Origin of the sequence: Xanthomonas hyacinthi (assembly GCF_009769165.1) — a bacterium.
Lineage (GTDB): Bacteria > Pseudomonadota > Gammaproteobacteria > Xanthomonadales > Xanthomonadaceae > Xanthomonas_A > Xanthomonas_A hyacinthi.
Genome location: NZ_CP043476.1, coordinates 283953 through 394916, shown reverse-complemented (window position 1 = coordinate 394916; position 110964 = coordinate 283953). Strand labels below are relative to the sequence as shown.

106 protein-coding genes, 2 tRNA genes, 7 pseudogenes and 1 other annotated feature (2 of these 116 running past the window's edge) are annotated in these 110964 nt (G+C 68.5%); of the genes and pseudogenes, 41 read left to right on the top strand and 74 right to left on the bottom strand.

Annotated elements, in window-relative coordinates; translation table 11 throughout:
• A protein-coding gene (locus tag FZ025_RS01895) for an alpha/beta hydrolase family protein (RefSeq protein WP_386269919.1) crosses the window boundary here: on the bottom strand, window positions 1-664 show its start. The gene continues 1373 nt to the left of window position 1, outside the view; 664 of the gene's 2037 nt are visible here — the first part of the coding sequence; its start codon is at window positions 662-664; its stop codon lies beyond the left edge, outside the window.
• A gap of 480 nt (window positions 665-1144) precedes the next feature.
• Here FZ025_RS01895 and apbC point away from each other — a divergent pair, with 480 nt between their 5' ends.
• The 3 genes from apbC (at window position 1145) to FZ025_RS01880 (ending at window position 3249) form a co-directional block, all read left to right on the top strand.
• Window positions 1145-1996 carry an iron-sulfur cluster carrier protein ApbC gene (gene apbC / locus FZ025_RS01890; RefSeq protein ID WP_046978798.1) on the top strand — a complete coding sequence of 284 codons (852 nt, stop codon included), beginning with the start codon at window positions 1145-1147 and terminating at the stop codon, window positions 1994-1996.
• 128 nt (window positions 1997-2124) lie between these two features.
• On the top strand, window positions 2125-2691 hold the full coding sequence (gene dcd / locus FZ025_RS01885) for a dCTP deaminase (protein WP_046978799.1): 567 nt from the start codon (window positions 2125-2127) through the stop codon (window positions 2689-2691).
• 105 nt (window positions 2692-2796) lie between these two features.
• Window positions 2797-3249 carry an RDD family protein gene (locus tag FZ025_RS01880; RefSeq protein ID WP_244292440.1) on the top strand — a complete coding sequence of 151 codons (453 nt, stop codon included), beginning with the start codon at window positions 2797-2799 and terminating at the stop codon, window positions 3247-3249.
• Window positions 3250-3305: 56 nt separating this feature from the next.
• Here FZ025_RS01880 and FZ025_RS01875 read toward each other — a convergent pair whose 3' ends face one another.
• The 4 genes and pseudogenes from FZ025_RS01875 to FZ025_RS01860 form a co-directional block, all read right to left on the bottom strand.
• A complete protein-coding gene (locus FZ025_RS01875) occupies window positions 3306-3473 on the bottom strand; it encodes a LiaI-LiaF-like domain-containing protein (protein WP_003467495.1) in 168 nt (55 codons plus the stop codon).
• A gap of 28 nt (window positions 3474-3501) precedes the next feature.
• Complete coding sequence (locus FZ025_RS01870) at window positions 3502-3909, bottom strand: HIT family protein (RefSeq protein ID WP_046978800.1); 408 nt, start codon at window positions 3907-3909, stop codon at window positions 3502-3504.
• Window positions 3910-3918: 9 nt separating this feature from the next.
• On the bottom strand, window positions 3919-4581 hold the full coding sequence (locus FZ025_RS01865; RefSeq protein WP_046978801.1) for a dienelactone hydrolase family protein: 663 nt from the start codon (window positions 4579-4581) through the stop codon (window positions 3919-3921).
• Window positions 4582-4641: 60 nt separating this feature from the next.
• Window positions 4642-4836, bottom strand: a pseudogene (locus FZ025_RS01860) (IS5/IS1182 family transposase); the annotation flags it as partial.
• Between the two features lie 165 nt (window positions 4837-5001).
• Between FZ025_RS01860 and FZ025_RS01855 the strand changes: the two are divergent.
• From FZ025_RS01855 to FZ025_RS01840, 4 genes are read left to right on the top strand one after another with little or no spacing between them, the layout of a single operon-like run.
• On the top strand, window positions 5002-5286 hold the full coding sequence (locus FZ025_RS01855; protein ID WP_046978802.1) for a YfhL family 4Fe-4S dicluster ferredoxin: 285 nt from the start codon (window positions 5002-5004) through the stop codon (window positions 5284-5286).
• Window positions 5283-7025, top strand: a complete 1743-nt coding sequence (gene ggt, locus FZ025_RS01850) for a gamma-glutamyltransferase (protein ID WP_046978803.1) — start codon at window positions 5283-5285, stop codon at window positions 7023-7025. The genes FZ025_RS01855 and ggt overlap by 4 nt, the downstream gene beginning before the upstream one ends.
• A gap of 45 nt (window positions 7026-7070) precedes the next feature.
• Window positions 7071-7979, top strand: coding sequence for an MBL fold metallo-hydrolase (locus FZ025_RS01845; protein WP_046978804.1), 909 nt, complete (start codon window positions 7071-7073; stop codon window positions 7977-7979).
• 53 nt (window positions 7980-8032) lie between these two features.
• The gene (locus tag FZ025_RS01840; protein WP_046978805.1) at window positions 8033-9763 is read left to right on the top strand and encodes a glycoside hydrolase family 9 protein; all 1731 of its coding nucleotides are present in this window, start codon (window positions 8033-8035) and stop codon (window positions 9761-9763) included.
• 19 nt (window positions 9764-9782) lie between these two features.
• Here the strand turns inward: FZ025_RS01840 and upp are convergent, their stop codons facing one another.
• Complete coding sequence (gene upp / locus FZ025_RS01835) at window positions 9783-10415, bottom strand: uracil phosphoribosyltransferase (RefSeq protein WP_046978806.1); 633 nt, start codon at window positions 10413-10415, stop codon at window positions 9783-9785.
• A gap of 159 nt (window positions 10416-10574) precedes the next feature.
• Here upp and FZ025_RS01830 point away from each other — a divergent pair, with 159 nt between their 5' ends.
• Together FZ025_RS01830 and FZ025_RS01825 are read left to right on the top strand one after the other, a co-directional pair.
• A complete protein-coding gene (locus FZ025_RS01830; protein ID WP_046978817.1) occupies window positions 10575-13097 on the top strand; it encodes a TonB-dependent receptor in 2523 nt (840 codons plus the stop codon).
• Window positions 13098-13147: 50 nt separating this feature from the next.
• On the top strand, window positions 13148-14263 hold the full coding sequence (locus FZ025_RS01825) for a phytase (RefSeq protein ID WP_386269917.1): 1116 nt from the start codon (window positions 13148-13150) through the stop codon (window positions 14261-14263).
• A 78-nt stretch (window positions 14264-14341) separates the two neighbouring features.
• On the opposite strand, the gene FZ025_RS01820 is transcribed toward FZ025_RS01825, so the two are convergent.
• The gene (locus FZ025_RS01820; protein ID WP_046978807.1) at window positions 14342-15838 is read right to left on the bottom strand and encodes an aminotransferase class III-fold pyridoxal phosphate-dependent enzyme; all 1497 of its coding nucleotides are present in this window, start codon (window positions 15836-15838) and stop codon (window positions 14342-14344) included.
• A gap of 128 nt (window positions 15839-15966) precedes the next feature.
• Between FZ025_RS01820 and FZ025_RS01815 the strand changes: the two genes are divergently transcribed.
• Window positions 15967-16398 carry an Lrp/AsnC family transcriptional regulator gene (locus tag FZ025_RS01815; RefSeq protein WP_046978808.1) on the top strand — a complete coding sequence of 144 codons (432 nt, stop codon included), beginning with the start codon at window positions 15967-15969 and terminating at the stop codon, window positions 16396-16398.
• A 143-nt stretch (window positions 16399-16541) separates the two neighbouring features.
• Here FZ025_RS01815 and FZ025_RS22650 read toward each other — a convergent pair whose 3' ends face one another.
• The 11 genes and pseudogenes from FZ025_RS22650 to FZ025_RS01765 form a co-directional block, all read right to left on the bottom strand.
• On the bottom strand, window positions 16542-16688 hold the full coding sequence (locus FZ025_RS22650; protein ID WP_249027498.1) for a hypothetical protein: 147 nt from the start codon (window positions 16686-16688) through the stop codon (window positions 16542-16544).
• A 124-nt stretch (window positions 16689-16812) separates the two neighbouring features.
• Window positions 16813-17154, bottom strand: a pseudogene (locus tag FZ025_RS22645) (LysR substrate-binding domain-containing protein); the annotation flags it as partial.
• On the bottom strand, window positions 17154-17474 hold the full coding sequence (locus FZ025_RS22155; RefSeq protein WP_244292439.1) for a helix-turn-helix domain-containing protein: 321 nt from the start codon (window positions 17472-17474) through the stop codon (window positions 17154-17156). The pseudogene FZ025_RS22645 and the gene FZ025_RS22155, both read right to left, overlap by 1 nt.
• 372 nt (window positions 17475-17846) lie before the next feature.
• Window positions 17847-18986, bottom strand: coding sequence for an MFS transporter (locus tag FZ025_RS01800; protein WP_046978810.1), 1140 nt, complete (start codon window positions 18984-18986; stop codon window positions 17847-17849).
• Between the two features lie 81 nt (window positions 18987-19067).
• Window positions 19068-20316: pseudogene (locus tag FZ025_RS01795) on the bottom strand (IS3 family transposase).
• Window positions 19922-20038: a sequence feature (AL1L pseudoknot), on the bottom strand. (Overlaps the previous pseudogene by 117 nt.)
• Window positions 20317-20528: 212 nt before the next feature.
• Window positions 20529-21233 carry a GNAT family N-acetyltransferase gene (locus FZ025_RS01790; protein ID WP_046978812.1) on the bottom strand — a complete coding sequence of 235 codons (705 nt, stop codon included), beginning with the start codon at window positions 21231-21233 and terminating at the stop codon, window positions 20529-20531.
• 135 nt (window positions 21234-21368) lie between these two features.
• The gene (locus FZ025_RS01785; RefSeq protein ID WP_208803723.1) at window positions 21369-21956 is read right to left on the bottom strand and encodes a TetR/AcrR family transcriptional regulator; all 588 of its coding nucleotides are present in this window, start codon (window positions 21954-21956) and stop codon (window positions 21369-21371) included.
• 151 nt (window positions 21957-22107) lie between these two features.
• Window positions 22108-22480 (bottom strand): annotated as a pseudogene (locus FZ025_RS22150) (tyrosine-type recombinase/integrase); the annotation flags it as partial.
• A gap of 287 nt (window positions 22481-22767) precedes the next feature.
• Window positions 22768-22843, bottom strand: a tRNA-Gly gene (locus tag FZ025_RS01775).
• A 237-nt stretch (window positions 22844-23080) separates the two neighbouring features.
• Window positions 23081-24211, bottom strand: a complete 1131-nt coding sequence (locus FZ025_RS01770) for a 4Fe-4S dicluster domain-containing protein (protein ID WP_104558782.1) — start codon at window positions 24209-24211, stop codon at window positions 23081-23083.
• Window positions 24212-24222: 11 nt separating this feature from the next.
• On the bottom strand, window positions 24223-24540 hold the full coding sequence (locus tag FZ025_RS01765) for a hypothetical protein (RefSeq protein WP_104558778.1): 318 nt from the start codon (window positions 24538-24540) through the stop codon (window positions 24223-24225).
• A gap of 392 nt (window positions 24541-24932) precedes the next feature.
• Between FZ025_RS01765 and hemN the strand changes: the two genes are divergently transcribed.
• The gene (gene hemN, locus FZ025_RS01760) at window positions 24933-26339 is read left to right on the top strand and encodes an oxygen-independent coproporphyrinogen III oxidase (protein ID WP_104558783.1); all 1407 of its coding nucleotides are present in this window, start codon (window positions 24933-24935) and stop codon (window positions 26337-26339) included.
• An 865-nt stretch (window positions 26340-27204) separates the two neighbouring features.
• Here the strand turns inward: hemN and FZ025_RS01755 are convergent.
• Window positions 27205-27603, bottom strand: a complete 399-nt coding sequence (locus tag FZ025_RS01755) for a winged helix-turn-helix transcriptional regulator (RefSeq protein WP_046980786.1) — start codon at window positions 27601-27603, stop codon at window positions 27205-27207.
• Between the two features lie 53 nt (window positions 27604-27656).
• Here FZ025_RS01755 and FZ025_RS01750 point away from each other — a divergent pair, with 53 nt between their 5' ends.
• Entirely contained in the window at window positions 27657-28250 is a 594-nt protein-coding gene (locus FZ025_RS01750) for an NADPH-dependent FMN reductase (protein WP_046980785.1), read from the top strand.
• 69 nt (window positions 28251-28319) lie between these two features.
• Here the strand turns inward: FZ025_RS01750 and FZ025_RS01745 are convergent, their stop codons facing one another.
• Both FZ025_RS01745 and FZ025_RS01740 read right to left on the bottom strand, forming a co-directional pair.
• Complete coding sequence (locus tag FZ025_RS01745; RefSeq protein WP_046980784.1) at window positions 28320-28952, bottom strand: class I SAM-dependent methyltransferase; 633 nt, start codon at window positions 28950-28952, stop codon at window positions 28320-28322.
• Window positions 28953-29042: 90 nt separating this feature from the next.
• The gene (locus tag FZ025_RS01740; RefSeq protein ID WP_046980783.1) at window positions 29043-29795 is read right to left on the bottom strand and encodes an SDR family NAD(P)-dependent oxidoreductase; all 753 of its coding nucleotides are present in this window, start codon (window positions 29793-29795) and stop codon (window positions 29043-29045) included.
• Between FZ025_RS01740 and FZ025_RS01735 the strand changes: the two genes are divergently transcribed.
• A complete protein-coding gene (locus tag FZ025_RS01735; protein WP_244292437.1) occupies window positions 29764-30540 on the top strand; it encodes a TetR/AcrR family transcriptional regulator in 777 nt (258 codons plus the stop codon). The genes FZ025_RS01740 and FZ025_RS01735 overlap by 32 nt on opposite strands.
• A 145-nt stretch (window positions 30541-30685) precedes the next feature.
• Here FZ025_RS01735 and FZ025_RS01730 read toward each other — a convergent pair whose 3' ends face one another.
• Both FZ025_RS01730 and FZ025_RS01725 read right to left on the bottom strand, forming a co-directional pair.
• A complete protein-coding gene (locus FZ025_RS01730; RefSeq protein ID WP_046980781.1) occupies window positions 30686-31285 on the bottom strand; it encodes an NADPH-dependent F420 reductase in 600 nt (199 codons plus the stop codon).
• A gap of 9 nt (window positions 31286-31294) precedes the next feature.
• Window positions 31295-32029 carry an SDR family NAD(P)-dependent oxidoreductase gene (locus FZ025_RS01725; RefSeq protein ID WP_046980780.1) on the bottom strand — a complete coding sequence of 245 codons (735 nt, stop codon included), beginning with the start codon at window positions 32027-32029 and terminating at the stop codon, window positions 31295-31297.
• Window positions 32030-32140: 111 nt separating this feature from the next.
• On the opposite strand from FZ025_RS01725, the gene FZ025_RS01720 reads away from it, so the two are divergent.
• A complete protein-coding gene (locus FZ025_RS01720; protein WP_046980779.1) occupies window positions 32141-32518 on the top strand; it encodes a winged helix-turn-helix transcriptional regulator in 378 nt (125 codons plus the stop codon).
• Between the two features lie 152 nt (window positions 32519-32670).
• Here FZ025_RS01720 and FZ025_RS01715 read toward each other — a convergent pair whose 3' ends face one another.
• The 8 genes and pseudogenes from FZ025_RS01715 to FZ025_RS01680 all read right to left on the bottom strand — a co-directional run bounded on the left by FZ025_RS01715 (window position 32671) and on the right by FZ025_RS01680 (window position 38938).
• A complete protein-coding gene (locus FZ025_RS01715) occupies window positions 32671-32925 on the bottom strand; it encodes a DUF2274 domain-containing protein (RefSeq protein WP_104558779.1) in 255 nt (84 codons plus the stop codon).
• Window positions 32922-34211 carry a TraB/TrbI/VirB10 family type IV secretion system protein gene (locus tag FZ025_RS01710; protein WP_046980778.1) on the bottom strand — a complete coding sequence of 430 codons (1290 nt, stop codon included), beginning with the start codon at window positions 34209-34211 and terminating at the stop codon, window positions 32922-32924. Before FZ025_RS01710 ends, FZ025_RS01715 begins: the two co-directional genes overlap by 4 nt.
• Before the next feature lie 2 nt (window positions 34212-34213).
• Window positions 34214-34411 (bottom strand): annotated as a pseudogene (locus tag FZ025_RS01705) (TrbG/VirB9 family P-type conjugative transfer protein); the annotation flags it as partial.
• A gap of 10 nt (window positions 34412-34421) precedes the next feature.
• Entirely contained in the window at window positions 34422-35735 is a 1314-nt protein-coding gene (locus FZ025_RS01700) for an MFS transporter (protein WP_104558780.1), read from the bottom strand.
• Window positions 35732-36043, bottom strand: a complete 312-nt coding sequence (locus tag FZ025_RS01695; RefSeq protein ID WP_208803722.1) for a hypothetical protein — start codon at window positions 36041-36043, stop codon at window positions 35732-35734. The genes FZ025_RS01700 and FZ025_RS01695 overlap by 4 nt, the downstream gene beginning before the upstream one ends.
• Before the next feature lie 20 nt (window positions 36044-36063).
• Window positions 36064-36627, bottom strand: a complete 564-nt coding sequence (locus tag FZ025_RS01690; protein WP_046980776.1) for an isochorismatase family protein — start codon at window positions 36625-36627, stop codon at window positions 36064-36066.
• 27 nt (window positions 36628-36654) lie between these two features.
• Window positions 36655-37107: a MarR family winged helix-turn-helix transcriptional regulator gene (locus FZ025_RS01685; protein WP_046980775.1), complete on the bottom strand. Its 453-nt coding sequence runs from the start codon at window positions 37105-37107 to the stop codon at window positions 36655-36657.
• Between the two features lie 934 nt (window positions 37108-38041).
• Window positions 38042-38938: a LysR family transcriptional regulator gene (locus FZ025_RS01680; protein WP_158185513.1), complete on the bottom strand. Its 897-nt coding sequence runs from the start codon at window positions 38936-38938 to the stop codon at window positions 38042-38044.
• Window positions 38939-39052: 114 nt separating this feature from the next.
• Between FZ025_RS01680 and FZ025_RS01675 the strand changes: the two genes are divergently transcribed.
• The gene (locus FZ025_RS01675) at window positions 39053-39973 is read left to right on the top strand and encodes an NmrA family NAD(P)-binding protein (RefSeq protein ID WP_208803721.1); all 921 of its coding nucleotides are present in this window, start codon (window positions 39053-39055) and stop codon (window positions 39971-39973) included.
• Between the two features lie 113 nt (window positions 39974-40086).
• Window positions 40087-41256 (top strand): epoxide hydrolase family protein, encoded by a 1170-nt coding sequence (locus FZ025_RS01670; RefSeq protein ID WP_046981501.1) that lies wholly within the window; start codon window positions 40087-40089, stop codon window positions 41254-41256.
• Between the two features lie 301 nt (window positions 41257-41557).
• On the opposite strand, the gene FZ025_RS01665 is transcribed toward FZ025_RS01670, so the two are convergent.
• On the bottom strand, window positions 41558-42592 hold the full coding sequence (locus tag FZ025_RS01665) for a zinc-dependent alcohol dehydrogenase family protein (protein ID WP_104558818.1): 1035 nt from the start codon (window positions 42590-42592) through the stop codon (window positions 41558-41560).
• 119 nt (window positions 42593-42711) lie between these two features.
• Between FZ025_RS01665 and FZ025_RS01660 the strand changes: the two genes are divergently transcribed.
• The 3 genes from FZ025_RS01660 (at window position 42712) to FZ025_RS01650 (ending at window position 46167) form a co-directional block, all read left to right on the top strand.
• The gene (locus FZ025_RS01660; protein WP_046981502.1) at window positions 42712-43644 is read left to right on the top strand and encodes a LysR family transcriptional regulator; all 933 of its coding nucleotides are present in this window, start codon (window positions 42712-42714) and stop codon (window positions 43642-43644) included.
• Window positions 43645-43933: 289 nt separating this feature from the next.
• Entirely contained in the window at window positions 43934-44644 is a 711-nt protein-coding gene (locus FZ025_RS01655) for an MtnX-like HAD-IB family phosphatase (protein ID WP_046981503.1), read from the top strand.
• Between the two features lie 167 nt (window positions 44645-44811).
• Window positions 44812-46167, top strand: coding sequence for an aspartate aminotransferase family protein (locus FZ025_RS01650; RefSeq protein WP_208803773.1), 1356 nt, complete (start codon window positions 44812-44814; stop codon window positions 46165-46167).
• 61 nt (window positions 46168-46228) lie between these two features.
• On the opposite strand, the gene FZ025_RS01645 is transcribed toward FZ025_RS01650, so the two are convergent.
• Together FZ025_RS01645 and FZ025_RS01640 are read right to left on the bottom strand one after the other, a co-directional pair.
• On the bottom strand, window positions 46229-47464 hold the full coding sequence (locus tag FZ025_RS01645; protein WP_046981505.1) for a beta-ketoacyl-[acyl-carrier-protein] synthase family protein: 1236 nt from the start codon (window positions 47462-47464) through the stop codon (window positions 46229-46231).
• A 6-nt stretch (window positions 47465-47470) separates the two neighbouring features.
• On the bottom strand, window positions 47471-47746 hold the full coding sequence (locus tag FZ025_RS01640; protein ID WP_046981506.1) for an acyl carrier protein: 276 nt from the start codon (window positions 47744-47746) through the stop codon (window positions 47471-47473).
• 113 nt (window positions 47747-47859) lie between these two features.
• Here FZ025_RS01640 and FZ025_RS01635 point away from each other — a divergent pair, with 113 nt between their 5' ends.
• Both FZ025_RS01635 and FZ025_RS01630 read left to right on the top strand, forming a co-directional pair.
• Window positions 47860-48930, top strand: a complete 1071-nt coding sequence (locus FZ025_RS01635) for a GNAT family N-acetyltransferase (protein WP_104558817.1) — start codon at window positions 47860-47862, stop codon at window positions 48928-48930.
• 1 nt (window position 48931) lies between these two features.
• On the top strand, window positions 48932-49813 hold the full coding sequence (locus tag FZ025_RS01630) for an arginase family protein (protein WP_208803720.1): 882 nt from the start codon (window positions 48932-48934) through the stop codon (window positions 49811-49813).
• A gap of 115 nt (window positions 49814-49928) precedes the next feature.
• On the opposite strand, the gene FZ025_RS01625 is transcribed toward FZ025_RS01630, so the two are convergent.
• The 10 genes from FZ025_RS01625 to FZ025_RS01580 form a co-directional block, all read right to left on the bottom strand.
• Window positions 49929-51134 (bottom strand): DegT/DnrJ/EryC1/StrS family aminotransferase, encoded by a 1206-nt coding sequence (locus tag FZ025_RS01625; protein ID WP_046981509.1) that lies wholly within the window; start codon window positions 51132-51134, stop codon window positions 49929-49931.
• On the bottom strand, window positions 51124-51522 hold the full coding sequence (locus FZ025_RS01620; RefSeq protein WP_046981510.1) for a DMT family transporter: 399 nt from the start codon (window positions 51520-51522) through the stop codon (window positions 51124-51126). Before FZ025_RS01620 ends, FZ025_RS01625 begins: the two co-directional genes overlap by 11 nt.
• Window positions 51519-51881, bottom strand: a complete 363-nt coding sequence (locus FZ025_RS01615; protein WP_009593961.1) for an EamA family transporter — start codon at window positions 51879-51881, stop codon at window positions 51519-51521. The genes FZ025_RS01620 and FZ025_RS01615 overlap by 4 nt, the downstream gene beginning before the upstream one ends.
• Window positions 51881-52705 (bottom strand): alpha/beta hydrolase, encoded by an 825-nt coding sequence (locus FZ025_RS01610; protein ID WP_046981511.1) that lies wholly within the window; start codon window positions 52703-52705, stop codon window positions 51881-51883. Before FZ025_RS01610 ends, FZ025_RS01615 begins: the two co-directional genes overlap by 1 nt.
• Before the next feature lie 73 nt (window positions 52706-52778).
• On the bottom strand, window positions 52779-53684 hold the full coding sequence (locus tag FZ025_RS01605) for an HlyD family secretion protein (protein ID WP_104558816.1): 906 nt from the start codon (window positions 53682-53684) through the stop codon (window positions 52779-52781).
• Window positions 53681-54448 (bottom strand): ABC transporter ATP-binding protein, encoded by a 768-nt coding sequence (locus FZ025_RS01600; RefSeq protein WP_104558815.1) that lies wholly within the window; start codon window positions 54446-54448, stop codon window positions 53681-53683. Before FZ025_RS01600 ends, FZ025_RS01605 begins: the two co-directional genes overlap by 4 nt.
• Window positions 54445-55578 (bottom strand): FtsX-like permease family protein, encoded by a 1134-nt coding sequence (locus FZ025_RS01595; RefSeq protein WP_046977686.1) that lies wholly within the window; start codon window positions 55576-55578, stop codon window positions 54445-54447. The genes FZ025_RS01600 and FZ025_RS01595 overlap by 4 nt, the downstream gene beginning before the upstream one ends.
• On the bottom strand, window positions 55578-57014 hold the full coding sequence (locus tag FZ025_RS01590) for an efflux transporter outer membrane subunit (protein WP_046977685.1): 1437 nt from the start codon (window positions 57012-57014) through the stop codon (window positions 55578-55580). Before FZ025_RS01590 ends, FZ025_RS01595 begins: the two co-directional genes overlap by 1 nt.
• Complete coding sequence (locus tag FZ025_RS01585) at window positions 57011-58432, bottom strand: sensor histidine kinase (protein ID WP_244292436.1); 1422 nt, start codon at window positions 58430-58432, stop codon at window positions 57011-57013. The genes FZ025_RS01590 and FZ025_RS01585 overlap by 4 nt, the downstream gene beginning before the upstream one ends.
• Entirely contained in the window at window positions 58429-59136 is a 708-nt protein-coding gene (locus FZ025_RS01580; protein ID WP_046977684.1) for a response regulator, read from the bottom strand. Before FZ025_RS01580 ends, FZ025_RS01585 begins: the two co-directional genes overlap by 4 nt.
• Window positions 59137-59420: 284 nt before the next feature.
• On the opposite strand from FZ025_RS01580, the gene FZ025_RS01575 reads away from it, so the two are divergent.
• Window positions 59421-60089, top strand: coding sequence for a hypothetical protein (locus FZ025_RS01575; protein WP_046977683.1), 669 nt, complete (start codon window positions 59421-59423; stop codon window positions 60087-60089).
• Between the two features lie 345 nt (window positions 60090-60434).
• Here the strand turns inward: FZ025_RS01575 and FZ025_RS01570 are convergent, their stop codons facing one another.
• The 4 genes from FZ025_RS01570 to ptsP form a co-directional block, all read right to left on the bottom strand.
• Window positions 60435-61700 carry a carbohydrate porin gene (locus tag FZ025_RS01570; protein ID WP_046977682.1) on the bottom strand — a complete coding sequence of 422 codons (1266 nt, stop codon included), beginning with the start codon at window positions 61698-61700 and terminating at the stop codon, window positions 60435-60437.
• Between the two features lie 93 nt (window positions 61701-61793).
• Window positions 61794-63521, bottom strand: coding sequence for a PTS fructose transporter subunit IIC (locus FZ025_RS01565; RefSeq protein WP_046977681.1), 1728 nt, complete (start codon window positions 63519-63521; stop codon window positions 61794-61796).
• Between the two features lie 97 nt (window positions 63522-63618).
• Entirely contained in the window at window positions 63619-64572 is a 954-nt protein-coding gene (gene pfkB / locus FZ025_RS01560; protein ID WP_046977680.1) for a 1-phosphofructokinase, read from the bottom strand.
• Complete coding sequence (gene ptsP, locus FZ025_RS01555; RefSeq protein WP_046977679.1) at window positions 64569-67088, bottom strand: phosphoenolpyruvate--protein phosphotransferase; 2520 nt, start codon at window positions 67086-67088, stop codon at window positions 64569-64571. Before ptsP ends, pfkB begins: the two co-directional genes overlap by 4 nt.
• Before the next feature lie 158 nt (window positions 67089-67246).
• On the opposite strand from ptsP, the gene FZ025_RS01550 reads away from it, so the two are divergent.
• Window positions 67247-68227, top strand: coding sequence for a LacI family DNA-binding transcriptional regulator (locus tag FZ025_RS01550; RefSeq protein WP_046977678.1), 981 nt, complete (start codon window positions 67247-67249; stop codon window positions 68225-68227).
• 46 nt (window positions 68228-68273) lie between these two features.
• Here FZ025_RS01550 and FZ025_RS01545 read toward each other — a convergent pair whose 3' ends face one another.
• Window positions 68274-68597: a hypothetical protein gene (locus FZ025_RS01545; RefSeq protein ID WP_046977677.1), complete on the bottom strand. Its 324-nt coding sequence runs from the start codon at window positions 68595-68597 to the stop codon at window positions 68274-68276.
• A gap of 297 nt (window positions 68598-68894) precedes the next feature.
• On the opposite strand from FZ025_RS01545, the gene FZ025_RS01540 reads away from it, so the two are divergent.
• Both FZ025_RS01540 and FZ025_RS01535 read left to right on the top strand, forming a co-directional pair.
• Window positions 68895-70187 carry a nucleotide sugar dehydrogenase gene (locus FZ025_RS01540; RefSeq protein WP_046977676.1) on the top strand — a complete coding sequence of 431 codons (1293 nt, stop codon included), beginning with the start codon at window positions 68895-68897 and terminating at the stop codon, window positions 70185-70187.
• Window positions 70188-70313: 126 nt separating this feature from the next.
• Window positions 70314-71939 carry an FMN-binding glutamate synthase family protein gene (locus FZ025_RS01535; protein ID WP_104558813.1) on the top strand — a complete coding sequence of 542 codons (1626 nt, stop codon included), beginning with the start codon at window positions 70314-70316 and terminating at the stop codon, window positions 71937-71939.
• A 174-nt stretch (window positions 71940-72113) separates the two neighbouring features.
• Here FZ025_RS01535 and FZ025_RS01530 read toward each other — a convergent pair whose 3' ends face one another.
• The gene (locus FZ025_RS01530; protein WP_104558812.1) at window positions 72114-73373 is read right to left on the bottom strand and encodes a TIGR03862 family flavoprotein; all 1260 of its coding nucleotides are present in this window, start codon (window positions 73371-73373) and stop codon (window positions 72114-72116) included.
• 13 nt (window positions 73374-73386) lie between these two features.
• The gene (locus tag FZ025_RS01525) at window positions 73387-73830 is read right to left on the bottom strand and encodes an FKBP-type peptidyl-prolyl cis-trans isomerase (RefSeq protein WP_046981023.1); all 444 of its coding nucleotides are present in this window, start codon (window positions 73828-73830) and stop codon (window positions 73387-73389) included.
• Between the two features lie 66 nt (window positions 73831-73896).
• Here FZ025_RS01525 and FZ025_RS01520 point away from each other — a divergent pair, with 66 nt between their 5' ends.
• Window positions 73897-74262, top strand: coding sequence for a DUF6164 family protein (locus FZ025_RS01520; protein WP_046981024.1), 366 nt, complete (start codon window positions 73897-73899; stop codon window positions 74260-74262).
• Window positions 74263-74290: 28 nt separating this feature from the next.
• The gene (locus FZ025_RS01515) at window positions 74291-75031 is read left to right on the top strand and encodes a sulfurtransferase (RefSeq protein ID WP_046981025.1); all 741 of its coding nucleotides are present in this window, start codon (window positions 74291-74293) and stop codon (window positions 75029-75031) included.
• A gap of 43 nt (window positions 75032-75074) precedes the next feature.
• On the opposite strand, the pseudogene FZ025_RS01510 reads toward FZ025_RS01515, so the two are convergent.
• Together FZ025_RS01510 and FZ025_RS01505 are read right to left on the bottom strand one after the other, a co-directional pair.
• Window positions 75075-75340, bottom strand: a pseudogene (locus tag FZ025_RS01510) (SDR family oxidoreductase); the annotation flags it as partial.
• A gap of 46 nt (window positions 75341-75386) precedes the next feature.
• Complete coding sequence (locus FZ025_RS01505) at window positions 75387-76241, bottom strand: tetratricopeptide repeat protein (RefSeq protein ID WP_046981026.1); 855 nt, start codon at window positions 76239-76241, stop codon at window positions 75387-75389.
• 143 nt (window positions 76242-76384) lie between these two features.
• On the opposite strand from FZ025_RS01505, the gene FZ025_RS01500 reads away from it, so the two are divergent.
• Window positions 76385-76804 carry a hypothetical protein gene (locus FZ025_RS01500; protein ID WP_046981027.1) on the top strand — a complete coding sequence of 140 codons (420 nt, stop codon included), beginning with the start codon at window positions 76385-76387 and terminating at the stop codon, window positions 76802-76804.
• A gap of 294 nt (window positions 76805-77098) precedes the next feature.
• Here the strand turns inward: FZ025_RS01500 and FZ025_RS01495 are convergent, their stop codons facing one another.
• From FZ025_RS01495 to hutI, 11 genes are all read right to left on the bottom strand, one after another.
• A complete protein-coding gene (locus FZ025_RS01495; protein WP_046981028.1) occupies window positions 77099-77491 on the bottom strand; it encodes a DUF3037 domain-containing protein in 393 nt (130 codons plus the stop codon).
• Window positions 77469-78245: a HipA family kinase gene (locus FZ025_RS01490; RefSeq protein WP_046981029.1), complete on the bottom strand. Its 777-nt coding sequence runs from the start codon at window positions 78243-78245 to the stop codon at window positions 77469-77471. The genes FZ025_RS01495 and FZ025_RS01490 overlap by 23 nt, the downstream gene beginning before the upstream one ends.
• A gap of 202 nt (window positions 78246-78447) precedes the next feature.
• The gene (locus FZ025_RS01485; protein WP_046981030.1) at window positions 78448-79074 is read right to left on the bottom strand and encodes a TetR/AcrR family transcriptional regulator; all 627 of its coding nucleotides are present in this window, start codon (window positions 79072-79074) and stop codon (window positions 78448-78450) included.
• Entirely contained in the window at window positions 79074-79331 is a 258-nt protein-coding gene (locus FZ025_RS01480) for an acyl-CoA-binding protein (RefSeq protein ID WP_046981031.1), read from the bottom strand. Before FZ025_RS01480 ends, FZ025_RS01485 begins: the two co-directional genes overlap by 1 nt.
• Before the next feature lie 97 nt (window positions 79332-79428).
• The gene (locus FZ025_RS01475; RefSeq protein ID WP_046981032.1) at window positions 79429-80163 is read right to left on the bottom strand and encodes a hypothetical protein; all 735 of its coding nucleotides are present in this window, start codon (window positions 80161-80163) and stop codon (window positions 79429-79431) included.
• A 220-nt stretch (window positions 80164-80383) separates the two neighbouring features.
• Window positions 80384-81685: an XVIPCD domain-containing protein gene (locus FZ025_RS01470; protein ID WP_146093597.1), complete on the bottom strand. Its 1302-nt coding sequence runs from the start codon at window positions 81683-81685 to the stop codon at window positions 80384-80386.
• A gap of 10 nt (window positions 81686-81695) precedes the next feature.
• The gene (locus tag FZ025_RS01465; protein ID WP_046981033.1) at window positions 81696-82205 is read right to left on the bottom strand and encodes a hypothetical protein; all 510 of its coding nucleotides are present in this window, start codon (window positions 82203-82205) and stop codon (window positions 81696-81698) included.
• Window positions 82206-82684: 479 nt separating this feature from the next.
• Window positions 82685-84352 (bottom strand): urocanate hydratase, encoded by a 1668-nt coding sequence (hutU, locus tag FZ025_RS01460; RefSeq protein WP_046981034.1) that lies wholly within the window; start codon window positions 84350-84352, stop codon window positions 82685-82687.
• Complete coding sequence (hutG, locus tag FZ025_RS01455) at window positions 84349-85197, bottom strand: N-formylglutamate deformylase (protein ID WP_046981035.1); 849 nt, start codon at window positions 85195-85197, stop codon at window positions 84349-84351. Before hutG ends, hutU begins: the two co-directional genes overlap by 4 nt.
• Before the next feature lie 125 nt (window positions 85198-85322).
• A complete protein-coding gene (gene hutH / locus FZ025_RS01450; protein WP_104558809.1) occupies window positions 85323-86864 on the bottom strand; it encodes a histidine ammonia-lyase in 1542 nt (513 codons plus the stop codon).
• Window positions 86828-88063 carry an imidazolonepropionase gene (gene hutI / locus FZ025_RS01445; RefSeq protein ID WP_104558821.1) on the bottom strand — a complete coding sequence of 412 codons (1236 nt, stop codon included), beginning with the start codon at window positions 88061-88063 and terminating at the stop codon, window positions 86828-86830. The genes hutH and hutI overlap by 37 nt, the downstream gene beginning before the upstream one ends.
• Before the next feature lie 63 nt (window positions 88064-88126).
• On the opposite strand from hutI, the gene FZ025_RS01440 reads away from it, so the two are divergent.
• The 3 genes from FZ025_RS01440 (at window position 88127) to FZ025_RS01430 (ending at window position 92452) form a co-directional block, all read left to right on the top strand.
• The gene (locus FZ025_RS01440) at window positions 88127-89524 is read left to right on the top strand and encodes a formimidoylglutamate deiminase (RefSeq protein ID WP_046981673.1); all 1398 of its coding nucleotides are present in this window, start codon (window positions 88127-88129) and stop codon (window positions 89522-89524) included.
• Window positions 89525-89558: 34 nt separating this feature from the next.
• The gene (gene hutC, locus FZ025_RS01435) at window positions 89559-90290 is read left to right on the top strand and encodes a histidine utilization transcriptional repressor HutC (protein ID WP_046981672.1); all 732 of its coding nucleotides are present in this window, start codon (window positions 89559-89561) and stop codon (window positions 90288-90290) included.
• A gap of 173 nt (window positions 90291-90463) precedes the next feature.
• The gene (locus FZ025_RS01430) at window positions 90464-92452 is read left to right on the top strand and encodes an SDR family oxidoreductase (RefSeq protein ID WP_104558808.1); all 1989 of its coding nucleotides are present in this window, start codon (window positions 90464-90466) and stop codon (window positions 92450-92452) included.
• A 146-nt stretch (window positions 92453-92598) separates the two neighbouring features.
• Here the strand turns inward: FZ025_RS01430 and FZ025_RS01425 are convergent, their stop codons facing one another.
• From FZ025_RS01425 to FZ025_RS01415, 3 genes are all read right to left on the bottom strand, one after another.
• Window positions 92599-93588 (bottom strand): restriction endonuclease, encoded by a 990-nt coding sequence (locus FZ025_RS01425; protein WP_208803719.1) that lies wholly within the window; start codon window positions 93586-93588, stop codon window positions 92599-92601.
• 201 nt (window positions 93589-93789) lie between these two features.
• Window positions 93790-94425: a phasin family protein gene (locus FZ025_RS01420; protein ID WP_046981922.1), complete on the bottom strand. Its 636-nt coding sequence runs from the start codon at window positions 94423-94425 to the stop codon at window positions 93790-93792.
• Window positions 94426-94514: 89 nt separating this feature from the next.
• On the bottom strand, window positions 94515-95789 hold the full coding sequence (locus FZ025_RS01415) for a patatin-like phospholipase family protein (RefSeq protein ID WP_046981923.1): 1275 nt from the start codon (window positions 95787-95789) through the stop codon (window positions 94515-94517).
• Window positions 95790-95876: 87 nt separating this feature from the next.
• On the opposite strand from FZ025_RS01415, the gene FZ025_RS01410 reads away from it, so the two are divergent.
• A complete protein-coding gene (locus FZ025_RS01410) occupies window positions 95877-96596 on the top strand; it encodes a DUF8198 family protein (protein WP_046981924.1) in 720 nt (239 codons plus the stop codon).
• 199 nt (window positions 96597-96795) lie between these two features.
• Here the strand turns inward: FZ025_RS01410 and FZ025_RS01405 are convergent, their stop codons facing one another.
• The gene (locus FZ025_RS01405; protein WP_046979597.1) at window positions 96796-97071 is read right to left on the bottom strand and encodes a polyhydroxyalkanoic acid system family protein; all 276 of its coding nucleotides are present in this window, start codon (window positions 97069-97071) and stop codon (window positions 96796-96798) included.
• A 123-nt stretch (window positions 97072-97194) separates the two neighbouring features.
• Between FZ025_RS01405 and FZ025_RS01400 the strand changes: the two genes are divergently transcribed.
• Window positions 97195-97992, top strand: coding sequence for an FHA domain-containing protein (locus FZ025_RS01400; RefSeq protein ID WP_046979596.1), 798 nt, complete (start codon window positions 97195-97197; stop codon window positions 97990-97992).
• Here FZ025_RS01400 and msrQ read toward each other — a convergent pair.
• Together msrQ and msrP are read right to left on the bottom strand one after the other, a co-directional pair.
• Window positions 97961-98590 (bottom strand): protein-methionine-sulfoxide reductase heme-binding subunit MsrQ, encoded by a 630-nt coding sequence (gene msrQ, locus FZ025_RS01395; RefSeq protein WP_046979595.1) that lies wholly within the window; start codon window positions 98588-98590, stop codon window positions 97961-97963. The genes FZ025_RS01400 and msrQ overlap by 32 nt on opposite strands.
• A gap of 137 nt (window positions 98591-98727) precedes the next feature.
• Window positions 98728-99696, bottom strand: coding sequence for a protein-methionine-sulfoxide reductase catalytic subunit MsrP (gene msrP / locus FZ025_RS01390; RefSeq protein WP_046979594.1), 969 nt, complete (start codon window positions 99694-99696; stop codon window positions 98728-98730).
• 150 nt (window positions 99697-99846) lie between these two features.
• On the opposite strand from msrP, the gene serC reads away from it, so the two are divergent.
• Together serC and pheA are read left to right on the top strand one after the other, a co-directional pair.
• The gene (gene serC / locus FZ025_RS01385) at window positions 99847-100932 is read left to right on the top strand and encodes a 3-phosphoserine/phosphohydroxythreonine transaminase (RefSeq protein WP_046979593.1); all 1086 of its coding nucleotides are present in this window, start codon (window positions 99847-99849) and stop codon (window positions 100930-100932) included.
• Window positions 100933-101033: 101 nt separating this feature from the next.
• The gene (gene pheA / locus FZ025_RS01380) at window positions 101034-102224 is read left to right on the top strand and encodes a prephenate dehydratase (protein WP_046979592.1); all 1191 of its coding nucleotides are present in this window, start codon (window positions 101034-101036) and stop codon (window positions 102222-102224) included.
• Window positions 102225-102274: 50 nt separating this feature from the next.
• Here pheA and FZ025_RS21820 read toward each other — a convergent pair whose 3' ends face one another.
• A complete protein-coding gene (locus tag FZ025_RS21820; protein ID WP_146093596.1) occupies window positions 102275-102745 on the bottom strand; it encodes a hypothetical protein in 471 nt (156 codons plus the stop codon).
• On the opposite strand from FZ025_RS21820, the gene aroA reads away from it, so the two are divergent.
• On the top strand, window positions 102738-104051 hold the full coding sequence (gene aroA, locus FZ025_RS01375) for a 3-phosphoshikimate 1-carboxyvinyltransferase (RefSeq protein ID WP_104558820.1): 1314 nt from the start codon (window positions 102738-102740) through the stop codon (window positions 104049-104051). The two genes, FZ025_RS21820 and aroA, sit on opposite strands and share 8 nt — an antisense overlap.
• A gap of 83 nt (window positions 104052-104134) precedes the next feature.
• Here aroA and FZ025_RS01370 read toward each other — a convergent pair whose 3' ends face one another.
• Entirely contained in the window at window positions 104135-104353 is a 219-nt protein-coding gene (locus tag FZ025_RS01370; RefSeq protein ID WP_046979591.1) for a hypothetical protein, read from the bottom strand.
• Window positions 104354-104458: 105 nt separating this feature from the next.
• Window positions 104459-105121 carry an energy transducer TonB gene (locus tag FZ025_RS01365; protein WP_046979590.1) on the bottom strand — a complete coding sequence of 221 codons (663 nt, stop codon included), beginning with the start codon at window positions 105119-105121 and terminating at the stop codon, window positions 104459-104461.
• A 158-nt stretch (window positions 105122-105279) separates the two neighbouring features.
• On the opposite strand from FZ025_RS01365, the gene serS reads away from it, so the two are divergent.
• From serS to tnpC, 5 genes and pseudogenes are all read left to right on the top strand, one after another.
• Window positions 105280-106560: a serine--tRNA ligase gene (serS, locus tag FZ025_RS01360; protein ID WP_046979589.1), complete on the top strand. Its 1281-nt coding sequence runs from the start codon at window positions 105280-105282 to the stop codon at window positions 106558-106560.
• A gap of 473 nt (window positions 106561-107033) precedes the next feature.
• On the top strand, window positions 107034-108020 hold the full coding sequence (locus FZ025_RS01355) for a LysR family transcriptional regulator (protein WP_046979588.1): 987 nt from the start codon (window positions 107034-107036) through the stop codon (window positions 108018-108020).
• A gap of 321 nt (window positions 108021-108341) precedes the next feature.
• A tRNA-Ser gene (locus FZ025_RS01350) sits at window positions 108342-108431 on the top strand.
• A 633-nt stretch (window positions 108432-109064) separates the two neighbouring features.
• Window positions 109065-109442 (top strand): annotated as a pseudogene (locus FZ025_RS22815) (transposase domain-containing protein); the annotation flags it as partial.
• Between the two features lie 88 nt (window positions 109443-109530).
• Entirely contained in the window at window positions 109531-110064 is a 534-nt protein-coding gene (gene tnpC, locus FZ025_RS01340; RefSeq protein ID WP_053057254.1) for an IS66 family transposase, read from the top strand.
• 8 nt (window positions 110065-110072) lie between these two features.
• Here tnpC and FZ025_RS01335 read toward each other — a convergent pair whose 3' ends face one another.
• Window positions 110073-110964, bottom strand: the 3' portion of a protein-coding gene (locus FZ025_RS01335; RefSeq protein ID WP_208803717.1) for a LysR family transcriptional regulator. Its footprint extends 44 nt past the window's final position; only the last 892 of its 936 coding nucleotides appear in the window; its start codon lies off the right edge, out of view; it ends in the stop codon at window positions 110073-110075.

Sequence of the window (110964 nt, the reverse complement as noted above, 5' to 3'; positions counted from 1 at the left end):
ACGGTACTGCGCGGGAGTCGCCGCGGAAAAGCAGCTCGGTCTGTCCGGTCTTGAGGTTGTACAGGTAATAGCTGGACGAAAGGCTGATTTCGCTCAACTGCCGGATAACCACTCTCTCCGGATCCAGCGGGAGCATATCGACAAGGGATGCCGTGCCGCTCAGCTCCAGGCACAGTTGGGTGTCGGTGCTGATGCCGATTTTTCGGGCATTGTCCGCAAACGCTTCCTTGAAATCCTTCTGGTCATCGCTGGTCAAATAGGTCTTGGAGACGAAAGTGCGAGTTGAACCTGTGGAATTGCCCTCTCCACAACCACCAAGACGTCCTGTCCATTCCTGTCGCGCTACGGTCAGGATCTTGTCTGCCTTCAGGGCATAAGCGGAGATGAATTTCATCTTGTCGCCGGATGGCGTGACGATGGTCGGCCCTTTGGATAGCGCGGAGGTATCCCAGGTGGCCAAAGCCGTTTCATCCGGGTTCTGCGGAGACGGAACAAGTCCCACGATATGCTTGCCGTCGGGACTCATCGTCACTGACTGGAGCGCTGGCAGGCGAGCCAGATCCTCGATCGGGATGGGTTGCATGGCTTGGGCAGCCGTGCTTGCCAGCAACATCGCAACGCCTGCGGCGACGCTCAGATGGCGCGCCGAATGAACTCTTGTCATGCAAAATCTCCCAAATGAGAAATAGCGGGCAATTGCGCTCGTGCACAAAATGAACAGGATGTGAATATAGCAGAACTTGGTGTTCACGCACTCGAGCCTGCACGCAGGACAGGCGGGGGATCATCCGCGGGCGGATCGTGCGACGGGGAATGCGATGTTGTGGCGAGCGTTGAGACGCCCGGGGGGAGGCCCCGGATTTACTTCGCTAAGCGCTGCGACAAGGCATGGCCGCAGACACGACAACACGAGCAGGCCATGGGTGGATGGTCGATCATGCCGTCGTCTGCCGGCCACTGAACTCTCCGGTGGAACGGCTATCGCCTTTCCATTTGCCGCTCAGTGGCCAGTGGCCGGTGGCGCCCTTGTATAGTCATGTTGCACGCTGATGGCGCGCTGCCTGCGTCCCCTGCGCCCATCTGTGGTGTAGTTTTCGCTGGCGCGGTGCCTAGACACCCGCCGATTCCTGTTTACGAGTTCCCGATGACCGACCGCCCCCGCATTCCCGCCCACGCCGTCCAGCCCAATCTCGCGCCGTTGCCGCGGATCCGCAATGTCATCGCCATCGGCTCCGGCAAGGGCGGGGTGGGCAAGTCCACCACCGCGGTGAACCTGGCGCTGGCGCTGCAGCGCCAGGGCGCGCGGGTCGGCGTGCTGGACGCCGATGTCTATGGTCCCAGCGTGCCGGCCATGCTCGGCCTGAGCGGACGCCCGGACAGCCCCGACAACAAGTCGATCGAGCCGATGCGCGCGTTCGGCATCGAGGCGATGTCGATCGGGCTGCTGGTGGACCAGGACACGCCGATGATCTGGCGCGGGCCGATGGCGACCTCGGCGCTGACCCAGCTGTTCACCGATACGCTGTGGGACGACCTGGACTACCTGTTGATCGACCTGCCGCCGGGCACCGGCGACATCCAGCTGACCCTGGCGCAGAAGATCCCGGTGGCCGGCGCGGTGATCGTGACCACGCCGCAGGACATCGCCACGCTGGATGCGAAGAAGGCGCTGAAGATGTTCGAGAAGGTCGGGGTGCCGGTGCTGGGCATCGTCGAGAACATGGCGCTGCATACCTGTTCGCAGTGCGGCCATGTCGAGCACCTGTTCGGCGAGGGCGGCGGCCAGCGCATGGCGCAGCAGTACGGCGTGCCGCTGCTGGGGTCGCTGCCGCTGGCGATCGCGATCCGCGAGCAGGGCGACGCCGGCACCCCGATCGTGGCCGCGGCCCCGGATTCGGCCGCCGCGCAGGCCTATCTGGCCACCGCGCAGCGCCTGACCGAGGCGCTGCGCAAGCGGCCGCGCGCGTCGATCCCGATTACCGCCTCGCTGCGCTGAGCGCCGCCGCGGCCGCCGCGAACGCGCCGCGACCGGCTAGAATCGCCGGTCACTGCGGCGCGCTTCGGCGTCGGCTGCGCTCCCGGCAGGCAGGTTCCGATCTGCCGCCACAGGCATCAGGAAGACGTATGAGCATCAAGAGCGACCGCTGGATCCGCCGCATGTCCGAACAGCACGGCATGATCGCGCCCTACGAGCCGGGCCAGGTGAAGCAGGTCAACGGCGAGCGCATCGTCAGCTACGGCACCTCCAGCTACGGCTACGACGTGCGCTGCTCGCGCGAGTTCAAGGTGTTCACCAACATCAACTCGACCATCGTCGATCCCAAGCATTTCGACAGCGGCAGCTTCGTCGACATCGAGTCGGACGTGTGCATCATCCCGCCCAACAGCTTCGCCCTGGCGCGCACCGTGGAGTATTTCCGCATTCCGCGCAGCACCCTGGTGGTGTGCCTGGGCAAGAGTACCTATGCGCGCTGCGGCATCATCGTCAACGTGACCCCGCTGGAGCCGGAATGGGAAGGCCACGTGACCCTGGAATTCAGCAACACCACGCCGTTGCCGGCGCGCATCTACGCCAACGAAGGCGTGGCGCAGATGCTGTTCTTCGAGTCCGACGAGATGTGCGAGACCAGCTACAAGGACCGCGGCGGCAAGTATCAGGGCCAGACCGGCGTGACCCTGCCCAGAACCTGAGTTTTTTCCACTGCACAAGGAGCGTGCAATGAACGATCCCAATCCCTGCCAGGCGCCCGAAGCGCCGCTGCCGGCGGCGCCGCTCTGGCGCTGGACGGTGCCGAGGTGCTGGCCGGCCGCGGCGAGCGCCGCGGTGCGGCGCTGATCGACGGCGTGATCGCGCTGGCGACCTTTCTGCTGCTGGTCGCGGTCACCGGCTATTTCGGCAAGGTCATGGACGCGGCGCGCGGCGGCGAAGCGATGTCGTTGCTGGCCACGGCCGGCTATGTGGCGCTGGCGTTCGTGATGTTCGTGGTGGTGCAGGGCTATCCGCTGGCCAAGACCGGGCAGACCTGGGGCAAGAAGCTGCTGTGGATCCGCATCGTCGATCTGCACGGCGCGCAGCCGCCGCTGTGTCGGCTGATCGCGCTGCGCTACCTGCCGACCCAGCTGCTGTCGATGGTGCCGGTGGTGGGCAGCCTCTACGTCCTCATCGATGCGTTGTTCATTTTCCGCCAGGACACGCGCTGCCTGCACGGCATCATCGCCGGCACCCAGGTGGTCAACATCCGCCGCTGATGCATCCGGCCGCCGCCGCGCGCCGGCGGCCGGCAGGGACGCGCGCCGCGCCGCGACTACTTGCCGCGGCCGAACAGCATGCCCACGCCGACCGCGACCAGGATCGCCGGCCACCAGGTGGCGATCAGCCGGCCCAGGCTGAGATTGGTCCAGCCCAGGTTGTTGGCCAGGAATACCAGGCCGATCACGATCAGCACGATGGCGGCGATCACATTGGATTTCATGGAGGCGCGGCTTCCGTCAAAAGGGCGCCTATCGTAGCCGTTGCCGCCACGCCGCAACACGGGTCTGCAGGACATCGGCGTCCAGCCGCTGCGGCGTACCACTGCCCCACACCGGCCCGGGCCAGGCCGCATCGCCTGCGTGGCGCCCGAGCACATGCACGTGCAGTTGCCGCACGATATTGCCCAGCGCGCCGAGGTTGAGTTTCTGCACCCCGGGCTCGCCGCGCAGCAGCTGCGAGAGCTGATTGATCTCGGCCAGCAGCAGGCGCTGCTGGGCGCCGTCCAGGTCGATCCATTCGCTGGCGGCGGCCACGCGCGGCACCAGCAGCAGCCACGGGAAGCGCGCGTCGTCCATCAGCCGGACCTGCGACAGCGGGCCGTCGGCGACGAACGCGCTGTCGGCCTGCAGCCGCGGATCGAGTGCGAAATCGCCCATCGGTGCGGCTCAGCGCAGGTGTTCGGCGAGGAAGGCAAGGCTGCGTTCGCGCGCGCTGTCGGCGCTGTCGGCATCGTAGTGGTTCGGGTCGACATGGCGGTCGAAGCCATGCCCGGCCGGATACACGTAGGTCTGCATCTGCGGCAGCTTCTCGCGATGCTGCTGCACCGCGTCCGGCGGAATGCTGCTGTCCTGCGCGCCGAAGTGGAACAGCACCGGCGCCTTCGGGGTCTCGTCGAGGAACTGGGTGTTGCGCCCGCCGTAGTAGCTCACCGAGGGCAGGCCCAGCCGCAGCGCGGCCAGCAGCGCGACGCTGCCGCCCCAGCAGTAGCCGACGGTGCCGACCTTGCCGGTCGGTGCCAGCGCCAGCGCCGCGGCCTGCACGATGTCCAGCGCCTTGTCGAAGCCGAGCGCGCCGACCAGTTCCAGGCCCTTGTGCACGCCGTCCTGGTCGTAGTTCAGCTGCGCGTCCTTCTGCACCGGATCGAACAGGCCTGGAGCCAGCACTTCGTAGCCCTGCGCGGCGTAGTAGTCGGCGACCTCGCGGATGTAGGCGGTGACGCCGAAGATCTCCTGGATGAGCACCAGGCCGCCGCGCGGGGCGCCTTGCGGCAGGGCGTGCCAGGCCGAGACCTGGCCGTGCGCGGTATCGAGGGTAGTCCAGTGGCCCATGGTGCGTTCCTGTGGCGGGGGAGGGATGCATCGATTATCCACGCTGGCGGCTGGGGCGTGTCATCGATTAAGCAGGATGGCAGAGGCGATCCAGTGGATCGCGCCGAGGACGTTGCAGGCGGTCGTGTGGTATCGGGTGGCAATGGCCCGGTCCGGCGTGAGCTTGGCGACGAAGTTCTCGGCCAGGTGCCGATCCTTGCACCGCGCCCGGTCGTAGTGGCGCTGTCCTTCGCGTATTGGATGAGAGGGGATTATGTGCCGGGTAGCGCAGGTGTCGATGCGGCAAGCCGCGGTGGCCAACGGCGGCGCTGGCGGTGTCCACACCAGGGCGACGCTGCGTTCCGCACGCTCGCCGCGCCCTTCGCGGGGGCGCGCTGCCCGATCCGGTAAGATGCCCAGGTCAGTGCCGAATCCAGCGAAATGTCCCTCAAGATCAACGAGCTCTGCGTCAACTGCGACGTCTGCGAGCCGGCCTGCCCGAACCAGGCCATCGCGATGGGCGAGACGATCTACGTGATCGACCCGGCCCGCTGTACCGAATGCGTCGGCCATTTCGACGAGCCGCAATGCGTGGTGGTGTGTCCGGTCGAATGCATCGACCCGGATCCGGCCATCCCGGAGAGCCACGCGCAACTGCTGGCCAAGCTGCTGCAGCTGCAGCGCGATCATCCCGAGTCGTACCCACAGGAGCCCCCCGCCGCATGAGAACGCTCGCCCGCCGTGTCCTGCTGCTCGCCCTGCTGCTGACGCCGACCGCGTGGGCCGAGGCGCCGACCGCCAGCGTCGCCACGCATCCGCCCGGCGCCGCCGTCGCCAGCGGCCATCGCCTGGCCACCGATGCCGGCCTGCAGATCCTGCGCGAGGGCGGCAACGCGTTCGACGCGGCGGTGGCGGTGTCCTCGACGCTGGCGGTGGTCGAGCCGATCAGCTCCGGCCTGGGCGGCGGCGGCTTCTTCCTGCTGCACGACGCCAAGACCGGCAAGGAGGTGATGCTGGACGCGCGCGAATACGCGCCGGAATCGGCGACCGCCGACAAGTTCCTGGACGCCAAGGGCGCGCTGGACCGCGACCGCTCGGTCAACGGCCCGTGGTCGGCCGGCATTCCCGGCCTGCCGGCGGCGCTGGTGGAGCTGGCGACCAGGCACGGCCGGCTGCCGCTGCAGCAGTCGCTGGCGCCGGCGATCCGCATCGCCCGCGACGGCTTCCCGGTGTACCGGCGCATGGCCGAGGGCTACCAGTTGCGGCGCGAGGTGATGGAGCGCTATCCCGGGACCCGCGAGGTCTATCTGCGCAACGGCAAGCCGATCGCCGAAGGCGACCTGTTCAAGCAGCCGGAACTGGCCGACACCTTGCAGTTGCTGGGCGCCAAGGGCTTCGACGGCTTCTACCGCGGCGCCACCGCCAAGAAGCTGCTGGCCGGGGTCAAGCAGGCCGGCGGCCACTGGACCGCCGAGGAGCTGGCCGGCTACACGGTCAAGCAGCGCACGCCGATCCAGTTCGCGTACAAGGGCTGGACCATCACCACCGCGCCGCCGCCGTCCTCCGGCGGCATCGCCCTGGCCAGCATGCTGCAGATCCTGGAAGGCTACGATCTGAAGGCGATGGACCCGGTGCACCGCACCCACCTGGTGGTGGAGGCGATGCGCCGCGCCTACCGCGACCGCACCTTCTTCCTGGGCGATCCGGACTTCACCGCGGTGCCGCAGCGGGTGCTGCTGAGCAAGGACTATGCGGTGGGGTTGCGCTCGACCATCAACCCGGAGAAAGCCACGCCCAGCGACCTGCTGTCGGGCCAGCCGACCCCGCTGGAAGACGACGAGACCACCCACTTCTCGATCATCGACGGCGAGGGCAACCGCGTCGGCGCGACCCAGACCGTGAACCTGCTGTTCGGCTCCGGGCTGATCCCCAAGGGCACCGGGGTGCTGCTCAACGACGAGATGGACGACTTCGCGCTCAAGCCCGGCACGCCCAACGCGTTCGGGGTGATGGGTTACGCCGCCAATGCGCCCAAGCCGGGCAAGCGCCCGCTCAGCTCGATGTCGCCGACCTTCATGGAGAACGCCGACAAGGCGATCGTGCTCGGCACCCCGGGCGGCAGCCGCATCATCACCATGGTCCTGCTCGGCATCCTCGGCTACGACGACGGCCTTGGCGCGCAGCAGGTCGCCGCGCTACCGCGCTACCACCACCAGTGGCTGCCGGACGTGATCGAGACCGAGACCGGCACCTTCGACGCGGCCACCGTGCAAGGCCTGCAGGCGATGGGCCATGCGCTCAAGCTGCCCGGCGACAGCGCCGCGGGCGGGCGCGGTTCCAGCTACGTGTGGGGCAACCTGCAGACGGTGGAGTGGGACAAGCGCAACAACGTGCTCAGCGGCGGCAGCGACCCGCGCAACGAGGTCGGCAAGGCCGAAGTGCAGCTGGCGTCGCCGGCGCCGTAAGTCGCGGCGTCGCTGTCCCCGGTCCCGAGTCCCGAGTCCCGAAAAATGCAACTCTGGTCGATCCAAGGAAACTCCCAGAAGCTCGACGGCGGCGCGATGTTCGGCAACGCGCCCAAGGCGATGTGGCAGCAGTGGGCCGCGCCGGATGACGGCAACCGCATCGCGCTGGCCTGTCGCGCGCTGCTGGCGCGTCCGCTGGCCGGCAAGACGGTGCTGTTCGAGACCGGCATCGGCGCGTTCTTCGCGCCGGCGCTGCGTGAGCGCTACGGGGTGCAGGAACAGCGCCACGTGTTGCTGGATTCGCTGCAGGCGGCCGGCGTCGCGCATACCGACATCGACGTGGTGGTGCTGAGCCATCTGCACTTCGACCATGCCGGCGGGCTGCTGGCGCCATGGCGCGAGGGCGCCGCGCCGGAACTGCTGTTCCCGAACGCGCGCTTTCTGGTCGGCGCGGCGCACTGGCAGCGCGCACTGCAGCCGCATCCGCGCGACCGCGCCAGCTTCATTCCCGAGTTGCCCGGCCTGCTCGAGGCCAGCGGCCGCCTGGAACTGGTCGACGGCGACTACTCGCGCACGCTGGGCGAGGCGGTGCGCTTCCATTTCAGCGACGGGCATACCCCGGGGCTGATGCTGGCCGAGATCGTCGGCACGCCGCAGGCCGATGGACAGGCGCACGGCGGCGTCGCCTTCTGCGCCGACCTGATCCCCGGCCGCTGCTGGGTGCATGTGCCGATCACGATGGGCTACGACCGCAACGCCGAACTGCTGATCGACGAGAAGCGCGCGTTCCTGGAAGACGCGCTGGCGCGCAACGTGCATCTGTTCTTCACCCACGACCCGGATTGCGCGCTGGCGCAGCTGGCGCGCGATGGCAAGGGCCGTTTCGTCACCACCCATGAGCTGCCGGCATTGCAGGCGCGCGCGCTGGCCGGCGGCATTCCGGCTGGCGGCTGAAAGCCCGCCGCGCGGCGCTTGCAGCCGTCATCGCGGCCGGCCAGTATCGGCGCATGAACCTGCCTACCGCCTTGCGTTGCCTGCTGCTCGCCTGCCTGGTCGTCGGTGGCTGCGCCTCGCGTTCCGAGGATGCCGCCATGTCGCCGATCCGGCTCAACCAGGTCGGCTACCTGCCGGCCGCCAGCAAGCTCGCGGTGGTGCCCGATGGCCACGGCGAGGCGTTCGCGGTCGAGCGCGCCGACTCGGGCAAGGTGGTGTTGCGCGGCACGCTGGGCGCCGCGGCGACCTGGGCGCCAGCGCAGCAGACGGTGCGCATCGCCGACTTCTCCGCGTTGCGCGAGGCGGGCCGCTATCGCCTGCGCGTGGACGGGCTGCCGGCGTCGGACAGCTTCGCCATCGCCGCCGATGCCTACGATGGCGTGACGCGCGCAGCGCTGAAGGCCTACTACTTCAACCGCGCCAGCACCGCGCTGCCCGGCGAGTACGCCGGTCGCCACGCGCGCGCGGAAGGGCATCCGGACACCCACGTGCTGATCCACGCCTCGGCGGCCTCGCCCGGGCGCCCGACCGGCACTGCGATCTCCGCGCCGAAGGGCTGGTACGACGCCGGCGACTACAACAAGTACGTGGTCAATTCCGGCATCACCGTGTACACCTTGCTGGCCGCCTACGAGCAGTTCCCGGCCTATTTCGCCGCGCACAAGGAAGGCATCCCGGACAGCGGCGGCGGCGTGCCGGACATCCTGCGCGAGGTCGACTGGAACCTGCAGTGGCTGCTGGCGATGCAGGATCCGGGCGACGGCGGCGTCTACCACAAGCTGACCAATCTGGACTTCGGCGGCATGCAGATGCCCGACCAGGCGCGCGCGCCGCGCTACGTGGTGCAGAAGAGCACCGCGGCCACACTCGACTTCGCCGCGGTGATGGCCCAGGCCAGCCGCATCTACGCCCCGTTCGACGATCGCTTCGACGGCGTGTCCAGGCGCATGCTGCAGGCCTCGCGCCGCGCCTGGGCCTGGGCGCAGGCGCATCCGGACGCGGTCTACCGGCAGCCGGCGGACGTGCACACCGGCGGCTACGACGACGACAGGCTCGACGACGAGTTCGCCTGGGCGGCGACCGAGCTGTACCTGGCCACCGGCGAGGACGCGTTCTACGACGCGGCGATGGCGCGCAATGTGCCGGCGAGCGTGCCAAGCTGGGGCTCGGTGGGTGGGCTGGCGTGGATGTCGCTGGCGCAGCACCGCGCGCGGCTGACCGCGCATGCGGACCAGGCGCGCATCGCGCGCGAGATCGACGGCGTGGCCGCGCACCTGCTGCGCGCCTGGCAGGATTCGGCGTGGAAGGTGGCGATGACCCCGGCCGACTTCCACTGGGGCAGCAACAGCACCGCGCTGAACCAGGCGATGCTGCTGCTGCAGGCCTACCAGCTGCAGCGCAAGCCGGAGTACCTGCAGGCCGCGCAGTCGCAGCTGGACTACGTGCTCGGGCGCAATCCGCTGGGCATGTCGTTCGTGACCGGTATCGGCGCGCGTTCGCCGCTGCACATCCACCATCGCATCTCCATCGCCGACGGCGTCGCCCTGCCGGTGCCGGGCCTGCTGGTCGGCGGCCCGCAGCCGGGCCAGCAGGATGCCGGGGCGTGCAAGCACGTCTATGCCTCGTCGCTGCCGGCGCTGTCCTACCTGGACCAGGAGTGCAGCTACGCCAGCAACGAAGTGGCGATCAACTGGAACGCGCCGCTGGTGTACGTGAGCGCAGCGCTGCAGAACCTGCAGCGCTGAGGTCGCGCCGACCTGCGGCTCAGGCGACGCGGGTACCGAAGATGCGGTCGCCGGCGTCGCCGAGGCCGGGCAGGATGTAGCCCTTGTCGTTGAGGTGGTCGTCGATCGCGGCGGTGTACACCTCCACGTCCGGATGCGCCGCTTCCAGCGCGCGCAGCCCTTCCGGCGCGGCGACCAGGAAGATGCCCTTGATCCGCCGCGCGCCGGCGCGCTTGAGCATGTCCACGGTGGCGATCAGGGTGCCGCCGGTGGCCAGCATCGGGTCCAGGATCAGCGCGTCGCGTTCCTCCAGGCGGCCGGTGAGACGCTCAAAGTAGGGCACCGGCTGCAGCGTCTCCTCGTCGCGCTGCAGGCCGACCACGCTGACCCGCGCCGCCGGGATCAGTGCCAGCACGCCGGGCAGCATGCCCAGCCCCGCGCGCAGGATCGGCACCAGGGTGATCTTGGCCCCGGCGATGCGCTGCACCTGGGTGGGGCCGGCCCAGCCGTCCATCGTATGCGTCTCCGTCTCCAGGTCGGCGGTGGCTTCGTAGCCGAGCAGGGTGCCCAGTTCGGTGACCAGTTCGCGGAAGCCCTTGGTGCTCAGCGCGGCGTCGCGCAGCAGGCCGATCTTGTGCTGTACCAGGGGATGGCGGACTTCGACGATCTTCATGGGCGCACTCGCAACGGGGGATGCGCACAGTGTGCCGCAGCCGGCGCGGCTGCGACCAGCCGCCGGGCCGGCGCCGTGGTGTCACCAGCACGCAACCTGTCGAAAATATGTTGTTTCCCAATTCTTAACGTTAGATGGGGATCCGCGTCCGTGCATACCGTGCCTAGCAAGACTCCGCTGTTCGTGGCGATCGCTTTCGGCCTGAGCGCGGCCTGTGCCGCTGGCGGCGCACAGGCCGCGGGCGATCCCGCCGCTGCGGCGACCGACCTGGACCGGGTCGAGGTCCGCCCGCAACTCGAGGCGCAGGCCCGCGCGGTGGACCTCAAGCGCAGTTCCGATGCGATCCTGGACGCGGTCTCGGCCGACGAGGTCGGCGACTATCCGGACCAGAACGTGGCCGAATCGCTGCAACGCCTGCCGGGGGTCAGCGTCACCCGCGACCAGGGCGAGGGCCGCTTCGTGGTGGTGCGCGGGCTGGACGCCGCGCTCAACAGCGTCAGCATCGACGGTATCGCCATCGGTACCCCGGAGAGCGACAACCGCGCCGCACCGATGGACGTGATCCCGTCCGAATCCACCGAGCGGCTGAAGGTGGTCAAGTCGCCGACCCCGGACATGCCGGGCGATGCGATCGGCGGCGCAATCCTGGTGGAGTCGGCCTCGGCGTTCGACCGCGACGGCCGCAGCATCCGCGCCAAGCTCGAGGCCAACCACCAGCAGCTCAGCGACAAGACCAGCCCCAAGGCCTCGTTCAACTACAGCGACCTGTTCGCCGACGCCACGTTCGGCGTTGCGCTGGGCCTGAACTATCAGGACCGCGAGTTCCAGTCCGACAACAGCGAAGGCGACTACGACGCGATCGACAACGGCGACCTGGTCATGGTCGAGCAGCAGCGCCGCAAATACCACATCGAGCGCAAGCGCATCGGCGCCAACCTCAACCTGGACTGGCATCCGGACCAGGGCAACCGCTACTACCTGCGCACGCTGTTCAGCAGCTTCAAGGACGCCGAGACCCGGCAGAACACGGTGATCGCCTTCGACGCCGACGACATCCAGGCCAACGGCGACGGCAGCTATTCGGCGCCGGTGGACAAGCTGTCCAAGCGGGTGCGCTACCGCACCAAGCAGCAGGACACGCTGGCGGCGAGCGTCGGCGGCGAGAACACGCTGAGCGGCGCGGTGCTGGACTACCAGGCCGGCTATACCAAGACCCGCGAGCGGGTGAACGACGAGAAGGAGGCGCGCTTCAAGTACGACGGCGACGATCTCGACGCGACCATCGACCAGAACCGCCGCCTGCCGGCCATCGGCCTGTCCGGCGACGACTGGGTGTCCAACGGCAATTACGCGTTCGACAAGTTCGTGCTTTCGCCCGGGCGCACCGACGACGACGAATACAGCGCCAGGATCAACGTGCGCTTCGACGCCGACAACGCCAGCTACAAGTTCGGTTTGCTCGGGCGCTGGCGCGACCGCGACGTCGACAAGAACGAGCGCGAACTGTCCGAGGGGCCCGACATCGACCTGGCCGACTGGACCGTGGCGCCGCCCGAACACCGGCACAACAGCCTGGGCGAGGCGCTGAGTTCGGCGGCGCTGCGCCATTACTGGGCGCGCAACGGCAGCCAGTACAGCGCCGACGACGGCGATCTCGGCAGCAATGCGGTCAGTGCGCTGGCGGAGGACTATGCCGCCAAGGAAGACGTACTCGCCGCCTATGCGATGGGCAGCTGGGACATCGGCGCGCTGCGCGTGATCGCCGGCGTGCGCGTGGAGAACACCCGGTTCAAGGCCAGCGGCTACCAGGTCGACGTCGCCGACGACGGCGAGTCGTTCGCGGCCAGTGCGCTGCAGGCCAGCAGCAGCTACACCAATGTGCTGCCGGGCCTGCACCTGCGCTGGAATGGCGACGACTGGTCGCTGCGCGCGGCGCTGAACAAGACCGTGTCGCGGCCCGGCTTCGGCCAGGTCGCGCCGCACGCGACAGTCAACAACGACGACGAGGAAGTGGAACTGGGCAATCCGAACCTGGATCCCTACGAGTCGACCAACCTCGACCTGTCGTTCGAGCGCTACCTGGGCAAGACCGGCATCGTCTCGCTGGGCCTGTTCCACAAGTCGATCGACGGCTACATCGTGGACACGGTGATCGACAACGACCCGGCCTACGCCGGCTACGACGTCGGCATGGCGATCAACGGCAAGCGCGCCAAGGTCTATGGCGCCGAGTTCAACTGGCAGCAGCCGTTCGCGTTCCTGCCGGAAGGCTGGAACGGCCTGCTCGGCGGGGTCAGCGGCACCTGGCTGCATACCGAATTCGACCCGGGCCTGGAGGATCGCCAGGGCGAGGACTTCACCCTGCCGCGCGCCTCCAAGAACGTCTATACCGCCTTCCTCGGCTACGAAAAGGACGGTTTCTCCACCCGGCTCTCGGCGGTGTACCGCAGCGCCTACCTCGACGAACTGGGCAAGGCCCGCGACTACGATATCTTCGTGGCGCCCAACACCCAGCTCGACTTCAGTCTCGACTACCAGGTGACCGACACCGTGCAGCTGTACTTCGACGCCTCCAACCTGCTCGACAAGCCGCTGGAACGCTACCAGGGCACGCGCGCGCACACCCAGCAATACGAGGAATACGGCCGCAGCTTCGCGGTCGGCGTGCGGGTGAAGCTGTGACGCGGGCGGATTCGGCGCTGCGGCTGGGGGCGCTGGCGCTGGCCTGCGGGCTGGTCGTCGCCTGTTCCAGGGCGCCGTCGGCGGCGGCGCCCGCAACGACCGTCGCCACGCCGGCGCATGCCGACCGCGAACCGGACGAAGGCGCGCAACACGAGCCGCTGCTGCGCCAGGCCAAGCTGTCGCACGTCGTGGTCGCCGAAGCCTTCCTCACCGCGTCCACCCCGGCCGACAACCTCGATTCGCCGGCCAGCTGGACCACGCCGCAGGGCCGGCGCTGGGTCATCACCACCGCCAAGAAGAGTGGCGAACTGGTCGTGTTCGATGGCGACAGCGGGCAGCGCCTGCGCAGCGTCGGCGGGCAGGGCGCCGCGCCCGGGCAGATGGACCGGCCCAACGGCATCGCCGTGGTCGGCGACCTGGCGCTGGTGGTCGAACGCGACAACCATCGCGTGCAGGCGTTCTCGCTGCCGGACTTCGCCCCGGTCGCGCTGTTCGGCGCCGAGGATCTGAAGAAGCCGTACGGACTGTGGGCGCGGCCGAAGGACGGCGGCATCGAGGTCATCGTCAGCGACAACGACATGCGCGGCGCCGACGAGGAAACCGTGCCGCCGCTGGCCGAGCTGGGGCAGCGCTTCCGCCGCTACCAGCTGCGCCGCGACGGCAAGGCCTGGACCGCGACGCTGACCCAGACCTTCGGCGACACCACGGCGGCCGGCGCGATCCGCATTGCCGAATCGGTGTTCGCCGATCCGGCGCACGACCGCCTGCTGCTGGCCGAGGAAGACGTGGCCAGCGGCACCCGTCTGCGCGAATACGGCCTGGCCGACGGCAAGTACCGCGGCCGCGACATCGGCGCGGACCTGTACAAGGCGCAGGCCGAGGGCATCGCCTTGCTGAGCTGCGCCGACGGCAGCGGCTACTGGATCGGCACCGACCAGTTCAAGGACCGCAGCCTGTTCCACGTGTTCGACCGGCAGACGCTGGCGCATGTCGGCGCCTTCGCCGGCAAGGTCACCGCCAACACCGACGGCGTGTGGCTGGACCAGCGCGGCGACGCGCGCTTCCCGCAGGGCGTGTTCTACGCGCTGCACGACGACCAGGCGGTGGCCGCGTTCGACTGGCGCGACATCGCGCGCAGCCTGCACCTGAAACCCTGCGCGCAATAGGCGATGCCAACGGCGCCTGCGCCGATGGCATCAGCGCCAGCCGGTACGGCAGCAACGCCAGCGCGTGCAGCACGCGTCCTAGGCTGCCGCGGCCTGAGCGATGCGCGGACCTTCGCGCAAGGCGCGGCCGATCAAGCCGACCAGCAGGTCCAGCTCTTCGCCATCCATGCCGAAATGCGGGGTGAAGCGCAGCGAATTCTCGCCGCCGTGGATCACGTTGACCCCGTGCTGGCGCAGCCATTCCTCGGTGGAGCCGGCGCCGTAGCACTTGAACTGCGGCGCCAGCGCGCAGGAGAACAGCAGCCCGGTGCCCTGCACCTGGGTGATCAGCCCGCCGAGTTCGGCCTTGAGCTTTTCCAGTTTCTGCACCGCCTCGGCACCGCGCGCGCGGATGTTGGCGCGCACCTGCGGGGTCAGCTGCGCCAGCGTGGCGCTGGCCACGTCCAGCGCGCGCGGATTGCTGGTCATGGTGTTGCCGTAGGTGCCCTTGCGGTACAGCTGCGCGGCATGTTCGGTCACCGCCAGCACCGACAGCGGGTACTGCGCGGCGTTGAGCGCCTTGGAATAGGTTTCCATGTCCGGCGCATCGAGTTGCTCGAAGCCGGGGTAGTCCACTACCGACAGCACGCCGTGGGCGCGCAGTCCGGCCTGGATCGAATCGACCAGCAGCAGGCTGCCGTGGGCGCGGGTCAGTTCGCGCGCGGCGGCGTAGAACGCCGGCGGTAGCGCGCGGCCCGGGTCGCCTTCGCCCATCACCGGCTCCAGGAACACCGCCTCGACGAACCAGCCGTTGTGCTCGGCCTCGGCGAACGCGCGGCGCAGCGCGTCCACGTCGTAGGGCGCGATTGCGATAACCGAATCCTCGCCGCGATAGCTGGCCAGGTGCTGCACGTAGGCCTTGCGGCTGGAATCGGAGTACAGACCCGGCCGGTCGGTGCGGCCGTGGAAGCTGCCCTTGACCACGATGCGCTTGATCCGGGCGCCGGCGTGACGCGCGCCCGGGTCGGTCTGCAGCTTGGTGTTGATGTCGGCGATGCGCGCGGCCAGGCCGACCGCTTCGGAGCCGGAGTTGAGGCACATGAACTTGCTGTACGGGCAGCCGCCGCGGCGCTGGCCGATCTCGGCGCGCAGCGCGCGCTCGAAGCGCAGCTGCGCCAGGCTCGGGGTCATCACGTTGGCCATCGCCTGCGGCCGCGCCATCGCTTCCAGCACTGCATCCGGGGTGTGGCCGAAGCCGAGCATGCCGTAGCCGCCGGCGTCGTACAGCACCGCACCCTTCAGCGTGACCACCCACGGTCCGCGTGCGGCCAGCGCCACGTACGGGGTGACCGCGTCGTCGGCGTAGAAGTTGACGAAGCCGGCCTGCAGGATGCGGATCTGCTCGCTCTCGTCCAGCTCCAGCAGGTCGGCGAACTCCGGCGCCAGGCGCGCGTATTCGGCGGCGGCGGCGGCGATCGCGGCGCCCAGCTGCGGGTGCGAGGCGGCCAGGCGTTCGATGCCGGCATCGTCCAGGCCGGCGGTCAGGCGTTCGCCGGCATGGGCGCGCAGCGGGGCGAGGGGGCCGAGTACGGTCATGCGGGATCTCCTGGAGGCGGGTCGTTCAGCGATAGACCTACTATTATCGGGACCGGATCGTCGGTTGGCAGAGTTGATTTGTGCAGGAAATCGGATAATTTCGTCGATTCGACGAAATCCGGCCGCGCATGAAGATCACAGCCTCCGACCAACGCCTGCTCTCGCTGCTGCGCGAGGACGCCCGTGCCTCCACCGCGCAGATCGCCCGCAAGCTCGGCCTGTCGCGCACCACCGTGCAGAGCCGGATCGAGCGGCTGGAGCGCGAGGGCGTGATCTGCGGCTACACGGTGCGCACTCGCGACGACTTCGAGCAGGGCCACATCCGCGCGCACATCCTGATCACCGTGCTGCCGAAGAAGATGACCTCGGTGGTCAAGGCGCTGCGCGAGATCGACGAGGTCCGCGTACTGCATTCGGTCAGCGGCTCCTACGACCTGATCGCGCTGGGCGTGGTGCCGGGGGTCAACGACATGGACGTGCTGACCGACCGCATCGGCGCGGTCGATGGAGTGGAGCGCACCACCTCGTCGATCATCCTGTCGACCAAGTTCGAGCGCTGAGGCTAGGGCTCGGGACTCGGATAAAAAATGGCTCGTGTCAAGCGTTTTGACTGAGTGCAGATTGTATCGGAAGGCTATACAGGACAATGGGCTAGAGTGGATCGGGTTAGAGTGGATCCAGGTTGCTTTCAGGGCTTCCGACGTTATGGGCCAGGATCTTCATGAGCTCTTTGAAACGCATGAGGCACTGTTGCCAATCGCTCGACAACGAAATCGACGAACGCCCTGACCTTCGGCGAGAGCTGGCGACTGGAAGGCCATATCAGCCAAAGCGCACCGAACGGAACCATGAACTCCGTTAGTACCGGTCGAAGCGCGCCCGACGCGATACCAGGAGCCGCAACATAGAACATAGACAGGCAGGTGCGCCACTCCAAGCCCCCTCGTTGCAGCGGCAAGCCCCGCCTCCGTGTTGTTGAACACAAGACTCGCCGGAATAGGTGTGTCTGCGTAAGGCTGGACGAAGGACCAGGCTGCCAGTCGACCGCTCGACGGGTATTTGAAGTGAATGCAGGAGTGCTGCCCCAGATCACCGGGCACTTGGGGTCGGGCGCGTCTCTTGAAGTATGCGTCGCTGCCGCAGACCACGAAATGCTGCTCGCCGATCAGGCGTGCAACCAGCCGAGTATCTGGCAGGTGCCCACTGCGCACCGCGACGTCCAGGCCGCTGGCGAGGATATCGACGACCTGGTCCTCGAGGTCGACGTCCAGTTCGATGTCTGGAAAGCGCGCCGTGAACTCCGGCAACTGCGCCATCAGCAAATGCAGACCGACGATCTGCGGAACGCTGACGCGTAGCCGGCCTCTGGGCGTCTCACGGCTTTGTACCAGGGTGGCTTCCGCATCCCACAGTTCGTCGAGAACGCGTTTGCATCGTTCGTAGAACAGCGCACCTCTTCGGTTACGTCGATGCTTCGCGTCGTCCGGCTGAGAAGGCGCACGCCCAACCGAGTCTCCAGCCGTGCCACGCTCTTGGAAACGGCAGACGCCGAAACGCCGAGAATGCGCGCGGCCGCAACATAGCTGCGCTGCTCGACCGCATGAACGAAGGCAACCAGTCCTGCTAGGCCATCCACGCGCGAGCCCCTCCTCGTTAAGGACTTTTTGTCCTTTCTGTACAGATTCTCCCCGCCTTTTTGGTTGTTGAGAACTGCTTTATCTTGATTCGTAGGCGGAGACGGTCCCGACCTGCTGGCGAGCTTTTCTTCGACAGGAACACCAAGGGCAATTCTGGCCGCTATCGGGGCATATGGCCTAGATCACGGCGACTGACCCGCCCAGTCGCAGCACCATCGTATTTCTTTATCCTGCTCTTGCACCAATCCTACCTAGCGCTGCCAGCCTCGGTTCATCCGCTGCTGATCCTGCTGCCCGGGCTGCCGGGCCTGGCGGCCAACCGCACCGCAGGCAGCTTCAAGAAATATCTCCGACGCGAAACAGCCCCGCCACTATGTCAAGCCCCGGTCATTCTTTCCGGAGCGAATGTACGGGTTGGCCATGGCGGGCAGAATCGCGAGAATTGCCAGACTCGCCATCACAACGCCGAGACTCAGAGTCGAGTGGAGGCCGTAGTTATCAATCAACGTCGAGCCGACCGCGCTACTGATGATGATGCCGAGGGTGATGAAGGACGAGTGGACGGTATTCACCAGTGGTGAAGCGTTCCCTGCGCGCTGCACCCGGATCGTCATGGCTGGATTCATTGTGACGCCTACGAGACCGATCGCGATCATGAAGACAAGTGCGACGGGGGCGATCTGAGTCCACAGTGTGAGTCCAGTGAGGAACAGCGCGTTCAGGATTGTCCCGCCGAGAAGGGTCGCGACAGTGTAGCGATCTGCGAGCCGGGCCACGATGCTGTTGCCGATGACCGTGGCGGCACCGTAGGCCAACAGGAGCCATGGTACGGTGCCAAGGTCGAATCCAGAGAGCTCCGTCAGAATCGGGGTGAAGAAGCTAAATGCCGCAAAAGTGGCACCGATGATGAGTGTGCTTGAAAGAAGCGCCAGGATCAGTTGAGGACGCATGAAAACCGCCGCCTGTTCCTTGATTGACTGGGCGGATTCCGGAATCTCACCCTCGGCCCGCGGGTTGTGGACGAAGCGCATGGTTAGGATGCCTGCCAGGGCAGTGGCAATTGCGATGGCCAAGAAGGCCGACTGCCATCCGAACCGTGCGCCGATAAGCGTGGCAGCGGGAAGCCCGAGAAGCGTTCCGAGCATGAGTCCATTCAATGCGACCCCAATGGCCCGTCCGCGCATGTTCTCATCAACGAGGCGCGCGCACAGGGAAATAGCCACACCGAAAAACGCTTGCGAAGCCACGCCTGTGACCACGCGCGCCACAACCATCACGCCGTAGCTTGATGCGAAGATCGCGATGATATTTCCGATTAGAAAAACCGCGAGGATCGTGAGCAGACTCGTCTTCGGTGGTACGCGGTGAAGGAGGAAGACAAACACAGGCCCACCGACGGCCATAGCGACGGCGAACACGGTGACGAGATAACCAATCTGGGCGATCGTTGCGTCAAGACCCGCGGCGAGTTGCGGCATGAGTCCTGCGACCGCGAACTCGCTCATCACCATGGCAAAGATCCCGATTGCCAAGATATATACGGTGCCGGGAACTGAACCGCCCCGGGTTTCCCGGAGGCCCCGTGGTTTGAGTCACGCCGACATGGCGGACTCATGGGAGTGGGAATAGTAGTTGGCCTCAGCCTCGGCCGGTGGGATATTCCCGATCGGCTCCAGCAATCGACGGTTGTTGAACCAGTCGACCCAGTTGAGCGTGGCCCACTCGACCTCCTCGCGCGTGCGCCAGGACGACGTGCGATGGATCACCTCGGCCTTGTAGAGGCCGTTGATGGTCTCGGCCAGCGCGTTGTGCCCCGAGGGCAGGCTTCGCGCTCATAGGAGTCCCCCACGCTGCCTACCGAGGGCTCCAGGCCGGCCTCCACGAGCCGCTCTGTGTAGCGGATCGACACGTACTGAACGCCTCGGTCGCTGTGGTGAATCAGGCGATCCGGGCCGACCGGCTTCCGCGCGTAGAGCGCCTGTTCGAGCGCGTCGAGCACGAAGTCCGTCTGCATCGAGGACGACGTCTTCCAGCCCACGATCCGACGGGCGAAGACGTCGATGACGAAGGCGACATAGACCCATCCTTGCCACGTCGAGACGTACGTGAAATCGCTGACCCACAGCGCGTTCGGCCGATCGGCCTTGAATCGCCGTTTCACGTGATCCAGCGGGCACGGCGCCTTCGGGTCGCTCACCGTCGTGCGCACGGTCTTGCCCCGCATGACGCCGCGCAAGCCCTGCCGCTTCATCAACCGCTGCACGGTGCAGCGCGCCACGTTGAACTGTTCGCGTCGCAGTTGCCGCCAGACCTTGCGCACACCATAGACCTTGAAGTTGTCGTCCCACACGCGCTGGACGTGCGCCGTCAACGCCTCGTCGGTCTTCGCGCGTGCACAGCGCAACTGCGGATCGGCCATCCTGGCCGCGTGCGCGTGGTAGGTCGATGGGGAGATCGGCAGCACCCTGCAGATCGGCTCGACCCCATGGACATCACGCTGCTCATCGATGAACTGCTTCATCGCTTGAAGGGGCGGTCGAGCTCCGCCTGCGCAAAATAGGCCGACGCCTTGCGCAGGATCTCGTTGACCTGACGCAGCTCGCGAACCTCGCGCTCAAGCGCCTTGATGCGCTCTTTCTCGGTGCTCGTCATCCCGTCGCGCTTGCCAACGTCGCGCTCGTGGCGCCTCACCCAACCCCGTAGCGTCTCGGCTGTGCAGCCCACCTTGGCCGACACCGACACCATCGCCGCCCATTGCGAGTCGTACTCGCCCTGGTGCTCCAGGACCATCTTCACCGAACGTTCCCGAATCTCCGGGGAGAACTTGCTTGCTCTGCTCATGGCTCCATCTTCTCAAGTAATGGAGCCTCCGGGATTCCCGGGGCGGTTCAAACCTTCTTGGTTGTTTGTGGCTGTTGCATTCGTTGAGTCCTCTATCGGGCGTCTTATCCGGATTGCTGTTTGGGATTGCTAGGTGAATTCGCTGACATTGCTGCCCGTGAGGCGACTCAATGACTGGTGCCTCCAGACACGGACGTGATCAGCCTTGAGTGCTACATACGAGTGCTCGTCGTCGAAAGACCCATCAGCGTTGCGCAATCGGGATCGGCGCACGGATTCCAGGCGGTGCCCTGCCTTGAGAGCGGTGGATACGGAGGCGAGTTGCCCGGCTTGATGCCCAGTTCGATTCTCTGGACGCTGGAAGTGCTGAAGGCCCACTGCGTGAATAGTCTCAGGGCGCTTGCGGCGTGACCGTTGCCGCGATGGGCGCTCATCGTCGCGTATCCGACATCCAGCACTCCAGGCGGAACCAGATGACGGACCGACAGTATCGTCAGAGCCGCACCGTTGAAATTGCGACGCCCGATCAAGAGCGTCGACTCTCCGAGTCGCCAGCCCGCATACGCACCCATGATCCTCGACTCCAGCCCTGCCGAGGAGGCCGGTGGGAAGATCGCGCGGCGCCGGACCTCGTCGTCAAGCTCGTTCGTAGACAGGCTGGCGACATCATCGAGAACCGGGGAGGTCAGGACCAGGCCATCGCTGCGAAGACAGGCCTGCGACAGAGGCGGCAGAAAAGTCTTGCTTCCAGTGGGGTCGGATGCATTGTTTTCAGAAGAGGAAGCCGCCCGGCACTGGCCCCCAACGTGCCTGCAGCCGTGAGCGATCAGATGCTCGATCTCACGGTGGTCGCGATAGTCGACTACTCGTGTGCGTAGTTCAGCGTCTGCTTGGATGCGATATCCCTGCAATGCCATGACGTCCTCCGATCAACTCGATTTCTTCGCGCGGTACCCGGCCCACCTTCGGCAGGACCAGGCCTTCGTCGCCACTTATTGTATTATATAATCCAAAATATGGCGATGCGCAACACCTGACAGTGCGTGATGTGATCAGGCCAGCGTGGCCCCCAGGCTCATTCGCGCGATCCTGAGCAATTGCGCCGGTTCGGCGCCGGTCTGGGCGGTCACCCGCAGGCCCGAAACCACGGTAACAATCAGCATGGCAACGTCCTCGGGCGACGATTCGGGGCGCACGCTGCCGTCGAGTTGCCCAACCCTCGCGGCCTCGGTCAGGAGAGAGAGACGATGGTCCAGGTCCTGGCTCAGGATCGATTGCACCCTGGAGTCACTCTGCCGTACATGCGGAGACATGAACGTGTGCACGGTCATGCACCCAGCCGCGTGCCCCTTCTTGCACGCCGCCCACTCCTCCTCGACAACCATCTCAACGATCCGCCACAGCCGCGTGCCACCATCAAGTTCAGCAGCGGTGAGTACCTCCTCCTGCCGTAGCGTCGTGACTTCGGTGTATCGGCGCAGCGCCTGCACGAACAGCTCTTCCTTCGAAGTGAACGCGTTGTACAGACTGCTGCGGCGCACGCCTGCCGCTTCGCATAGCTTTTCTGTGGAAGTGTCGGCGAAGCCGTGAACACGGAACTCCGCCGCCGCAGAGTCCAGCACCGCCTCTGTATCGAACAAACGTGGTCTACCCATGTGCGGGATCGTAGCAAATTATGTATTGTAATATACAAAAAAGCGCGCTCGTTGCTAGTATCGGACCGGTCCGCGCGAAAACGCAGATGGCGTGTTCGGGCGCAGTACTGGGCGGGGCGCGGCAGCTCCCTATGATCGCTAGGAGTTGACCCTGTTCAAGCAGGTCGAGGCGGTCGGCCCAGTCCTGCATCATCCGCCGGCGCGGCTCCACATACTTGGCGTGGTTGTAGGCCGAACTCAGCTTGTTCGGATCGGAGTGCGAAAGCTGCGCGTCCACCCAAATCTTGGGATAGCCGATCTCGTTGAGCGCCGTCGAGATCGTTCCCCGGATGTCATGGCCGGTGGTCCTCGTAGCGCATGCGTTTCAAGGCAGCGTTGAGGGTGTTCTCACGGATGCGCTTCTTGAGTCGCTGCGGTGCGCCAGCAGGGGCCTCTGGGCAGGCCGCATTACGCCCAGGAAGGAGGTAGCGCACGATCTCGATGGCCTGGACAGACAGGGGCACGATGTGATGCTGCAGGTTTTCTCGGCAGCCTTGGCTTGCCGCACGGTCAGATCAGAGAGTGCCATCATCAAACTCCCAAGTCATGAGACTTAGGCTCGATGCTGCTGGTCATCCCGATCCCACCCCAGCAACAACCCGGAACCGGTACCACCCGCATTCTTTGGCCTCAATTCTGGCCTCAAAAACGCTGGCTGTCAGTGGATTTCGGTGGCGTTTGCTGGAATGAAAAAAGGAGCCGAAGCTCCTCTTTTCAACGACTTACAGACGTCAGTGGAAGTCTGTCGATCATAATGTGGAGCGGGAAACGAGACTCGAACTCGCGACCTCAACCTTGGCAAGGTTGCGCTCTACCAACTGAGCTATTCCCGCTTGTGAGCCCATCATTCTACAGCCGTCATACCCGATGCGCCAGCCTCCCGGCAAAGAATCGGCGATGCCGGTCGCAGGCAGGGAGCGCATAGCGATCGCGATGGGCAGGCGCGTGGCGTCCGCGGCTTGCGGCCTGCTGCCTGTCGGTGCGGGGAGCGCTTGCTCGACGGGGACTTCTTGCCCGCGCGCGCTGCCGGCGTTCGCCGTCGCGGTGTGCCCGGTCCGCGCGCGCGCCACTCAGCCGGCCGCGAGCAACGCCGCCAGCAGCGCCGCCAGCAGCAGTGCGGTGCCGGCCAGCAGCCGCGGCCGCAGCCGGCGCCGCGGCTGGCGGTCGATCGCGTTGGCGCCGGCCCAGCGCAACAGGCCGTGGGCGAAGCCGTGGCGGTCCATGCTGCGGTCGCAGGCATCCACGCAGGTGCCGCACGCGGTGCAGGCGTAGTGCGGGCCGTTGCGCAGGTCGATCCGCGCCGGGCAGGCGTCCACGCAGGCGCTGCAGTCCACGCAGTCGCCGAGTTGCGCGTCGGTGAACTTGGGCAGGGTGCCGGCGTAGGCGGCCAGCGCGTTGCCGCGGTCGCCGCCCTGGCCGGCGAGCCGGGCGATGCTGGCGCGCAGCGTATAGTCGCGGGCGGTGCCGGCGTCGAGCAGGCGCCGCCCGCGCTGGGCGATGCTGCCCTGGCCGCAGGCGCGCGCGCCGCGCGGCTCGCCGCGCATCGCGTCGTAGCCGATCAGCGGCGTGTCGCGGTCGCACAGCAGCGGCTGCAGCCGCGCGTAGGGACACAGGTAGCGGCACACCTGGCTGCGCAGGAAGCCGGCATTGCCCCAGGTGGCCAGGGCGTAGAACAGCACCCAGAAGGTTTCCCAGCCGCTCCAGGCGAACGGGTGCAGCCGCGCGACCAGGTCGGCGATCGGCGCGAAGTAGCCGACGAAGCCGATCCCGGTCCACAGCGCCAGCGTCGCCCAGACCACGTGGCGCGCGGCCGCCGGCCAGGCCGCGAAGCGGCGTTCCAGCCAGGCGAAGGCATGGCTCCACACCGACTGCGGGCAGCCGAAACCGCACCACACGCGTCCGCCCAGCGTGGTCGTCACTGCCAATGCGGCGGCCGCGGCGAACAGCGCCAGCAGCAGCCAGCCGAGGTCGTGCGGCCACAGGGTCCAGCCGAACAGGTCCAGGCGCCGCGCGGGAAGATCGAAGCGCAGCGCCTGGCGGCCATCCCAGCGCAGCCACGGCAGCAGGTAGAACGCGGCGAACAGCAGCCACAGGGCGCCGCGGCGCAGGCGCGCGTAGCGGCTGCGCGGCGCGGTGGTGGCGGCGTGGACGGCGTCTGCGGCACCGGCGCTGAGCGCGCACAACGGAATGGCGCGGGGCATGGGCGCGCGGCTCATGGCAACGGCGCATCGCCGTCGGCAACGGCGGCATGCGGCGTCGGCCGCAGCAGGAAGCCGGTCAGTACGCTGGACGCCAGCGTCGCCAGCCAGAACATGAAGAAGCCCAGCGTGTAGCCGAGTTCGCGGCTCAGCGGGCGGCCGGGAAAGCTGATGTCGCGCAGCGCCAGCGGATCGACCAGGGCGAAGAACAGCACGCTCATCGCGCCGGCGACCAGGAAGCTGGGCCACAGGATCACCCCCAACCGCTGCACCAGCGGCCGCGGCGCGGTCGGATCGAGCGGATCGAGCAGGGGATCGTCGCTGGGGGTCATGACGGGCGGACTCCATCGCAGAGGGGGTAGGTGCGGCATGCGCCGGGGTGGTGCCGCGCACGCGCTGGCGGTACCTGGATGCGGCTGCGCCGCCGGTCCCCGTCGGCGGCGGCGCAGGCGCATGCCGCCGACGCAGACTAGGCAGCGTGGCGCGTGGCGACATTGATCCTGATCAAGGCCGGGCCGGTGCGGGTGCGGATACTGCCGCCATCGAGCAGGAACACCGCCATGCCTGACGACATCGCCGCGTTGCCGTTGCCCGGGCCGGACCTGTGTCGCGAGGACGAAGTGGGCGCAGATGCGCTGGCGGCCGTTCGAGCCGGACGCCGTTGCCGCCTGCCGATTGATCCAGGTCAAGGCGGCCTGCCGCCGGGCCGCGCATGCTGGCCGCCATGGACATCCTCACCGCGCCCGATCCCGCCGCCGCCTGGACCTTCGACGCCGAGCTGCTGCGCCGCTACGACCGTCCCGGCCCGCGCTATACCTCGTATCCGACCGCGCCGCACTTCCAGGCCGGCTTCGGTCCGGCGCAGCTGTTCGCGGCGGTGCAGGCCAGCGATCCGGCGCGGCCGCTGTCGCTGTACGTGCACGTGCCGTTCTGCCGCAACCCGTGCTTCTACTGCGGCTGCAACCGGGTGATCACCCGCGACGTCGGCAAGGGCCGCGCCTATGTGCAGCGCGTGTTGCGCGAGGCGGCGATGATGGCCGCATGCCTGGACGCCGAGCGCGAGGTGGTGCAGCTGCACCTGGGCGGCGGCACGCCGAATTTCCTGGCGCCGGAACTGCTCGGCGAACTGCTGCAGGGCCTGCGCGGGCTGTTCCGCGTCAGCGACGCGCCGGATCGCGATATCTCCATCGAACTGGATCCGCGCACGGTGACCCCGCAGGACATCGCCGCGCTGGCCGCGCTGGGGTTCAACCGCGCCAGCCTGGGCATCCAGGATTTCGACCCGCTGGTGCAGCAGGCGATCAATCGCCGCCAGGGCGTGGCGGAGACGCTGGACATCCTGCGCGCCTGCCGCGTGCACGGCATGCGTTCGGTCAACGTGGACCTGATCTACGGTCTGCCGCGGCAGACCCTGGCCGGCTTCGAGCGCACCCTGGACACGGTGATCGCGGCGCGCCCGGACCGCCTGGCGGTCTACGGCTATGCGCACATGCCGCAGCTGTTCAAGGCGCAGCGGCGCATCGCCGACGCGGAGTTGCCGGACGCCGAGCACAAGCTCGCGTTGCTCGGTTTGGCGGTGCGCACGCTGTCGGCGGCCGGCTACCAGTACATCGGCATGGACCATTTCGCGCTGCCGCACGAAGACCTGGCGCGCGCGCAGCGCCAGGGCGGGCTGCACCGCAATTTCATGGGCTACACCACGCATGCCGACACCGACCTGCTCGGCCTGGGGGTCAGCGCGATCAGCCGCATCGGCGCCAGCTACAGCCAGAACCAGCGCGAACTGCCGGCCTGGGAGGCGGCGGTGGACGCCGGCGACAGCCCGGTGCTGCGCGGCCTGCAGCTCAGCGCCGACGATGCGCTGCGCGCGGGGCTGATCCAGCAGCTGATGTGCCAGGGCCGCGCCGACGTCGCCGCGCTGGCGCAGCGCCACGGCATCGACTTCGCCAGCTATTTCCACGACGAACTGCAGGCGCTGGCGCCGCTGTGCGCCGACGGCCTGGCCGACTACCGCGACGGCGCGATCCAGGCCACCGCGCGCGGGCGCCCGCTGCTGCGCCTGATCGCGATGTGCTTCGACCGCTACCTGCGCCAGCCGGCGCAGCCTGCACGCTATTCGCGGGCGATCTGAGCGCCGCGCGGGTTCACCGGGTTCATCCTTGCCGAATGGCATCCCCGGTACCGTCGTGGCGGCGGCACCGGGGTTCTTTCGGCCGATGCGGGCTGTACCGAAAGGCCGCCTCGCCTGCGCTGCGGTTCACAATCGGCGTGCAATCAGGCACGCTAGCGGCACCAGGCCCGGATGGCGAAACTGGTAGACGCATCGGACTTACAACCTCCTTTGTCAAGCCTTTTTCTTCGCAAGGGAGTGGCCCGTAAAGCTAGTAATGGCGCGGGTTTCCAAGCCTTCGGGCATGCAGCCTAAGTTGGTCTCTTGGAAGGCTAGGAGCCAGCTAGGAGCCGAGCGAGCGGTACAGTTAGAGCAAGCCCGGCGGTAGTCGGGCGAAAATGGATGCGGTAACGAGTCAAGCCAGCCCGAGTGGTGAAACTGGTAGACACAAGGGACTTGAAGCAATTTGAGCCCTCCGGAGGAAACTCCGAAGGTGAAGCCCGTCAAATTCGGTGAACGCCCTGGACACGCAAGCGTCCGAGCCAACGCCGAGCCAAGCCCTGAATCGAAAGGTTCGTGGGAAGGTGTAGAGAGCAGACGGCGGGCACCTACGGCCGCAAGGCTATGGTGAAGGCGTGCTCCAGACCACGAACAGCGCATGCGTTGGCGGCGAAAGTCGAAGTGGTAAGAAAATCCCTCGACCTCACGGTCATGCCGGTTCGATTCCGGCCTCGGGCACCAACGCGCAAGCCGTTCCCGCATCTGCGGGAGCGGCTTTTTAGTTGGAGGAGTGATGCGCAGTCGATTCTCTTCAGCCGACTCCGGACGTCTTGCGTTCGACCGGCTTGATAGCGTCGGCTCTTCTGAAGCCACGATCCCGCGCCAGTCAGTCGCGTGAGTGGCGCGCTGCATAGGCAGTGCGTGAGGCTTCAATGCGCACCGAGTTTGCAACAACCCACTCGGCGAGCGCGCGGACGGGGCAGAGCAGGTCGCGGCCCAGATCGGTCAGCGCGTACTCGACCTGAGGCGGCGTGACGGGGGTGACGGTCCGCGAGACAAAGCCGTTCTCCTCGAGATCCCGCAACGTCGATGCGAGCACCTTCTGGCTGATTTCGCCGACTTCGCGGCGCAACGCGTTGAAGCGCAGGGGTCCCTGGCCCAGCACCCTCACCACCAGCAGGGTCCATTTGTCGCTGATGCGCGCCAGCATGCGGCTGATGTGTTCGCAGGCCGCGGTATCTCCGTGGCAACCAGGTTTCTCGACGGTGCCTCCTTGGTTGCTCATAGGTACGTACTGTAATCTGGTAACTTTCAGAAACCAGCATATAGAAGGACACCATGAATTTGAAGCCCAAGATTGCCGTCGTCATCGGCTCGACGCGTCCGACCCGATTCGCCGACGTCCCCGCTCAATGGATCCTCAAGCAGGCCAAGGCGCGTGATGACATGGAGGTCGACTTGGTGGACCTCCGCGATCACCCGTTGCCATTTTTCGACGAGATGGCGTCGAACCTGTGGATGCCGAGCAAGAACCCCGAGGCGATCCGCTGGCAGCAGACCGTCGGGCGATTCGACGGCTACATCTTCGTGGTTGCCGAGTACAACCACTCGATCACGGGCGTTCTCAAGAACGCGCTCGACCAGGCCTACAAGGAATGGGTTCGCAAGCCCTTTACCGCGATCGGCTACGGCGGCACCGGCGCCGTTCGCGCCGTCGAGCATCTGCGATCAATCGCTGTTGAGCTGCAGATGGTCTCGACCCACGCAGCTGTGCACATCGGTGGCGGAGATTTCATGGCGGTGCACCCGATGTTCGGGAAGAAGCCGATCGAAGAGATCGAGGCGAACCTGCTGCCCTCGATGAAAACGTCGTTCGATGAACTGGTCTGGTGGGCCAAGGCAACGATGGCGGCAAAGGCCCTTGAAGCCTGACCGCGCGATGGGCGGCGGTACCTGAGTTTGCGTAGCTCCACGGCACACTCAGAGTGCCGCGGTTACCTGTTAGCGCTTCACGAACCGATAGGCGAAGCGATCCGTCTCGCCCTTGATCGAGGGATCGAACACCTTGATCGAGTGCTGGTCGTCACTTTTCGCGAGCAACGTGCTTTCCGCGTCCAGTACGAAGCCGGCCGCCTCCACCTCCTCACGAACGGCCGCAGGCTCGATCCGATGCAGCGGCTGGGCGTCGCTCGTGCCCAGCCCGGCGGCGGCGGCGTGGTCCACGATGACGTAGCACCCACCGGGCTTCAGCCGCTCGTAAACGGCTCGATTGAAGTGGGCCGCCGTCGCGCCCTTGGCCTGCATCAGCGCGGTGTGGAGATCGTGATAGAACAGATGCATCCAAAGAACATCCGCTTGTTGCGTGACCTCCGGCATCGCCACGAGGTCCGCCGAAACGGCTTCCACGTTCTCTCGGCCAGGCTCCGTCGCAAGCGTTCGCATCCGGCCGACCGGATCGTTCTTGAAGTGGGCGACTTCGGCCGGCACGAAGCTGAAGACCCGTCCTGCGGGTCCCACGATGTCGGAGAAGAGACGGGTCCAGTCGCCATCGCCCGGGTAAACGTCGATGACGGTGGAGCCCGCATCAACTCGTGCGAACCGGATCAACTCGGATAGCTTGGCTTGGTCGTACATCGGAATCTCCTTTACGGTTGGCATTCGAAGAGCGCGCGGCGTGCGAGGGGGCGGTCCACGGCGGGTCCACCGTTGATCTGCACTCTCGTGCTAGACCTGCGCCATGCCTCCATCGACGGCGAGATCCACACCGGTGATGTAAGAACTCTCATCAGAGGCGAGGAACGCAACTGCAGCCGCGATTTCCTCGGGGAGGCCTCTACGACCCATCGGGATCTGCGTGGTGAACTGTGCGACCGCCTGCTCAGCCTGCTCAGCGGTAAGGCCTGTCGTCGTCGCCAAGGCCGGGGTATCGATGGCTCCGGGGCTCACACAATTCACGCGGATGTGGCGGTCCTTCAATTCCAAAGTCCAACCGCGTGAGAAGTTGCGCACAGCCGCCTTGCTCGCAGCGTAAGCAGTAAATCCTGGAAGCCCGAGCACGTTTGAGACCGACGAGTTCAGGATTATCGAACCGCCGTCTTTGACGAAGGGAAGCGCCTTCTGCACCGTAAAGAACAGCCCCTTCACGTTCACGTCAAAGGTCTGGTCAAAATGCGCCTCGGTAGCTACCGCGAGCGGCGCGATTGTCCCCGCGCCCGCATTCGCGAAGAGGATGTCGATGTGACCGTGTTTTTCTTTCACGACGGCATAGAGCCGGTCCAGATCTTCCAGACGCGACACGTCGCCCACGACCGTCGTCACGTTTCTCTCGATGGAGGCGGCAGCCTCCACCAGCTCTTTCTCTCGTCGCCCAGTGATCACGACGTGCGCACCTTCTTCCACGAAGCGCTTGGCTGTGGCCAAGCCAATCCCGCTGCTCCCGCCCGTGATGACTGCAACCTTACCTTCTAGTTTCTTCACAATCTTTCCTTTCGTTTGTGGTGTGACGCAGCGCGGCTGTTCCGATTGGTTCAAAGGCGCTGTACCATTTGGATCGCCGATCCAGATCAAAATTCACAGCATCCGAACCAGTGATCCAAATATACGGATCAGTGATCCGTTTGTCAAGGGACCTATGCGAGCCGACGCCCAGAAGAATCGAACCCATCTCCTTGCGGTCGCGCGAGAGGTCGTCGCCGAGCACGGTGTCAACGCGTCCATGCGCGATATCGCACGCCGGGCTGAGGTCGGATTGGCCACGCTGCTTCGTCATTTTCCGACGCGGGAAGCCTTGTTCGAAGCGCTGCTGTGCACACACCTGGACGCATTGGTACAGACGGCAGGTGGACTCGAAAAGTCGGACGCCCCCGGTGAGGCGCTCGTTTCATGGTTCCGCGAATGGATGGCCTTCGCGCAGAGCTATCGAGGCGTTGTCGCCATGATGGCAGCCGCCCACGCGAACCCGGAGTCCGCTCTTTATGCCGCGTGTGCAGCGGTGCACTCAGCGAGCGCACGCCTGCTGCTGCGCGCACAGGCCGGCGGGCAGGCGCGCACCGACATGAATGGGGACGACTTGTTCGGCCTGATGTCGGCACTCGGTTGGCTTGTGGACCTGCCGGCGTTCGCGCCGCGGGCCGATCATCTATCCCACATCGTCGCCAGCGCCATCCTGCCGAATTTGCCGAGTCACGGTGTCGCCAAGCGACCTGCCAAGCCCGAACGGTGAGGCTTCGTTATGCCGGCCCCGAGGTGTCCATCCGCGCGGCCAACGCCATGGCCTGCGTGTCGATTTGCTCGCGGATCGTCGCCATCGTGTCTTCTCCGTCAGGCTCGAATCGGATCGTGCTCGACCCAATTCGAGCGTCGTTTCATCACTCGAACTTGACCAGGTCCTTGAAGATCAGGCGACCCCAGCTGTTTCCGCGTGCCTGCACCAGCAGTCCACCTTCGGAAAGCCAGCCAAGCTGGATCGGCGCGAAGCCGAGCTTTTTCGCGAGCTCGCCAACCTCTGCTGCAGCGCCTTCATCGTCGCTTGCGAGGAACACGACTCGCTTTGCACCCTGCACGGTCGGATCCTGGTCGAGGACGGCAGCGACTAGATGGTTGAAGCCCTTAACCAGTCGGGCGCCAGGGAAGGCTTGCGCAACGAACCTGGATGAGGGCTGTCCTCCCAATGTTTCGGGAGGCACGCCGTAGGCATTGGTCACGTCGATGATGGTTTTTCCGTGCCAGTCGGAAAGCGCACCCCCGACATCTGCGTGTGATTCAAACCGCACAGCCAGAAAGACGACGTCCGCCTTGGCGGCTTCCGCCAGCGTGGTAGGAATGATCTGCGCTCCGATCGCGGCTGCGTCGGATGCGAAGCTCTCCGGGTCGCGCGTGGTCGCCACGGAGACGTCAATGCCGCTTCGGGCAAACGCCTTGGCCAGAGCACGGCCGATCTTGCCGAACCCTATGATTGCATAGCTCATGGATTCACCTCAGAGTTGCGCCAGTCCGCCGTCGACGGCGAGCTCGCTGGCGGTCATGAAACTGCTGTCCGACGACGCGAGAAAGGCAGCAGCCGCCGCGATCTCGGACGGATCGGCCATGCGCTGGAGCGGTGTCATCGCGGCGAAGACCTTCTGGCCTTCCTCTCCCAGCGCTGCCTTCGCGAGTTCGGTCGCGGTCGCGCCGGGCGAAAGCACGTTGACACGGATGCCAGTGCCCTTGAGATCTTCCGCCCAGGTCTTCGCGAGGTTGCGCACCGCAGCTTTGCTCGCGCTGTAGGCGCTCATTGCCGGTGCGCCAGTGGTGCCAGCGCTCGATCCGGTCAGGATGATCGAGGCGTCTTTGCCCATTAGCGGCAGCGCCTGCTGGACCGTGAAGATCGTGCCCTTCACATTGGTGTCGAAGGTCTCGTCGATGTGCTCCGCGGTAATTTTGCCGAGCGCGAGCTGGCTTCCCGCACCGGCATTGGCGAAGACGATGTCGAGGGATCCGCGCTCGGCCTTCACGGCCGCGTAGAGCCGGTCGAGGTCGGCCAGGTCGGAGACCGATCCGTTGACCGCACGGGCATTGGGTCCAAACTCGGCCACGGCGTCGTCGAGCGTGTCCTGTCGGCGGCCGAAGATGTAGACGAATGCGCCTTCCTCGATGAAGCGCTTCGCCGCGGCGCGGCCGATGCCGGTCGCGCCGCCGGTGATCACAGCGGTCTTTCCATTCAGTCTGTTCATGACGTGCACCTTTCGTTGAGTCGTTTGAAAGCAGCCATCTGCTTCCTTGCCAACGAATATGCACTCCTGATAACCTAATGAAAAGTATGCACTTTTTGGTAAGTATCGAAAATGACGACGTCTTCTGAAATCTGCGGCACCGGCTGCGGGCTCAATGCCACGCTCCGCGTCATCTCGGGCAAGTGGAAGCCGCTGGTCCTGTTCTTCCTTCGTGACGGCCCGAAGCGCTACGGCGGACTGAAGCGACTGGTCGAGGGTGTCAGCGACAAGGTGCTCATCCAGTCGCTGAAGGATCTGGAAGCCGATCGGGTGCTGGCGCGGACAAGCTACAACGAAGTACCGCCGCGCGTGGACTACGCGCTGACCCCGCTCGGTCGCAGCCTAGCCGACGCGATCATTCCGCTGTGCACCTGGGGAACCAAGAACGCTGCGGAGATGGCAGGCATCTTCGCGGAGCGCGACAACCTGGTTCAGCAGGAAGCCGAATGACCGGTTCGACGTCACTCATCTGAAGCAGCGAGAGGCAGCAACGGGCCGTGTACAGCCATAGAGAGCTGCGGCATGGAGCGTCAGCAATGCGCAGACAGCCGCCGTTGAACTGCACCCCGCGATCTCAAGAAGAGGTGGCGGGTTAATCACCATCAAGGTGATGTGTTGCTTGGTGCAGCCCGCTTCTGCCCAGGATGCGAGCGAGATCTAAATCCCCGATCCCGCGCTATGAACGCTTGCAGCATGTGCGGAATCAGCGTCGCCGCGTCGACCGCTTCGCCATGGGCCTGCGCATGCAGTGTTGCATAGCGATCCAGATCGGCCTTCAGGCTCGCTGAGCACGCGAAAGTGGCCTTGATGATTTCCGTCTTGGGCAGCGGCCCCAGTCGCAGCTTGTTCGTGCTCATCGCGATGCCCCCTTGATGAAGAACAGCGGCTGATACGGCCGCAGCACCAGATCCCGATTGACGATGATGCGCACCGGCAAGCCGGGCCGGCCGGTCAAGGTCGGCTGGATGTTCATGTTGCGCCGGGTCATCTCCTGGCCGACTTGATTCACGGTGTCTTGCAGGCCATCGCGTCCTGCAATGATGACGCGATTCCCATCCTGGCGGCTCTCCGGTGCGGCCAGTTCGGCGCCGATGCCCAGCAGGGTCGTCATCGCCGCACCGGCCAGGATGCGATCCCAATGCCAATCGACCCCATCCTCCAGCCCGGCATAGCCGGCGGCGTCGGTGCCCACGAGATTGTCGAGCTGGAACGAGGACGTGTCCGGCAGGATGGCCCGGTTCCACACGACCTGCACACGGCTTTGCCCGTAGCTGACCTGGCTGTTGTACTTGTCCATGAGCCGAGCGCCCTGCGGGATCAGCAGGAACTTGCCGGTGGCCGTGTCGTAGACCGGCTCGGTTACTGTTGCGATCACATTGCCCGGCAGATCGGGCTTGATGCCTGTCACCAACGCAGCCGCGATCACGGTACCGGCCATCACCTGGTAAGGAGATGCAGGCGTTTGAAGGTTTCCGGAATTGCGTGTTTGCGTGGAACCGGCTTTGGACAGAAACGCTTCCTTCTGATCCTGCCGGTTCTGCACGGCCGTAGGGTCGGCGGGTTGCGCGGCGGTGGAGGCCGGGCCAGCAGCCATCGGATCGAACGCGGCATTCGTGGTCGGGCCGGCAGTAGACGTACCCTGCGCCGATGCCGCAGCGGCCACCTTCGCTCCACCTGAGCGGAAGAGCACCGATGAAGCCGCCGCTTCCTCGGCCTCCTTGAGGCGCGCAAGGCGTTCGGCCTCGGCCGGATCATGCCCCGGCTGCTGATAGGCGTAGCCCTGCGCCTGATGCTCGGCCTTGTGGATCGGGCCCCCGAGGTCGCCCGGTAGCGGCGCACCCAACTGCGGCACCGCTGGCGGCAGCTTGGAATAGTCCGCGGGCAATCGGTCGAGTCCTTCGGAGCGCGACACACGATCGACGTTGTACAGCTCGGTCGCTTCCGAGTTGCCACGACGTTGCGGTTGCAACGACCACATCAGCGCACCCAGCACGGCGACCGATAGGCCGCCAGCAAGCACGGCCAGCATGCGGCGGTGCAACCGCGTCACCGGGCGCGGCTGGGCGCGCAGCGTCACGTTCTCCGGAGGCACCTTGGGCGGCACATCCGGCACCGGGATATCGGCGGTATCGTCCCGGCTCATGGTCAGTACCTCTGTCCATCGGTGCGCTCGATGCGCACCACGTCGCCCTTGTCCGCGCCCAGGCGAAGTTCGGCCGCGCCGAACAGCCGGTCCACGATGTAATACGGCGAGCGGAAGCGGTAGTTCACCAACTGTCCGTCGCCCTGCGCGTCAATCACGAACAGCGGTGGCAGCTCGCCCTGCGCGATGCCGGGCGGGAACGTCTTGCCGTCAGTGCCCGGATTCTCGTGCAGTGTTCGTGTTGGTGGCCGAACGGACCTCGATCGCCGCATCATTAAAAGTCGTGCCCTCGAATCCGCCTCCGCCCGGTCGATGAATTTGTTGCGTCATGGCGTAGATGGCTACGATGGCCGCGGCAAAGCCAGATGCCGCGCCGACGCCGAGTGCCCAGCGCGGCCCCAGATGGTCAGTCACCCAACCCACGATCGGCGCACCGATCGGCGTACCTCCGAGCGCGATGCCCACGCGCAAGGCCATCACCCGTCCGCGCATGGCAGGCTCGGTCGTGAGCTGCATCAAGCTGTTGGTCGCGTTGGTGAAGGTCAAGGCGGCCACACCGATGACGACCAGAGCGCTGGCGAACAGCCAATAGTTCGGGGCGATGGCGGCCAACGTGCAACCGAGTCCGAAAATCGCGGCACCGATCAGCAGGGACATGAACCGTGGTCGATCGCGACCGGCGGCAAGCAGTGCCCCTGTGATGGTACCGACAGCCATGATCGAGGATAGGAGGCCATAGCCACGTGCATCGGTGTGGAAAACACCGACGGCCATGGTCGAGATGAAGATCGGGAAATTCAGTCCGAATGTGCCGATCAGAAACAGCATGACCAGGATCGCCCGGAGGTCCGGTCGGGACCATACGTAGCGCAATCCCTCGCCAAGATGCCCCTTGGTCCGGCGTGCCCGTGCGCTCGCACGCAGACCGGAGGCGCGCAGCAGAAACAAGGAGAGCAACACCGCGATAAAACTGGCGCCGTTGAGCAGGAACGCCCAGCCAGAGCCAATCGAAGCGATGGTCACACCGGCCACTGCTGGCCCGATCATCCGTGCCGCATTGAACGAAGTCGAGTTAAGCGCGACCGCGTTTGGCAGATCTGCGTCGCCAACCAGTTCCGCCACGAAGGTTTGGCGCACAGGGGCATCAAATGCCGCCGCGCAGCCGGACAGAAAAGCAAACACATAGACGTGCCAGAGCTGGACGATGCCTGTGACGGTGAGAAGCCCCAACGCCAAGGCAAAAACACCCATGGCCGCTTGGGTCGCCATCAGGAGCTTGCGCTGGTCGCAGTGATCGGCTGCGAAGCCGGTCCAGGGCAGGAGCAGGAGCTGCGGCCCAAACTGGAGCGCCATGACCGTGCCCACGGCCGAGGCGTTGTGATGCGTGAGCTGGGCGAGGACCAGCCAATCCTGGGCAGTACGCTGCATCCATGTCCCTACATTCGAGACCAGCGCGCCGGCCGCCCAAATGCGGTAGTTGACGTTCCTCAGCGAACGAAAGACGCCCGTTGTCGCCACACTCACGAATGCTCCGACCCATGGCCGCCGTTGAAGCGACCGAAATGTCGCGCGGAGAACAGCCCGATGGCGAGGAGACCGAGTCCAAGCGCAAATACATCGCCTGTGATCTTCAATCCGAAATCACCGACGCGGCAGACGAGCATGTAGCCGACGACGATATTGAAGAAGCCCCAGAGCACGTTCACGGTCGATGAGGACAGTCCTTGCCCCGGCGGTTTCGCGAACGGACTCTGGAACGCCGTTCCCATCACGCCGCTGACGACGTGCGGCACGGCGTTCGCGAGAAAGGCGCCGCCGAAGAAGTAGGACACGAGATGTAGCCATTCCATATTCAGGCGCTCCTCGTTCCAAGCAGATCGATGATGTCTTGCGCCGTACCCGTTTCGCCGAGCTTCGGGAAGACGTGCTTGATGCTGTACTCATGTGCCTCGGGACTCCCGTCCGTCATCGCGTCAACGGCCAAAGTGACGTTGAAGCCATGCTCATACGCTTGTCGAGCTGTCGACTCGACGCCGGTCCCGGTAGCGACGCCGGTGACGACCACCTGGGTGACGCCCAGTGCCTTCAGCCGGCCCTCAAGGTCGGTGCTGACGAACGCACCCCAGGTCCGCTTCGTCACGACAATGTCACCGGGCTGCTGGTCGAGTTCGGCAATCAGGTCTGTCCATCCGGCCGGAAATGGTTCGCTGCGGCGCGGCCGCTCGGTGCGGCCCGGTGCTCCACCGGCGACGTTGACCAGCACAACTGGCAAGCCGCGTTCGCGAAACGCGTGGAGCAGTGCACGCGAGCGCTCCACGACCTTGCCTATGGGGTGGATGAAAGGGGCGCCGACAAGACCTTTTTGCAGATCGACGACGATGAGGGCGGTGTTCGGATCGAGCGTGGTGAGAGCCATGTTTTTCCTGAATGGGTCTGGGGCTGCTCAGAAGTCTGCGAGCCGCTGCAGCAGTTTCACTGCGGCCGCGAGTGCGTCCTGTTCCTGGGGCGACAGTTGCGCTTGCAAAGCACGGAGCAGCCAGTCTTCTTTGGCGGCCCGGCTGGTCCTGAGGGTTTTTCGGAAAGTGGGGGTCAGGTTGATCAGGGTTTGCCGGCCATCGGCCGGGTCGGACTCACCACTGACGGCCCCAATGGCCTCCAGACCGGCCACTGTGATGCGCATGGACTGCGGACGCACGCTCTCCGCCCGGGCGAGAGCGGAGACGGTTGCAGGCCCGTCGCGATCCAGACGAAGGAGAACCGACTTCTGGGCGGAGGTGAAGTCGCCCGGATGCGCCTGCTCCCGCAACCGTCGCATCAGTTTGCCCATGGAAATGCGCAGCTCACCGGCCAGGGCGGCTGACTGATGAGCTTCGGACGTGCGTGATTGTTTGGTCATGAGGCGATGATACCACACATGCAGTTTTACTGTACAGATAAGCTGTATATATGGGTCGAGCTGAATTCAGCATGCCGCCAAGGCAGCGCACCTTCGAGCGGGAGAAAACCATTGAAGACCCGACCGACACCAATTTCGATCGGAAATTGGCGAATCAGCGCTTCTCTTTGCGGTCGTCGCGCTGCTCACCGAGGACGGCCGCAAGCGCCTGAAGCTGGCATCGATCAACGGAGTCTCGCTTTCTATGGGCGCACTGATCCCTGGAGCGACGATCAACTACGGCGATTCACGACAATGCTGCGCTGCTTCAACACGCGCAGCCCATAGCGGCCTTTGTCGGTGACGCACCCCGCCGCGATGGGCGGGGCGCGTCGGGTGGCCGTCAGACCGCTGGCTTGCTGCGCGACCAGATCAGGTCGTGCGCGCCGTTCTCGCCTTCGTGACGAGCGGGCGACGAACGGCCAGCGTCGAGGACGGCACGCTTTTGCGCAACCTGTCGCAGCAAGCCGGGGCGTAGCACACAAGCCCCACCCATTGCGGCGGGGCGCCAGCGAAACCTTGCCCACGTCTGCGGGCACCGATCGCCATGCCGCGTAAGGCACTTGTGCGCTCGCCACATCGCCACATCGCCGCCTGGTCGAAGGCGGCGACGTGGCGACTTTGCTTTGGACGTTGAAACCGGGTGCTGTGGGCCACTGCCGTGCCCGGATTCTTAACCGGTGCAGCGCGTTATTCCTACGCTTCGAGAATCCACCACACGGCGCGCGACAAGGCGCGGCCTGTGATGGGATGCAGGTTGGTCAGTCGGCGCGGGCCATCCAGCCACTAGCGACGAATCCGTCCTTCCGCTCGCTCCGGCATCGAACACTTGCCTTACGGCGTACCGCTTTACTGAGCAACGAACGACCTATCTCATTGGCCAGGCGCAGGGCGCCTATTTCCACGTTCGCTGCAGTTCGGACAGGTGACAGGCAACGGCATCGATGAAGACCCGCGCCTTCGTCGAAAGCGTCTTCCGGTTGGTGTACACGGCGTGCAATTGGACGACATCCGATGCGTGGTGTGGCAGCAATCGCGTCAGTGAGCCGTCCCGGATGGCCGGCGCCGCGAGGAAGTCTGGCAGTCGGCCGATGCCACAGCCGCCGATGAGGATCGGCAACAACGCAGCGACATCAGGGATGACGGTGCGGGGCGGCACGCTTACGTCGAGGTGCTCGCCCTTTGCCGAGGTATAGCGCCAGCGCGCGGGCTGGTTGATGCGTGACAGCAGGCGATGGGCACTCAGCTGCGACGGTTCGTGCGGCATTCCGTGCGCCACCAGATAAGCAGGACTGGCGCACGTCCACAGCGCCATGTCCGTGAGGTGGCGTGCGACGAGCTCCGAGCTGGGCAGCGGGCCGATGCGCAAGGCGACATCGACCTCTTCGGCGGCGAGGTCGACCCTGCGGTTGTCGACTTCCAGCACCAGGTCGAGGTCTGGATACCGCTTCAGGAAGTCCGCGAGCATGGGCGAAAGCAAGATGGCGGCGAGTGCAAACGGGGCATTCACCTTGAGCGTGCCGCGCAACAGCCCGGCGGTGCTGTCGATGGACGCCTGTGCCTCGTCGGCAGCGCTCAGCAGAGACACTGCGTGCGGCTGCAACGCGCTACCTGCGTCAGTGACCTTCACGCGCCGTCCCGAGCGGTCGAGCAGCGCCGCGCCCACGTCGGACTCCAGCCGATTCAGCGCACGGCTGATCGACGACTTGGGTAGGCCGGTTGCGCGCGCCGCCCCCGACAGCGAGCCGCTGTCGAGCACGCGAAGAAAGATCCTCAGATCGGAGAGTTGCATGCCCAGATCGTTCCACATCCGGAACGACGCGTCCACACTCTTTGGCTATGACGGCACGACGCGGCTTCCTACGATGCAGGCTTGCTCTGTAAGGAGAAACGGAAACGGATGGGTATGAACAACATCGTGACGGTCGCCGGAGCCACCGGACAACTCGGCCAGCGCGTCGCACTCGCGCTGGCGCGCAGAGGCGCATCTGTCCGCGCGTTGCTGCGCAGCACCTCCTCTCATCGCGGTCACGAAGCGTTGCTGCGCGCGGGAGCCGACGTGCGCTCGGTGTCATTCGAGGATGGCCCCGGGCTGACTGAAGCTGTCCGCGGATCGTCCTGCGTGGTATCGGCACTGTCGGGCCTCGCAGACGTCATCGTGGACGCGCAGACCAACTTGCTGGGTGCCGTCGAAGCGGCCGAGGTGCCGCGATTCATGCCGTCCGATTTCTCCTGCGACTTGACCAAGGTTCCGCCCGGAGAGAACCGTAATTTCGATCTGCGTCGCACATTTCACGACGTGCTTGCGAAGTCGCCGGTACGGGCGACATCGATCCTCAACGGCGCATTCGCCGACATGCTTGCGTGGACACGCTCGCCCCTCTACGACTTCGCTCGATGCCGGGTTGCCTACTGGGGGTCGCCCGATCAACGCCTGGACTTCACCGCGATGGACGATGTGGGTGAGTTCACCGCTGCGGCAGCCCTGGACGCAGCGGCACCGCGCTTTCTGCGCATCGCAGGCAACGAGGCCAGCGCACGCGACCTGGCGGGCATCGCGCGAGATGTCTTCGGGGCACCCTACGAACTGGCATGCGAGGGCGCCCTGAGCGAGTTGGCCGATCGCATACGGGCCGTACGCGCCGCCGATCCCGCGAGCGAGGCCAGCGTCTTCCCGCCATTCCAGGGCATGCAATACCTGCACAACATGTTCACCGGGCAAGGCAAGCTCTTGTCTCTGGACAACGACCGATACCCGGAGATCCGCTGGACGAGCGTTCGCGAGCTGCTGCAGCAGCGGAAATCAAGCACCCAGGCAGAAGTATGAAACGCAGAACGTTTCTCGGATCGATGGCCTCTGCTGCTCTCCCCGGTATTGGCTGGGCGTTGCAGCTCAAGGAACCGCCTGCGGCAGCACATTTACCGGAAAAGAAGCCACCCATGAACACAGCCCTCATCTCACCCTTGCAGCTGAAAGTATCTGAAGCGCAACTCCTCGATCTGCACGAGCGATTGGCGCGCACCCGATTCCCCGACAAGGAGACCGTCGAAGACACGACGCAGGGTGTCCGTCTCGGAACAATGCGCGCCTTGTGCGAGCACTGGCGTACCGGCTACGACTGGCGCCAGACGGAAGAGCTGCTGAATCGGGTTGGCCAATACACCACCGAGATCGACGGCCTCACGGTGCACTTCCTTCATGCGCGGTCGCTGCATCCGGATGCGCTCCCTCTCGTCCTGTGCCATGGCTGGCCTGGCTCGGTGCTGGAGTTCAAGAAGGTGATCGAGCCGCTGACCCATCCGCCGTCGCGCGGCGGAGCACGGCCGCAGGCCTTCCATGTCATCGCCCCGTCGATGCCGGGCTTCGGCTTTTCTGGCAAGCCCACAGCCACCGGATGGGGCTTGCCGCGCATTGCCGACGCCTGGATTGAGCTCGTTCGGCGTCTTGGCTACGAGGACCGCTGGGCGCTCCAGGGGGGCGACCTGGGCGCCGGTGTGTGCGATGCGATTGCCCGAAAACGACCCAAGGGTTTGGTCGGCATGCACCTGAACTTCGCGATGTTCATGACCACGCCTGCCGAGGCCGCCGAGGCGACGCCTGCCGAAAAGGAAATGCTGAAGGACGCCAGCCAGTTTTGGGATCAACTCTCAGGCTACGCCAAGGTGCAATCGACGCGACCACAGACCCTCGGCTACTCGCTGGCGGACTCGCCCGCAGGATTGGCCGCGTGGATTTACGCGATGTTCCAGGACACAGGAGGCACGCGTGGCGACGCGGAGGGGACCTTCACCAAGGACGAGATACTCGACCACGTCATGATGTACTGGCTGAACGATTCCGGGGCTTCCGCGGCCCGGCTCTACTGGGAGCTGGCCAAGGTGGGTGGCCCTGCGGGAGGGCAGCCCCCCGGCCCGATTACGGTTCCCACGGGCTTCACGATGCTGCCGAAGGAGCATGTGCGCAAGTCACGTCGTTGGCTCGAGCGGCGATACAGTCAAGTGGTGTATTTCAACGAGGGCACCGCCGGCGGGCACTTCGCGGCCATGGAGCAACCGGAGGTTCTCGTGGACGACATTCGAAAGACGTTCGAGCAAATACATCGACCCTAGGCGGACGGTAGCCGCGCACGTCGCCATCGCCATGCCAGCGACGAGCGCGTACCGTGCCGGGGGCATGACTGCCGCCATCCGGGGGCGGCTCGTGGTGTTGCGGCTCATGGGAAATCTTCGGAATGAAGCGCCCCGGTCGGAACCGGGACGCTACTCTGTGGTGCAGGGTCACGCGGCCAGTGCCTCGGCCTGCGGTTGCTCATCCGCCACGGTGGCGGCATCCTTCGGCGCTTCGGCTTCCGCCGCCCCGCAGAGCCTTTGGCGTGGCGCTCGCCGGCCGCCTCGATTCGAGACTCCGAGGCTACTGGCCGACCTTGATGACCAGTTTTCCGAATGGCCCGTGTTCGAGGCGCGCAAACGCCGCATGCGCTTCAGCGAACGAAAACACCTTGTCGATCACCGGCTTGATGCCATGCCGGTCAATGGCCTGGTTCATCTCCTCGAATGCACGCCGGTGTCCAACAGAAACACCTCGCAAGGTGGCGCGCCTGAGCATCAGCGGAATAGCCGGCATGCGCAGCTCGGTGTCATCCAGGAAGCCTATCTGCAGGATATGCCCGGACCCGGCCAGGGCTTCGACGGACTGGCGCAGATTGTCCCCGCCGATCAGTTCCAGCACCTGATCGACGCCATCGCCATTGGTCAGGTCGAGCGCTGCTTGCGCCCAGGCAGCAACATGGCGGGTGTTGATGCTGGCCCAGGCGCCAAGCGCTTTCGCACGGGCCAGCTTGGCGTCGCTGCGCGACGTCACGATCACGCGCGCTCCCAGCGCTTGGGCGAACTGCAGGCCGAACAACGACACGCCGCCGGTGCCCTGGACCAGTACCGTCTGTCCTTTCCGCAGCCGTCCTGCTTCCACCAGCGCGAACCAGGCCGTGAGGGCTGCGACGGGCAGGGTGGAGGCCTCTTCATTCGACAAGGACGAGGGCGCCGCGACGGCCACCTCCTCGGGAAGCACGACATATTCTGCAAGCATGCCCGGTAGCGGGCCGCCCAGCGACAAGCCGTGCTTGAGCATCGCCCGCGGCGGCTCACCGTCTAGCCATTGCGTCCAGAAGTTGCCCATGACCCGGTCGCCGACCTCGAAACGACGGGTTTGCGAACCCAGTTCGACCACTTCCCCGGCCATGTCGGAAATCGGGACCAATGGCATTCGCGGCCGCTCCGGCAACAGTTCGCCGTTGACCACCAATTTGTCCCGGTAATTCAGCGAGACCGCCGCGACCTTGACCAGCACTTCGTCGGGGCCAGGGCGCGGCACCGGCCGCTGCGCCAGTTCCAGGTGTTGCAGCCCAAAGGCAGGCAATTGCCAGGCCTTCATGGATTCGGACGCCATTTCATTACTCCTTCGCATGTCGCTCAATCGCGATGGCTCAGCTTATAGGCGAACAAAATGCGTGGGTTGAGAATAATTCCGCATAAACTGGCTACTTAAATTCTTCAATTGGTGCCAGCATGACGACCTACAGTGCCTCCCGTCTCCAAGGCATCACCGTCTTCGTCCAGGCAGTGGAGGCCGGCAGTTTCACCGCGGCCGGGCAGAGAATCGGTCTTTCCAAGTCGGCAGTGGGCAAGGGCGTGGCGACACTGGAGCAGCGATTGGGCGTGCGCCTGCTCGACCGAACCACCCGGCGGCTTGCGCTGACTGCGGAGGGGGCCGACTTCTATCAAAGCTGCCTGCGCGTGCTCGCCGAATTGGACGAGGCCGAGTCGCGGGCCGCCTCGCGCCGCAGAGAGGTGTCGGGAACCCTGCGCATCAGCCTGCCGGTGACCTTCGGGAGGCGGTGGGTGATGCCGGTGCTGCGCGACCTCGTTCGGCGGCACCTGAAGCTCGCGCTGGACGTGGCGTTTTCGGACCGCGCGGTCGATCTGCTGGAAGAGACCATCGACCTGGCGGTGCGCTTGGGAGAGCCAGGCAACAGCGCCTCTCTTTCGGCGCGTTATCTGGGGCTTCAGAGAACGGTCACCTGCGGCTCGCCGGCCTACTTCGCAGAACATGGAGCCCCAACATCCATCGGCGAGCTTGCAGGCCACGATTGCATCACCTTCGGACGAAGTGGCGACGTGTTCCCGTGGCAACTGCTGGATGGCGAGGGACGTGCCGTGAAGGTCAAGATCAAGGGGCGGCACACCATCAGCGATGGAGATGCGTTGCGCGCGGCTGTGCTCGATGGCCTGGGCATCGCGCAGTTTCCTACCTGGCTGGTGGCCGATGAACTGAGGAGCGGCACGCTGCAGACGGTTTTCGCGGCGCAAGGCGTCGAGGGTTCTTCGATCCACGCACTATGGCCGGCAACGCGGGATCTGGCGCCCAAGATCAGGGCGGTCGTCGATGAACTCATGCGGGCGTTCATGCCTGTAGCTCCGTGGGACAGGGATTTGGCCTGAATCGAGCGCAGGCAGCCCGATCTGCAGAGAGTCATTCGGCAGCACAGGGCGGCAGCGTCATCGGCCGACGCTGCGTCCCGGCACCGGCGGCATGCGTGTCAGGGCTGCAATGTGGCGTCTTCTGCCGCATCGGCCAGGCGCATGCACGCTGCGTCCAGGGATCGAAAGCTAGTTCGCCGCCGCCATCGCAGCATGCCGGTCGGGCCTGCCGGCCAGCTGCGCGCTGCCGGGCGGCGCTGTCGGCACGTGGAAAGGAGCACGAAAGACAGCCCGCCTAGGCTCTGCCCGAATGAGCCGGAGAGCCGCCTTGCGCGCCCAGTGGAAGATTCTTTGCGATTTCGACGGTACCGTGTCGCTGCAGGACGTGACCGACACCTTGCTCGAGCGTCTCGGCGGCCCTGGCTGGCGCGCGCTGGAAGACGATTGGGTGGCCGGGCGGATCGGTGCGCGCGAGTGCATGCGCGGCCAGGTGGCGCTGCTCGACGGCGACGTGGATGCGCTGCACCGGGTGCTCGACGAGGTCCGCATCGATCCGGGGTTCGTGCGCTTCGTGGATCTGGCGCGCGACCTCGGCATGCCGCTGAGCATCGTCAGCGACGGCCTGGATTATCCCATCGCGCGGATCCTGGCGCGGCACGGCCTGCACCAGTTGCCGATCATCGCCAACCGCCTGCTGCGCACCGACGCCGGGCAATGGCGCATGGCCTCGCCGCATGCGCAGCCTGGCTGCGCCAGCGGCACCTGCAAGTGCGCGGTCATGGCCCAGCAGGCACCGGCGCGTTCCACCTTGCTGGTCGGCGACGGCCGCTCCGATTTCTGCGTGGCCGGCAAGGCCGACCTGGTCTTCGCCAAGGACGGCCTTTTACGCCATTGCCGCGGCAGCGGCATCGCCCACCGCGCGATCGGCGGGTTCAACGACGCCATCGCCCTGCTGCACGAGCTCGCCGCGCCGGTCGCGGCCACTCCGCGCCTCCCACTCCCCGTTTCCCAACGAGCCTGATCCTCATGAACCGGAATGTTCCGCTCCCCACCGCGCTTGCGCCGCTGCACGGCGATCTCGACACGCTCGACCTCGCCGCGCCCGACGGCCTGCCGCCGGCCGCGCCCGACCCGGACGCGCTGCGGCGCACCGGCCCCGGCTATGACCGCGCGCTCAGCGATGCGCAGATGCTGGCCGACGAGGCCGAGTACTGCTCGTTCGGCGACACCGTGCACTACAGCGAGCCGCCGCGGATCTTCGCGCACTGCGACGGCAGCTATCTGTACGACACCGAGGACGTGCCGTACCTGGACCTGCAGATGTGGTATTCGGCGGTCAATTTCGGCTACGCCAATCCGCGCCTGAACGGTGCGTTGAAGCGGCAGATCGACAGCCTGCCGCAGGTGGCCAGCCAGTATCTGCACCCGACCAAGATCGAACTGGCCAAGACCATCGCCAAGGACGCCGAACGCAAGTGGGGCCGCAAGGGCCGCGTGCACTTCAACGTCGGCGGCGCGCAGTCGGTGGAGGATTCGCTGAAGCTGGTGCGCAACGCCACTGGCGGCAAGAGCCTGATGTTCGCCTTCGAGGGCGGCTACCACGGCCGCACCCTGGGCGCTTCGGCGATCACCTCCTCGTACCGCTACCGGCGCCGCTACGGCCATTTCGACCGCGCCCAGTTCATCGAATTCCCGTACCACTTCCGCGGCCCCAAGGGCATTTCCAAGGAAGAGTACGGCGAGCAGTGCGTGGCCAGGTTCGAACGCCTGTTCGAGACCGAGTACAACGGCGTGTGGGACCCCAAGGCCGGGCAATGCGAGTACGCCGCGTTCTACGTCGAGCCGATCCAGGGCACCGGCGGCTACGTGATCCCGCCGCCGAACTTCTTCACCGGCCTGAAGCGGGTGCTCGACAAGTACGGCATCCTGCTGGTGGTGGACGAGATCCAGATGGGCTTCTTCCGCACCGGCAAGCTGTGGGCGATCGAGCATTTCGGGGTGACCCCGGACGTGCTGGTGTTCGGCAAGGCGCTGACCAACGGGCTCAATCCGCTGGCCGGGATCTGGGCGCGCGAGGAACTGATCAACCCGACCGTGTTCCCGCCGGGCTCGACCCATTCCACCTTCGCCTCCAATCCGCTCGGCACCGCGGTGGGCCTGGAGACCATGCGCATGCTGGCCGAGACCGATTACGAGAGCATGGTCATGGCCAAGGGCGCGCATTTCCTGGGCGGCCTGCGCGACCTGCAGAAGCGCCATCCGGAAATCGGCGACGTCGACGGCCTGGGCCTGGCGCTGCGTGCGGAGATCTGCCAGGCGGACGGCTTCACCCCGAACCGCAAGCTGCTCGACACGATGGTGGACATGGGCCTGGAGGGCGAGCTGCGCCACAACGGCAAGCGCATCGGCCTGGTGCTGGACGTGGGCGGCTACTACAAGAACGTGATCACCCTGGCGCCGTCGCTGCACATCAGCCACGACGAGATCGATCTGGGCTTGTCGCTGCTGGACCAGTTGCTGACCCGCGCCAAGCGGGTGGCGTGAAATGGCGGGAGACAGCGCGTTGGCGCCGCGTTGCCTCCCGTCCGCCGCCGCGGCCTGCGCCTCAGCGCGCTTCGCGCAAGGCGAGTACCGCGTTGAGGCCGCCGAAGGCGAAGGAATTGCTGAGTACCGCGCGCACCGGTTGCGCGCGGGCCTGGTTGGGCACGTAGTCCAGGTCGCAGTCCGGATCCGGATCGAGGAAGTTTGCGGTCGGCGGCAGCGTCTGCTCGCGCAACGCGCCGATCGCCGCGACCAGTTCCAGCGCGCCGGCGGCGCCGAGCGCATGGCCGTGTACCGCCTTGGTCGAACTCACCGCCAACGCATCGGCATGGTTGCCGAACACCTGCCGGATCGCCTGCGTCTCGCAACGGTCGTTGGCCAGGGTGCCGGTGCCGTGGGCGTTGATGTAGTCGATCTGCTGCGGCTCCAGGCCGGCGTCCTGCAGGGCCAGGCGCATCGCGGTGGCGGCGCCGTCGACGCTGGGCGCGACGATGTCGTGCGCATCGGCGCCCAGGCCGAAGCCGGCCAGTTCGGCCAGCGGGACGGCGCCGCGCGCGGCCGCGTGCGCGGCGCTTTCCAGCACGAACACGCCGGCGCCTTCGCCCAGTACCAGGCCGCTGCGCTGCGCGCAGAACGGCCGGCAGGTGTCGTCGCTGACCACCCGCATCGCCTCCCAGGCGCGGATCAGCGGCAGGCTCAGGCAGGCTTCGCTGCCGCCGCTGATGGCCACGTCGGCCAGACCGTGGCGGATCAGCAGCGCGGCTTGCGCCAGCGCATGGTTGGCCGAGGCGCAGGCGCTGGACACGGCGAAGGCCGGGCCGCGCAGGCCGAAGGCGATGCTGATCTGGCTGACCGGGGCGTTGTTCATGCTGCGCACGATGGTCAGCGGATGCAGGCGCTCGGCCTGCTCGCGGTACAGCCGCCGCGACTGTTCGTCGCGGCTGAGTTCGGCGCCGACGCCGGTGCCGAGCACCACCGCGCCGCGTGCGCCGCCTGCGCCGTGCAGGTCCAGTCCGGATTGGGCCACCGCTTCGCAGGCCGCGACCAGCGCCATCTGCGTCATGCGGTCCAACTGGCCGGGCGCGATGCCGCCCAGCTGCGCCGCCTGCGGCGCGAAACCGGGCACGGTGGCGGCCAGGCGCATCTTCAGCGTGGCCTGCGGATCGGGCGTGGCCAGCGCGGCGATGCCGCTACGGCCTTCGCGCATGCCGCGCCACAGGGCATCGGCACCCAGGCCGAGCGCGCTGACCGCGCCCATCCCGGTGACGACGACGCGTTGTCCCTGCGCCGAGCGGTCCATGCCGGCTCAGTGCGCCGGTGCCAGCGCCGCGGCGGCGGCCTTGGCGTCCAGCGCTTGCTGCACCGCCTCGGCCAGCTTGCCCAGCGAACCGTCGTCCAGGTTCGGATCGCGCTGCGGGAAGGTGATGTCGAAGTGCTCCTCGATGTCGAACAGGATTTCGATCGCCTCGAGCGAATCCACGCCCAGGTCCTGCAGTTTGGTGTCGGCGGTCAGGCCGGCGGGATCGATCTCGCCGTGCTTGGCGACGATGCTGTGGATCTGTGTCTCGATAGACGGGGTCATGGCAGTCCTCCGCGAAATGAAAGGCCACCGTGCGGCGTGTTCCGCCGGTGGAAGGCATGCCGCGGCCCACGGCTGCGGCGTCCATCCTCCACGCTAGCCGGTCAATCTTGCAGATGCCTTTCGTAAGCCAACTCGAACCGCAGGCGTTGCAGCAGCAGTTCCTCGCGCATCCCCCGCAGGACTTCCTGGCGCGGACCCTGGAGCACGGCGTGCCGACCTTCGAAGCCGCGTTCGACCTGCTGACCACCGCCGACCCGGCGCTGCGCGCGCGCGTGGCCGGCTGGCCGCTGCAGCGGCTGTGGCAGCGCTGGCTGCGCCCGCGCACCAGCTTCGTCGGCAGCACCGTCAGCGAATACGCCTGGCTGCCGCGCGCGGCCGACCCGGCGCAGTTGCCCCGCCAGTGGCGGGCGCAACTGGGGCGCAAGCATCCGCTGCTGATCGTCAAGGACATCCCGCAGCATTCGCCGCTGCTCGATGCCACCGACAACGCCTGGGCACACGTGTTCCTGGAGGCCTGCGAGCGCAGCGGCTACGTGCTGCTGCGCGGGCAGGCGCTGGCCTGGGTGCCGATCGATTTCGCCTCCACCGACGACTACCTGGCGCGCCTGTCGCGCGGCCGCCGCCGCAACATCCGCCGCAAACTGCGCTCACGCGCCGACCTGCAGATCGAGGAACTGCCGACCGGCGCCGCCTTCGCCGACCCGGCGCTGCGCGCGCACTGCTATGCGCTATACCTGCAGGTCTATGCGCAGAGCGAGGTGCATTTCGACCTGCTGACCGCCGCGTTCTTCGATGCGTTGCTGACCGACGCGGACTCCGGCGGCCTAGTGTTCACCTATCGCCACCAGGGCCGGCTGATCGGCTGGAACCTGTGCTACGTGCACGACGGGCGGCTGCTGGACAAGTACATCGGCCTGCACTATCCGGAGGCGCGCGAGCACAACCTGTACGCGCTGAGCTGGATGCACAACCTGGACTACGCCTGCTGCCACGGCCTGCGCGCCTACGTGGCCGGCTGGACCGATCCGGAAGTGAAGGCGCAGCTCGGCGCCAGCTTCACCTACACCTGGCATGCGGTGTACCTGCGCAACCCGTTGCTGCGCATCGCGCTGCGGCGGCTGCGGCCGTTGTTCGAAGCCGACGACGTCGGCACGGCCGACACCGATGCCGACCTGGCGGAGTGAGATGAGCGCACCGGTACTGCTGGACCTGGATGGCTCGCTCGGCGTGGTGCCGGGCGCGGTGCGCCTGCCGCTGCAGGCGTGGCGCGACGGACTGCGCTTCGCCTGTTCGCTGCGCCGGCTGCGGCGTTTCGGCGCCGCCCTCGACGGCTTGCTGCCGGCACGGCACGGCACCGTGCTGCTGGGCAGCGGCGATTTCCATCACCTGAGCCTGCCGCTGATCGTACGGCTGGCGCAGCGTGCGCAGGCGCCGCTGCGGGTGGTGGTGTTCGACAACCATCCCGACAACATGCGTTTCCCGTTCGCGGTGCATTGCGGCTCCTGGGTGTGGCGGGTGGCGGCGCTGCCGCAGGTGGCGCGGGTGGAAGTGGTCGGGATCACCTCGGGCGATGTCGGTGCCGCGCACGCCTGGGAAAACCATCTGCGGCCGCTGTACCGCGGCAAGCTGCGCTACTGGTGCGGCGGCGTGGACGTGGGCTGGGCGCGGCGCCTGGGCCTGGGCCGGGCGGTGCGCGGCTTCGGCTCGAGCATGGAGATGATCGACGCCTTCCTGCAGGACCTGCGCAGCACGCCGATGCCGACCTATCTGTCGTTGGACAAGGACGTACTGGATCCGGACGAGGTGCGCACCAACTGGGACCAGGGCGAACTGCGGGTGCCGCACCTGCTCACCGCCATCGCCTACCTGCACGGGCAACTGCTCGGCAGCGACATCACCGGCGAGGTGTCGCAGGCGCAGTATCCGCAATGGTGGAAGCGGCGCCTGGCGGCGTTGGACGCGCAGCCGCTGCCGTCGCCGCAATCGCTGGCGGCGTGGCAGGTGCAGCAGCATGAGGTGAACCTGCGGCTGTTGCAGGCGCTGGCCGAGGCGGGGTTGCCGCGGTAGCACTGGTTTGCGCAAAAAGCGGAGCCGTGTAGGAGCGGCTTCAGCCACGACGGGCTTTACCGATAGATCCTGTCGCGGCTGAAGCCGCTCCTACAGGAGTATGCAGGGTGCGACATCATCCCATTCGCTCCGCACACACCTGCCGCAGCACCGCCACGATCGCCTCGAAACCGCTTTCGTCCAGCCACGCGCTGTTGCCGATGCTCAGGCAGCGCGCGGCGAAGTCGCGTGCGTGGGGCATCGGTGCGGCATCGACGATGTCGCGCAGGTAGGCGTAGTCGGGCAGGGCGTGCACGAACGGCAGGCCGACGCCGAGTCCGCGCGGCCACAGCTGCGCCAGCGCGCGCTCGCGCGCGGCCGCGTCCGGCAGCAGCACCAGCAGTGCCGGCCAGCTGCCCTGCGCGCCGGGGCTGTCGGCGACCACCCGCAACCCGGCGATTGTGGACAGGCGTGCGCTGCGGCGCCGGCCCTGTGCGCGCGCCTGCGCCAGGAACGCCGGCCAGCGCGCGCTGGCGCGCACGCCGACCGCTTCGCGCCAGGCGCCGACCGCGTGCTGCGGGATCGCCGCATCGAAGTGGTCGCCGGCCGCGGCCACGCGGTCGCCGCGGCGCAAGGCGCGGCGCAGCGGCGCGCCGTAGGCCCAGCGCAAGAGGTGCGGCCGGTACAGCGCGGCGTAGCCGAGCAATTGCAGGCTGCGCTGCAGTTCCCGGCGCCAGTCGGGCTGGCCCAGGCGCGCCGCGGTCGCGGCCAGGCTGCGCCGCAACGGCGCATGCGGCGACATCAGCAAGCCGCCTTCGTACAGCGTTGGCCCCTTGCCCACCGCCAGGCTGCAGAAGCCGATGTCGCCGCCAAGGCCGGCCGGGCGGCCGTCGGCGTGCACGCCGCCCAGCGCCTGCGCGGCGTCCTCGATCAGCATCGCACCGCAGGCCGCGGCGGCATCGCGCAGCGGTTCCAGGTCGGTCAGGCGGCCGCCCAGGTGGGTGGCGATGATCGCCAGGGTGTCGTTGCCGCAGCGCTGCGCCAGCTGCGCCGGGTCCGGTTCGATCGCATCGGGCAGCAGATCGCACAGCACCAGTTGCAGGCCGCAGTGGGCCACCGCCAGCGCCACCAGCGGGCAGGTGTAGGCGGCCACCAGTACCTGTCGGCGGCGGCTGCCGGCGGCCAGGGTGCGCAGCGCGATGACCAGCGCGGCGGTGCCGGAGCAGGTCAGCAGCGCGTCGGGAAAGCCGAGTTGCGTGGCCAGCCGCTGCGGCGCGCGCGCCGGCCACAGGTCGCGCCAGTGCAGCGGCAAGCCGGCGGTGGGCGGAACCTCAGGGCGCATCGGCCGGCGCGGCGCGCTCGCCGAGCGCTAGGCAGACGATGCCGGCCACGATCAGCGCTGCGCCGATCGCCTGCAATACGCCGATCGGTTCGCCGAACCACCATGCCGACAACAGCAGCACGCTGACGATCTCCAGATGCGAGGCGGCGAAGGCCGGGCCGATCGGCGCGTGTTCGAGCAGTTTCATCCAGGTGAAGAACGCGCCGACATAGCCCAGCAGCGCGGCGTACAGCCAGGGGCTGGCGAGCAGGCGCAACACCCAGGCCCACTCGGCCTGCGGCGGGAACGCATGCGCGCCGCCCAGCTTGAAACCGAACTGGGCCAGGGTGTCGAAGCCCAGCAGCAGGGCGAAGCCGATCGCGTAGCGCTGCAGCGGCGGGCGGCTCATGTGCCGAGCCCGACCACGGCCACGCCGGCGCTGACCAGGCAGATCCCGGCCACCTGCATGCGCCCCAGCCGTTCGCCGAACAGCCAGCGCCCGGCAAGCATGATCGCCACGATGTTGATCGAGCCGAGCAGCACGCCGCGGCCCAGCGGCACCAGCGACAGGAATGCGGTCCAGGCCAGGAATTCGAATGCGTAGCAGGCCATGCCCAGCCATAGCCACGGTTGCCGCGCCATGCGCCGCCAGCGTGCCGCGCCGCTCGCCAGCGGGTCGCTGGCCACGTGCTTGAAGGCCAGCTGGCCGACCGTGTCCAGCGCCACCGTCGCCAGCCACACGCCGACCACCGGTGCCTGCAGCGCCATCAGGCGGCCTGGCGCGGCGCGGCCTGCGCGGCGAAGAACTGCGCCAGGCGCGCGCCGAGCACGCGGCGTTCGCGGTCCAGGGTGATCATGTGGTAGCTGTCGTGCAGCAGCAGCAGCTCCACCGGTCCGGACACTTTCGCGACCACCAGTTGCGCGTTGCGCAGATGCGCGATGTCGTCCTCGGCCGCATGCGCGACCAGGCACGGCGCGGTCACCTTGGCCAGGTTGCGGCGCACCCGCCGCGACAGCAGATGCATCTCGGCCAATGCGTGCCACGGATTGCCGGGCAGGCCGGCGGCGGCGCTGTCGCCGCCGAGCATCGCACCGCTGATCTGCGCGCGGATGCGCTCGTCGCGCAGGCCGTACGGCGGTTCTTCCAGGAACATGCGGCGGCGGCCGATGCCCAGGCGCTTGAACCACGGCAGCAGGAACGCCAGCCGCGCGCGGCGGGGGATGTTCCAGCCGTCGTAGCGGAAGGTGGCGCCGAGCACGCCGACGCCATCGACCCATTCCGGCCGCTCTTCGGCCAATTGCAGCGCCAGCAGCGCGCCCATCGACAGCCCGGCCACGAACAGTTTGTCCACCTGCGGGCGCATCCGCGCCGCGGCCTGCTCGACGCTGGCGCTCCAGTCGCGCCAGCCGGTGGCGAGCAGGTCGTCCTCGTTGCCGCAGTGCCCGGCCAGCTGCACGCCGTGCACGCTGAAGCCCTCGCGGTGCAGGGACTTGCCGAGCAGGCGCATCTCGCTGGGGGTGCCGGTCAGGCCATGGATCAGCAGCACGCCGTGGCGGCCGCCCTGGAAGTGGAATTCGGCGGATTGGATCATGGCGGCGACGGCACGGCGTTGGCAGCGAAGGAACGCGTGCAGCGTGGCGGACAGGCGTTTCAGCAGCCTTTCGTCAGCGTTGCGCCACGGAAGGGTTGCGGAAGCGCACCAGCACGCGCTGGCCCAGGCGCAGCGCCGAGGGCTGCCGGAACGCCAGCACGCAGGCCACGCTGCGGTCGTTGCCGGTGCTGGCGCCATCCGCGTCGTCGTGCAACTGCGCCGGGCCGAACGCCGGCGCCAGCCAGCGCACCACCGCGGTGCCCAGCGTGGTCTGGCGGCCGTCGTCGCTGATTACCTCGGCCTGCATGCCGGGGCGCACCGCGGCGGCGTAGCTTTCGTTCAATTCGGCGCGGACCAGGCGCGGCGCGTCCGGCAGCAGGGTCAGCAGCGGGGTGGTGCCGCCATCGCTGCGCGCGCCGACCGCGGCCGCCAGTTGCAGCACGCGGCCGTCGGCGGGCGCATATAGGCGGTACTGGTCGCGTTGCAGTTGCGATTGATGCACCTGCTCGGCCGCCAGCGCGGCGTCGCTGCGTGCGGCTTGCAGCGCGTCGGCCAGGGTCTGGCTGGCGTCGCCGGCATCGTCGGCGCTCTGGCCGTCGCCGGCACCGATCCGCGCCGCCTCGGCCAGCCGCCGCTGGCGCTGCTGCGCGTGCGCCAGCCGCTGCTGCAGCTGGCGCACGTGCGCGCTGGTGGCCTGCGCGCGGGTCTGCGCGATGTCCAGGTCCAGCGCCGCGGTGCGGTCGTCGGCTTCGATCAGCAGCGCGCCGCGGCGCACCGCGTCGCCTTCGTGCACCGCCACCCGCTGCAGGGTTGCGGCCACCGGCAGGCTCAGCCGCAGCAGGCCGCCTTCCACGTCGATGCGGCCGCGCGCCACCGCCAGGTAGGCCGGCGCCGCGCTGGTCGCGGGCGCGGCCTGCGGCGGCCGCGCGCAGGCGACCAGCAGCAGGCCCAGCAGGGGAGCGGCGAGCAACGCTTTCATGGTGCGGACATCCGGGGCGAAGAGGGGGGCGGGGGCGGGGGCGCCAGGCGGCGGTCGTCGAGGATGCGGCCGTCCTCCATCGACAGCACGCGGTCGGCATGGCGGATCAGACGCGGGTCGTGGCTGACGCACAGCACCATGGTGTTGTGGCGGCGCGCGATGCGGTGCAGCAGGTCGATCACGATCTGGCCGTTGCCGGCGTCCAGCGCGCTGGTCGGCTCGTCGGCGAACAGCAGCGCCGGGTGTTTGGCCAGCGCGCGCGCGATCGCCACGCGCTGCTTCTCGCCGCCGGACAGCTCGGCCGGGCGCAGCTGCTGGCGGTGGGCGATGCCGACCTCGGCCAGCGCCGCTTCGGCGCGCGCGCGCACCTCGGCCGCGGCCAGTCCCATGTACTGCAGCGGCAGCCGCACCTGGTCCAGCGCGCTCAGCGCCGGGAACAGGTTGAAGCCCTGGAAGATGAAGCCGGTATGGCGCAGGCGGAAGCGCTCCAGCGCGCTCGTGTCGAGCGTACCCAGGTCTTCGCCCAGCGCCTGCACCCGGCCGCGGTCGGCGCGCTGCAGGCCGCTGAGGATCGACAGCAGGGTGCTCTTGCCGCAGCCCGAGGGCCCGGAGATCAGGGTCAGTTCGCCGGGCCACACCTGCAGCGTCACCTCGCGCAGCACGTCGGTGCGCAGCTTGCCGGAGACGAAGCTCTTGCACAGGCCGCTGCCGTGCAGCGCGGCCACGGAGGGTTCCAGCGCGGCGGGGACGACGGCCCGGTTCATCGCAGCAGCAGCGCCGGATCGGCGCGGCGCAGTCCACGCAGCGCGGCCAGCGCCGAGAGCAGGGTCAGCAGCATCACCGCGACCACGCACGCCGCCCAGCCGTTGCCATCGAAGGCCACCGGCACGTCGTGCGCGCGGGCCAGCGCCACCAGCGCGGCGCCGAGCGCGCTGGCGCCGAGCAGGCCGAGCGCGCCGACCCAGGCGGCCTGCTCCAGCACCACCCAGCGCAGCGCGCGCATGCTCACGCCCAGGGCGTTGAGCGTGGCGTACTCGCGCGCCGCGCCGAGCACCGTGGCCAGCAGGGTCTGGCTGGTGATCGTCACGCCGACCAGCAGTACGATGCCGCCGAGGAACAGCACGCCGGAACCGGCGCCGGTGTCGAACATCCAGAACAGGATGCTGCGGCGGGCGAACTGCGCCGCGCTCCAGGCCTCGATGCGGGCCGGCGCGGTCGTGCCGGCGAGGCCGCGCGCCAGCGCCGCGGCGTCGCTGCCGGGGCGCAGCCGCGCGACCATGTAGGTTGGCCAGTCGGGGTGCACGGCATCGGTGTTCAAGGCGCGCGCGGTTTCCAGCGAAGCCAGCACATTGACTCCGCCCAGCGCGCGCAGGCCGCGGCCGATCCCGATCACCCGCACCCGGTGGCCGTTGATGCGCGCGCTGCGGCCGATGCCGACGCCGAGCTTGTCCAGTTCGGCGCGGTCCACCACCACCGTGTCCGGTTCGCGCAGCGCCGCGCGCAGGGCGGGGCTCAGCAGCCGCGCGAACATCAGCCCGTCGGCGCGGGTGTCGATGCCGGACACGTAGATCGACACCGCGCCGCTGTCGCCGGGGCCGCGCCAGTCGCCGTCGAACCACACGAACGGTTCGACCTGCAGCACGCGCGGGTCCAGGTACAGCGACGTCGCCGCGTCCGGATCGATCGGGCGGCCCTGGTCCACGCTCTGCGTGCCCGGGTAGCCCAGCCACAGGTCGGCGGCGGAGCCGGACACGTAGACGCTGGCGCTGCCGAAGATGCCCAGCACCAGCGCGGTCTGCAGCAGCAGCAACAGGCTGGCGAAGCCGACCGAGACCACCACCGGCAGGAAGCGGCGCCATTCGTGGCGCAGGGTCTGGCGGGCCAGCGCGACCATCAGGGCGCCGCGCCTGCCGCGCCCGTCTCGGTGCCGGCGGTCTGTGTGTCGGCGCTGCCCAGCGCGGTCTGTAGCGCGATGTAGTCGAGGTCGCGTTGGCGCTGCGCCTCCAGCAGCTCCAGCGCGGCCTGGTCGCGCGCGGCCTGCTGGGTGGCGACGTCCAACTCGCTGCCCAGGCCGAGTCTGCGCCGCGCCTGCGCTGCGTCGGCGGCCTGCTGCAGCGCCTGCACTGCCTGCTGCTGCGCCAGCGCGCGCTGGCGCTGCTGTTCCAGCGCGGTCAGCGCGTTCTGCACTTCGGCCACCGCGTCCAGCACGCATTGGCGATAGGCCAGCGTCGCCGCCTGCAGCAGATCGCCGCGCGCCTGCGCCTGGGCTTGGCGCAGGCCCCAGTCGAACAGCGGGATGTCGATCAGCGGACCCAGCGAGGCGATCTCGTGCGGAGTGGCGGTGCGGCGGTGCGAGAGCAGGTTGGTGGACCAGTGGATGGCGCCGCCCAGGCCGATGCTCGGGTAGCGGTCGGCGCGGGCGATGCCCAGTTCGCCGGCCGCGCTCAGCACCTGCGCCTCGCGTGCGGCGATGTCCGGACGGCGCCGCAGCAGGTCGGCGGGCACCGCGTCGAGCGCGCCGATCTGCAGGCCCGGCGCCGTTGCGCCGGGCATGGTGGCTGCCGCGGTGGTGGCGCCCCAGGCCGGGTCCGGCGTGCTGCGTGCCAGCAGTACCGCCAGCTGTTGCGCGGCCGCGGCGGCGGCCGTGCGCGGTTCGCCCAGCGCGGCCTGCGCTTGCGATTGCGCGGCCTGCGCCTGCGCCGCCGCCGCCGGCGGCGCCAGGCGCAGGCCGACCAGGGCCGCGCTCAGTGTCGCCTGCCGCTGGCGCGCCTGCGCGATGCGTTGCAGCAGCTGTTCGGCCTGTTGCGCATGGCGCAGTTCGATCCAGTTGCGCGCCACGTCGGCGACGGTGGCGGTGCGCACCTGTTCCAGGCTCGCCTGCGCGGCCTGCAGCTCGCCGCGGCTCAGGCGGCGCGCGGCCTCGCCACGCCCGAACAGCGGCAGTTCCCATTCCGCGTCGAAGCCGGCGACCAGGAACGAGGCGCTGGCGTCGGGGTCGATCGGCTCCTCGGTGCGCGCATGCAGCTGCGGTTTCAGCCTGGCCGTGGCGACGCGGTCCATGCGCCGTGCCGCGCGCAGCCTGGCCAGCGCCTGCGCCACGTCGAGATCGTCGCGCAGCGCCTGCGCGACCAGGGCATCGAGTTGCGGATCGTGGAAATCCTGCCACCAGGCGCTGCCGGCCGGCCGCGGCGCGGCCGCGGCCGGCAGCGCGGTCCATTGCGGCGGTAGCGGCTGCGCCAGCTCGGGCAGCGGCGTGCTGACGCAGCCGGCCAGCGCCGCGGCGCTCAGCAGTGCGAGGCCGGCCAACCGGGATGCGCGGCGCCGGCTCATGCGGGCGGCGCCGCGCTGGCCGGCAGATCCAGCTCCACGCGCAGGCCGCCCAGCGCCGAGCGCTGGTAGCGCAGCGTGGCGTGGTGGCGTGCGGCGATGCTGGCGACGATCGCCAGGCCCAGCCCGGTGCCGCCCTCGGGCGCATCCGGGGCGCGGAAGAAGCGCTCGCCCAGCCGCGGCAGCAAGGCCTCGTCCAGCCCTGCGCCGGCATCGTCGATCGCCAGCCGCAGGTGCTGCGGTAGCCGGCGCAGGCTCACCGTGACCATGCTGCCGGCGGCGTGCTTGAAGGCGTTGTCGAGCAGGTTGTCGAGCAGTTCGCGCAGCGACCAGGCATCGGCGGCGATCCAGGCCGGGCCGTCTTCGTCGTCGTCGTAGCCCAGGTCGACCCCGGCTTGCAGCGCGTCGGGAATGCGCTCGGCCAGCGCCTGCGGCAGCCACGCGGCCAGGTCCAGCGGCAGCAGCGGGCGGATGTTCTCGCGCGGCGCCTGCGCGCGGGTCAGCGCCAGCAATTGGGTGGAGCTGCGGATCGCGCGGTCGGTCAGCTGGCGGATGTGCTGCAGCGCCTGCGCGGTGTCCTGCGCGCGGGTGCTGGCCTGGGCGCGCTGCACGTGCATGCTCAGCCCGGCCAGCGGCGTGCGCAGCTGGTGCGCGGCGTCGGCGACGAAGCGCTCCTGCAGCGCCATCAGCTGCTTGAGCCGGCCGAGCAGGCCGTCGATGGCCTGGGTCAGCGGCAGCACCTCGATCGGGATGTCCGGGCCGGACACCGGGCTGAGGTCGCGCTGGCTGTCGTCGAGCCGGCGCACCGCCGGTTGCAGCAGGCGCAGGCCCACGCGCACCCCATGCCAGACCAGCGCCAGCAGCGAGCAGGTCAGCAGCAGTTCGGTCGGCAGCATCAGCATCAGGATTTCGCGCGCGCGGCGGTGGCGGTCGTCCAGGGTCTCGGCCACCGAGATCGTCAGGCGGTCGTTGGCCTCCCACGCCGACGGCACGATCAGGCTGGCCACGCGCACCGGGGTGCCGTCGGCCATGCGCTCGTCGCGCAGCAGCACCCGGCCGAGCATGGCCGGGGCGGCGTGCGCCGGGATCGGCTGCGCGCTGTTGCTGATCACGCCGTGGTCGCGGCTGCGCACTTCGAAGAACACGCGGCCGTCGCTGCTGTATTCGAGCAGGCGCCGCGCCTGCAGCGGCAGCGGCAGGCTGGCGCCGGCATCGTTGACCGCCTTGGCCAGGCCCAGCGTGTCCTCCTTCAGGTCCATGTCGTGGACATGATTGGCGTACTTGAGCATCAGCAGATAGAACAGCGCCGAGACCACCAGCATCAGCAGCACGGTCGGGATCAGCAGGAACGCCAGCAGGCGCCGGCGCAGGCTGGGATGGGCGTGGGCGCCCGCCGCCGCGGCTGCCACGGCCGCGCTCACGATGCGTGCGGGTCGCGGGCGGCGGCGGTTTCCGCGGCGCGGGATTGTTCCAGCAGGTAGCCCAGGCCGCGGATGGTGCGGATGCCGACCCCGGAGCCGTGCAGCTTGCGGCGCAGGCGGTGCATGGAGATGTCCAGGCCGTTGTCGGTGATCTCGTGCTGCCAGTCGCATAGCGCATCGGTGAGCTGGCCGCGGCTGACCACGCGCCCGCTGCGCAGCAGCAGCGTTTCCAGCAGCGCGAACTCGCGCGCGGTCAGTTCCAGCGGCGCGTCCTGCAGCCACACCCGGCGCCCGGCCAGGTTGATCCGCAACTGGCCCAGGGCCAGCTCGGGGATGCCGCCGCTGCTGCGCCGGCGCAGCAGGGCGCGGGTGCGGGCCAGGAACTCGGACAGCTCGAACGGCTTGATCAGGTAGTCGTCGGCGCCCTCGTCGAGGGCGCGGATGCGGTCTTCCACGCCGTCGCGCGCGGTCACCACCAGCACCGCCACCTCGTCGCGGCGCTCGCGTACGCGCTGCAGCACCTGCAGGCCATCGCGCCGCGGCAGGCCCAGGTCCAGCACCAGCAGATGGTAGGACTCGGCGCTGAGCGCGCGCTCGGCGGCGGCGCCGTCGTTGACGTGGTCCACCACGTGCCCGCACTCGGCGAGCGAGTCGCGCAACGCAACGGCAATGGACGTATCGTCTTCGGCAACCAGGATGCGCATGGCGCGAGATGCTTGCAACGTGGATGTTGGAAAACCGTCGTAATCGGCGCTGGCGAGGCCGTTACGATGGGATCCGTTTATGTAGCGGCGGTGACGGTTGCGCGGCAAGCGCGCCGCGGCCGTCGCCGAACCGGTGCGACCGGCCTGCGTGTCGGCGGCTTCCCCCGGTCATCCCGCGGCGGCACCTGCCGTCGCGCAAGCCCGCCCATCGACGCGCGCAGGCGTTGAAAGCAGGCCCGGAAGCGCGCAAGCTCCCGATCTGCTTCGCGGCCAGGGGATTGGCAATGCGCGGGATGCTGTTCTGTCTGGTTGCCGTTGCGGCGGCGACGTTTTCCTCCGCGGCGGCCGCTCAGGCGACCACACGGCAATGCGGCGCAGTGGAGGAAGCGGGTCCGGCGTGCCTGCTGGCGCGCAAGCCGCTGCCGGCGTTGCCGGCCGAAGCGGTGTTCTGGCATCTCGATCGCTTTGCGTCGAAGCAGTCCGCCGAGGCTGCCGCCAGCCCGACCAGCGTGGTCGTGGAGGCATTCGGCTCGATCTGGCTATTCACCCTCGCGCAGGCCGCATGGCAGTCCAAGGGAGGCGAGCACGTGTCCACGGTCGGTCCGCTTGCGGTGACGCCGGCGTCGACCTATGCGGCCGAATATCTGCGCTCGGTCTTCACCCCGGGGACGACGGCGCCGTTGCATGTCCATTCCGGCCCGGAGGCCTTCTTCGCGGTCAGCGGCGACACCTGCCTGGAGACGCCCGCCGGCGTCCAGATCGGGCGCGGACCCGGCAACAGCCTGACGATCGAGGCGGGACCGCCGATGCTGCTGATGGCGATCGGCACGGTGCCGCGGCAAGGCTTTGCGCTCATCCTCCACGACGCCGACCGGCCGGCGACGACCTTGACCCAGGCCTGGCAGCCGCAAGGGCTATGCGCGCGGCAGCTTGCGGCGGATGGGAGCCCCTAGCCAGCCATCGATTGTCGGCGCGTGTCGGGGAATTCTGACGGCACGACACGGCATCGGCCGATCGCGCCGGCGCGCGGCCACAGGCATCCTGTGCTTGCCGGCAACGTCATCGCTCCCGCGCCAGGGATGCGCGCTTGCACGGAATCGAACGGATCTCGATTCGCCGGCTACCTGATTTCGTTCCCGCATGCGCCGACGGACTGGTGCATCTGTATGCGAGCGGAGTGACACGGACCGAACGCACGACGCCCCGGCCTGCCGGGGCGTCGTGCGTTTGGGTGCCTACTACCGTCGGCATCCGCTCAGGCGCGACGAATGCCGAATCCCCAATCCCGAATCCCGGCTCTACAACGCCCAATCCACGCGCATGCCGGCGACCAACGCATTCGGCAGGTCGCGGGTGCGCGCAGGCTCGTTGAACTGGTCCGGGTGCACGATGTAGTGCAGGTTCGGCGCGATGCGCAGCTGCGGGGTGACCTGGATGCCGTAGCTCAGCTCCATCATGTATTGCGCGCTGTGCGGGGTGCCGCTGCCGCCGGCCGCGGCGCGGGCCAGGCGCAGGTCTTGCAGCGCGTCGTCGCTGTAGCGCTGCTGGGTGACCACGAGGGCGATGTTGTCCTGGTCGCGGCTGGCGAAGGTGCCGCGCTGGACCAGGCCCAGCTCCAGGAAGTGGTCCTCGATCAGCTGCCCGGAGGTGCCCTTGAGCACCGAGCCGAACAGCACCAGCCCGCGCGCGCTGTCGGCATCGGGGCGGGTGACCTGCTGTTCGAAGCGGAAGAACGCGCCGGAGCGGCCGTTGCGGGTGGCGTAGTCCAGGCCGCTGAGCCGCGCCGGGGTGCCGTTGCGGTCGGTCAGCGGGTCGGTGTAGTCGGAATTGTCCTGCCAGCCGCCCAGTTCGTACATGGCCGGGAAGCGCACGCTGGCCGCCTCGGTCTTGTAGCCGACCGCGTAGGGCGCGATCACCCCGGTGCGGTCGTGGGTGCTCCAGTTCAGGCCGTGCTCGCCGTCCTCGGCCTGGGTCGGATTGACCTCGTAGGCGCCGACGTGCACGTACACGGTCGGGGTCACCCAGGCCTTGGCGTGCGCGGCCCAGCTGGACACCGGCCAGTAGGTGAAGTTGCTGGTGCGGAACACGAAGGTCGGGTTGCCGCAGGCCGAGTTGCCCTGAAAGTAGCCGCACAGGTCCGAGCCGAGGAAATGGATGTTGGCCACGCTGCGTCCGGCCTCCAGTTCCAGGCGGTCGTCGAACAGCTTCTGCTCGATGGTGAAGTTGGCCAGGCGCGTGCCCTGGCCGCCGTAGATTTCCTGCACCGAGGTGCTGTTGCCGATGTCGCTGTTGGCCAGGTTGGTGCCGTGGCGGTTGATCGCATAGACCTTCAGCGTGGCGCCGTTCCAGCCCATCAGCCGCTGCAGGTCGACGTCGCTGCCGAGCATCAGCTGGCCGGCGTAGGCGCTGCCCTGTTCCTTGCCGCCGTCCAGCGAGACCGCGGCTTCGCCGGTGTAGGCGAGCTTGAGCTTGAACGCGTCGCTGGCGTCCTGGGCATGGGCCAGCGGCGCCAGGGCGAGCGCCAGGGCGGTGAGCGACAGGCGCCGGGTGAGGGGGAGGGACATGGCAGGGACTCCTGGGGTGTGATGGAGGCCGGCGCGCCGCCGCGGGCGACGGGGGGAGGGGACATCGCCCCCGGCGGCGCGCCGGCGCAGGACTTATTCGGCGACCGGCTTCTTCAGCACGCGCAGGGCCAGTGCGGTCAGCACGGTGCCGGCGAGCAGCGCGATCAGGTACATGCCCAGATGGGTCACCGCATTGGGGATCGGCAGCACGAACACGCCGCCGTGCGGCACCTTCAGTTCGGCGCCGGCGGCCATCGAGATCGCGCCGGCCAGCGCCGAACCCAGCATCAGCGCCGGGATGGTGCGCAGCGGGTCGCGCGCCGCATACGGGATCGCGCCTTCGGTGACGAAGGCCAGGCCGAGCACGCCGGTAGCGGCGCTGGTGCCGCGCTCTTCGCGGGTGAAGCGGTTGCGGAACACCCAGGTCGCCAGCGCGATGCCCAGCGGCGGGGTCATGCCGGCGACCATCGCCGCGGCCATCGGCGTATACACCTGGCTGGCGATCAGGCCGGTCGAAAACGCATAGGCGGCCTTGTTGACCGGCCCGCCCATGTCGAAGGCCATCATCGCGCCCAGCAGCAGGCCCAGCAGCACCGCGCTGCTGCCCTGCATGCCGCGCAACCAGTCGGTGAGCCAGGCCAGCGCTTCGGCGACCGGCTGGCCGACCACGTACAGCATGGTCAGGCCGACCAGCAAGGTGCCCAGCACCGGCAGGATCAGCACCGGCTTCAGCCCTTCCAGGGTGCGCGGCAGCTTGATCGCGCGGTTCAACGCGGCCACGCCGTAGCCGGCGATGAAGCCGGCGAAGATGCCGCCGATGAAGCCGGCGCCGAGGTTGGCCGCGACCATGCCGCCGATCATGCCCGGGGCGATGCCGGGGCGGTCGGCGATGGAGTAGGCGATGTAGCCGGCCAGCGCCGGCACCATCAGGGTGAAGCCGGCCTTGGCGCCGATCTGGAACAGCGACCAGGCCAGGGTGCCCTTGTGCGCGTCGTCGAAGGCGTAGATGCCGCCCAGCGCGAACGCCAGCGCGATCAGCAGGCCGCCGGCGGTGACGAACGGCAGCATGAACGACACGCCGGTCATCAGGTGCTTGTACGGACCGGCCGACTTGCCGCGTTCGCTGCTCGCCGGCGCCGCGCCGTTGCCGCTGGCCGCGTGCACGCCGGCTTCGGCCAGCGCTTTGCGGATCAGCCCGGGGCCGTCGTTGATCGCCGGCTTGGTGCCGCTCGTGTACAGGCGCTTGCCGCCGAAGCGGGACAGGTCCACTTCGCGGTCGGCGGCGATCAGCACCAGGTCGGCGTCGGCGATTTCGGCGTCGCTGAGCGTGTCCTGCGCACCGACCGAGCCCTGCGTTTCGACCCGGATCCGGTGGCCCAGGGTCTTGGCCGCCTGCTGCAGGCCTTCGGCGGCCATGAAGGTGTGGGCGATGCCGGTGGGGCAGGAGGTGACCGCGACGATGCGCTTGACGCCGTCCGCCGGCGCGGCGGTGGTGGCGGGCGTCGCCGGCGCGGCGTTGGCTGCAGTCAGCAATGGCGCGAGCACGCTGCTGGCATCGTCGAGCACCGCGTCCAGGCTGGCGCGCAGCGGCGCGACGCCGGCGAAGCGGGCGCTGTCGGCATCGCCGTCGCCGACCAGCAGCAGCGGATAGGCGTTGCCGGCCGCGGCCAGATCCAGCGGTGCGATCACGCCCTGCGGCGTACGCACCTCGGCGTGCAGCACCGCGCCGCGCGCGCTGGCCGCATGGCGCAAGGCTTCGGCGGCGAGGACGGCTTCGGTGCTGCGCTCGCCGGCGACGATCACCACGAAGATAGGATTCATGCTTGCTCCCGATGGACGCAGGGGGACGCCGCGCGCGAGGGCGGCGACGTGCGGTTCGACAACATGCAGTTCGAGGGCATGGGGTTCGGCGAGGGGTTCATTGCAGCGACTCGATGCGCACCGCGGCGGCGATGCCGTCGACCTGGTCGCGCGGCAGCCGGCGTGCGGCGCCGCTGCCGAGCGTGGCTACGGCGAAGGCGGTGGCCTGGCGCGCGCAGGTCGCCAGGTCGGCCTCGGCCAGCAGCGCGGCGACCAGGCCGGCGACCATCGCATCGCCGGCGCCGACGCTGCTGCCGCCGGCCAGCTGCGGCGGGTGCGCCAGCAGCGCCTGCTCGCCGCGCACGAACAGCGCACCGTCGCTGCCCAGCGACACCACCACCAGGGCGATGCCGCTGGCCAGCAGCGCGCGCGCGGCCGCCATTACCTCGGCGGTGTCGTGCAGCGGCGTGCCGGCCCAGTCTTCCAGTTCGTGGCGATTGGGCTTGATCGCGAACGGCAGCTGCGCGCGCGGGGCGGCCAACGCTGCGCGCAGCGGTGCGCCGCTGGTGTCCAGCAGCACCCGCGCGCCGGCGGCGGCCGCCTGCGCCTGCAGCACGCGCCAGCTATCGTCGGCCAGGCCGGCCGGCAGGCTGCCGGTCAGCACCACCGGCAGGCCCGGGCGCAGCAGTTCGGCCAGGCGCGCGCCGACCGCGTGCAGCTCGGCCGCGGCCAGCGGCAGGCCGGGCAGGTTGATGTCGGTGGTGGCGCCGCTGTCGGCGGCGACCAGCTTGAGGTTGGTGCGGGTGTCGCCGGGCACGCGCAGGCAGCGGTCGTCGATGCCGCGCGCGGCGAACAGGGTCTCGAACAGGTGCGCGTTGCCGGCGCCGAGCACGCCGAGCGCGGCGCTGGCGATGCCGGCGTCGGCCAGGCAGGCGGCGACATTGATGCCCTTGCCGCCGGCGATGGCGTGCGCACTGCTGGCGCGATGCACCTGGCCGGGCTGCAGCCGGTCGATCGCCACGGTCAGGTCGAGCGCCGGGTTCAAGGTCACGCTGACCGCCTGCACGCTCATGCGCCGGCTCCGTCCAGCGCCCGCACGTCGGCCGCGCTCTCGCAGTCCAGCGCCCGCTGCGCCAGCGCCTGCAGCGCGTCCAGGCGGCTGCCGCGCAGGCGCGCCTTCACCGCCGGCACGTCGTTGGGGGTCATCGACAGTTCGTGCACGCCCAGCCCGGTCAGCAGCGCCGCGCCGAACGCATCGCCGGCCAGGCCGCCGCACACGCCGACCCAGCGGCCGTGGCGCGCCGCGCCCTCGACCGTGGTGCGGATCAGGCGCAGCACCGCCGGGTGCAGGCTGTCGGCCTCGGCGGCCAGGTCCGGGTTCTGCCGGTCGATCGCCAGCGTGTACTGGGTCAGGTCGTTGGTGCCGATCGAGAAGAAGTCGGCATGCCGCGCCAGCGCGTCGGCCTGGATCGCCGCGGCCGGCACTTCGATCATGATCCCCAGCGGCACCTCGGGCGCGTCCAGCTCCGCGCGCAGGCGCTCGCACTCGGCGCGCAGCGCGAGGATCTCCGCCGCCGAGGTGATCATCGGGAACATGATCGCCAGCTTGGCACCGTCCCTGGCCGCGCGGTACAGCGCGCGCAGCTGCGGCTGCAGCAGGTCGGCGCGGCGCAGCAGCAGGCGCGCGCCGCGCACGCCGAGGAACGGGTTGTCCTCGCGCGGCAGGTTCAGGTGCGCGACCTGCTTGTCGCCGCCGATGTCCAGCGCGCGCACGATCAGCGAACGTCCGTCCAGCGCCTTGGCCATCGCCATGTAGGTGTCGTATTGCTCGTCTTCGCTCGGCGTGCTGCCGCGCTCCAGGAACAGGTATTCGGTGCGCATCAGGCCCACGCTCTCGGCGCCCTGCGCCAGCGCCAGCGGCACCTGCTCGGGCAGGTTGACGTTGGCGCCGATCTCCACGCGATGGCCGTCCTGGGTCTGCGCCGGCTGGTTGCGCTGCTCGGCCTCGCGCTCGCGCAGCTGGCGCTGTTCCTCGATGTAGGCGCGCGCCGAGGCCAGGTCGGCGTCCGACGGCGCCAGGTACAGGCGGCCGCTGCTGCCGTCGACGATGACGGTGGCGCCGTCGTCCAGGTCGAGCAGGTCGGCGCCGCCGGCGACCAGCGCCGGCAGGCCCAGGGTGCGCGACAGGATCGCGGTATGCGAGGTCGGCCCGCCCAGCGCGGTGGCCAGGCCGAGCACGCGGCGGGTGTCCAGGTGCGCGGTGTCCGACGGCGACAGGTCGCTGGCGAGCAGGATGCAGGGGCGCTCGGGCAGGTGTTCCAGGCTGCCGCTGGCCAGGCTCGGATCGATCTGGGTCAGCACCCGGCGGCCGACGTCGCGCAGGTCGCTGGCGCGCCCGGCCAGCACCGCGTTGCCCAGCGCCGACAGCTTGTTGGCCATGCGCTCGACCGCCTGCTGCCAGGACCAGGCCACGCCGTGGCCTTCGACCATCAGCTGGCAGGCCAGGGTGATCAGGTCGGTGTCGTTGAGCAGTTCGGCCTGGGCGCGGAAGATCGCCGCGTCGCCGGCACCGAGCCGGCGCCGGGTGTCGTCCTCGATCGCCTGCAGTTGCTGGCGGGTGCGCAGCAGCGCGTCGTGCAGCAGCGCGCCGCCGTCGCTGAGCGGCACCGGCGCATCCGCCACCGGACCGTCGTTGCCGGCCAGCTTGTGCACCACGCCGATCGCCAGGCCGGGGCTGGCGCCGATGCCGACGATGGCCGGCTGCGCCTGCGGCGGGGTCCAGCCGGCGACCGGTGCGGCGCGACGCTGCGCCGCGGCCTGCGCGTCGGCTTTTTCCTGTGCGGTCAGGCCGTCGATGACGCTGCGCAGCCGCGCCAGCGCGGCGGCGGCGTCCTGGCCCTCGGCCGAGATGGTCACCGTGTCGCCGGCATGCAGGCCCAGCTGCAGCAGCGATACCAGGTTCTTGGCATCGCCGATCTGCTCGCCGGCGCGCACCTGGATCCGTGCCGCGAAGCCGCGCGCGGTCTCCACCCAGCGCGTGGCCGGACGCGCATGCAGGCCGGTGGGGTAGGCCACGGTCCAGTCGAAGCGCTCGCCGAGGTCGGCGACCAGCTTCCCGCTTGCCGCAGCGACCGCATCCTGGCTGAGCGCGTCGACGATCGCCTGCGGGTCGTCGCTGGCGAACAGCGCGTCCAGCCGCGGCTGGTCCTGGATCAGCCGGGTCAGGCGCCGCAGCAAGGCGATGTGGGTGTCGGACTGGGCGGCGATGGCGACCACCAGGTGGGTGGTCTGGCCGGGATTCCACTCCACGCCGTCGCGGATCTGCAGCACCGCGATGCCGTCGCGCTGGACCAGGTGGCGATCGTCGCCGGTGCAGTGCGGGATCGCCACGCCATGGCCGAGGAAGGTGTTGGCCAGGGCCTCGCGGCGCAGCATGCTGGCCGCGTAGGCCGGCGGCACGCAGCCGGCGGCGACCAGCAGTTGCGCGGCCTGGGCGATGGCGTCGGCCTTGTCGCGGGCCTGGACGTTGACGCGGACCAGTTCGCTGGCGACCAATACGGGGGGATTCGTCTGGGTCACGCGGGGCATCCTTCGAGGGTCTGGGGCGGCGAGTGGGCGCAGTGTGGGAACGTTCCCACTTCCGCGTCAATGTGCGCTGCACAATTTATTCGGGAAATGCTGGTGCTACTATCGAGTCCGGCCACTTGGAAGGGGGTTGTAGTGGGAATTTTGCGGGAACGTTGCCAGTGACGATCAGCATCCACGACGTGGCGCGGGTGGCCGGGGTCTCGACCTCGACCGTGTCGCGGGCGCTGGGCCAGGGTCCGGTCAGCGAGGACGTGCGGGCGCGGGTCGAGGCGGCGGTGCGCGAGACCGGCTACCGGCCCAACCTGATGGCGCGGCGGCTGCGTTCGCAGCATTCGGGGATCGTCGGGCTGATCGTGGCCGACATCCGCAACCCGTTCTTCACCGCGGCGATCGGCGCGGTCGAGGAGGTGGCCTACCGCGCCGGCATGCGCGTGATCCTGTGCAATACCGATGAGGATCCGCAGCGCGAGGCGCTATACCTGCAACTGATGCAGGAGGAGCGGGTCAGCGGCCTGATCTTCGCGCCGACCCGCACCACCCAGAGCCAGCTGCCCAAGTTGAACTTCGACTACCCGGTGGTGCTGCTCGACCGCGCCGGCAAGGCGGGGGTGCACGACAGCGTGGTGCTGGACAACGCCGCGGCGATGGCGAGCTTGATCGAGCATCTGGCCGAGCGCGGTTTGCGGCGCATCGGCGGGCTGTTCGGCAAGACCAGCAGCACCGCCGCCGAGCGCCGCGACGGCTATCTGGCGGCGATGCAGGCGCACGGCCTGGCGCCGGACTACCGCGAGGTGGCGCCGAGCGCGGAGGCGGCGAGCGCCGAAGTGCAGGCGTGGCTGGCGCAACCCGAGCGCCCCGAAGCGCTGGTGGCCAGCAACAGCCTGTTGCTGATGGGCGCGCTGAAGGCCGCGCGCGGCGCCGGACTGCGCATTCCGCAGGATCTGGCGCTGGCCGGGTTCGACAACGAGAGCTGGACCGACCTGGTCGAGCCGGGCATCACCGTGATCGAACAGCCGGTGGAAGACATGGGCCGCACCGCGATGTCATTGCTGCTGGAACGGCTGAATGCGCCGACCCTGCCGATGCGCAAGGTGGTGCTGAGCGGTCGCTGCATCGTGCGCGGGTCGAGCCTGCGCTGAATGCGTGGCGCTGTCGGGGGGCGACGCTGTATGCCTGTCTCCAGGGTCAGGCGGGAGCGGGGGCTGGATCGGGCTGGGTATCGCGCCGCTCCGAACCGTCGAGCCTGGCCCAGCAGGCCAGCACCAAGGCCTCGGCATCGTTCCAGGCGATGCGCGGCCACGGGTGTTCGGTGTCGTAGCGCTGGCGCAGGCGCTGCATGCGCACGGCGTTGGTCTCGCGCGGCAGCTGCAGGAAAATGTCGCAGGCCATCTTGATCAAACGCGCATGCTCGCTGAAGGACTGCGGCCCCAGCTTGCCTTCCCCGTGCAGCATCTTCCAATGCGCCAGTTCGGCTTCGACATCCACGAGCAGGCACGGAGCGTGGCTCACGGCGAGATCTCCTGTAGTTGGAGGGTATTGCGGGATTGCGCGGAGGCGCTTCGCCAGGATAGGGCGTGCGGCGTAAAGGCCAGGTCACATCCGCGTCGCGGCGGTGGCAAGAACCGCGACAGGCTGGCGCCAGGCGGCGCGCTGCGCCGACGACGGGACCCCCAGGTGAAGGCAATGCCGCTTGGAGCGCGCTGCCGCGCCGCTTACCATGAATGTGGGTCCGCGCCGCGGACATCCGCACTTCGCGATCACCCGCGCCGACGGTTCACGCCGCCGCGGCGCCCTGAAAGGAACGGCATGCCCGTCGCTATCGTGTTCGATCCCGCGCAACTGCGCATCGGCGTCATCGGCCTGGGCTATGTCGGCTTGCCGCTGGCGGTGGCGTTCGGCGCACGCTACGACACGCTCGGCTATGACATCGACGCGCAGCGCGTGGCGCAGCTGCGCGACGGCCACGACCAGACCCTGGAAATGGAGCCGGACGAACTGCGCGCCGGCGTGCACCTGCGCTACAGCGACGATGCGGCCGCATTGCGCGACCGCAACGTCTATGTCGTCACCGTGCCGACCCCGATCGACGCCTACGAACAGCCCGACCTGCAACCGCTGCGCCAGGCCAGCGAGCTGCTCGCCGGCGTGCTCAAGCGCGGCGACCTGGTGATCTACGAATCCACGGTGTATCCGGGCACCACCGAAGAGGTGTGCGTGCCGCTGCTGGAGCAGGGCTCGGGGCTGCGTTTCAACGCAGACTTCCACTGCGGCTACAGCCCGGAGCGGGTCAATCCGGGCGACCGCCAGCGGCGCCTGGCCGACATCCGCAAGATCACCTCCGGCTCCAGCGCCGCGGCCGCCGCCGCGGTCGATGCGCTGTACGCGGGCATCATCGGCGCCGGCACCTGGCGCGCGCCGTCGATCCGCGTGGCCGAGGCGGCGAAGGTGGTGGAGAACATCCAGCGCGACGTCAACATCGCCCTGGTCAACGAGCTGGCGCTGATCTTCGACCGCCTCGGCATCGATACCCAGGACGTGCTGGAAGCGGCCGGCACCAAGTGGAACTTCCTGCCGTTCCGGCCCGGGCTGGTCGGCGGCCACTGCATCGGCGTGGATCCGTACTACCTGCTGCACAAGTCCGAGAGCATGGGCTACCACCCGGACCTGATCCACACCGCGCGCCAGGTCAACAACCGGGTCGGCGCGCACGTCGCCGCGCGGGTGCAGGCGCTGCTGGCGGCCAAGGGCGTGGACATGACCGCAGCCACGATCCTGGTGCTCGGCGTCACTTTCAAGGAGAACTGCCCGGATCTGCGCAACAGCCGCGCGCTGGAGCTGGTGCAGGCGCTGGCCGCCAGCGGCGCGCAGGTCGATGCCTGCGACCCGTGGGCCGCGCCGCAGCTGGCGCGCGCGCATGGCGATGTGGAACTGCTGCCGGCGCCGGTGCCCGGCCGCTACGACGCGGTGGTGCTGGCGGTGGCGCACGACGAGTACCGCGGCTTCGATGCCGCGCAGATCCGTGCGCTGGGCACGCCGAACCTGGTGGTCTACGACGTCAAGTCGGTATGGCCGCGCGCCGCGGTGGACGACCGGCTGTAACGCAACGCGGCGGAGGCTGTGCACCGCCAAGCTGTACGCCGCCCAAGCGGGCAGCGGCGCGCCCCACCGCCGCCGCGGCCCATCAGCGCCTACACTTCCCGGCTTCCGATTCTCGCGAGGAACGCGATGCACCGCTACCTAGCCTATGTCGCCAGCTGTGTGCTGCTGGCGCTGTCCATCGCCCTGTGCGCGCTCTGGCCGTTGTGGGGCTGGGGCGTGGCCGCCTTCGCGATCCTGGCCCTGCTCGGCACCTGGGACCTGCTGCAGACGCGCAGCACGCTGCGCCGCAATTATCCGATCCTGGCGCACTTCCGCTACGGGCTGGAATCGGTCGGCCCGGAGATGCGCCAGTATTTCCTGCAGAGCGACACCGAGGAGGCGCCGTTCTCGCGCCAGCAGCGCGCCCTGATCTACCAGCGCGCCAAGAACGTCATGGATGTGGTGCCGTTCGGCACCCTGCGCAGCGCCTACGCCCCCGACTACGAGTGGATCAACCACTCGCTGGCGACCAGCGAGATCGCCCATCACGATTTCCGCGTGACCATCGGCGCCGACTGCGCGCAGCCGTATTCGGCCAGCGTGTTCAACATCTCGGCGATGAGCTTCGGCGCGCTGTCGGCCAACGCGATCCGCGCGCTCAACGAAGGCGCGCGCCGCGGCGGCTTCTACCACGATACCGGCGAAGGCTCGATCTCGCCCTACCACCGCGAATGCGGCGGCGACCTGGTGTGGGAGATCGGCTCGGGCTACTTCGGCTGCCGCGATGCGGACGGACGCTTCAGCGAGGAGCGCTTCGTCGCCAACGCCAGCCTGGCGCAGGTCAAGATGATCGAGGTCAAGCTCTCGCAGGGCGCCAAGCCCGGCCATGGCGGGGTGCTGCCGGCGGCCAAGGTCAGCGCCGAGATCGCCGCCACCCGCGGCGTGGCGATGGGCCAGGACTGCGTGTCGCCGTCGCGGCATTCGGCGTTCTCCACGCCGCTGCAACTGCTGCAGTTCGTGGCCCGGCTGCGCGCGCTGTCCGGCGGCAAGCCGAGCGGGTTCAAGCTGGCGATCGGGCATCCGTGGGAGTGGCTCGCGATCGCCAAGGCGATGCAGGAAAGCGGGCTGTACCCGGATTTCATCGTCATCGACGGCGCCGAAGGCGGCACCGGCGCGGCGCCGGCCGAATTCATCGACCACGTCGGCGTGCCGATGCACGAGGCGCTGTTGCTGGTGCACAACACCCTGGTCGGGCTGGACATCCGCGAGCGGATCAAGCTCGGCGCGGCCGGCAAGATCACCAGCGCGTTCGACATCGCGCGCACCCTGGCGCTGGGCGCGGACTGGTGCAACGCCGGGCGCGGCTTCATGTTCGCGCTGGGCTGCATCCAGTCGCTGAGCTGCCACAGCGACCGCTGCCCGACCGGCATCGCCACCCAGGACCAGCGCCGCTGGAGGCATCTGGATCCCACCGGCAAGGCGGTACGCGTGGAGCACTACCACGCCAACACGCTGCGCGCGCTGCGCGAACTGCTCAGCGCCGCCGGCCTGGCGGATCCGGCGCAATTGGGGCCGGAGCACATCCTGCGGCGCGTCTCGCAGGTGGAGATCCGTTCGCTGGCCTCGCTGTACCGCTACCTGGAACCGGGCGAACTGCTGCGCGACGGCGTGCCCGACCACGCGGTGTTCCAGGAATACTGGGCCGATGCGCGCAGCGATTCGTTCCAGCCGCCGACGCGGATCCGCAGCCTGCGCGACAGCAAGTCGCGATGAAGCCGGGACCGGGGACCGGGGGACTCGGGACTCGGGACTCGGGACTCGAAAAGCGGTTGCGCCGCACAGCGCGCAGACGGGGGCGTGTCTGAGGCTGCGGACATCCGCACGGCTTCTTTCCTGGCATGCACTTGCAGCGACCGGAACCCGCTTTTCCGGGTCCCCGGTCCCGACTCAGCCACCCCCCCGCTGCAGCCACGCCACCGCACCGCGTCCGGCGCGCAGGCCGCTGGCGAAACAGGCGCTCAGCAGGTAGCCGCCGGTCGGCGCTTCCCAGTCGAGCATTTCGCCCGCGCAGAAGGTGCCGGGCAGGGCGTGCAGCATCAGCTGCGGGTCCAGCGCCTCCAGGCGCACGCCGCCGGCGCTGCTGATCGCCTCGGCCAGCGGGCGCGGGCGCAGCAGGGTCAACGGCAGCCGCTTCAGCGTGGCCGCCGCGCGCGCCGGATCCTGCCCGGCCTGCTTGCCCAGCACCTCGAACAGCAGCGCCGCCTTGACCCCGTCGATGCCGGCCTGGCGGCGCAGGTGCTCGCCGAAGCTGCGCCCGCCGCGCGGCGTGCCCAGCTCGGCCTGCAATCGCGCCAGCGTGCGGCCCGGCGCCAGGTCCAGCCACAGCGTGCTCGCGCCGTGCGCGGCGATGGCCTCGCGCAGGTCCGCCGCCAGCGCATAGACCAGGCTGCCTTCGATGCCGTGTTCGCCGACCACGCATTCGCCCTGCAGCGCGTGTTCGCGGCCCTGCGCATCGTGCCAGTGCGCGATCACCTGCTTCAGCGGCGCGCCGGCATGGCGGTCGCGGAAATGCATGCTCCAGTCGATCTCGAAGCCGCAGTTGGCCGGCTGCAGCGGCGCGAGGTCGACGCCGCGCGCGCGCAGCGTGTCCTGCCAGGCGCCGTCGGACCCCAGCTGCGGCCAGCTGCCGCCGCCCAGCGCCAGCACGCAGGCATCGGCCTGCACCAGGCGCTCGCCGTCGGCGCCGGCGAAGCGCAGCGCGCCGTCGTCGTTCCAGCCCAGCCAGCGCTGTTGCACGTGGAAGCGCACCCCGGCCTCCTTCAGCCGCCGCACCCAGCCGCGCAGCAGCGGCGCGGCCTTGCGGTCCAGCGGGAACACGCGGCCGGAACTGCCCACGTAGGTGTCCACGCCCTGCGTCTGCGCCCAGGCGCGCAGCGCATCGGCGTCGAAGTCGGCCAGCCACGCGCCGACCTGCGCGGCGCGCTCGCGGTAGCGCGACACGAACAGCGCGAACGGATCGGAGTGGGTCAGGTTGAGTCCGCCCTTGCCGGCGATCAGGAACTTGCGCCCGACCGAACCCTTGCCCTCGTACACATCGACCTCGGCGCCGGCCGCGCGCGCGGTTTCGGCGGCGATCAGCCCGGCCGGGCCGCCGCCGACGATGGCGATGCGGCCGCGCACGGCGCCGGCGAGTTTGCTGGCAGGCATCGGCGGCCGCGGCTCAACGCGGCTTGACGTCGAGCAGTTCGACCTCGAACACCAGCGAGGCGCCGGGCGGGATCACCCCGCCGGCGCCGCTGGCGCCGTAGCCGTATTCGGCCGGGAGCATCAGCTTGCGCTTGCCGCCCACGCGCATGCCGGCCACGCCTTCGTCCCAGCCGCGGATCACCTGGCCGCCGCCGAGGGTGAAGCTGAAAGGCTGGCCGTGGTCGGCGGAGGCGTCGAACTTCTCGCCGCGCTGGTCCTTGGCGGTTTCGTCGTACAGCCAGCCGGTGTAGTGCACGCTCACCTGGCTGCCGGGCCGCGCCTCGGCGCCGCTGCCGAGGCGCTCGTCGATCATCTGCAACGCGGCGATGCTGCCGCCGGGCGGCGGACCCGGCGGCGTGCAGCCGCTCAGCAGCCAGACCGGCAACGACAGGCTCAACAGCAGCAGGACACGGCGCATGCGGTCATCCATGGGCGAACAGGGCGTGCAAGGGTAGCGCATCGCCGCAGCGGCTATCATCGGTGCATGGCCAAACTGCTGCTCAACCTGCGCCACGTGCCCGACGACGAACTCGCCGAGGTGCGTGCGCTGCTCGATGGCGCGCGCATCGACTACTACGAGACCCGCCCCGGCACCTTCGGCATTTCCGCCGGCGGGGTGTGGCTGCGCGAGGACGCCGAGCGGGCGCGGGCCAAGGCGCTACTGGCCGAGTACCAGGCGCAGCGCGGCGAACGCGCCCGCGCCGAACGCGCCGCGGCGCTGCGCGACGGCAGCGCCGAGACCTTCGCCACGCTGCTGCGGCGGCGTCCGCTGTTCGTGCTGGGCACGCTGCTGGGCATGCTGCTGGTCGCCTCGCTGGTGCTGCTGCCGTTCTTCCTGCTGCGCGGCTGAGCGGCGCGGCGCGCGCTAAAATGCGCGGATGATCGCCAATACCGCCGCCTACCATTTCGTCGCCATCGTCGATCCCGACGCGCTCGCCGCGCAGCTGCAGGCCTGGGCGCAGGCCGGCGCCTTGCGCGGCACCCTCCTGGTCGCGGGCGAGGGCATCAACCTGTTCCTGGCCGGCGCGCCCGCGGCGATCGACGATTTCTACGCGCAGCTGCGCGCCGACCCGCGCTTCGCCGACCTGCGGGTCAGGACCAGCGCCAGCGCGCAGCAGCCGTTCGCGCGGCTGAAGACCAAGGTCAAGCCGGAGATCATCAGTTTCCGCCGCGCCGCCGCCTCGCCGCTGGGCGCCGAACGCGCCCCGGCGCTGGCGCCGGCGACGCTGCAGCGCTGGCTGCGCCAGGGCCACGACGACGCCGGCCGCCGCGTGGTGCTGCTGGATACGCGCAACGCGCAGGAAGTGGAGTACGGCACCTTTGCCGGCGCGCTGACCCTGCCGATCGTCAAGTTCACCGAGCTGCCCGCGGCGCTGGCGCCGCATCGCGCCGACCTGGCCGACGCCACCGTGGTCGGCTTCTGCACCGGCGGCATCCGCTGCGAGAAGGCGGCGCTGTGGATGCGCGCCGACGGCATGGACAACGTGCTGCAGCTGGACGGCGGCATCCTCGGCTACTTCGACGCGGTAGGCGGCGACGGCTACGACGGCCGCTGCTTCGTGTTCGACGAACGCGTGGCGCTGGATCCGCAGCTGCAGCCGCTGGTGGACACCCTGTAGGAGCTCCTACAAAAAACGGATCGGATTTGCGGCGCCGCTGCCATTACGCGGACTGCATCCTGCGGCGCATGCCGCCATCGACGACGAAATCCTGGCCGGTGACGAAGCCGCCAGCGCGCCGATGTCCTGCGGTGTGCCGACCCGGCCGGCCGGATGCTGCGCATGGTCCTGCCGCGACAGCGCCGGCCTGCGCCGCGCGCTGGGCTTGCGCCAGGCATCGGTGGCGATCCAGCCCGGGCTGATGCAGTTGACCCGCGCCGCCGGCCCGGCGCTGATCGCCAGCGCGTGGGGGAAGGCCAGCAGGCCGCCTTAAAGGGGGCCATGGTCCCGATGGGAGAAGGGGCCTGCGGTGCAGCTATGCCAGCTGCTCGCGCGCGAACGCCGCGTCCAGCGCTTCCATCGCATCGCGCGGCTTGAGCTTGGCCGCTTTCTCGAATGCGCCGGCGGCCGCGTCCTCGCGCTTGTCGCCATGCAGCAGCAACAGCACGTTGGCGGATTCGACATGCGCGATCGGCGCATCCGGGGTCAGCTTCAGCGCCTGCTGGATGTGCTGCTCGGCGGTCGCGGCCTTGGCGCCGTAGGTGAGTCCGCCGATCATCGCGCCGACCTTGCCGATGATCTCGGCGTGGTACAGCGCCAGCGCCATGTGCGCCTCGGCATGCCTGGGTTCCAGTTCCAGCGCGGTCTCCAGCGATTGCCGCAGCTTGCCGGCGATGCCTTGCTTGAGCGCCTTGACGATGCTCAGCCCCTGGCTGTAGCGGCCCAGCGCGAAGGCATGGCGATAGTGGCTGTTGGCCTCGTCCGGCAGCGCGGCGATCGCCGCCTCGGCCAGCGTCGCGGCCTGCTGCAGGCGCTGCAGCTTTTCCTTGTCGTCGTCGACCAGATAATTGGCGTGGATGCCGAGCGCCTTGACCGCGACCGAGGCGCCGAACACGCCCAGCGCCTGTCCGGCGGTGTACGCCTGCTGGAACTGGCCCTGGTGGAAGCTGCGCCAGGCCTCGATCAATGCCGCCGACAGCGTCGGCGCATCGTGACCCTTGCCGGCCTTGCCGGCGGCGGCGAGCAGCGCCTGCGCGCGCGCCGGGTCCGGGTACGGCTCGCGGTCGCCGGCGTGCAGCTTGGGCCAGGCTTTCTTCAGCGCTTCGCCCGGATAGGCGTAGGCCTTGGCGTCGTGCGGAAACGGCGCCCATGCGGTCGGTTTTGCTGCCATGCCTGGCCTCCCTGGAGTTCGCAGCGAGCATGGCGCCGCCATGGCGGCCTGGCAAGCTGCACTGCGGATAGTGTGTTTGCTCAAGCCGCTGCCGCCAGCATGCGTCGCATCGATGCCGCTGCCGGCATCCAGGGAGACCCGCGATGGCGACCAAGAAGCGTTCCACCTCCGCACCCCGGCCCGAGACTCTGGCGCCGCGGCACCTGTGGCTGGCCGGCCTGGGCCTGCTGTCGCTGACCCGCAAGCGCGCGCTGGCGGCCGCGGCCGATGCCGCCAGCGGCGCGAACACCTTGAAGGCGCTGGTGGCGCAGTTGGCCGACGACGCCGAAGCCAGCGTGCGCGAAGGCGCCGCGGCGCTGCGCGGCCAGGTGCAGCCGCTGAGCGCCGAGGTCGAGGCGCGCTTGCAGCCGGTGCTGGTCAAGCTCGGCCTGCAGCCCAAGCCGCGTGCCACGCCGCGCAAGCGTCCGGCGGCGACCACGCCCGGCAAGCGCACGGCGAAGAAGACCGCCGCTGCGGCGCGGCGTCCGCGCAGCGCGGCCAAGCGCAGCGCGCGTTCGCGGTAGCGGCGGCGCCGGCCCGGGGACGCGGTATCGGGTAACGCGCTGCGTTTTCTCAACGTCGGTTGTGGCGGATGGCACCACGCTGACCGCAATCGGCTGCGTCGGGTTCGAAGTGGCTCACCTGTCCGCTTTGCGAGAAGCGGCGTGGCGTGGTCTGCGCATGCTCCTTGGCAAAACCGACGGCACCTTGTGTGCGACTTCAGTCGCGACGGGCTGTATCGGTAACGCCCGTCGCGACTGAAGTCGCTCCCACAACAAGCAACAACACAACAAGCACACCATGCCTGCCCGAATGCCCTAGCGCGGCGTGCGCACCATGCGCGCGAGCAGGTGCTCGACCACGTACTCGGGCTGGGTGGTGCGGCCGACGTGCGCCGAGGACATCTGGATGATGGAGCTGCGCCGCGCGGTCAGCCAGTGGAAGCGCGCGCGCGGCGGCAGCAGCGCGATCGGGCCGGCATCGGCGTCGCCGCGGCAGATCGCCGGGATCGCGTCCAGGTAGGGGCGCAGGCGTTCGATGTCCAGGGTCGGATCCAGCGCCAGCAGCCGTGCCGGCTGCAGTTCGATCGCCGCATGCAGCAGCTTGGAGGTCGGGCACGACACGATCACCCCGACGTTGACGAATTCCTCGCGCTCCACCCGCGGCACCACGCGGATGACCGCGTAATCATACGTGTGCAGCGTGGGCACGGAGCGCCTCCTCGACGAACCCGGCGCGCCGCGCCAGCCGCTGCTTGAGGTAATCGGCATAGGCCTGGCGATGCGTGTCCACGCTGGCGAAGCCGGCTTCGGCCTGCAGCCAGGCATCCGGGATCTGCGCCACGATCGCGTCGATGACCGCATCGGTCAGCCGCGGCGCCAATTCCGCGTCGGCCTGGGCGATGGCGCTGGCGTAGGGCAGCAGCACATGGTCGCGGATGCGCGCGAACGGCGAGGCGCAGGCGCTGCCGGCGTGCTCCCAGTCGTGGTGGAAATACAGGGCCGCGCCGTGGTCGATCAGCATCAGCTTGCCGTGCCAGACCATCAGGTTGGTGTTGCGCGCGGTGCGATCGACATTGGTGACGAAGGCGTCGAACCAGACGATCGCCGAGGCCAGCGCCGGGTCCGGGCGCAGCGCGGCCGGGTCGTAGTTGATCGCGCCGGGCAGGTAGTCCAGCGCCAGGTTCAGGCCTTCGCTGGCGCGGATCAGGTCCTGGATCTCCGGATCCGGCTCGGTGCGCGCGAACTCGCGGTCGAGCAGCGCGAACACCAGCTCCGGCATCGGCAGGCCGAGCGCGCGCGCTAGTTCGCCGCCGAGCAGCTCGGCGATCAGCGCCTTCGGGCCTTGCCCGGCGCCGCGGAACTTCAGCACGTACAGGCCGTCGTCGTCGGCCTCCACCACCGCGGGCAGCGAGCCGCCTTCGCGCAGCGGGGTCACGTAGCGGGTGGCGACGACGGTTCTCACGCGGGCTTCCGGGACGGCGCCGAGGGCAGGGCGGCAAGCCTAGCCGATGCCGGCGGCGCTTGGCGAATCGGTGCGCGCGGCGCGTGGGACTCCCGCGTCGTGGCAATGCCCTGCGCCGCTATGCGGACGCATCGGCCGGTTCGTCGCGGGGCGCTTCCAGCGCAGCGTTGGGGCGCGCCATCACTGGCGATGCGCCGCTGCCTCAGTCCAGATAGGCCTGCATCAGCGTGGCCAGATGCGCGCGCTCGGCCTCGCGCAGGAACGGGCTGATCAGCAGCATCACCTGCACGATGCCGTGGCGGATCGCCAGTTGTTCGTCCTTCTCGCCGCGCGCGGCGGCGTAGTTGAGCCAGAACGTGGCCACCACCAGCACGTTGGTGGCGATGCCGCCCAGTTCCTGCGTGGTGGCGCGCAGCGCCCCGGCCTGCGCCAGTCCCTGGAACACCGCCTGGGTGCTGTCGTCGGCGCGGCGCAGGATGCGCGCGAAGCGCAGGCGCAGGCGCCGGCTGCGGCTGAGGATCTCGATCAGGTCGCGGTACAGGAAGCGGTAGTCCCAGATGCACTCGAACACCAGGTGCAGTTGCAGCCAGATGTCCTCCAGCCCGGGCAGGCGCGCGCTCGGCAACTGCAGCGCCGCGTCCATGCGCTCCTCGTAGCGCGCGAACAGGTGCTCGATGATGTCGTCCTTGTTGCGGAAGTGGTAGTACAGATTGCCGGGGCTGATCTCCAGCTCGTCGGCGATATGGTTGGTGGTGACGTGCGGCTCGCCCTGCGCGTTGAACATCGCCAGGGCCGTGTCGAGGATGCGCCGGCGGGTGTCGCGTGCCATCAGGCCAGCAGCTTCTTCACCAGGTCCACGTACTTCTTCTGCGCCTCGGCCTGCGGCAGGCCCTTGAGCTTGGCCCAGGCCTCGTACTTGGCGGTGCCGACGAAGTCGAAGAAACCGGGCTTGGCGCCGGCGACGTCGCCTTCCGCGCCCTGTTTGTACAGCGCGTACAGGCGCAGCAAGGTGTCGTTGTCGGGACGCTCTTCGCGCTGCTTGATGTCCTTGGCCGCTTTTTCGAAGGCCGCCGTGATGTCCGCCATGCTGCCGCTCCCGCCCTGACCGGGACGCATCACAGCACGCGCGACCGGTCCGGTCAACGCGGGGGCCAGACACGCCAGCTCGCCCGATGGCGGTGCTTCAGGCGACCGGCGCCGCGTGCACCTGTCCGCCGGCCTGCGTCTGCGTCTGCGCCTGCCGCGCCAGCGAGGCCTTGGCCGCGATCGAGCGGATGGCGTCGGTCACGTCGGCGAGCGGGACGTGGCTGCTCAGGCGCTGGAAGGTGTCGCGGCTGTTGTAGCCGGATCCGTCCTTCAGGTATTGCTCGTACATCGACAGCAGCTCGGTGCAGGCCGCGGTCAGGGTATCCACGTTGCCCCTGGCCAAGGCGTGGCCGATCTGGTCCAGGCTGTGCAGGCAGTCGGACAGCCAATGCAGGTCGTAGCGCGCGCTGCTCAGCTCCGGCGCGTTGTGGCCGCGGCTGTAGGCGCTGTAGCGGCGGATGCTCCTGGCCACCCGCGCCACGTGCGCGAGCAGCGTGCCGATCTCTGCGGAAATGTCCAGGCGCTCCATCACCAGGATCGGCACCGGTGGCCGCTCCACGATCTCCTGCGCCGGCAGCGGTTCCTGCGTCTGCAGTTCCAGCGTCTGTCGCAGGCCGGCATAGGCCTGCTGCAGCGCCTCGAACTCGCGCGCGCTGGCGGCCGCACGCGCCTTCATCTGCGACAGCGCGGCCTGGTGGCGGGCGAGGCTGTCCTGCACGCTCTCCTGTTGCCGTTGCTCGCGGCGCCAGCGGCCAAAGAAGACCCAGGCGAGAACGGTGGCGGTGATCGCCCAGAGCACGACGGCGGGAGTCAGGTAGATCAGGATGCCCATGAAGGCTCCTCGAAACGTTGCATCTTTTGTCGGCGCTGGCTCGACGATCTTGAGCCCGATTGTCGTAATGCGTGACGCCGTTCCGACTACGCGCCAGCTGGCTCGATTCCCGATGCGTTCGACCTCACTCGAACGAACCGCCAGTGCGCGCCGGCATGCACGCCGAATTTCTCGCCCTGCGCGGAGCGCGTGGCATCTTGCGGGGATCGCGCCGATCCCATCACCGCATTACAGGCGTACGCTGTGCTTCCTGTTCCTGCGTAGCCGCGCGTGCACTTTCCTGTTGCAACTGGCTGGCGCTGGCCTCCAGCGGCTGTTGCTGCGCGGTCGTGCGATCGACATGACTGCGCCAGGCATCCGGCGCGCCGACCTGGCCCTGTACGGAGAACAAGCGTTGCCCGTCGTGACTGCCGAGCACGGCATCGATACGCTGCAGGCCATCGGCCTGCGCTTGTGCCGCCATGGCACCGGCGGTGCGATGGCGTGCGCCACGGTCGACGATGGCGTGCTCGGCCGGTAATTGCTCCAGCCCGGCCAGCGCCTGCTGGTAAAGCGGATGGCTCCAGGCCGCCTGCGGCCTGGACGCGCTTGCATCCGGCATGGCCGGGTCGGTCGGTGCCGGCGGCCCCAGGCGCGGTGCGCTGGTGTCGGTGAAGCCGGTTGGGAAATAGACGTCGCCGTTGGCCCGTGCCTGATCCAGCCCCAGCGCCTTCATGTCCACGCGCACCTCCGGCGCGGGCTCGCCAGCGGGGCGGCGGGAGGCCGCTGCGGCCTCGGCCTGCTCGATCTGGTACAGCGCGCGACTGCCATAATTTGCGGGGTAGTGATTGGCGTCGTAGAACAGCTTGCCCATCGCCTCCAGGTTGGCCGCATTGGGCTCGACGCGCAGGTCCTGGCCGAAGCTCAGGCCTTCGCGTGGCGTATAGGTTTGTCTTGGTGGCGTGCCCGCAACATCGATGTATTGCGCCATATCTACGGGGGCTGCATCGAAGAGATCTTTCAGGCCAGCATTGGGGTTGGCCGTACGCACCTGCGCGGCAAGAGTGTTGATGCCGGCTATCTCGTCGTTGGCTTCACGCAACCGCTGCTCGTTTCCACGTTGGCCCAACAGCGCGGTGTAGTCATGAGGGCCTGGGCTCTCCGCTATGCGTTGCACGCCGGTTGCAAAGTGTTGATTTGTGGTGCGGATGTCGTCGCGGTGGACTGCGTGCTCTACTTCATGGCCTATCGTCATTAGGACAGTACCGGCGTTTGCCCTGTTACGCGGCGCGTTTCCCAACAAATCCATCGGCAGAGCAAGGCTGCCATCGTTTGGGTTATAGCCGCCTAACATTCCCTGGCTACGGTCAGTAGGATCGACGCCTTTGAAACTGAGCAATCGGTCCGTCTCCGCTGCATCCAGCATCCGCGTGCGCAGCGCTGGGTTGGCCTCCAGCATCGTGCGTAGATTGGATGCCGACGGAGCCCAATCACGCTCGAAAGCCGAGAGCATGCGTTCGAGCTTCTCTTCTCTGTCGCTCATGACCGGTCCCTCAGCGGGCGTTGATAATCAACTGGTGCACGCACGCCAGGCGTTCACGTGACTTGGGGTTTCGGCGCAGCGATGCGCCAATAGACACGCCATCACGCTCGAAGAGCCAGCGGTCTACAACACCGAAGCGGCCATGTAGTGGCTTGGCGGAAAAGCCTCTCTGTTCCAGGGACTTACGGTAATAATCAAGATCAGGGGTACAGACTGGCGCTGGATTGTCACCAGCTTGGCCTTGCGCTGGTTCGAAGGAAAACAGCAGCCCGTCCACGGCTTTCCCATCGGGAGATTTCATGCTGCTCAGACCATAGGTCCATTGCGCATCGACAGCGCCACCGAATCCCCAGTTGAGGGCATCGTTCGGATCAATCTCGACCTTGATGCCGGTCACTTGCTGGACGTTGGCTGGGCTTAGATCTGCCTGCGACCGCATGCTGTCGATCAACCGCAGGATACGGTTGCCGATGTCCTCGGCCGAGGCGGTAGGGGCGGGAGCGGCGTCCGTGGCGGTCATGGGAGGTTCCTTGGCGCCGGCGTGCGACGCGGTGGCAGTTGAGGCGGGCATGGCGGTATCCCCTGATGTCGATGTGGGACTGGCGCCGGCACAAGCGGTCAAGGTCGTGACGGCAAGTGCCAGCAGTGCGCGCGAGGCCGAAAGGCGTAGAAATCTGCTGGCATGGCAAACGCTTTGGCGGCGGACTGCGTCAACGCGGGCGGCCTGGACGGATCGAGGGCCAGCGTGTCGGTTGATCTGTAAGGGGTGCATCGCGACTCCATGTCCGTAAGCGATCTGGCCAGCGTTCCCCTTCGCCTGTGCAGGCAGAAATACTGCAGTTGGCGGCAGGGTGTCAATCGAGCGTACGACAGCAGTTCAGCGATCCGGCGCGGCACCATAGATCGCAGTTGGCGAAAATTCGTACATTCGATCACAGTACTGAATGCTCTTGATGCGAGCTGCCGTTTGGGGAAAAGCGGGATCCTCGCCAGGCAGCCTCAGCCCAGAATCCCCGGCAGATCCAGCCCCTGTTCCTTCGCGCAATCGATGGCGATGGCGTATCCGGCATCGGCATGCCGCATCACCCCGCTGGCCGGGTCGTTCCACAGCACGCGGGCGATGCGCTTGGCGGCCGCCTCGGTGCCGTCGCAGACGATGACCATGCCGGCGTGCTGGGAAAAGCCCATGCCGACGCCACCGCCGTGGTGCAGCGAGACCCAGGTGGCGCCGCTGGCGGTGTTGAGCAGGGCGTTGAGCAGCGGCCAGTCGGAGACGGCGTCGGAGCCGTCGGCCATCGCCTCGGTCTCGCGGTTGGGCGAGGCGACGCTGCCGGAATCCAGATGGTCGCGGCCGATCACCACCGGCGCCTTCAGTTCGCCGTTGGCGACCATTTCGTTGAACGCCAGGCCCAGGCGGTCGCGATCGCCCAGGCCGACCCAGCAGATGCGCGCCGGCAGGCCCTGGAACTTGATCTTCTCGGCGGCCATGTCCAGCCAGCGGTGCAGGTGCGGGTTGTCCGGGATCAGTTCCTTGACCTTGGCGTCGGTCCTGGCGATGTCCTCCGGATCGCCGCTCAGCGCCGCCCAGCGGAACGGGCCGATGCCGCGGCAGAACAGCGGGCGGATGTAGGCGGGGACGAAGCCGGGGAAGTCGAAGGCATTCTCGACGCCTTCCTCCAGCGCCATCTGCCGCAGGTTGTTGCCGTAGTCCACGGTCGGCACGCCGAGCGCGTGGAAGGCAAGCATGGCGCGGATGTGGTTGGCCATCGAGTCGCGTGCGGCGGCTTCCACCGTCTTCGGTGCGGACACGCGCTTTGCGTCCCATTCTTCCACCGTCCAGCCCTGCGGCAGGTAGCCGTTGACCGGGTCGTGCGCGGAGGTCTGATCCGTCAGCAGGTCCGGCTTGACCCCACGCACCAGCAGTTCGTCCAGCACGTCGGCGACGTTGCCGAGCAGGCCCACCGACAGCGGCTTCTTCGCCGTGCACGATTCCTCGATCAGGTGCAGTGCTTCGTCCAGGTCGTCGGTCCAGGTGTCGAGATAGCCGGTGCGCAGGCGCATGTCGATGCTGCTCTTGCGGCATTCCACCGCCAGGCACGAGGCGCCGGCCATCACCGCGGCCAGCGGCTGCGCGCCGCCCATGCCGCCGAGACCGCCGGTGAACAGCCACTTGCCGGCGAGGCTGCCGGCGTAGTGCTGGCGGCCCATCTCGACGAAGGTCTCGTAGGTGCCCTGGACGATGCCTTGCGCGCCGATGTAGATCCAGCTGCCGGCGGTCATCTGCCCGTACATGGCCAGGCCCTTCCTGTCGAGTTCGTTGAAGTGGTCCCAGGTGGCCCAGCGCGGCACCAGGTTGGAATTGGCGATCAGCACGCGCGGCGCATCGGCGTGGGTGCGGAACACGCCGACCGGCTTGCCGGACTGCACCAGCAGGGTCTGGTCGTCGTCCAGGCGCGTGAGCGCGGCCACGATCGCGTCGAAGGATTCCCAGTCGCGCGCGGCGCGGCCGATGCCGCCGTACACCACCAGTTCCTGCGGGCGTTCGGCCACGTCCGGATCCAGGTTGTTCATCAGCATGCGCAGCGGCGCTTCGGTGAGCCAGCTCTTGCAGCTGAGGGTGCTGCCGGTGGGCGCTTGGATCGTGCGGGTGGGGTCGAGGCGGGTCATGCGGCACTCCGTGAGTATGCGAATTCGAGACAGGACGCGAGCACCTGCTGCAGGGTGTGGCGCAGCGGCGCGGCGTGGTCGGGGTCCAGCGGCGTGGGCCAGGTGCGCTCGTCCACGCACTCGGGTTCGTGCATGTAGCCGCGGCAGGCCAGCTCCATCTGCAGCGTGTGTACGCCGCCGGGGATGTCGCTGTAATGGCGGGTGATGTAGCCGCCCTTGAAGCGTCCGTTGCGCACATGGCGCATGCCGCTGGTCGCGCACAGGGTCTCGACCGCGTCGGTGAGCGCGTTGTCGCAACTGCTATCGGGCGCCCCGGAGGGTCCGGCGCTGCCGATGTTGAACTGCGGCAGCTCGCCGTCGAACAGGTGCGGGATCTGCGAGCGGATCGAGTGCGCGTCGTACACCACTACGGTGCCGTGGATCGCGCGCAGGCGGGCGATCTCTGCGGCCAATGCGGCGTGGTAGGGCGCGAACCAGGTGTCGCGGCGGCGGGCGATCTCTGCCGCGTCCGGGCCGGCACCGTCGCGGTATAGCGGCTGGTTGTCGAAGGTGGTCAGCGGACACAGGCCGGTGCTGTTCTGGCCCGGGTACAGCGAGACGCCGCTCGGATCGCGATTGAGATCGATCACCGAGCGCGACACCGCCGAACGCAGCGTGGTGGCGCCCATGTCGTGGGCGAAGGCGTACAGCTCATGCACCCACCAGTCCGCATCGCGCCGTGCCAGCCAGGAAGATACGAAACGATCGGCCAGCGCTTCCGGCAGCTCGGTGCCGGTGTGCGGGAAGCTGACGATGAGTGGCGCATCGCCGCGGTGGACACTGAGCCAGTCGGGTAGGGACGTCATGCAGAGCCTCGTTTTTTGTAGGAGCGGCTCTACGTGGCCTTGGGCCATCAGCCGCGACCGGGCATTGCCGGTAACGCCCGGTCGCGGCTGATGGCCCAAGGCCACGTAGAGCCGCTCCTACAGGGTCATGATCCGGACGTTGCATCGGGGAGGGACACATCCACCGCCTCCGCCAGCGCGCCGCCGCGCACCAGCACCGTGGCGGCCAGCATGTCCGGATGGAAATAGCGGTCGTCCTGCAGCGTCGGCACCTGCGCGCGCAGCAGCGCGCGTGCCGCTTCCAGCGCGGCGCTGGAGGTCAGCGGCGCGTGGAAGTCGCAGCCCTGCGCGGCCGCCAGCAGTTCGATGCCGACCACATTGGCCGCATTCTCGGCCATCGCCAGCAGCCGGCGTGCGCCGTGCGCGGCCATCGATACATGGTCTTCCTGATTGGCCGAGGTCGGGATCGAATCGACGCTGGCCGGGTAGGCGCGCTGCTTGTTCTCCGACACCAGCGCCGCGGCGGTGACCTGCGGGATCATGAAGCCGGAGTTGAGCCCCGGTTTGGGGGTCAGGAACGCCGGCAGCCCGGACAGCGCCGGATCCACCAGCATGGCCACGCGGCGTTCGCTGATCGAACCGATCTCGCACACCGCCAGCGCCAGCATGTCGGCGGCGAAGGCCACCGGCTCGGCGTGGAAGTTGCCGCCGGACAGCGCCTCGCCGGTGTCGCTGAACACCAACGGATTGTCGGACACGCCGTTGGCCTCGATCGCCAGCGTGGTCGCGGCCTGGCGCATCACGTCCAGCGCCGCGCCCATCACCTGCGGCTGGCAGCGCAGGCAGTACGGATCCTGCACGCGCACGTCGTTGTCGCGATGCGAATCGCGGATCGCCGAGCCGTGCATCAGCGCGCGCAGCGCGGCGGCGGTGGCGATCTGCCCGTGCTGGCCGCGCAAGGCGTGGATGCGCGGATCGAACGGGGTATCCGAGCCTTTCGCCGCTTCGGTGGACAGCGCGCCGGCGACCAGCGCGGCATGGAACACGCGCTCGATCTCGAACAGCCCGGCCAGCGCGTAGGCGGTGGAAAACTGGGTGCCGTTGAGCAGCGCCAGGCCTTCCTTCGCGCCCAGCGCCAGCGGCTGCAGCCCGGCCAGCGCCAGCGCCTGCGCGGCCGGCAGACGCTGGCCGCCGACGAAGGCCTCGCCGACGCCGATCATCACCGTGGCCAGATGCGCCAACGGCGCCAGGTCGCCGGACGCGCCGACCGAGCCCTGGCACGGCACCACCGGCACCACGTCGTGGTGCAACAGCGCTTCCAGCAGCGCCAGCGTGGCCGGGCGCACGCCGGAGGCGCCTTGCGCCAGGCTGGCCAGCTTCAGCGCCAGCATCAGCCGCACCACCGGCAGCGGCATCGGCTCACCGACGCCGGCCGCATGCGACAGCACGATATTGCGTTGCAAGGTGTCCAGGTCCTCACGCTCGATGCGCACGCTGGCCAGCTTGCCGAAGCCGGTGTTGATGCCGTACACCGGCGCGCCCCTGGCGACGATCGCCTCCACCGTCTGCGCGCTGCGCAGCACCGCCTCGGCGCAGCCGGGGTCCAGGCGCACGCTGGCGCCGCGGTACACGGCGCGCCACTGCGCCAGGCTTACTGCGCCCGGGCGCAGCACGATCTCGTTGCGCATTGTCCCCTCCAGATGCGCGCATGCAGCGGGTTGAAGCCCATGCGGTAGACCAGTTCGGCCGGTTCTTCGATGTCCCAGATCGCCAGGTCGCAGTGCAGCCCGGCGCGCAGCCGGCCGACCTGCTCATGGCGTCCGAGCGCGCGTGCCGCTTCGCGGGTGAAGCCGGCGATGCATTCGGCCACGCTCATGCGGAACAGCGTCGCCGCCAGGTTCATCGCCAGCAGCGGGCTGGTCAGCGGCGAGGTGCCGGGATTGCAGTCGGTGGCCAGCGCACGCGGCACGCCGGCGGCGCGCAGCGCGGCGATCGGCGGCAGCTGCGTGTCGCGGGTGAAGTAGAACGCGCCCGGCAGCAGCACCGCCACGGTGCCGGCGGCGGCCATCGCGGCGACGCCGGCGGCGTCCAGGTACTCGACGTGGTCGGCCGAGCGCGCGCCGTAGCGCGCCGCCAGTGCCGCGCCGCCCTGGTTGGATAGCTGCTCGGCATGGATCTTCAGCGCCAGGCCATGCCGCTGCGCGGCCTGGAACACCTGCTCGGTCTGCGCCGGGCTGAAGGCCAGGTGCTCGCAGAACACGTCCACGGCCTCGGCCAGGCCCTGCGCGGCGACCTCCGGGATCATGCGTTCGCAGACTTCGTCGATGTAGGTCTGCGCGTCGGCGCCGGGCGGCACCGCGTGTGCGCCGAGGAAGGTTGGCGCCACCGCCACCGGGCGCAGTTCGCCCAGGCGCCGCGCCACCCGCAGCAGGCGCAGTTCGTCGTCCAGGGTCAGCCCGTAGCCGGACTTGATCTCCACCGTGGTCACGCCCTCGGCCAGCAGCGCGTCCAGCCGCGGCAGGCTGGCGGCGAGCAGCGCGGCCTCGTCGGCGGCGCGGGTGGCGCGCACGGTGGCGACGATGCCGCCGCCGGCGCGGGCGATGTCGGCGTAGCTGGCGCCGAGCAGGCGCTGTTCGAACTCGCCAGCGCGGTTGCCGGCGTAGACCAGGTGGGTGTGGCAGTCGATCAGGCCCGGGCCGATCCAGCGCCCGCCGCAGTCGACGCTGTGCAGCGCAGCCAGCGGCGCCGGCAGCGCCGCGGCGGCGCCGGCATAGACGATGCGGCCGTCGCGGCAGGCGACCACGCCGTCGCGGACTTGTCCCAGCCCGCCGTCCTCGGCGTCCAGCGTCATCAGGTGGGCGTTGTGCCAGAGCGTGTCGCAGGGCATGGTCACGGGCGGGTTCGTCGGTTATTTTGTATATACAATATTGCGGTCGATGGAGGGTGTCCAGTGCAGACCCTGGCGCAGCAACAGGCAGGCGGGAACGAGGCAACCAGCGCTTTCTGGTGCGCGCAGGCGCTGCTGCCGGAGGGCTGGGCGCGCGACGTGCGGCTCGAGGTGCGCGGCGGGTGCATCGTCACGGTGCAGTCCGGCGTGGCCGCGGCGTCCGGCGACCAGACGCTGGCGATCGCCGTGCCCGGGCTGGGCAACCTGCACAGCCACGCGTTCCAGCGCGGCATGGCCGGCTTGACCGAAGTCGGTGGCCGCAGCGGCGACAGTTTCTGGAGCTGGCGCGAGCTGATGTACCGCTTCCTGCAGCGGCTGGACCCGGACAGCATGCAAGCCATCGCCGAACAGGCCTACGTGGAGATGCTCGAGGCCGGCTTCACCCGCGTCGGCGAATTCCACTACCTGCACCACGCCGCCGATGGCCGGCCGTATGCCGACCGCGCCGAGATGGCGCAGCGCCTGGCCGCCGCCGCGCAGACCAGCGGCATTGGCCTGACCCTGCTGCCGGTGTTCTACGCACATGCCGATTTCGGCGGTGCCGCGCCGAATCCGGCGCAGCAGCGGCTGATCCACGATGTGGACGGCTACGCCGCGCTGCTCGACGGCAGCCGCCGCGCGCTGCGCGGCCTCGACGACGCGGTGCTGGGCATCGCCCCGCACAGCCTGCGCGCGGTCACCCCGGACGAGCTGGCCGCGCTGCTGCCGCTGTGCGAAGGCCCGGTGCACATCCACATCGCCGAGCAGACCCGCGAGGTCGAGGCCTGCCTGGCCTGGAGCGGGCAGCGGCCGGTGCAGTGGCTGCTGGCGCACGCGCCGGTGGACGCGCGCTGGTGCCTGGTCCACGCCACCCATGTCAATGCCGGCGAAGTGCAGGCGATCGCTGCCAGCGGCGCGGTGGTCGGCCTGTGCCCGATCACCGAGGCCAATCTGGGCGACGGGCTGTTCCCGATGCGCGCATTCGTCGATGCCGGCGGGCGCTTCGGCGTCGGCTCCGATTCCAATGTGCTGATCGACGCGGCAGAGGAATTGCGCCTGCTCGAATACGGCCAGCGCCTGCAGCTGCGCGGGCGCAACGTGCTCGCCAGCGACGCCGCGGCGTCCAGCGGCCGCTTCCTGCTGCAGTCCGCCGCGCAGGGCGCGGCGCAGGCGCTGGGCGTGGCGCAGGGCCTGCAGGTGGGCGCGCAGGCCGACCTGGTCGAACTGGATCCGGCGCATCCGGCGCTGTGCGCGCGCAGCGGCGACGCCTGGCTGGACAGCTGGATCTTCGCCGCGCGGCGCGGCGCGGTGCGTTCGGTCTGGCGCAACGGCCGCGCGCTGGTGCGCGACGGCCGCCATCATCGCCGCGACGCGGTCGCCGCGACCTATGCACGCGCGCTGACCGCGCTGCTGGACGCATGAGCCGGCTCCGCCATGCCGCCGCGCAGGAGCGCCGATGAGCCAGGCCCGGCCCGCGGCGACGCTCAACCACCGCATCCGCAGCGACATCGAAGGCCGTATCCGCAGCGGCGAATGGCCGCCGGGTCATCGCATTCCCTTCGAGCACGAACTGATGGCGCAGTACGCCTGCTCGCGGATGACGGTCAACAAGGTGCTGGCGATGCTGGCCGACGCCGGCATGATCGAGCGCCGCCGCCGCGCCGGCTCGTTCGTGGCGCGGCCGCATCCGCACATGGAACAGGTGGCGCTGGAGATCCCCGACATTCCGGTCGAGGTCGCCGCGCGCGGCCATGCCTATCGCTTCGAACTGCTCGAGCGGCGCCAGCGCGCGCCGCGCGCCGCGCTGGCGCAGGAGGTCGAGGTCGCCGCCGCCGGCACGCTGCTGGCGCTGCACTGCCTGCACTTCGCCGACGGGCGCCCGTTCGCATTGGAGGAGCGAGTGATCAACCCGGTGGCGGTACCGCAAGCGCTGCAGATGGATTTCGCGGTCGTCGTGCCCGGTAGCTGGCTGTTGCAGCACGTGCCGTGGACCCGCGCCGAACACCGCATCAGCGCGATCGGCGCCACCCCCGCGCAGGCGGCGCGGCTGCAGGTGGCGGCCGGCACCGCCTGCCTGCTGATCGACCGGCAGACCTGGCGCGGCGAGCAGGCCGTGACCTTCGTGCGCCAGGTGTTCCTCGGCGACACCTACGACCTGGTGGCGCGGTTCTCGCCCGGCACGCGCTGAGCGCGAACAGGCAGGCGCAAATCTTTGTTTCGTCCCCGGCCGATGCGGCGCCGCCGCACGCAGCGCGCGTGCGCCATACCCCTGCGTGCGTTTGTCCTGCCTGCCGCACTCTGGCAAGTTAGCGCGCAGGACGGGGCGAGGGGCCGCGGCCGCACAACGAGGAATGCCTGGGCATGACCTATTTCGTTACCGGCGCCACCGGTTTCATCGGCCGCTATCTGATGGCCAACCTGATGCGGCGCAAAGGCCTCATCCACGTCCTGGTCCGCAAGGAGTCGCAACGCAAGTTCGATGCGCTGGTGCGCGAGCACGGCTGGGACGGCAAGCGCCTGGTGGTGCTGCACGGCGATGTCGGCGCCGACTGCTGCGGCCTGGACGAAGCGCAACGGCAGACGCTGCGCGGCAAGGTCAGGCACTTCTTCCACCTGGCCGCGCTGTACGACCTCACCGCCAAGGCCGAGGCGCAGCGCGTGGCCAATCTCGACGGCACCCGCAACGCCTTGGAACTGGCCGTGCAGATCGGCGCCGGCACCTTCCATCACACCAGCTCGATCGCGGTGGCCGGGCTGTATCCGGGCATCTTCCGCGAGGACATGTTCGAAGAGGCCGAAGGCCTGGAGGATCCCTACCTGCGCACCAAGCACGATGCCGAGGCGCTGGTGCGCGCGGAAACCCGGATCAAGTGGCGTATCTACCGCCCGGGCATGGTGGTCGGCGATTCGCGCACGGGCGCGATCGACAAGATCGACGGGCCGTACTATTTCTTCCCGCTGATCAAGAAACTGCGCCAGCTGCTGCCGCCGTGGGCGCCGATGCTGGGCATCGAGGGCGGACGCATCAACCTGGTGCCGGTGGATTTCGTCGCCGATGCGATGGACCACATCGCGCACAAGCCCAAGCTCGACGGCCACACCTTCCACCTCACCGACCCGGAACCGCTGCGCGTGGGCGAGGTGCTCAACGTGTTCTGCCGCGCCGGCCACGCGCCGGAGATGACCTTGCGGGTGGATGCGCGGATGTTCGCCTTCGTGCCGGCGGGGATCCGTGCCGCGGTCGGCGGCCTGCCGCCGATCCGCCGCTTCACCGGCATGCTGCTGCGCGATTTCCGCATCCCGCGCGAAGTGCTGAAGTTCATCACCTATCCCACGCGCTTCGACAGCCGCGAGACCGAGCGCGCGCTGAAGGGCAGCGGCATCGCCGTGCCGCGGCTGCAGGATTACGCCTGGCGCCTGTGGGACCACTGGGAACGGCAGCTGGATCCGGACCTGTTCGTGGACCGCACGCTGAAGGGCAAGGTGCGCGGCAAGGTGGTGCTGATCACCGGCGGTTCCTCGGGCATCGGCCTGGCCACCGCGCAGCGCGTGGCCGAGGCCGGCGCCACCACGATCATCGTCGCCCGCGGCGAGCAGGAATTGCATGCCGCGCGCGATGCGATGAACGCCAAGGGCGGCAAGGTGTTCGCCTATACCGCCGACCTGTCCGACCTGGCCGGCTGCGATGCGCTGCTCCAGACCGTGCTCGAAGCGCATGGCCACGTCGATGTGCTGATCAACAACGCCGGCCGCTCGATCCGCCGCTCGATCGAGCTCAGCTACGACCGCTTCCACGACTTCGAGCGCACCATGCAGCTGAACTACTTCGGCAGCCTGCGCCTGATCATGGGCGTGCTGCCGGGCATGACCGCGCGGCGCAAGGGCCACATCATCAACGTCAGCTCGATCGGCGTGCTGGCCAATTCGCCGCGCTTCTCCGCCTACGTCGCGTCGAAGGCGGCGCTGGACGCGTGGAGCCGCTGCGCGCAGGGCGAACTGTCGGGCAAGGGCATCAGCTTCACCACGGTCAACATGCCGCTGGTGAAGACGCCGATGATCGCGCCGACCAAGATGTACGACAGCGTGCCGACGCTGAGCGTGGAAGAGGCGGCGGACCTGATGGTCAAGGCGATCATCGAGCGCCCGAGCCGGGTGGCGACGCGGCTGGGCATCTTCGCCGCGCTGGTCAACGCGGTCGCGCCGAAGGCCTACGAGCTGGTGATGAACACCGCCTTCGAGCTGTTCCCGGACTCGGCCGCGGCCAAGGGCGACCGCAAGGCGCTACGCGAGACCAGGCCCAGCCAGGAGCAGATCGCGTTCGCGGCGCTGATGCGCGGGATGCATTGGTGATGGGCCGGGATTGGGGATTTGGGATTGGGGATTCGTAAAAGCGGCTTTGCCGCGCCGGATCAACGCACCGGATCAAACAGGGGGATGATGGACGCGCAAGCGCCAACGCTCTTGCGAATCCCCAATCCCGACTCCCCAATCCCCGCTCAAAACGTCCTGCATTGCCGCCAGCGCACCGGCTCGTTGCGGTCGGGGCGCGGATTGAGCTGGATGCGGACGGTGCGCAGCGAGGGGTAGCGTTCCACTTCCTTGCAGATCCGCGGCCATACCTGCGCGTCGTCGCCGCTGCGATCGATCGCCAGCGTCATCTGGGTCTGCCAGATGCCACGGATCAGGCCCGGCGTCCTGGCCAGGGCCTTGGACACCGACTGCCGATAGCCGGCTTCGGTAGCGGCGTCGGGTGCTGCGGTGGCGGGCTGGGCCGCGGCCGCGGCAGGGGCCGCGGCGACGCTGACGGGCGGCGTATTGGCCGCGGGCGGCGCTGGCGTGGGCGTGGCAGGCGCCGGCAGCGTCGTGGCGGACGCGGCATCGGCGCTGCGCTGCTGCAGCGCCAGCCCGCCCAGCCCCACCAGCAGGCCCAGGGTCAGCGCGGCCAGCGCGGCGATCGCGGTATGCCGCTGCGCACGCCGGCGGCTGGCGCCGATCACCCCGTCCTCCAGTTCGCTGGGCAGGTAGCGCTTGAGCATCGGCCAGATGCGGCGGCCGTCGAGGATCTCCACCGACTGCTTGTCGGCCGCGGCGATGCCGTCGTGCTGCACCGTGCCCTCGGTGACCAGGATGCCGCCCTGTGCGCCCATCAGCCGCGCCGCGGCGCCCAGTTCGTTGACCGCGGCCGAGCCGATCCGGTAGGCGCGGCCATGCTTGCACGACAACAGCCAGCGCGTCCGGCCGCGGGTCATCACGAAGTCGCTCTGCGGTTCCCGGGAGGCGTCCTGGTCGGCCACCGCGTCGTGCAGGTCGCGCTGCTCGTGCATCGCGCGCCGCACCATGCGCGAGAAATCGCGCCAATGCAGTCCGGCCAGGGCGTGCAGCCCGGCGGCGGTCTCGTTCTCGCGGCGCCGGACCACCCACAGGTAGAACGTGGCAGCGAGCCATGCTGCAACTGCCAAGACCGTTGCCGCTATCCAGGAAAACATGCGTGCACCCGCGTGACGCTATCGATGACGCCAGTCTATCGCCAGCGTGTCACAGCGCCGGCAAGGCGACAGCGGGGAACGGCGGACAGAAGAAGACCCGCCAGTCCGAAGCCGAGAGGGGAGGGGAGCAAACGGCCTTTTGATGGACTGGCGGGTCCAGTCCCGATTGTCGGAAAAAATCTGTTGCTTTGCAACAAAAGCTTATTCTGCAGCGGCAGGCGTCGCCGCACGCTTGCCGCTGCGGCGTTTCGGCGCGGGCGCAGCGCTGGCCACGACCGGACCGGCACGGCGCCGGGCCGGCGCTGCCTGCTTGGCCGGGCGGGATCGGGGTGCGGCGGTTTTCGCGGCTTTCCTGGCCGCAGGCGGCTTGGCCGGCGCCTGGCGCGCGCGGCGGCCGCTGCCCAGGTTGCGCAGTTCGGCGTTCAAGGCGTCCACGCGATCGACCAGGGTACCGAGGTCTTCGCGGCTGGGCACTTCCAGCCTGCGCAATGCGCGCTGCACCCGGTCCTCGAACACCTTCTCCAGCCGGTCCCAGGTATCGGCCGCGCGTTCGCGCGCCTGGCCGACCCGGTTCTCCACCACATCGCGCACCGCATCGACGCCGCCACCGGCCAGCTTGCGCGTGCTCTGCTCCAGGGTCAGGCCTTCCTTCACCAGGGTCTCGAACAGCTTGCCGCCTTCGGCCTGGGCGCGGCCGAACGCGCCGACGCCGGCCAGCCACACCTGCTGCGCCGATTCGCCCAGGCGCCTGGACAGCTTTTCCGCCTGCGCCTGCAGGCCCGCGTCGCTGGCGGTGGCGGTCTTCTTCTTGTGCGCGGATTTCTTCAGAGTGGCCATGACGATGCGGTTCCTTCGGCGGTTGGGTGGCTGGATTGGAGACTCACGGCGATGGTTTTGGTTAGTGTAACCACACCAGCGCCCGCGCCTCAGTCGGTGGAAAGCGGCGGCGGACGCCGCGTGCGGCGGGTGGCGCGGCGCCCGGCGATGACCTGGTCGACGTCGTCGAGCGCGCGGCGCAGACGCGCGGTGGTTTCGGTCATGCGCCGCGGCTGCACGTCCACGCCGTCGAGGAAGGTGCGGTGGCGATCGTTGAGAATCTCGTGGCGCAGGGCGATGCCGTGCACGGCCAGCATCGGTTCCAGCACCTCGGCGTTGCGGCGCAGGTCGGCCAGGGTGTTGCGATAGGCCAGCTGGCACACGCGGTGGCGCGCGGAATAGCTGAACAGATTGGTGAAGAACAATTCGCTGTTGTCGGCATTGGGCTCGAACACCAGCTGGTCCACCCGCGGATACTGCCGCGCGTACTTTTCCAGCCCGACCTGCATGCGCGACTGCAGCAGGGTGCGGAAGGTCTGCGACAGCACGGCCGGCAGGCCGCCGCTGAGCAGCCGCGTGCGGTCGATCTGGCCGTTGCGGCGCGGCGCATGGGTGGCGTCGTAGGGCACCAGCGGATTGATCCCGATCATCAGGTCGATGCCGCGCTCCAGCAGGGTGGAGGCATGCATCGTGCGCCGCAGCGCGCCGTCCACGTAGTGGCGGCCGTCGATTTCCACCGGCGGGTACAGCCCGGGCAGCGCGGCGCTGGCTTGCACCGCCAGCGAGATCGGCACCTGGTCCAGGCCCGGTTCGCCGAAGCGCACGGTGCGGCCGCTGTCCAGGTCCACCGCGACCACGAACAGGTCCGCCTCCAGCGCGCGGAAATCGTTGCTGCGGCCGCGCCGGCTGAACACGTCCTGCATGAAGCGTTCGACCCCGGCGTTGTCGAACAGCCCGCTGGGCACCAGTCCGCCAAAGCGGGCGATCAGGTCCGACCAGCGGGTCTTGCGCGGCTCGTTCAGCAGGTCGTGCCACCAGCCGTAGGCGAGCTTGGGCAGGGTCGCGGCGCGGCGCAGGTATTCGTAGACGTTGGGGCGCAGGAAATCCTCGGGCCGGAAGCGCGCATCGTCGCTGTTGCCGGTGACGAAGATCCGGCAGATCTCGGCGCTGCTGATCCGATTGGCCAGGCCGGCGGTCAGGAACGCGCCGGAACTGACCCCGACGTAGCAGTCCAGCCGGGCCAGGTCGAGTCCGTCCAGGGCCTCGTCCAGCGCGCGCAGCGCGCCGAGTCCGTACATGCCGCCGATCGGGCCGCCGCCAGCGATGGCCAGGCCGATACGGCCGTGGGAGCGGGGGCGTGGCGAGGCGCTGTGGAGGGAAAGCATGCACGGTCCGCAGGAGGCGTTGGCCGGAGTGTAGCCGAGCGCGGCGCTGCTTGCGGTCGTGCCCGGCTACCACCATCATCGGCGCCGATGGCGCGCAGCAATCCCGTCCTGGAACGACTCGGCCGCCGTTTGGCGTGGCATCAGGCCGTGCACGATCCGGCGCAGGAGCCGCGCAATGCGCTGCGCTGGCTGCAGGAACTGCGGCGCTGGCAGACGCAGCGGCTGGAGCGCAGCTTCGAACACTTCCTGGAGGACCCGCAGCGGCAGCCGGCGGCGATGTTCTTCCTCACCGACGTCTACGGCGACCGCGATTTCAGCCGGCGCGACGCCGACATCGTCAAGGTGCTGCCGATGATGCAGCGGCTGATGCCGGCCACGCTGCTGGACACGGTCGCCGACGGCATCGAGCTGGGCGCGCTGACCCACGCGCTGGACCTGCGCATGGCCGAGGCGCTGCAGGCACTGGCGCCGCGCCGCAAGCGCCTGAACGACGACGTGTACGCGCAGGCCTACCGGCACACCGGCCTGCGCCGCCTGCGCCTGCACCAGATCGACCTGATCGCCAGCGTCGGCCTGGGCCTGGCCACCGCGGTGCACACCCCGGGCGTGCGCATGCTGCTGCGCTTCGCGCGCGGCCCGGCCAAGGCGGCGGGGCTGTCGGAACTGCAGGGGTTCCTGGAACGCGGCTTCGACGCGTTCTCCAAGCTCGGCGATGCCGAAGGCTTCATCGGCGATATCGAGAGCACCGAGCGCGAAGTATCGCGGCGCCTGTTCGCCGGACACCCGCAGCCGTTCGCCTTCGACTGAGCGGGCCGGACCCTCACCCCACCCCTCTCCCGGTGGGGGAGGGGCCATGCGGCGGCTGTTCCTTCTCCCATCGGGAGAAGGTGCCCCGTAGGGGCGGATGAGGGTCCGGGCGCAGCCTCGCGCACCCAAATACGGCGAGACGCTTCGCGCCGGACCCTCACCCCAACCCCTCTCCCGGGGGGAGAGGGGCTTTCGCCGCTCAGCCCAGCTTTTCCGCCAGCACGCGGCGGATCTCGCCTTCCACCGTGCCCTTCAGCGCCGACAGCAGGAAGCCCAGTTCGGCGGTGACATGCACCTGCTTGGGCAGCAGTGCGATGCGCCCGTCCACGCCGGAGCGCGAGAACAGCAATGCATCGCCGTCCCAGCGCGATTCCAGGTCGAAACGTGCGGACAGCTTCTTGGCGGCGTCCTCGATCGCCTTGCGCGCCTGTGCGGGGGTCTTGTCGTGGTCGTGGCGGATGTCGATGCTGGACATGCTGGCTGGCTCCTGTGCGGGCATGCGGCCCGTGGAAAAGATCAGGCATTGTGCGTATGCGCGCAGTGTTGTCCAGGCGCGGCGCGCTTCTTCAAGCGCGGGCAACCTGCTAGGCTCCCCGCCGTGCCCGACCTGCAAGTCCATTTCAGCAACCGCCAGCAACCCGACCGGCCCCTGCGCGCGGGCGTGCACCGCATCGTGCGGCAGGCGTCCGGGCACGTGCGCGTGGTCGACGATACCCAGGGCGCGCTGCTGCTGGCGCAGTTCTGCCTGGACCGGCGCGGACTGTGGCTGCAGGTGGCCAACGGCGCCCGCGGCATCCATGTGAACGGGCGTCCGGTGCGGCGCATGGCGCTGTTGCGCGCCGGCGATGCGGTCTATGCCGACGGCGTGGAAATGGTGGTGCAGGGCGGGTGCGAGCCGCTGCAGCGCCTGCCCGACGCGGCCGAAGGCGAGGGCGACGATCCGCGCCTGCTGCTGCGTGGCGTCGGCGGCCAGCACCATGGCCGCAGCTATACCCTGGATCGCGTGCGCTGCGTCGGCCGCCTGCGCGAGTGCGACATCTGCATCGACGATCCGGCCTTCGCCGAGCGCCACGCACGGCTGGAACGGCATGGCGAGCGCGTGCTGCTGCGTGGGCTCGGCGATGCGCAGACCCAGGTCAACGGCCACGCGGTGCGCGATTGCTGGCTGCAGTCGGGCGACCAGCTGGTGTTCGACGCGCAGCATCGCTTCGTGCTGGAAGTGCCGCAGGCCGCGCCCGGCGAGCCGCTGAAGCACGATCCGGCCAGCATTCCGCTGGCGGCCGCGCCGGTCGCCGCGCCGCGCCCGGCCACCGCCTTGCGCTGGCCGTGGCTGCTGCTCAGCGCCTTGCTGCTGGCGGCCGCGCTCAGCGGGCTGCTGTGGTTCGGCGCGCGCTGAGCGCCCGCCCGCCGCGCCAGCCCAGCAGCAGCGCCAGGATCGCCGCGTACAGCAGCGGTTCGCGGATATCCGATTTCACCAGCCACCAGAAGTGCAGCACCGCCAGCACGCCGATCGCGTAGATCGCCTTGTGCAGCTTGCCCCAGTTGCGCTTGAGCCGGCGCATCCAGCCCTGGGTGGAGGTGATCGCCAGCGGGATCAGCAGCAGCCAGGCGATGAAGCCGACGGTGATGTAGGGGCGCTTGACGATCTCCTCGAAGATCTGCGCCCAGTAGCCGCGCAGGTCCAGGCCCAGGTACACCCCTAAGTGCACGCAGGCGTAGAAGAACGCGTACAGCCCGAGCATGCGCCGGAACCGCAGCAGCACGGCTTGCCCGCTCAGCTGCCGCAGCGGCGTGATCGCCAGCGTCAGCAGCAACAGGCGCAGCGCCCACAGCCCGGTGCGGTGCTCGATCTCGGCGACCGGATCGGCGCCGAGCGCATCGCTGCCGTTCTGCCACACCTGCCAGAACTGCCAGCCCAGGTAGGCCAGCGGCGCCAGCGCCAGCGCATGCACCAGCGTCTTGGCCGCGATCAACGAAGCGGATGTCTTAGCCATGCGCCATCATCGAGCCGCGTTGGAGCAACAGGCGCGACGCGAAACCGCGGCGCGTCCAGACCTCATGGGCTTTCTGACGCACAACGAGGCGCCACGCTTTTCCCATTCCCGATTTCCGGTTCCCCATTCCCAGCCTCTCAAAACCATTTCTTCAGATCCATCCCCGCATACATCCCCGCCACCTGCTCGGCATAGCCGTTGAACGGGCGGGTCGGGATGCGTTCGGCGAACAGCTTGCTGGCCTTGCCGGCGATGCGACGTTCGGTCTTCTGGCTCCAGCGCGGATGGTCCACCGCCGGATTGACGTTGGAAAAGAAGCCGTACTCGGAGGCCTGCAATTCATGCCAGGCGGTCTCCGGCATGCGCTCGACGAAGCGGATCTCGACGATCGACTTGATGCTCTTGAAGCCGTATTTCCACGGCACCACCAGCCGCAGCGGCGCGCCGTTCTGCTGCGGCAGCGGCTTGCCGTACAGGCCGGTGGCGAGCAGGGTCAGCGGGTGCATCGCCTCGTCGATGCGCAGGCCTTCCTTGTACGGCCAGTCGATCGAGCGGTAGCGGATGCCGGGCATCTGCTGCGGATCGGCGAGCGTGGTGAAGGCGACGTACTTGGCCTTGGAGGTCGGGCCGAAGCGCTTGAGCACCGCGGCCAGCGGCACCCCCAGCCACGGGATCACCATCGACCAGCCCTCCACGCAGCGCAGCCGGTAGATACGCTCTTCGGGGCTGCTGCCCTTGAGCAGGTCGTCCAGCGCCAGGGTGCCGGGCTTGTCGCATTCGCCGGACACCTTCACCGACCACGGCGCGGTGCGCAGGGTCTTGGCCGCCTTCGACGGGTCGGTCTTGTCGGTGCCGAATTCGTAGAAGTTGTTGTAGCTGGTCACGTCCTCGTAGCGGGTCGGCTCTTCGCTGGTGCGAAAGCCGCTGCGCGCCTGTTCCGGGGTCGGCACAGTCTTCGGCGGGGCCGGCGGCTCGGCTTCGGCGCAGCCGACCAGGCCCAGCGCCGGCGCCAGCGCCAAGGCCTGCAGCAGGCGCCGCCGATCGCGGTAGAGCGCCTCGTCGGTGACCTCGCGGCTGGGGATCTTGAGCACATCGCGCAATGACATGGCTGACTCCTGGAGGGGGCGGACGACCGCTGACGACTTCAGCACAGACTACGCATGGGCGGGGCCAATGGATGCAAATGCAACCTAAATTGCCTGGGCCGCAAGCTGGTGCGCTGCGGCATACTAGGCGTCTTGTCCAATAGGTGCCCCATGACGCGCGCGTTCAATTTCAGTGCCGGCCCCGCTGCATTGCCGGAATCGGTCCTGCGCCAGGCGCAGGCGGAGATGTTGGAGTGGAACGGCGCAGGCGCCTCGATCGTGGAGTTGAGCCACCGCGGCGCCGAGTTCATGGCCGTGGCCGCCGAAGCTGAAGCCGACCTGCGGCGCCTGCTCGGCATCTGCGACGACTACGCGGTGCTGTTCCTGTCCGGCGGCGCCACCACCCAGCAGGCGCTGCTGGCGCTGAACTTCGCCGCGCCGGGGCAGACCGTGGACTACGTGGTGACCGGGCATTGGGGCAAGACCGCGATCAAGCAGGTCGCCCCCTACGCCAACGTGCACGTCGCCGCCAGCAGCGAGGCCGGTGGTTTCCACGCGATCCCGCCGCGCGCCAGCTGGCAGCTCAGCGCCGATGCCGCCTACGTGCACATCACCGCCAACGAGACCATCCACGGCGTCGAGTTCCGTGACGCGCCGGACGTGGGCGCGGTGCCGCTGTTCGCCGATTTCAGCTCCAGCATCGCCGCCGAGCCGATCGACGTGTCGCGCTACGCGGTGATCTACGCCGGCGCGCAGAAGAACCTGGGCCCGGTCGGGGTGGCGGTGGTCATCATCCGCAAGGACCTGTTGCAGCGCAGCGGCCAGCCGCGCGCCGACATCTTCGACTACCGCTCGCACGCCGCGCGCGATTCGATGCTCAATACGCCGCCGACCTGGAACTGGTACCTGGCCGGGCTGGTGTTCAAGTGGATGCTGGCCGAGGGCGGGGTGGAGGAATTCGCGCGCCGCAACCGGGCCAAGTCGGCGCTGGTGTACGCGGCGATCGACGGCTCCGGCGGCTTCTACCGCAACGCGGTGGCGGCCGAGGCGCGCTCGCGGATGAACATCCCGTTCTTCCTGCCGGACGACACCCTCACCGCGCGCTTCGTCGTCGAATCCAAGGCCGCCGGACTGCTGGCGCTGAAAGGCCACAAGGCGGTCGGCGGCATCCGCGCCTCGCTGTACAACGCGATGCCGGTGGCCGGCGCGCAGGCGCTGGTCGCCTTCATGCACGACTTCCAGCAGCGCAACGGCTGAGTCATCACCCACCCCTGTAGGAGCGGCTCAAGGTGGCCTCGGGCCATCAGCCGCGACCGGATGCTTCACAGGCGCTCCGGAACATCGAGGAACCACGATCCATGGCCGCAAAGCCGAACAAATCCCGAACCGCAGACGCCGAATCGAGCAAGCCGGCCAAGACTAAGCCGGCCGAGCCGAAATCGACGGCTATCGCCAAGCCCGCAGCCGCGGCGCCGGCACTGGCCGACGTGCGCGCCAAGATCGACCAGATCGACCGCACCATCCAGGCGCTGATCGCCGAGCGCGCGCAGTTCGCGCATCAGGTCGGCAAGGCCAAGGGCAAGCTCGCCGCGGCGGTGGACTACTACCGCCCCGAGCGCGAGGCGCAGGTGCTGCGGATGGTGGTGGACCGCAACCAGGGCCCGCTCAGCGACGAGGTGCTGGTGCACGTGTTCCGCGAGATCATGTCCGCCTGCCTGGCGCAGCAGGAGCCGCTGAAGGTCGGCTACCTCGGTCCGGAAGGTACCTTCAGCCAGCAGGCGGTGCTCAAGCATTTCGGTCGCTCGGCGGTGGGCCTGCCGATGGCGACGATCGAGGAAGTGTTCCAGGAAGTGGAGAGCGGCAACGCCGATTTCGGCGTGGTGCCGGTCGAAAATTCCGGGCAGGGCACGATCCAGGTCACCCTGGACATGTTCCTGACCTCGAATCTGAAGATCTGCGGCGAGGCCGAGCTGCGCGTGCACCAGTACCTGCTGTCGCGCAGCGGCCGGCTCGATGCGATCGAGCGCATCTATGCGCATCCGCAGTCGTTCGCGCAGACCGCCGGGTGGCTGCGCGCGCATCTGCCGAAGGTGGAGAAGATCCCGGTGTCGAGCAATGCCGAGGGCGCGCGGCGCGCGCGCAATGGGGAGGATGCGGCGGCGATCGGCGGGGAGAGTGCGGCGCACGTGTATGCGCTGAAGAAGGTGATCATGAAGTCGATCGAGGACGACGACGACAATACCACGCGCTTCCTGGTGATCGGCCGGCAGATCTTTCCGCCGTCCGGGCACGATCGTACGTCGGTGCTGGTGTTCATCCACGACAAGCCGGGGGCGTTGTTCGATGTGCTCAGTCCGTTCGCGCGGCATGGGATCAGCATGAACCGGATCGAGTCGCGGCCTTCGCATCAGGCGAAGTGGGAGTACGGGTTCTTCATCGATCTGGCCGGGCATGTGGAGGATGAGTCGATGAAGCAGGCGTTGGCGGAGTTGCAGGCGCATTCGGCGCAGATCAAGGTGTTGGGGTCGTATCCGGTGGCGGTGCCTTGATTCTGATGGTTTGTGTATGTACGGCTGGAGCTAGAAGCCAGAGCTGAAAGCTAGAGCTGGAAGCAAGGGCTTTCGCGCTTTGCGCGACTTACTTTTCTTTGAACGGCCAAAGAAAAGTAAGCAAAAGAAAGGCCGCCCCAGTCGGGTCGCCCCGCGCTGCGCGCGGGGTCCGCGAGCAACCTGGGATTTTTCGATGGCACATCCATGTGCCAGCGAAAAACGGCGCGCATCCTGCGCGCCGCCCCTGCGGGGTTGTTCCCAGGTCGCTCGCCGACCCTCAATGGGGACCCCCGAAAAGCGAAGGGCAACAACAGCAACAACAGCAGCAACAGCAACAGCAACAACAGCAACAGCAACAACAGCAACAGCAACAGCAACAGCAACAGCAACAGCAACAGCAACAGCAACAGCAGCAACATCGGTGGCAACGGTGGCAACGGTGGAATCAGCTGCAACAGCAAGATCGACAGCGGGGCCCGCTTGCGGGTGACGACGGCAATTTCAGGAACGGTGATGAGCAACGAGCAGTACTGGATCGCGACGAAGGGCTCTGCTTTGCAGGGGACGTTGAGTGTGCCGGGCGACAAGTCGGTGTCGCATCGGGCGGTGATGTTCGCGGCACTGGCCGATGGGGTGTCGCGCATCGATGGGTTCCTGGAGGGCGAGGACACGCGGTCGACCGCGGCGATCTTCGCCAGGCTCGGGGTCAGGATCGAAACGCCGTCGCCGTCGCAGCGGATCGTGCATGGGGTCGGCGTCGATGGCCTGCAGGCGCCGCAGGGTGAGCTGGATTGCGGCAATGCCGGCACCGGCATGCGCCTGCTCGCCGGCTTGCTGGCGGCGCAGCCGTTCGACAGCGTGCTGGTCGGCGACGCGTCGCTGTCCAGGCGACCGATGCGCCGCGTGACCGAGCCGCTGGCGCTGATGGGCGCGCGCATCGACACCGACGCCAACGGCGTGCCGCCGCTGCGCATCCATGGCGGGCAGTCGCTGCATGGCATCGACTTCGCCTCGCCGGTGGCCAGCGCCCAGGTCAAGTCCGCGGTGTTGCTGGCCGGGCTGTATGCCGATGGCGTCACCTCGGTGCAGGAAGCGCATCCGACCCGCGACTACACCGAGCGCATGCTGTCCGCGTTCGGGGTGGAGATCGCGTTCGCGCCCGGTCATGCGCGCCTGCGCGGCGGCCAGCGTCTCCACGCCACCGACATCGCGGTGCCGGCCGATTTCTCTTCGGCGGCGTTCTTCATCGTCGCCGCCAGCATCGTTCCCGGCTCGGACATCACCCTGCAGGCGGTCGGCCTCAATCCGCGCCGCACCGGCCTGCTGGCCGCGTTGCGGCTGATGGGCGCGGACATCGTCGAGCACAATCACAGCGAACACGGCGGTGAGCCGGTGGCCGATCTGCGGGTGCGCTACGCGCCGCTGCGCGGTGCGCAGATTCCCGAAGCGGTGGTGCCGGACATGATCGACGAGTTTCCGGCGCTGTTCGTCGCCGCCGCCGCCGCGCAGGGCCAGACCGTGGTCACCGGCGCGGCCGAGCTGCGGGTCAAGGAATCCGACCGTCTGGCCGCGATGGCCACCGGCCTGCGCAGCCTGGGCATCGTGGTCGAGGAGACGCCGGACGGCGCCACCATCCATGGCGGCACGCTGGGCGGCGGCGTCATCGAAAGCCACGGCGATCACCGCATCGCGATGGCGTTCGCCATTGCCGGGCAACTGGCCCCGGGCGAGGTACGGATCAACGATGTCGCCAACGTGGCCACGTCGTTCCCAGGCTTCGACACGCTGGCGCAAGGCGCCGGGTTCGGCCTGGTCGCTACCGCCTGAGCAGCGCCGCGCTCTGCCGAGCGTGGCGGCGGTAGCTACACCGATGATTGCCGCCGGTGTGTGCGGATCCACGCAGCGCGCCGCTACGGCGCGCGTGGCGGATCGCTGGCCGGCGTCGCCGGTGCCGGGGCATTGGTCGGGCCGTCGAGTCCGCGGTCGCGGCTCATCCACCAACCGCTAGCCGCCAGCACCAGCGCGATCACGACGATCCATGCCCAAGGCGAACCGCGATGGGCATGCGGGCGCCTTTCGACATCGCGCTTGCGCGTATACAGCTCCTGCGTATCGTGCGGTCTGGACATGGTCGTGCTCCAGCGTCTCGGGGACGCGACCAGTCTTGCCTTGTGGTCGTTGTTTCTGTGTCAGCCGTCCGTGAACGAAACAGGCGCGCCGCGACACGGTTCAGCTTACTGAGTCGGCTTGAAATCGAACGGGATCTCGAGGCTGCCGGCGACCGCCTGGCCCTTCTGCTGCGCCGGCCGGAAGCGCCAGCGGCGTACGGTTTCCATCGCGACACGGTCCAGTTCACGCGAGCCGCTGCGCTTGACCAGGGCCACGCCGCCAGGGGTGCCGCTGGCATCCACCTCGACCCGCACCACCACCGTGCCGCTGTCGCCGCGCCGCAAGGCCGCCGGCGGATAGCGTGGCGGCGGCTGCCCTTCCAGCGGCACCGGACGATCGCCCGGCGCCAGCGCGGTGGCGTTCGTCGCCGCCGCAGCGCCTTCGGTGCCGTCGGGCGCCGGCGCCATGGCATCGGCGGCGGCGGGCGCGGCTGGCGGCGCGGTCTCGACCAGTTTCGGTGCATCCTCCGCTGCCGGCGGCTTGGCCTGCGGCATGTCGCTGGCGCCGCTACCGGCGGGCAGGGGTTCGGGCAGCGGTTTGATCTCCGCCGCATCCTGCTGCACCTGCGCCGGCTGCGGCTTGTAGAAGGCGTTGTCCTTGCGCCCGGCCAGCCACACCGCCAGGAACAGCAGCAGCCCGGCGCAGAAGGCGATGCCGGCGATCGCGAGGAGGCGTCGCGGCAGGCGCAGCACGATGCCGGTGTTGGAGGGCGGAGGCGGCGTGGACATGGGACTCACCTTGGGGAACCACTGGATTCTGGCATGGCCGCGGTTAATCGGGCGCGTCGCGCTTGCCGCGTCGCGGATCGGCGCCGCCGCGCCGTTGCGGCAAAAGCGCGGCCGACAGGCGATAATGCGCCGCTCCGATCCATCCACGTGCCGTGCCCATGCTCGATCCCGTCCTGCTCCGCCAACAGCCCGCCGACCTCGCCGAGCGCCTGCGCACCAGCCGCGGCTATGCGCTGGACGTGGCCGCCCTGGAGGCCCTGGAGGCCGACCGCAAGCGCATCCAGGTACGCACCCAGGAATTGCAGAGCCTGCGCAACAGCCGTTCCAGGGCGATCGGCCAGGGCAAGGCCAAGGGCGAGGACGTGGCCGCACTGATGGCCGAAGTCGCCGGATTCGGCGACGAACTGAAGGCCTCCGAGCAGCGCCTGGACGAGATCCGTGCGCAGCTGGAGACGCTGGCACTGGAGATTCCCAACCTGCCGCAGGCCGATGTGCCGGCCGGCAAGGACGAGGCCGACAACGTCGAGGTGCAGCGCTGGGGCACGCCGCGCACCTTCGATTTCGAGGTCAAGGACCATGTGGAACTGGGCGCGCGCCATGCCTGGCTGGACGGCGAGACCGCGGCCAAGCTGTCGGGCGCGCGCTTCACCGTGCTGCGCGGACCGATCGCGCGCCTGCACCGTGCGCTGGCGCAATTCATGCTCGACCTGCATACCGGTCCGCACGAATACCAGGAAACCAACGTGCCGGTGATCGTCAACGCCGACAGCCTGTACGGCACCGGCCAGTTGCCCAAGTTCGAAGAGGACATGTTCGCCACCCAGCTCGGCGAGCAGAAGCGCTACCTGATCTCCACGTCGGAGATCTCGCTGACCAACCTGGTCCGCGACGAGATCGTCGAGGCCGAGCGCCTGCCGCTGCGCATGACCGCGCATTCGCTGTGCTTCCGCTCCGAGGCCGGCAGCGGCGGCCGCGACACCCGCGGCATGATCCGCCAGCACCAGTTCGAGAAGGTGGAACTGGTCAGCATTTGCCGGCCCGAGGACAGCGCCGCCGAGCACGAGCGCATGACCCGCTGCGCCGAAGTGGTGCTGGAGACGCTGGGGCTGCCGTACCGCAAGGTGCTGCTATGCACCGGCGACATGGGTTTCGCCGCGACCAAGACCTACGACCTGGAAGTCTGGCTGCCGTCGCAGCAGACCTACCGTGAGATTTCCTCGTGCTCCAACTGCGGCGACTTCCAGGCGCGGCGCATGCAGGCGCGCTGGCGCAACCCTGCCACCGGCAAGCCGGAACTGCTGCACACGCTCAACGGCTCCGGCACCGCGGTCGGCCGCGCGATGATCGCGGTGATGGAGAACTACCAGAACGCCGACGGCTCGATCGACGTGCCCGACGCACTGCGTGCGTACATGGGCGGCCTCGACCGCATCGGGTGAGCCTCGGGCTCCGCGGATGCGGCGCGGCTGTCGGTCTTGCGGAAGTATCCGGCGGCATCTGTGGGACTTCACGACCGCTGTGCGACAGGCTTGGCTGTGCATCGCCCACTCCCAGGCAGGATTTCCGTCCGACCCGGCATCCCCGCACTTGGCTGACCGGCAATTCGACCAGATGTGTTCGTCGATGGCATCGGCGCACCGTCGACCAAGACGGCGTCGCTGTCGCGTGCTGGAATCGCTTCGATTCACTCAGTGCCTGCTTGCCATGGTCTCGAAGCCGAGCCGGGGCAGGGCCGTTGATGGGATCGTCCCTGTCGCCAATCGGGAGGTGGCTGCATCGCTGCTGGAACCAGCCGCCGCGACCGGCGCTTGGGACGCGCGACGGCCGATGGCCTGATTGCACAGCCAGGATCGTTGTGGGAGTAGAATGAACCCAATGCGATTTCATTCATCGTTCTAAATATCGAAAGAACATGCACGATCTCAACGACCTGTACTACTTCGCGATGGTGGTCGACCACGGCGGTTTCGCCGCGGCCGAGCGTGCCCTGGGCATTCCCAAGTCGCGTCTGAGCCGCCGCATCAGCCAGCTGGAAACCGATCTGGGGGTGCGCCTGCTGCAGCGTTCCACGCGCCGCTTCGCGGTCACCGACCTGGGCATGAGCGTGCATCGCCACGCGCAGACGATGCTGGCCGAAGCGCAGGCCGCGCGCGAGGTGGTGGACCGGCTCAGCGCCGAACCGCGCGGCCTGGTGCGGGTCAGCGTGCCGGTGTCGCTGGCGCAGATGCAATTGCCCAAGCTGCTGCCGATGTTCCTCGACCAGTATCCGAAGGTGCGCTTGCAGTTGAACATCAGCAACCGCCGCGTGGACATCATCAACGAAGGCTACGACGTCGCGCTGCGGGTGCGCTCGCGGCTGGACGACGACGGCAGCCTGGTGATGCGCAGCTTCGGCCAGGTGCAGGAACTGCTGGTCGCCAGCCCCAAGTATCTCGACCGCGCCGGCCGTCCCAAGGATCCGGAAGAACTGGCGTCGCACGTGACCTTGAGCATCAGCGAGGACGAGGCGCGGCAGCGCTGGGAACTGCACGGACCGGCCGGCGAGGTGCGCCGCGTCGACCTGCAGCCGCGCGTGGCCGGCTTCGACTTCCCGCTGCTGCAGTCGATGGTCAAGGACGGCTTCGGCATCACCTTGCTGCCGGAGACGGTCTGCGCCGATGCCGTGCGCAACGGCGAGCTGGAAGTGGTGCTGCCGGAATGGTCGCTGCCGCAGGGCATCTGCCACGCGGTGTTCGCTTCGCGCCGCGGCCTGCTGCCGGCGGTGCGCGTGTTCATCGACTTCCTCGCCGAGCACCTGCCGCGCCAGATCGAGGCCTCGCGCCTGGACTGCAGCGGCTTTCCGGAGCGGATCAAGGCCAAACACTCGACCCTGGGCGCGATGGCGGTCGAGGCCGGTTGAGCAAAACCGGCGCGGCCGTGCGAAAATGCGCCGCGTCCAAGGCGCTGCAGCGCGTTGCGATGCCTGGCAATGTCGTCGCGGCCAACGCCGCGGGATGACGTCACGGCCGCAAGCGCAGGGATTTCTGCGTGCGTGGATACGGCGCGTCGCGATCTGCTTGCAATCGGAGAGATGGCCGAGCGGTTTAAGGCACCGGTCTTGAAAACCGGCGTGCCGGCGGCGAGGGTGTAGTTAAAATATCTTCTAGAGCAATGGGTTAGCGGATATGACGCGAGGCTCTCACTGCACCGAGTAAGCGCCCCGTAAGCACATTGCAGAAATGGTGGGTTGGCCGAGCGGTTGAAGGCACTAGTCTTGAAAACTAGCAAGGGGGTGACCCCTTCCAGGGTTCGAATCCCTGACCCACCGCCATACACAAGGGCCCCGAGCCGATAGGCTTCGGGGCTTTTCTTTGTCTGCGGCGTCGTGAAGCCATGGTGTTATGTATGATATAAAAGTATTACGCATAAAATGCTTTATTTATGCGAAAGCATGATTCACCAAATGCTTTATTTATGCGAAAGCATGATTCACCATGCGTTGGCAGGTCAGACACGGAGCGCAACATGGCATTCAGAGCAGACGAAAGCAGCACGAATCGGACTTGAGGAGGTAGAGGCCTATCTGGTCCCGCGAGCGCGGGACGCTGACGAGGCACAGTAGCGGGCGCGGAGTAGAGAGGCCTTGCGGGACATCATTGATGAGCTTGGCCCCGTGGTTGATAGCTACCCCACTTGGCACCCGCTGGTCTACAACCACGACAGCCGCCACCCGACGACTACGCCAAGCGAGCAGTGCGGGTACAAAGGTCTCGACCACACCAGATTCTTCGCCAAGGGGTTTATCACTTGCCCTTATGGCGACAGTCAGGACGTTATTGACTCGGTTGCTGCATTTCCCTACCACCCCATCGCCACGATTACGGCGGAAAAGCTGGATGTGCAGCTATACAACCCGAACGCCACTCCCATACTCGTCAAGTGCAACTGGGAAAAGTCTCTTGGCATGGATGGGATGATTCCGTTGTCCATTGCTATGCCCTTGCTCCTAGATAAGGAGACACCGTGTTGGCAGTGGGCAGAAGTCGCCGAGACTTGGGAGTCGATGCGACCCTATTTCCTCGGCAGGCCGCACGGTAGTCGGTCGTCACTCGCTGCGATTACTGATGTCGACGTGCTGCGCGGGATGGTGGCCGAGCAGATCGTCGAGATCGCAGCACGCGATCGCGCCATCGCCTACAAGGACAGCGCGATCGCCGCCCTGACCGCCGAGATCAAGCGTCTGCGCCGGGTCCAGTTCGCCGCGCGCACCGAGCAGATGGATCCGGCCCAGCGCGCCTTGTTCGACGAGGCGCTCAGCGCCGACATCGCGGCGGTGGAGGCGGCGCTTGAGGCGCTTCACGCCCGAGGCTGCCGGCCGAAGCGAAGGCGGCACGCCCGCCGCCAAAGCGGCGGCGGCCCTGATCGCGCAGGTGGCGATCAGCAAGTACGTCGATCACCTGCCGCTGTATCGGCAAGAAGCGATCCTGGCGCGCCGCGGCGTGGCGATCAGCCGCAGCAGCATGGCCGAGTGGATGGGCGCTGCCGGCGTCGCCCTGCAGCCGCTGGTCAATGCGTTGCGCGCCGAGCTTCAGAGCCACGCGGTGCTGCATGCCGACGAGACACCGGTGGCGATGCTCGATCCGGGTGCCGGCAAGACCAAACGTGCGTATCTGTTCGCGTATCGCACGACCGCGGACGCGCCGATCATCGTGTTCGACTTCTGCACCAGCCGCAGCGGCAAACATGCGGCTAGGTTCCTGGGCCACTGGCGCGGCGCCCTGATGGTCGACGACTACGCCGGCTACAAGGCGCTGTTCGCCGATGGCGTCACCGAACTGGGCTGCTGGGCACATGCGCGGCGCAAGTTCGTCGACCTGCACAAGGCCAGCGGGAGTCTGATCGCACAGCAGGCGATCGGCCACATGGCGGCGCTGTACCAAATGGGACCTGGGAGGTCTTTGTGAAAATCAGGCTATGCCCTTGAACGCGCGAACTGCTCGACCAATGCGCTCATCAGCGCCTGAATCCTCGCCGTCTTGTCGAGGTCGGCGTGTGCAACGAGCCAGACGTCGAAGTCGGCGGAACACTGCGGCATGATCCGCACCAGGTCGACCTCGAAGTCAGCGCGATAGCATGGCAGCTCCGCTACGCCGAGGCCGGCGACCGTTGCGTCGACGAGCATGACGGTCGACGAGGTCTGGAACATCCCCTGACCGCCGGTCGCCGGCTCCCCACACAACGCCGAGGGCAGCGTCGGGGCGACCGGATGTCGATACAGGACGAGGTCATGGCCCTCGAACCCACCGCCGGACTCCGGCGTGCCGCGTGCAGCGAGATAGGCGCGAGAGGCATAGATTCCGGTTTGAAGCGTGCCCAGGCGTCGCACGATCAGATCGGGCGCTTCAGGACGGACGGTCCGGATGGCGACGTCCGCTTCGCGACGGGTCAGGTTGGCGAGGTCCTGCGAGGCCAGGCAGACGACGTCGATGCCGGGATGCTCGGCGCGCATCCGGGCGATCGCGGGAATGACGAAGTGCCTGCCCAGCGAGTCGGTCGTCGCTACCCGGATCGAACCGACCAGCCGCTCGTCCAGGCCCATCACCCGCCGCTCGATCTGCGCCACGGATCGTTCGATCGCCTCCGCCGGCTCGATGAGCGCTTCGCCGGCTGGCGTCAGCACATAGAGCGACGGGGTGCGTAGGAACAGCCGCGCGCCGAGTTCGTCCTCCAGGGCTGCCAGCCGCCGGCCCACGGTCGCCTGGTCGACCTTCAGATGCCTGGCCGCGCCGCGCAGCGTGCCGGCGCGTGCGATGGCGAGGAAGAAACGGGCATTGTCCCAATTCATCATGGGCGATGGGTCCGGC

Excerpts from the sequence above, each read along its gene's own strand:
- apbC (WP_046978798.1), top strand. The coding sequence starts at position 1,145 with ATGACCGACCGCCCCCGCATTCCCGCCCACGCCGTCCAGCCCAATCTC.
- dcd (WP_046978799.1), top strand. The coding sequence starts at position 2,125 with ATGAGCATCAAGAGCGACCGCTGGATCCGCCGCATGTCCGAACAGCAC.
- FZ025_RS01875 (WP_003467495.1), bottom strand. The coding sequence starts at position 3,473 with ATGAAATCCAATGTGATCGCCGCCATCGTGCTGATCGTGATCGGCCTG.
- FZ025_RS01870 (WP_046978800.1), bottom strand. The coding sequence starts at position 3,909 with ATGGGCGATTTCGCACTCGATCCGCGGCTGCAGGCCGACAGCGCGTTC.
- FZ025_RS01865 (WP_046978801.1), bottom strand. The coding sequence starts at position 4,581 with ATGGGCCACTGGACTACCCTCGATACCGCGCACGGCCAGGTCTCGGCC.
- FZ025_RS01855 (WP_046978802.1), top strand. The coding sequence starts at position 5,002 with ATGTCCCTCAAGATCAACGAGCTCTGCGTCAACTGCGACGTCTGCGAG.
- ggt (WP_046978803.1), top strand. The coding sequence starts at position 5,283 with ATGAGAACGCTCGCCCGCCGTGTCCTGCTGCTCGCCCTGCTGCTGACG.
- FZ025_RS01845 (WP_046978804.1), top strand. The coding sequence starts at position 7,071 with ATGCAACTCTGGTCGATCCAAGGAAACTCCCAGAAGCTCGACGGCGGC.
- FZ025_RS01840 (WP_046978805.1), top strand. The coding sequence starts at position 8,033 with ATGAACCTGCCTACCGCCTTGCGTTGCCTGCTGCTCGCCTGCCTGGTC.
- upp (WP_046978806.1), bottom strand. The coding sequence starts at position 10,415 with ATGAAGATCGTCGAAGTCCGCCATCCCCTGGTACAGCACAAGATCGGC.
- FZ025_RS01820 (WP_046978807.1), bottom strand. The coding sequence starts at position 15,838 with ATGACCGTACTCGGCCCCCTCGCCCCGCTGCGCGCCCATGCCGGCGAA.
- FZ025_RS01815 (WP_046978808.1), top strand. The coding sequence starts at position 15,967 with ATGAAGATCACAGCCTCCGACCAACGCCTGCTCTCGCTGCTGCGCGAG.
- FZ025_RS22650 (WP_249027498.1), bottom strand. The coding sequence starts at position 16,688 with ATGGTTCCGTTCGGTGCGCTTTGGCTGATATGGCCTTCCAGTCGCCAG.
- FZ025_RS01800 (WP_046978810.1), bottom strand. The coding sequence starts at position 18,986 with ATGGTGATGAGCGAGTTCGCGGTCGCAGGACTCATGCCGCAACTCGCC.
- FZ025_RS01790 (WP_046978812.1), bottom strand. The coding sequence starts at position 21,233 with ATGGCATTGCAGGGATATCGCATCCAAGCAGACGCTGAACTACGCACA.
- FZ025_RS01770 (WP_104558782.1), bottom strand. The coding sequence starts at position 24,211 with ATGCCCCGCGCCATTCCGTTGTGCGCGCTCAGCGCCGGTGCCGCAGAC.
- FZ025_RS01765 (WP_104558778.1), bottom strand. The coding sequence starts at position 24,540 with ATGACCCCCAGCGACGATCCCCTGCTCGATCCGCTCGATCCGACCGCG.
- hemN (WP_104558783.1), top strand. The coding sequence starts at position 24,933 with ATGGACATCCTCACCGCGCCCGATCCCGCCGCCGCCTGGACCTTCGAC.
- FZ025_RS01755 (WP_046980786.1), bottom strand. The coding sequence starts at position 27,603 with ATGAGCAACCAAGGAGGCACCGTCGAGAAACCTGGTTGCCACGGAGAT.
- FZ025_RS01750 (WP_046980785.1), top strand. The coding sequence starts at position 27,657 with ATGAATTTGAAGCCCAAGATTGCCGTCGTCATCGGCTCGACGCGTCCG.
- FZ025_RS01745 (WP_046980784.1), bottom strand. The coding sequence starts at position 28,952 with ATGTACGACCAAGCCAAGCTATCCGAGTTGATCCGGTTCGCACGAGTT.
- FZ025_RS01735 (WP_244292437.1), top strand. The coding sequence starts at position 29,764 with ATGACTGCAACCTTACCTTCTAGTTTCTTCACAATCTTTCCTTTCGTT.
- FZ025_RS01730 (WP_046980781.1), bottom strand. The coding sequence starts at position 31,285 with ATGAGCTATGCAATCATAGGGTTCGGCAAGATCGGCCGTGCTCTGGCC.
- FZ025_RS01725 (WP_046980780.1), bottom strand. The coding sequence starts at position 32,029 with ATGAACAGACTGAATGGAAAGACCGCTGTGATCACCGGCGGCGCGACC.
- FZ025_RS01720 (WP_046980779.1), top strand. The coding sequence starts at position 32,141 with ATGACGACGTCTTCTGAAATCTGCGGCACCGGCTGCGGGCTCAATGCC.
- FZ025_RS01715 (WP_104558779.1), bottom strand. The coding sequence starts at position 32,925 with ATGAGCACGAACAAGCTGCGACTGGGGCCGCTGCCCAAGACGGAAATC.
- FZ025_RS01710 (WP_046980778.1), bottom strand. The coding sequence starts at position 34,211 with ATGAGCCGGGACGATACCGCCGATATCCCGGTGCCGGATGTGCCGCCC.
- FZ025_RS01690 (WP_046980776.1), bottom strand. The coding sequence starts at position 36,627 with ATGGCTCTCACCACGCTCGATCCGAACACCGCCCTCATCGTCGTCGAT.
- FZ025_RS01685 (WP_046980775.1), bottom strand. The coding sequence starts at position 37,107 with ATGACCAAACAATCACGCACGTCCGAAGCTCATCAGTCAGCCGCCCTG.
- FZ025_RS01680 (WP_158185513.1), bottom strand. The coding sequence starts at position 38,938 with ATGCAACTCTCCGATCTGAGGATCTTTCTTCGCGTGCTCGACAGCGGC.
- FZ025_RS01675 (WP_208803721.1), top strand. The coding sequence starts at position 39,053 with ATGAACAACATCGTGACGGTCGCCGGAGCCACCGGACAACTCGGCCAG.
- FZ025_RS01670 (WP_046981501.1), top strand. The coding sequence starts at position 40,087 with ATGAACACAGCCCTCATCTCACCCTTGCAGCTGAAAGTATCTGAAGCG.
- FZ025_RS01665 (WP_104558818.1), bottom strand. The coding sequence starts at position 42,592 with ATGGCGTCCGAATCCATGAAGGCCTGGCAATTGCCTGCCTTTGGGCTG.
- FZ025_RS01660 (WP_046981502.1), top strand. The coding sequence starts at position 42,712 with ATGACGACCTACAGTGCCTCCCGTCTCCAAGGCATCACCGTCTTCGTC.
- FZ025_RS01655 (WP_046981503.1), top strand. The coding sequence starts at position 43,934 with ATGAGCCGGAGAGCCGCCTTGCGCGCCCAGTGGAAGATTCTTTGCGAT.
- FZ025_RS01650 (WP_208803773.1), top strand. The coding sequence starts at position 44,812 with ATGCTGGCCGACGAGGCCGAGTACTGCTCGTTCGGCGACACCGTGCAC.
- FZ025_RS01645 (WP_046981505.1), bottom strand. The coding sequence starts at position 47,464 with ATGGACCGCTCGGCGCAGGGACAACGCGTCGTCGTCACCGGGATGGGC.
- FZ025_RS01640 (WP_046981506.1), bottom strand. The coding sequence starts at position 47,746 with ATGACCCCGTCTATCGAGACACAGATCCACAGCATCGTCGCCAAGCAC.
- FZ025_RS01635 (WP_104558817.1), top strand. The coding sequence starts at position 47,860 with ATGCCTTTCGTAAGCCAACTCGAACCGCAGGCGTTGCAGCAGCAGTTC.
- FZ025_RS01630 (WP_208803720.1), top strand. The coding sequence starts at position 48,932 with ATGAGCGCACCGGTACTGCTGGACCTGGATGGCTCGCTCGGCGTGGTG.
- FZ025_RS01625 (WP_046981509.1), bottom strand. The coding sequence starts at position 51,134 with ATGCGCCCTGAGGTTCCGCCCACCGCCGGCTTGCCGCTGCACTGGCGC.
- FZ025_RS01620 (WP_046981510.1), bottom strand. The coding sequence starts at position 51,522 with ATGAGCCGCCCGCCGCTGCAGCGCTACGCGATCGGCTTCGCCCTGCTG.
- FZ025_RS01615 (WP_009593961.1), bottom strand. The coding sequence starts at position 51,881 with ATGGCGCTGCAGGCACCGGTGGTCGGCGTGTGGCTGGCGACGGTGGCG.
- FZ025_RS01610 (WP_046981511.1), bottom strand. The coding sequence starts at position 52,705 with ATGATCCAATCCGCCGAATTCCACTTCCAGGGCGGCCGCCACGGCGTG.
- FZ025_RS01605 (WP_104558816.1), bottom strand. The coding sequence starts at position 53,684 with ATGAAAGCGTTGCTCGCCGCTCCCCTGCTGGGCCTGCTGCTGGTCGCC.
- FZ025_RS01600 (WP_104558815.1), bottom strand. The coding sequence starts at position 54,448 with ATGAACCGGGCCGTCGTCCCCGCCGCGCTGGAACCCTCCGTGGCCGCG.
- FZ025_RS01595 (WP_046977686.1), bottom strand. The coding sequence starts at position 55,578 with ATGGTCGCGCTGGCCCGCCAGACCCTGCGCCACGAATGGCGCCGCTTC.
- FZ025_RS01590 (WP_046977685.1), bottom strand. The coding sequence starts at position 57,014 with ATGAGCCGGCGCCGCGCATCCCGGTTGGCCGGCCTCGCACTGCTGAGC.
- FZ025_RS01580 (WP_046977684.1), bottom strand. The coding sequence starts at position 59,136 with ATGCGCATCCTGGTTGCCGAAGACGATACGTCCATTGCCGTTGCGTTG.
- FZ025_RS01575 (WP_046977683.1), top strand. The coding sequence starts at position 59,421 with ATGCGCGGGATGCTGTTCTGTCTGGTTGCCGTTGCGGCGGCGACGTTT.
- FZ025_RS01570 (WP_046977682.1), bottom strand. The coding sequence starts at position 61,700 with ATGTCCCTCCCCCTCACCCGGCGCCTGTCGCTCACCGCCCTGGCGCTC.
- FZ025_RS01565 (WP_046977681.1), bottom strand. The coding sequence starts at position 63,521 with ATGAATCCTATCTTCGTGGTGATCGTCGCCGGCGAGCGCAGCACCGAA.
- pfkB (WP_046977680.1), bottom strand. The coding sequence starts at position 64,572 with ATGAGCGTGCAGGCGGTCAGCGTGACCTTGAACCCGGCGCTCGACCTG.
- ptsP (WP_046977679.1), bottom strand. The coding sequence starts at position 67,088 with ATGCCCCGCGTGACCCAGACGAATCCCCCCGTATTGGTCGCCAGCGAA.
- FZ025_RS01540 (WP_046977676.1), top strand. The coding sequence starts at position 68,895 with ATGCCCGTCGCTATCGTGTTCGATCCCGCGCAACTGCGCATCGGCGTC.
- FZ025_RS01535 (WP_104558813.1), top strand. The coding sequence starts at position 70,314 with ATGCACCGCTACCTAGCCTATGTCGCCAGCTGTGTGCTGCTGGCGCTG.
- FZ025_RS01530 (WP_104558812.1), bottom strand. The coding sequence starts at position 73,373 with ATGCCTGCCAGCAAACTCGCCGGCGCCGTGCGCGGCCGCATCGCCATC.
- FZ025_RS01525 (WP_046981023.1), bottom strand. The coding sequence starts at position 73,830 with ATGCGCCGTGTCCTGCTGCTGTTGAGCCTGTCGTTGCCGGTCTGGCTG.
- FZ025_RS01520 (WP_046981024.1), top strand. The coding sequence starts at position 73,897 with ATGGCCAAACTGCTGCTCAACCTGCGCCACGTGCCCGACGACGAACTC.
- FZ025_RS01515 (WP_046981025.1), top strand. The coding sequence starts at position 74,291 with ATGATCGCCAATACCGCCGCCTACCATTTCGTCGCCATCGTCGATCCC.
- FZ025_RS01505 (WP_046981026.1), bottom strand. The coding sequence starts at position 76,241 with ATGGCAGCAAAACCGACCGCATGGGCGCCGTTTCCGCACGACGCCAAG.
- FZ025_RS01500 (WP_046981027.1), top strand. The coding sequence starts at position 76,385 with ATGGCGACCAAGAAGCGTTCCACCTCCGCACCCCGGCCCGAGACTCTG.
- FZ025_RS01485 (WP_046981030.1), bottom strand. The coding sequence starts at position 79,074 with ATGGCACGCGACACCCGCCGGCGCATCCTCGACACGGCCCTGGCGATG.
- FZ025_RS01480 (WP_046981031.1), bottom strand. The coding sequence starts at position 79,331 with ATGGCGGACATCACGGCGGCCTTCGAAAAAGCGGCCAAGGACATCAAG.
- FZ025_RS01475 (WP_046981032.1), bottom strand. The coding sequence starts at position 80,163 with ATGGGCATCCTGATCTACCTGACTCCCGCCGTCGTGCTCTGGGCGATC.
- FZ025_RS01470 (WP_146093597.1), bottom strand. The coding sequence starts at position 81,685 with ATGAGCGACAGAGAAGAGAAGCTCGAACGCATGCTCTCGGCTTTCGAG.
- FZ025_RS01465 (WP_046981033.1), bottom strand. The coding sequence starts at position 82,205 with ATGACCGCCACGGACGCCGCTCCCGCCCCTACCGCCTCGGCCGAGGAC.
- hutU (WP_046981034.1), bottom strand. The coding sequence starts at position 84,352 with ATGACCCGCCTCGACCCCACCCGCACGATCCAAGCGCCCACCGGCAGC.
- hutG (WP_046981035.1), bottom strand. The coding sequence starts at position 85,197 with ATGACGTCCCTACCCGACTGGCTCAGTGTCCACCGCGGCGATGCGCCA.
- hutH (WP_104558809.1), bottom strand. The coding sequence starts at position 86,864 with ATGCGCAACGAGATCGTGCTGCGCCCGGGCGCAGTAAGCCTGGCGCAG.
- hutI (WP_104558821.1), bottom strand. The coding sequence starts at position 88,063 with ATGCCCTGCGACACGCTCTGGCACAACGCCCACCTGATGACGCTGGAC.
- hutC (WP_046981672.1), top strand. The coding sequence starts at position 89,559 with ATGAGCCAGGCCCGGCCCGCGGCGACGCTCAACCACCGCATCCGCAGC.
- FZ025_RS01430 (WP_104558808.1), top strand. The coding sequence starts at position 90,464 with ATGACCTATTTCGTTACCGGCGCCACCGGTTTCATCGGCCGCTATCTG.
- FZ025_RS01425 (WP_208803719.1), bottom strand. The coding sequence starts at position 93,588 with ATGTTTTCCTGGATAGCGGCAACGGTCTTGGCAGTTGCAGCATGGCTC.
- FZ025_RS01420 (WP_046981922.1), bottom strand. The coding sequence starts at position 94,425 with ATGGCCACTCTGAAGAAATCCGCGCACAAGAAGAAGACCGCCACCGCC.
- FZ025_RS01415 (WP_046981923.1), bottom strand. The coding sequence starts at position 95,789 with ATGCTTTCCCTCCACAGCGCCTCGCCACGCCCCCGCTCCCACGGCCGT.
- FZ025_RS01410 (WP_046981924.1), top strand. The coding sequence starts at position 95,877 with ATGGCGCGCAGCAATCCCGTCCTGGAACGACTCGGCCGCCGTTTGGCG.
- FZ025_RS01405 (WP_046979597.1), bottom strand. The coding sequence starts at position 97,071 with ATGTCCAGCATCGACATCCGCCACGACCACGACAAGACCCCCGCACAG.
- msrQ (WP_046979595.1), bottom strand. The coding sequence starts at position 98,590 with ATGGCTAAGACATCCGCTTCGTTGATCGCGGCCAAGACGCTGGTGCAT.
- msrP (WP_046979594.1), bottom strand. The coding sequence starts at position 99,696 with ATGTCATTGCGCGATGTGCTCAAGATCCCCAGCCGCGAGGTCACCGAC.
- serC (WP_046979593.1), top strand. The coding sequence starts at position 99,847 with ATGACGCGCGCGTTCAATTTCAGTGCCGGCCCCGCTGCATTGCCGGAA.
- pheA (WP_046979592.1), top strand. The coding sequence starts at position 101,034 with ATGGCCGCAAAGCCGAACAAATCCCGAACCGCAGACGCCGAATCGAGC.
- aroA (WP_104558820.1), top strand. The coding sequence starts at position 102,738 with ATGAGCAACGAGCAGTACTGGATCGCGACGAAGGGCTCTGCTTTGCAG.
- FZ025_RS01370 (WP_046979591.1), bottom strand. The coding sequence starts at position 104,353 with ATGTCCAGACCGCACGATACGCAGGAGCTGTATACGCGCAAGCGCGAT.
- FZ025_RS01365 (WP_046979590.1), bottom strand. The coding sequence starts at position 105,121 with ATGTCCACGCCGCCTCCGCCCTCCAACACCGGCATCGTGCTGCGCCTG.
- serS (WP_046979589.1), top strand. The coding sequence starts at position 105,280 with ATGCTCGATCCCGTCCTGCTCCGCCAACAGCCCGCCGACCTCGCCGAG.
- FZ025_RS01355 (WP_046979588.1), top strand. The coding sequence starts at position 107,034 with ATGCACGATCTCAACGACCTGTACTACTTCGCGATGGTGGTCGACCAC.